96 protein-coding genes and 2 pseudogenes (2 of these 98 cut by a window edge) are annotated in these 115,343 nt (G+C 62.0%); 46 read left to right on the top strand and 52 right to left on the bottom strand.

From position 1 onward, the window contains the following. The 3 genes in view from ihpB to AB7783_RS09215 are tightly spaced (at most 21 nt apart) and all read left to right on the top strand, a layout consistent with a single transcriptional unit that may run on beyond the window. Window positions 1–736: the 3' portion of a divalent metal ion exporter adaptor subunit IhpB gene (gene ihpB / locus AB7783_RS09225; RefSeq protein WP_441277443.1), read on the top strand. It extends 275 nt beyond the left edge of the window; only the last 736 of its 1,011 coding nucleotides appear in the window; the start codon falls outside the window, past its left edge; its stop codon occupies window positions 734–736. 21 nt (window positions 737–757) lie between these two features. Further along, window positions 758–3,982, top strand: coding sequence for an efflux RND transporter permease subunit (locus AB7783_RS09220; protein ID WP_441277442.1), 3,225 nt, complete (start codon window positions 758–760; stop codon window positions 3,980–3,982). Further along, a complete protein-coding gene (locus AB7783_RS09215) occupies window positions 3,979–4,347 on the top strand; it encodes a hypothetical protein (RefSeq protein ID WP_441277441.1) in 369 nt (122 codons plus the stop codon). Before AB7783_RS09220 ends, AB7783_RS09215 begins: the two co-directional genes overlap by 4 nt. A gap of 65 nt (window positions 4,348–4,412) precedes the next feature. Here AB7783_RS09215 and AB7783_RS09210 read toward each other — a convergent pair whose 3' ends face one another. From AB7783_RS09210 to AB7783_RS09200, 3 genes are all read right to left on the bottom strand, one after another. Next, window positions 4,413–5,210, bottom strand: coding sequence for a lytic transglycosylase domain-containing protein (locus AB7783_RS09210; RefSeq protein ID WP_441277440.1), 798 nt, complete (start codon window positions 5,208–5,210; stop codon window positions 4,413–4,415). Between the two features lie 16 nt (window positions 5,211–5,226). Further along, the gene (locus AB7783_RS09205) at window positions 5,227–5,403 is read right to left on the bottom strand and encodes a hypothetical protein (RefSeq protein ID WP_441277439.1); all 177 of its coding nucleotides are present in this window, start codon (window positions 5,401–5,403) and stop codon (window positions 5,227–5,229) included. Between the two features lie 210 nt (window positions 5,404–5,613). After that, window positions 5,614–6,165 (bottom strand): hypothetical protein, encoded by a 552-nt coding sequence (locus AB7783_RS09200; RefSeq protein ID WP_439058540.1) that lies wholly within the window; start codon window positions 6,163–6,165, stop codon window positions 5,614–5,616. A 264-nt stretch (window positions 6,166–6,429) separates the two neighbouring features. Here AB7783_RS09200 and AB7783_RS09195 point away from each other — a divergent pair, with 264 nt between their 5' ends. The 7 genes and pseudogenes from AB7783_RS09195 (at window position 6,430) to AB7783_RS09165 (ending at window position 12,134) form a co-directional block, all read left to right on the top strand. After that, window positions 6,430–7,773, top strand: a complete 1,344-nt coding sequence (locus AB7783_RS09195) for an alpha-hydroxy acid oxidase (protein WP_441277438.1) — start codon at window positions 6,430–6,432, stop codon at window positions 7,771–7,773. 146 nt (window positions 7,774–7,919) lie between these two features. Continuing rightward, window positions 7,920–8,174, top strand: a complete 255-nt coding sequence (locus AB7783_RS09190; protein ID WP_139285825.1) for an ester cyclase — start codon at window positions 7,920–7,922, stop codon at window positions 8,172–8,174. A gap of 156 nt (window positions 8,175–8,330) precedes the next feature. Further along, window positions 8,331–8,428, top strand: a pseudogene (locus AB7783_RS09185) (AraC family transcriptional regulator); the annotation flags it as partial. 255 nt (window positions 8,429–8,683) lie between these two features. Next, on the top strand, window positions 8,684–9,514 hold the full coding sequence (locus tag AB7783_RS09180) for an alpha/beta fold hydrolase (RefSeq protein WP_441277437.1): 831 nt from the start codon (window positions 8,684–8,686) through the stop codon (window positions 9,512–9,514). A 148-nt stretch (window positions 9,515–9,662) separates the two neighbouring features. Further along, window positions 9,663–11,318: an acetolactate synthase large subunit gene (locus tag AB7783_RS09175; RefSeq protein ID WP_441277436.1), complete on the top strand. Its 1,656-nt coding sequence runs from the start codon at window positions 9,663–9,665 to the stop codon at window positions 11,316–11,318. A gap of 135 nt (window positions 11,319–11,453) precedes the next feature. Continuing rightward, window positions 11,454–11,585: pseudogene (locus AB7783_RS09170) on the top strand (alkene reductase); the annotation flags it as partial. Window positions 11,586–11,633: 48 nt separating this feature from the next. Then, window positions 11,634–12,134: an alpha-hydroxy-acid oxidizing protein gene (locus AB7783_RS09165; protein ID WP_441279668.1), complete on the top strand. Its 501-nt coding sequence runs from the start codon at window positions 11,634–11,636 to the stop codon at window positions 12,132–12,134. A gap of 184 nt (window positions 12,135–12,318) precedes the next feature. Here the strand turns inward: AB7783_RS09165 and AB7783_RS09160 are convergent, their stop codons facing one another. From AB7783_RS09160 to AB7783_RS09150, 3 genes are all read right to left on the bottom strand, one after another. After that, window positions 12,319–12,960, bottom strand: a complete 642-nt coding sequence (locus AB7783_RS09160) for a hypothetical protein (protein ID WP_441277435.1) — start codon at window positions 12,958–12,960, stop codon at window positions 12,319–12,321. A 223-nt stretch (window positions 12,961–13,183) separates the two neighbouring features. After that, window positions 13,184–14,665, bottom strand: coding sequence for an AAA family ATPase (locus AB7783_RS09155; RefSeq protein WP_441277434.1), 1,482 nt, complete (start codon window positions 14,663–14,665; stop codon window positions 13,184–13,186). Between the two features lie 80 nt (window positions 14,666–14,745). Then, complete coding sequence (locus AB7783_RS09150; RefSeq protein ID WP_441277433.1) at window positions 14,746–18,489, bottom strand: vitamin B12-dependent ribonucleotide reductase; 3,744 nt, start codon at window positions 18,487–18,489, stop codon at window positions 14,746–14,748. 754 nt (window positions 18,490–19,243) lie between these two features. Between AB7783_RS09150 and AB7783_RS09145 the strand changes: the two genes are divergently transcribed. Next, window positions 19,244–20,143: a DMT family transporter gene (locus AB7783_RS09145; RefSeq protein ID WP_231080543.1), complete on the top strand. Its 900-nt coding sequence runs from the start codon at window positions 19,244–19,246 to the stop codon at window positions 20,141–20,143. On the opposite strand, the gene AB7783_RS09140 is transcribed toward AB7783_RS09145, so the two are convergent. Continuing rightward, window positions 20,106–20,717 (bottom strand): cytochrome b, encoded by a 612-nt coding sequence (locus tag AB7783_RS09140; RefSeq protein ID WP_441277432.1) that lies wholly within the window; start codon window positions 20,715–20,717, stop codon window positions 20,106–20,108. The genes AB7783_RS09145 and AB7783_RS09140 overlap by 38 nt on opposite strands. A gap of 177 nt (window positions 20,718–20,894) precedes the next feature. Between AB7783_RS09140 and AB7783_RS09135 the strand changes: the two genes are divergently transcribed. Continuing rightward, on the top strand, window positions 20,895–22,355 hold the full coding sequence (locus AB7783_RS09135) for a glycosyltransferase family 2 protein (RefSeq protein WP_441277431.1): 1,461 nt from the start codon (window positions 20,895–20,897) through the stop codon (window positions 22,353–22,355). A 3-nt stretch (window positions 22,356–22,358) separates the two neighbouring features. Here the strand turns inward: AB7783_RS09135 and AB7783_RS09130 are convergent, their stop codons facing one another. Beyond that, the gene (locus AB7783_RS09130) at window positions 22,359–23,555 is read right to left on the bottom strand and encodes a GAF domain-containing sensor histidine kinase (RefSeq protein ID WP_441229785.1); all 1,197 of its coding nucleotides are present in this window, start codon (window positions 23,553–23,555) and stop codon (window positions 22,359–22,361) included. Window positions 23,556–23,755: 200 nt separating this feature from the next. After that, window positions 23,756–24,271, bottom strand: coding sequence for a BA14K family protein (locus AB7783_RS09125; RefSeq protein ID WP_093758378.1), 516 nt, complete (start codon window positions 24,269–24,271; stop codon window positions 23,756–23,758). A 287-nt stretch (window positions 24,272–24,558) separates the two neighbouring features. Between AB7783_RS09125 and AB7783_RS09120 the strand changes: the two genes are divergently transcribed. Both AB7783_RS09120 and aspA read left to right on the top strand, forming a co-directional pair. Beyond that, window positions 24,559–24,969 carry an NADH:ubiquinone oxidoreductase subunit NDUFA12 gene (locus AB7783_RS09120; protein WP_089264087.1) on the top strand — a complete coding sequence of 137 codons (411 nt, stop codon included), beginning with the start codon at window positions 24,559–24,561 and terminating at the stop codon, window positions 24,967–24,969. A gap of 300 nt (window positions 24,970–25,269) precedes the next feature. Further along, a complete protein-coding gene (gene aspA, locus AB7783_RS09115; RefSeq protein WP_089264088.1) occupies window positions 25,270–26,685 on the top strand; it encodes an aspartate ammonia-lyase in 1,416 nt (471 codons plus the stop codon). 22 nt (window positions 26,686–26,707) lie between these two features. Here the strand turns inward: aspA and AB7783_RS09110 are convergent, their stop codons facing one another. The 4 genes from AB7783_RS09110 to AB7783_RS09095 form a co-directional block, all read right to left on the bottom strand. Then, on the bottom strand, window positions 26,708–27,145 hold the full coding sequence (locus AB7783_RS09110) for a type II 3-dehydroquinate dehydratase (RefSeq protein ID WP_439063992.1): 438 nt from the start codon (window positions 27,143–27,145) through the stop codon (window positions 26,708–26,710). Between the two features lie 14 nt (window positions 27,146–27,159). Continuing rightward, window positions 27,160–28,440, bottom strand: a complete 1,281-nt coding sequence (locus AB7783_RS09105) for a TRAP transporter large permease subunit (protein WP_068736733.1) — start codon at window positions 28,438–28,440, stop codon at window positions 27,160–27,162. Continuing rightward, window positions 28,437–29,012 (bottom strand): TRAP transporter small permease, encoded by a 576-nt coding sequence (locus tag AB7783_RS09100; RefSeq protein ID WP_439063991.1) that lies wholly within the window; start codon window positions 29,010–29,012, stop codon window positions 28,437–28,439. Before AB7783_RS09100 ends, AB7783_RS09105 begins: the two co-directional genes overlap by 4 nt. Before the next feature lie 61 nt (window positions 29,013–29,073). After that, window positions 29,074–30,093 carry a TRAP transporter substrate-binding protein gene (locus AB7783_RS09095; protein ID WP_441229782.1) on the bottom strand — a complete coding sequence of 340 codons (1,020 nt, stop codon included), beginning with the start codon at window positions 30,091–30,093 and terminating at the stop codon, window positions 29,074–29,076. Between the two features lie 163 nt (window positions 30,094–30,256). On the opposite strand from AB7783_RS09095, the gene AB7783_RS09090 reads away from it, so the two are divergent. Continuing rightward, window positions 30,257–30,991 (top strand): GntR family transcriptional regulator, encoded by a 735-nt coding sequence (locus tag AB7783_RS09090; protein ID WP_184517019.1) that lies wholly within the window; start codon window positions 30,257–30,259, stop codon window positions 30,989–30,991. Here the strand turns inward: AB7783_RS09090 and AB7783_RS09085 are convergent. The 3 genes from AB7783_RS09085 to AB7783_RS09075 are packed head-to-tail and all read right to left on the bottom strand — an operon-like array spanning window position 30,988 to window position 33,263. After that, window positions 30,988–31,479 carry a GFA family protein gene (locus AB7783_RS09085; protein ID WP_441229781.1) on the bottom strand — a complete coding sequence of 164 codons (492 nt, stop codon included), beginning with the start codon at window positions 31,477–31,479 and terminating at the stop codon, window positions 30,988–30,990. The genes AB7783_RS09090 and AB7783_RS09085 overlap by 4 nt on opposite strands. Before the next feature lie 29 nt (window positions 31,480–31,508). Then, window positions 31,509–32,456, bottom strand: coding sequence for an alpha/beta hydrolase (locus AB7783_RS09080; RefSeq protein WP_441229780.1), 948 nt, complete (start codon window positions 32,454–32,456; stop codon window positions 31,509–31,511). A gap of 27 nt (window positions 32,457–32,483) precedes the next feature. Next, window positions 32,484–33,263 (bottom strand): SDR family oxidoreductase, encoded by a 780-nt coding sequence (locus AB7783_RS09075; protein ID WP_120289342.1) that lies wholly within the window; start codon window positions 33,261–33,263, stop codon window positions 32,484–32,486. A gap of 225 nt (window positions 33,264–33,488) precedes the next feature. On the opposite strand from AB7783_RS09075, the gene AB7783_RS09070 reads away from it, so the two are divergent. After that, window positions 33,489–34,409 (top strand): DUF2155 domain-containing protein, encoded by a 921-nt coding sequence (locus AB7783_RS09070; protein WP_175368875.1) that lies wholly within the window; start codon window positions 33,489–33,491, stop codon window positions 34,407–34,409. Window positions 34,410–34,424: 15 nt separating this feature from the next. Here AB7783_RS09070 and aat read toward each other — a convergent pair whose 3' ends face one another. Continuing rightward, the gene (aat, locus tag AB7783_RS09065) at window positions 34,425–35,111 is read right to left on the bottom strand and encodes a leucyl/phenylalanyl-tRNA--protein transferase (RefSeq protein WP_441279667.1); all 687 of its coding nucleotides are present in this window, start codon (window positions 35,109–35,111) and stop codon (window positions 34,425–34,427) included. Between the two features lie 287 nt (window positions 35,112–35,398). Between aat and AB7783_RS09060 the strand changes: the two genes are divergently transcribed. Together AB7783_RS09060 and AB7783_RS09055 are read left to right on the top strand one after the other, a co-directional pair. Continuing rightward, entirely contained in the window at window positions 35,399–36,754 is a 1,356-nt protein-coding gene (locus tag AB7783_RS09060; RefSeq protein WP_441277430.1) for an NAD(P)/FAD-dependent oxidoreductase, read from the top strand. Between the two features lie 452 nt (window positions 36,755–37,206). Further along, window positions 37,207–38,652 carry a DASS family sodium-coupled anion symporter gene (locus AB7783_RS09055; RefSeq protein ID WP_089264098.1) on the top strand — a complete coding sequence of 482 codons (1,446 nt, stop codon included), beginning with the start codon at window positions 37,207–37,209 and terminating at the stop codon, window positions 38,650–38,652. A gap of 57 nt (window positions 38,653–38,709) precedes the next feature. Here AB7783_RS09055 and upp read toward each other — a convergent pair whose 3' ends face one another. From upp to AB7783_RS09040, 3 genes are read right to left on the bottom strand one after another with little or no spacing between them, the layout of a single operon-like run. Then, window positions 38,710–39,339 (bottom strand): uracil phosphoribosyltransferase, encoded by a 630-nt coding sequence (gene upp / locus AB7783_RS09050; protein ID WP_068736713.1) that lies wholly within the window; start codon window positions 39,337–39,339, stop codon window positions 38,710–38,712. Window positions 39,340–39,378: 39 nt separating this feature from the next. Next, on the bottom strand, window positions 39,379–40,623 hold the full coding sequence (locus AB7783_RS09045) for a URC4/urg3 family protein (RefSeq protein WP_441277429.1): 1,245 nt from the start codon (window positions 40,621–40,623) through the stop codon (window positions 39,379–39,381). 10 nt (window positions 40,624–40,633) lie between these two features. After that, window positions 40,634–41,890, bottom strand: coding sequence for a GTP cyclohydrolase II (locus AB7783_RS09040; protein WP_092143569.1), 1,257 nt, complete (start codon window positions 41,888–41,890; stop codon window positions 40,634–40,636). 251 nt (window positions 41,891–42,141) lie between these two features. Between AB7783_RS09040 and AB7783_RS09035 the strand changes: the two genes are divergently transcribed. Next, on the top strand, window positions 42,142–42,639 hold the full coding sequence (locus tag AB7783_RS09035; RefSeq protein WP_441277428.1) for a Crp/Fnr family transcriptional regulator: 498 nt from the start codon (window positions 42,142–42,144) through the stop codon (window positions 42,637–42,639). On the opposite strand, the gene AB7783_RS09030 is transcribed toward AB7783_RS09035, so the two are convergent. From AB7783_RS09030 to AB7783_RS08990, 9 genes are all read right to left on the bottom strand, one after another. Next, window positions 42,566–43,405 carry a metallophosphoesterase family protein gene (locus tag AB7783_RS09030; RefSeq protein ID WP_441277427.1) on the bottom strand — a complete coding sequence of 280 codons (840 nt, stop codon included), beginning with the start codon at window positions 43,403–43,405 and terminating at the stop codon, window positions 42,566–42,568. The genes AB7783_RS09035 and AB7783_RS09030 overlap by 74 nt on opposite strands. Before the next feature lie 147 nt (window positions 43,406–43,552). Then, window positions 43,553–44,647, bottom strand: a complete 1,095-nt coding sequence (locus AB7783_RS09025; protein WP_093758390.1) for a response regulator — start codon at window positions 44,645–44,647, stop codon at window positions 43,553–43,555. After that, entirely contained in the window at window positions 44,644–45,084 is a 441-nt protein-coding gene (locus AB7783_RS09020) for a response regulator (protein WP_089264105.1), read from the bottom strand. The genes AB7783_RS09025 and AB7783_RS09020 overlap by 4 nt, the downstream gene beginning before the upstream one ends. Further along, window positions 45,081–46,604: a sensor histidine kinase gene (locus AB7783_RS09015; protein ID WP_441277426.1), complete on the bottom strand. Its 1,524-nt coding sequence runs from the start codon at window positions 46,602–46,604 to the stop codon at window positions 45,081–45,083. Before AB7783_RS09015 ends, AB7783_RS09020 begins: the two co-directional genes overlap by 4 nt. 116 nt (window positions 46,605–46,720) lie before the next feature. Continuing rightward, window positions 46,721–48,073: an acetyl-CoA carboxylase biotin carboxylase subunit gene (gene accC, locus AB7783_RS09010; protein ID WP_320444279.1), complete on the bottom strand. Its 1,353-nt coding sequence runs from the start codon at window positions 48,071–48,073 to the stop codon at window positions 46,721–46,723. A 30-nt stretch (window positions 48,074–48,103) separates the two neighbouring features. Beyond that, complete coding sequence (accB, locus tag AB7783_RS09005) at window positions 48,104–48,598, bottom strand: acetyl-CoA carboxylase biotin carboxyl carrier protein (protein WP_231080564.1); 495 nt, start codon at window positions 48,596–48,598, stop codon at window positions 48,104–48,106. 51 nt (window positions 48,599–48,649) lie between these two features. Beyond that, on the bottom strand, window positions 48,650–49,117 hold the full coding sequence (aroQ, locus tag AB7783_RS09000) for a type II 3-dehydroquinate dehydratase (protein WP_093758393.1): 468 nt from the start codon (window positions 49,115–49,117) through the stop codon (window positions 48,650–48,652). 282 nt (window positions 49,118–49,399) lie between these two features. After that, window positions 49,400–50,137 (bottom strand): DUF1236 domain-containing protein, encoded by a 738-nt coding sequence (locus tag AB7783_RS08995; protein ID WP_441277425.1) that lies wholly within the window; start codon window positions 50,135–50,137, stop codon window positions 49,400–49,402. Between the two features lie 113 nt (window positions 50,138–50,250). Further along, window positions 50,251–50,457, bottom strand: coding sequence for a DUF6894 family protein (locus AB7783_RS08990; protein WP_089264111.1), 207 nt, complete (start codon window positions 50,455–50,457; stop codon window positions 50,251–50,253). A gap of 134 nt (window positions 50,458–50,591) precedes the next feature. Here AB7783_RS08990 and AB7783_RS08985 point away from each other — a divergent pair, with 134 nt between their 5' ends. Together AB7783_RS08985 and AB7783_RS08980 are read left to right on the top strand one after the other, a co-directional pair. Next, entirely contained in the window at window positions 50,592–50,759 is a 168-nt protein-coding gene (locus tag AB7783_RS08985) for a hypothetical protein (protein WP_441277424.1), read from the top strand. Between the two features lie 141 nt (window positions 50,760–50,900). Beyond that, entirely contained in the window at window positions 50,901–52,925 is a 2,025-nt protein-coding gene (locus AB7783_RS08980) for a pyrroloquinoline quinone-dependent dehydrogenase (RefSeq protein WP_441277423.1), read from the top strand. Between the two features lies 1 nt (window position 52,926). Here AB7783_RS08980 and AB7783_RS08975 read toward each other — a convergent pair whose 3' ends face one another. From AB7783_RS08975 to AB7783_RS08965, 3 genes are all read right to left on the bottom strand, one after another. Further along, complete coding sequence (locus AB7783_RS08975; RefSeq protein ID WP_231080569.1) at window positions 52,927–53,835, bottom strand: cation diffusion facilitator family transporter; 909 nt, start codon at window positions 53,833–53,835, stop codon at window positions 52,927–52,929. Window positions 53,836–54,032: 197 nt separating this feature from the next. Next, on the bottom strand, window positions 54,033–54,797 hold the full coding sequence (locus AB7783_RS08970; protein ID WP_439058516.1) for a DsbA family protein: 765 nt from the start codon (window positions 54,795–54,797) through the stop codon (window positions 54,033–54,035). 133 nt (window positions 54,798–54,930) lie between these two features. After that, entirely contained in the window at window positions 54,931–56,190 is a 1,260-nt protein-coding gene (locus tag AB7783_RS08965) for a GGDEF domain-containing protein (protein WP_439058515.1), read from the bottom strand. 316 nt (window positions 56,191–56,506) lie between these two features. On the opposite strand from AB7783_RS08965, the gene AB7783_RS08960 reads away from it, so the two are divergent. Together AB7783_RS08960 and AB7783_RS08955 are read left to right on the top strand one after the other, a co-directional pair. Further along, a complete protein-coding gene (locus tag AB7783_RS08960; protein WP_441277422.1) occupies window positions 56,507–57,520 on the top strand; it encodes an adenylate/guanylate cyclase domain-containing protein in 1,014 nt (337 codons plus the stop codon). Between the two features lie 111 nt (window positions 57,521–57,631). Further along, the gene (locus AB7783_RS08955; RefSeq protein ID WP_441277421.1) at window positions 57,632–58,759 is read left to right on the top strand and encodes a patatin-like phospholipase family protein; all 1,128 of its coding nucleotides are present in this window, start codon (window positions 57,632–57,634) and stop codon (window positions 58,757–58,759) included. A 240-nt stretch (window positions 58,760–58,999) separates the two neighbouring features. Here AB7783_RS08955 and AB7783_RS08950 read toward each other — a convergent pair whose 3' ends face one another. The 4 genes from AB7783_RS08950 to AB7783_RS08935 all read right to left on the bottom strand — a co-directional run bounded on the left by AB7783_RS08950 (window position 59,000) and on the right by AB7783_RS08935 (window position 63,460). Continuing rightward, entirely contained in the window at window positions 59,000–60,259 is a 1,260-nt protein-coding gene (locus AB7783_RS08950) for an ATP-binding protein (RefSeq protein WP_441277420.1), read from the bottom strand. Further along, the gene (locus AB7783_RS08945) at window positions 60,256–60,981 is read right to left on the bottom strand and encodes a response regulator (RefSeq protein WP_441277419.1); all 726 of its coding nucleotides are present in this window, start codon (window positions 60,979–60,981) and stop codon (window positions 60,256–60,258) included. The genes AB7783_RS08950 and AB7783_RS08945 overlap by 4 nt, the downstream gene beginning before the upstream one ends. A gap of 104 nt (window positions 60,982–61,085) precedes the next feature. Continuing rightward, window positions 61,086–61,961 carry a DUF3313 family protein gene (locus AB7783_RS08940; protein ID WP_441277418.1) on the bottom strand — a complete coding sequence of 292 codons (876 nt, stop codon included), beginning with the start codon at window positions 61,959–61,961 and terminating at the stop codon, window positions 61,086–61,088. 86 nt (window positions 61,962–62,047) lie between these two features. Then, window positions 62,048–63,460, bottom strand: coding sequence for a M48 family metalloprotease (locus AB7783_RS08935; protein ID WP_439062663.1), 1,413 nt, complete (start codon window positions 63,458–63,460; stop codon window positions 62,048–62,050). A 114-nt stretch (window positions 63,461–63,574) separates the two neighbouring features. Here AB7783_RS08935 and AB7783_RS08930 point away from each other — a divergent pair, with 114 nt between their 5' ends. From AB7783_RS08930 to AB7783_RS08920, 3 genes are all read left to right on the top strand, one after another. After that, a complete protein-coding gene (locus tag AB7783_RS08930; RefSeq protein WP_441277417.1) occupies window positions 63,575–64,777 on the top strand; it encodes a pyridoxal phosphate-dependent aminotransferase in 1,203 nt (400 codons plus the stop codon). A gap of 11 nt (window positions 64,778–64,788) precedes the next feature. Beyond that, window positions 64,789–65,400, top strand: a complete 612-nt coding sequence (locus tag AB7783_RS08925) for a biotin transporter BioY (RefSeq protein WP_420878709.1) — start codon at window positions 64,789–64,791, stop codon at window positions 65,398–65,400. A gap of 118 nt (window positions 65,401–65,518) precedes the next feature. Continuing rightward, window positions 65,519–66,859: a dicarboxylate/amino acid:cation symporter gene (locus AB7783_RS08920; protein WP_120289380.1), complete on the top strand. Its 1,341-nt coding sequence runs from the start codon at window positions 65,519–65,521 to the stop codon at window positions 66,857–66,859. Window positions 66,860–66,933: 74 nt separating this feature from the next. On the opposite strand, the gene AB7783_RS08915 is transcribed toward AB7783_RS08920, so the two are convergent. Continuing rightward, the gene (locus AB7783_RS08915) at window positions 66,934–70,101 is read right to left on the bottom strand and encodes an Rne/Rng family ribonuclease (RefSeq protein WP_441277416.1); all 3,168 of its coding nucleotides are present in this window, start codon (window positions 70,099–70,101) and stop codon (window positions 66,934–66,936) included. 699 nt (window positions 70,102–70,800) lie between these two features. Between AB7783_RS08915 and AB7783_RS08910 the strand changes: the two genes are divergently transcribed. The 5 genes from AB7783_RS08910 (at window position 70,801) to AB7783_RS08890 (ending at window position 77,513) form a co-directional block, all read left to right on the top strand. Further along, complete coding sequence (locus AB7783_RS08910; RefSeq protein WP_439077241.1) at window positions 70,801–72,099, top strand: N-acetylmuramoyl-L-alanine amidase; 1,299 nt, start codon at window positions 70,801–70,803, stop codon at window positions 72,097–72,099. A gap of 245 nt (window positions 72,100–72,344) precedes the next feature. After that, window positions 72,345–74,837: a penicillin-binding protein 1A gene (locus AB7783_RS08905; RefSeq protein ID WP_439058507.1), complete on the top strand. Its 2,493-nt coding sequence runs from the start codon at window positions 72,345–72,347 to the stop codon at window positions 74,835–74,837. A gap of 108 nt (window positions 74,838–74,945) precedes the next feature. Beyond that, window positions 74,946–76,077, top strand: a protein-coding gene (prfB, locus tag AB7783_RS08900; protein WP_139285829.1) for a peptide chain release factor 2 whose coding sequence is annotated in 2 segments (ribosomal slippage) — window positions 74,946–75,014 and window positions 75,016–76,077 — 1,131 coding nt in all. Because the reading frame shifts where the segments join, the coding sequence is not laid out codon by codon here. Window positions 76,078–76,080: 3 nt separating this feature from the next. Next, window positions 76,081–76,956, top strand: a complete 876-nt coding sequence (locus AB7783_RS08895; RefSeq protein WP_441277415.1) for an NAD(P)-dependent oxidoreductase — start codon at window positions 76,081–76,083, stop codon at window positions 76,954–76,956. Window positions 76,957–77,129: 173 nt separating this feature from the next. After that, a complete protein-coding gene (locus tag AB7783_RS08890) occupies window positions 77,130–77,513 on the top strand; it encodes a hypothetical protein (RefSeq protein ID WP_441277414.1) in 384 nt (127 codons plus the stop codon). Between the two features lie 84 nt (window positions 77,514–77,597). Here AB7783_RS08890 and AB7783_RS08885 read toward each other — a convergent pair whose 3' ends face one another. After that, window positions 77,598–78,227 (bottom strand): helix-turn-helix domain-containing protein, encoded by a 630-nt coding sequence (locus AB7783_RS08885; RefSeq protein ID WP_441277413.1) that lies wholly within the window; start codon window positions 78,225–78,227, stop codon window positions 77,598–77,600. A gap of 228 nt (window positions 78,228–78,455) precedes the next feature. Between AB7783_RS08885 and AB7783_RS08880 the strand changes: the two genes are divergently transcribed. Together AB7783_RS08880 and AB7783_RS08875 are read left to right on the top strand one after the other, a co-directional pair. Then, a complete protein-coding gene (locus tag AB7783_RS08880) occupies window positions 78,456–79,325 on the top strand; it encodes a fumarylacetoacetate hydrolase family protein (protein ID WP_093758407.1) in 870 nt (289 codons plus the stop codon). A 195-nt stretch (window positions 79,326–79,520) separates the two neighbouring features. Further along, on the top strand, window positions 79,521–80,501 hold the full coding sequence (locus AB7783_RS08875) for a tripartite tricarboxylate transporter substrate binding protein (RefSeq protein WP_441277412.1): 981 nt from the start codon (window positions 79,521–79,523) through the stop codon (window positions 80,499–80,501). Here AB7783_RS08875 and AB7783_RS08870 read toward each other — a convergent pair. The 4 genes from AB7783_RS08870 to AB7783_RS08855 all read right to left on the bottom strand — a co-directional run bounded on the left by AB7783_RS08870 (window position 80,498) and on the right by AB7783_RS08855 (window position 85,878). Beyond that, entirely contained in the window at window positions 80,498–82,645 is a 2,148-nt protein-coding gene (locus AB7783_RS08870) for a carbamoyltransferase C-terminal domain-containing protein (RefSeq protein ID WP_441277411.1), read from the bottom strand. The two genes, AB7783_RS08875 and AB7783_RS08870, sit on opposite strands and share 4 nt — an antisense overlap. A gap of 74 nt (window positions 82,646–82,719) precedes the next feature. After that, a complete protein-coding gene (locus tag AB7783_RS08865; protein WP_441277410.1) occupies window positions 82,720–84,075 on the bottom strand; it encodes a M23 family metallopeptidase in 1,356 nt (451 codons plus the stop codon). A gap of 91 nt (window positions 84,076–84,166) precedes the next feature. After that, window positions 84,167–84,961 (bottom strand): peroxiredoxin, encoded by a 795-nt coding sequence (locus tag AB7783_RS08860; RefSeq protein WP_441277409.1) that lies wholly within the window; start codon window positions 84,959–84,961, stop codon window positions 84,167–84,169. A 356-nt stretch (window positions 84,962–85,317) separates the two neighbouring features. Then, window positions 85,318–85,878: a hypothetical protein gene (locus tag AB7783_RS08855; RefSeq protein WP_441277408.1), complete on the bottom strand. Its 561-nt coding sequence runs from the start codon at window positions 85,876–85,878 to the stop codon at window positions 85,318–85,320. Between AB7783_RS08855 and AB7783_RS08850 the strand changes: the two genes are divergently transcribed. After that, a complete protein-coding gene (locus tag AB7783_RS08850; protein ID WP_231080587.1) occupies window positions 85,834–89,067 on the top strand; it encodes a DUF3971 domain-containing protein in 3,234 nt (1,077 codons plus the stop codon). The genes AB7783_RS08855 and AB7783_RS08850 overlap by 45 nt on opposite strands. Window positions 89,068–89,112: 45 nt before the next feature. Here the strand turns inward: AB7783_RS08850 and AB7783_RS08845 are convergent, their stop codons facing one another. Beyond that, on the bottom strand, window positions 89,113–89,856 hold the full coding sequence (locus AB7783_RS08845) for an IclR family transcriptional regulator (protein ID WP_175368901.1): 744 nt from the start codon (window positions 89,854–89,856) through the stop codon (window positions 89,113–89,115). A gap of 237 nt (window positions 89,857–90,093) precedes the next feature. Between AB7783_RS08845 and AB7783_RS08840 the strand changes: the two genes are divergently transcribed. Beyond that, window positions 90,094–91,317 (top strand): ABC transporter substrate-binding protein, encoded by a 1,224-nt coding sequence (locus AB7783_RS08840; RefSeq protein ID WP_441277407.1) that lies wholly within the window; start codon window positions 90,094–90,096, stop codon window positions 91,315–91,317. A 103-nt stretch (window positions 91,318–91,420) separates the two neighbouring features. Then, entirely contained in the window at window positions 91,421–92,191 is a 771-nt protein-coding gene (locus AB7783_RS08835; RefSeq protein WP_120289404.1) for an SDR family NAD(P)-dependent oxidoreductase, read from the top strand. 75 nt (window positions 92,192–92,266) lie between these two features. On the opposite strand, the gene AB7783_RS08830 is transcribed toward AB7783_RS08835, so the two are convergent. From AB7783_RS08830 to tyrS, 4 genes are all read right to left on the bottom strand, one after another. Beyond that, a complete protein-coding gene (locus AB7783_RS08830) occupies window positions 92,267–93,961 on the bottom strand; it encodes a methyl-accepting chemotaxis protein (protein WP_441277406.1) in 1,695 nt (564 codons plus the stop codon). 176 nt (window positions 93,962–94,137) lie between these two features. Beyond that, window positions 94,138–95,832, bottom strand: coding sequence for a methyl-accepting chemotaxis protein (locus AB7783_RS08825; protein WP_441277405.1), 1,695 nt, complete (start codon window positions 95,830–95,832; stop codon window positions 94,138–94,140). Between the two features lie 110 nt (window positions 95,833–95,942). Further along, window positions 95,943–97,160, bottom strand: a complete 1,218-nt coding sequence (locus AB7783_RS08820; RefSeq protein ID WP_089264673.1) for an MFS transporter — start codon at window positions 97,158–97,160, stop codon at window positions 95,943–95,945. An 85-nt stretch (window positions 97,161–97,245) separates the two neighbouring features. Next, window positions 97,246–98,496, bottom strand: a complete 1,251-nt coding sequence (gene tyrS, locus AB7783_RS08815) for a tyrosine--tRNA ligase (protein ID WP_441277404.1) — start codon at window positions 98,494–98,496, stop codon at window positions 97,246–97,248. Window positions 98,497–98,651: 155 nt separating this feature from the next. Here tyrS and AB7783_RS08810 point away from each other — a divergent pair, with 155 nt between their 5' ends. Together AB7783_RS08810 and AB7783_RS08805 are read left to right on the top strand one after the other, a co-directional pair. Further along, entirely contained in the window at window positions 98,652–99,761 is a 1,110-nt protein-coding gene (locus tag AB7783_RS08810; RefSeq protein ID WP_441277403.1) for an anhydro-N-acetylmuramic acid kinase, read from the top strand. Window positions 99,762–100,078: 317 nt separating this feature from the next. Further along, on the top strand, window positions 100,079–101,605 hold the full coding sequence (locus tag AB7783_RS08805; RefSeq protein ID WP_441277402.1) for a porin: 1,527 nt from the start codon (window positions 100,079–100,081) through the stop codon (window positions 101,603–101,605). Between the two features lie 99 nt (window positions 101,606–101,704). Here the strand turns inward: AB7783_RS08805 and AB7783_RS08800 are convergent, their stop codons facing one another. Then, entirely contained in the window at window positions 101,705–102,352 is a 648-nt protein-coding gene (locus tag AB7783_RS08800; protein ID WP_068736626.1) for an alpha/beta hydrolase, read from the bottom strand. Window positions 102,353–102,670: 318 nt separating this feature from the next. On the opposite strand from AB7783_RS08800, the gene AB7783_RS08795 reads away from it, so the two are divergent. The 8 genes from AB7783_RS08795 to AB7783_RS08760 all read left to right on the top strand — a co-directional run bounded on the left by AB7783_RS08795 (window position 102,671) and on the right by AB7783_RS08760 (window position 110,446). Continuing rightward, a complete protein-coding gene (locus AB7783_RS08795) occupies window positions 102,671–103,834 on the top strand; it encodes a cysteine desulfurase family protein (protein WP_441277401.1) in 1,164 nt (387 codons plus the stop codon). Window positions 103,835–103,942: 108 nt separating this feature from the next. Next, window positions 103,943–105,424 (top strand): Fe-S cluster assembly protein SufB, encoded by a 1,482-nt coding sequence (gene sufB / locus AB7783_RS08790; protein ID WP_439063959.1) that lies wholly within the window; start codon window positions 103,943–103,945, stop codon window positions 105,422–105,424. A gap of 155 nt (window positions 105,425–105,579) precedes the next feature. Further along, window positions 105,580–106,338, top strand: coding sequence for a Fe-S cluster assembly ATPase SufC (gene sufC, locus AB7783_RS08785; RefSeq protein WP_320444250.1), 759 nt, complete (start codon window positions 105,580–105,582; stop codon window positions 106,336–106,338). Window positions 106,339–106,349: 11 nt separating this feature from the next. Beyond that, window positions 106,350–107,669, top strand: coding sequence for a Fe-S cluster assembly protein SufD (sufD, locus tag AB7783_RS08780; protein ID WP_441277400.1), 1,320 nt, complete (start codon window positions 106,350–106,352; stop codon window positions 107,667–107,669). Further along, window positions 107,666–108,913 (top strand): cysteine desulfurase, encoded by a 1,248-nt coding sequence (locus AB7783_RS08775; protein ID WP_441277399.1) that lies wholly within the window; start codon window positions 107,666–107,668, stop codon window positions 108,911–108,913. Before sufD ends, AB7783_RS08775 begins: the two co-directional genes overlap by 4 nt. Further along, window positions 108,910–109,311 (top strand): SUF system Fe-S cluster assembly protein, encoded by a 402-nt coding sequence (locus AB7783_RS08770; RefSeq protein WP_170849663.1) that lies wholly within the window; start codon window positions 108,910–108,912, stop codon window positions 109,309–109,311. Before AB7783_RS08775 ends, AB7783_RS08770 begins: the two co-directional genes overlap by 4 nt. A gap of 78 nt (window positions 109,312–109,389) precedes the next feature. Then, a complete protein-coding gene (locus AB7783_RS08765; RefSeq protein WP_441277398.1) occupies window positions 109,390–109,800 on the top strand; it encodes a HesB/IscA family protein in 411 nt (136 codons plus the stop codon). A 178-nt stretch (window positions 109,801–109,978) separates the two neighbouring features. Beyond that, window positions 109,979–110,446, top strand: coding sequence for a TfoX/Sxy family protein (locus AB7783_RS08760; RefSeq protein WP_441277397.1), 468 nt, complete (start codon window positions 109,979–109,981; stop codon window positions 110,444–110,446). Window positions 110,447–110,501: 55 nt separating this feature from the next. Here the strand turns inward: AB7783_RS08760 and AB7783_RS08755 are convergent, their stop codons facing one another. The 4 genes from AB7783_RS08755 to AB7783_RS08740 form a co-directional block, all read right to left on the bottom strand. Further along, a complete protein-coding gene (locus AB7783_RS08755) occupies window positions 110,502–111,569 on the bottom strand; it encodes a GGDEF domain-containing protein (protein WP_315842317.1) in 1,068 nt (355 codons plus the stop codon). 123 nt (window positions 111,570–111,692) lie between these two features. After that, complete coding sequence (locus AB7783_RS08750) at window positions 111,693–113,204, bottom strand: DEAD/DEAH box helicase (RefSeq protein WP_089264148.1); 1,512 nt, start codon at window positions 113,202–113,204, stop codon at window positions 111,693–111,695. A 376-nt stretch (window positions 113,205–113,580) separates the two neighbouring features. Continuing rightward, window positions 113,581–114,957: an MFS transporter gene (locus AB7783_RS08745; RefSeq protein ID WP_441277396.1), complete on the bottom strand. Its 1,377-nt coding sequence runs from the start codon at window positions 114,955–114,957 to the stop codon at window positions 113,581–113,583. Window positions 114,958–115,076: 119 nt separating this feature from the next. After that, on the bottom strand, window positions 115,077–115,343 hold the final stretch of the coding sequence (locus AB7783_RS08740) for a TetR/AcrR family transcriptional regulator (RefSeq protein ID WP_441277395.1). The gene runs 348 nt beyond the window's last position; only the last 267 of its 615 coding nucleotides appear in the window; its start codon lies beyond the right edge, outside the window — the gene reads right to left on this strand; the stop codon is at window positions 115,077–115,079.

Genomic DNA, 115,343 nt, shown 5'->3' with positions numbered 1-115,343 from the left:
CTCTCTGGTGCTGAACGGGATCCTGCAGCCCAATCAGGAGACGCTGGTGCAGGTGACGCCGCGTTTTCCGGGCGTCGTGCGCGAGATCAAGAAGCGCATCGGCGACACCGTCGAGAAGGGCGAACTCCTCGCGAAGATCGAGAGCAACCAGAGCCTGAGCGTCTATGAGATGCGGGCGCCGATCTCGGGGACGGTGATCGACCGCCAGATCTCGCTCGGCGAATATGCCTCCGAGCAGAAGCCGGCCTTCATCGTCGCCGACATTTCGACGGTCTGGGTCGATCTGTCCGTTTACCGCCGCAACCTGCCGCGCGTCCGGATCGGCGACAAGATCCTGATCGACGTCGGCGATGGCGGGAAGCCGATCGAGGCGAGCCTGTCCTATATCTCGCCGGTTGGCAGCAGCGACACGCAGAGCGCGCTCGCACGCGCCGTCGTGCCGAATATCGACATGCGCCTGCGTACCGGCCTGTTCGTCTCGGCACGCCTGATCCTGTCGGCCAAGCCGGTCGCGATCGCCGTTCGGGCGTCGGCGATCCAGACGGTCGAGAACCGCAGCGTCGTCTTCGTCCGCAGCGGCGACAAGTTCGAGGCGCGCGACGTCGAACTCGGCGCGCGCGACTCCGACAATGTCGAGATCCTGTTCGGACTGCTCGACGGCGACAAATACGCGGCGAAGAACAGCTTCATCGTGAAAGCGGAGCTCGGAAAGGGATCGGCGTCCCATGAACACTGAGCTCGCTCCGGGAATTCGACCATGATCGACAGGCTTCTCGCGTTCTCCGTGCACCAGCGCTGGCTGGTCATGATCGCCGTGTTGATGATGGGCGCCTTCGGCGTCTGGAACTTCACGCGCCTGCCGATCGACGCCGTCCCTGACATCACGAATGTTCAGGTTCAGATCAACACCAACGCGCCGGGCTTCTCGCCGTTGGAGGTGGAGCAGCGCATCACGTTCCCGATCGAGACGGGGATGGCCGGCCTGCCGAACCTCGTAAACACGCGATCGCTGTCGCGCTACGGCCTCAGTCAGGTCACCGTCGTGTTCAAGGACGGCACGGACATCTATTTCGCGCGTCAGCTCGTCAACGAACGCGTCCAGCGAGTGAAGGACTCGCTGCCGACCGGTATCGAGACGGCGATGGGACCGGTCTCCACCGGCCTCGGCGAGATCTACATGTATACGGTCGAGGCGAAGGAGGGGGCGAAGAACGCCGAGGGCAAGCTCTACACGCCGAGCGACCTGCGGACCGTGCAGGACTGGATCATCAAGCCCCAGCTCCGCAACGTGCAGGGGGTCAACGAGGTCAACACCATCGGCGGTTTCGAGAAGCAGTTCCACGTGCTTCCGGATCCGGCCAGGCTGATGGCCTACCGTCTGAGCTTCCGCGACGTCATGACGTCGCTCGCCAACAACAATGCCAATGTCGGCGCCGGCTATATCGAGAAGAACGGCGAGCAGTATCTGGTGCGCACGCCCGGACAGGTCGCCGACGTCGAGGAGATCCGGCAGATCGTCATCGGCTCCCGGAACGGCGTCCCGGTCCGCATCCTCGACATCGCGGAGGTCAAGGAGGGCACCGACCTGCGAACCGGCGCGGCGACCGTCGACGGCAAGGAAGTCGTGCTCGGCACAGCGATGCTGCTGATCGGCGAGAACGGCCGGACCGTCGCGCAGCGTGTTGGGCAGAAGCTGGAGCAGATCCAGAAGTCGCTGCCGGAGGGCGTCTCTCTCCGTGCGATCTACGACCGCACCCATCTGATCGATGCGACCATCGCGACCGTCGAGAAGAATCTGGTCGAGGGCGCGCTGCTCGTCATCGCGATCCTCTTCCTCATCCTCGGAAACTTCAAGGCGGCCTTCGCCACCGCGCTCGTCATTCCGCTGTCCATGCTGTTCACCATCACGGGCATGTTCGAGAACAAGGTCAGCGCCAATCTGATGAGTCTCGGCGCCATCGATTTCGGCATCATCATCGATGGCGCCGTCATCATCGTGGAGAACTGCCTGCGTCTGCTCGCCCATGAGCAGGCGAGGCGAGGGCGCCTGCTCAGCCGCGAGGAACGTTTCGAGACGATCATCGAAGCGTCGCGCGAGGTCATCAAGCCCAGCCTGTTCGGCACGCTGATCATCGCTGTGGTTTATCTCCCGGTGCTCACGCTGACCGGCGTCGAAGGCAAGATGTTCACGCCGATGGCGCTGACCGTGCTGATGGCGTTGCTGGGCGCTAGCATCCTGTCGATGACCTTCGTTCCGGCCGCTGTCGCGCTGTTCGTGATCGGCAAGGTCTCCGAGAACGAAAACTGGTTCATGCGCGCCGCGCGGCTGACCTATGTGCCGTTGCTCGATCTCGCGATCCGTCTGCGCGTCGTCGTGGCGGCCGCGGCCGTGGCGCTGGTCGTCGTGAGCGGATACGCCGCGACGCGGATGGGCGGCGAGTTCATCCCGAGCCTCGACGAGGGCGACGTCGCGATCCAGGCGATGCGCATCCCCGGAACCAGCCTCACGCAATCGCTCGAGATGCAGATGGCACTGGAGCGGCGGCTGGCCAGGATTCCGGAGGTGAAGGAATCCTTCGCCCGCACCGGTACCGCGGAGGTGGCGACGGACCCGATGCCGCCGTCGATCTCGGACGGCTATGTCATGCTCAAGCCGCGCGACCAGTGGCCGGATCCGAAGAAGTCGAAGCTCGATCTGATGAAGGAGATCGAGGCCGCATCCGAGGAGGTCGCAGGCAGTCTTTACGAACTCTCGCAGCCGATCCAGCTTCGCTTCAACGAATTGATCTCGGGCGTGCGCAGTGACGTCGGCGTCAAGATCTTCGGCGACGACCTCGACGTGCTGGCAGGGATCGCGGGGCAGGTGCAGTCGGCGCTACAGAACATCCAGGGCGCCGCGGACGTGAAGACCGAGCAGGTCGCAGGGCTTCCGGTGCTGACGGTCAAGCTGGACCGCAAGGCGCTGGCGCGCTTCGGCATCAGCGTCTCGGACGTGCAGAACCTGGTTGAGATCGCCGTGGGCGGCAAGACCGCCGGCTTGGTGTTCGAGGGCGACCGCCGCTTCGATCTCGTTGTGCGCCTTCCGGACGAACTGCGGACGGATATCGAGGCGATCAAGGCGCTGCCGATCCCGCTGCCGCCGCTGGAGGGCCAGCCGAGCCAGAGCAAGGCGATGCCGGCGGCGTTCGGCACCTCGCCGCTGGCCCAGATGCGTTACGCGCCGCTGTCGGAATTGGCGGAGATCTCGGTCGCGCCGGGCCCGAACCAGATCAGCCGCGAGGACGGCAAGCGCCGTATCGTCGTCTCGGCCAATGTGCGCGGACGCGATCTCGGCTCTTTCGTCGGCGAGGCGCAGCAACAGATCGCCCAGAAGGTCAAGTTGCCCGCGGGCTACTGGATCGGTTGGGGCGGCCAGTTCGAGCAGCTCGTCTCGGCGACGCAGCGCCTGACCATCGTGGTCCCGATCGCGCTGCTGCTGATCTTCCTGCTGCTGTTCATCAGCCTCGGCTCCGTGGCGGACGCGCTGCTGGTCTTCAGCGGCGTGCCGCTGGCGCTCACGGGCGGCATCTTCGCGCTGCTGTTGCGTGACATTCCGCTGTCGATCAGCGCGGGCATCGGCTTCGTCGCGCTCTCGGGCGTGGCGGTGCTCAACGGTCTCGTCATCATCACCTTCATTGAGCGGCTGCGCCGCGACGGAAAGAAGGTGGTGGAGGCCGTGCGCGAAGGCGCGCTGACGCGCCTGCGGCCTGTGCTGATGACGGCGCTGGTGGCATCGCTCGGCTTCGTGCCGATGGCGATCGCAACGGGTGCGGGGGCCGAGGTGCAGCGCCCGCTCGCGACGGTCGTGATCGGCGGAATCGTCTCGTCCACCATCCTCACGCTTCTCGTTCTTCCGGCGCTCTACATCCTGTTCCGCCGGGAATCGTCGCCTGCCCATGCAGAGCCGAAGCCCGTCCATGCCATCCAGGGAGACCATCGATGAAGACAATCCTGCTCGCCCTATCCGCGCTGTTGCTGGTGGCTCCGGCGATGGCGCAGCACGCCCATCAGAAAGGGCCGAATGGCGGACCCATGGAGGATGTCGCCGGCGTGCATGTCGAGATGATCGCTGCGGGGAAGGTGCTGACCTTCAACATCCTCGACGAGGCCAACAAGCCGCTGCCGGCCAGCGGCTTTTCCGGCGCGGTGTTGCTGATAGCCGGAAGCGACCGCGAGACGCTGCCGCTCGTCACCGCCGGGACGGCATTGAAGGCCGAAGCGAAAAGCGACATCGCCAAGGGCGCGTCGGTGAGCGTCACGCTGAAGACCGCCGATGGCAAGTCCGGGCAGGCGAGGTTCAAGAACTGAGGGGATCAATCCCGGATGACGCAAGAGCTTCATCCCGGCTGCGCTTGCTCGACCCAAACTACGCGCTATTTATCGCTATCGGATGCCATCAGCAGGAACTTGCGCTTCAACGCGTTGACCCTGGAGACGTAACCCGCAACGGAATGGTCGCCGCATCGCTCACTGGCCGTCATCTGGAAACGACGGCGTGCATAAGCGGTGGCGGGTCCTCCACCGCACAGATGGATGAAGGCGGCGAGATCCTGCACCTGTTGCGGGGTCGGCGCCACGCCGCCGGCGCGCGCGAGGACCGCGGCGACATTGCGGTCCAGATAGATCGATGCGAGCTCGGTGGCATGGCTCGGGATGGCACGAATATAGGGGCCGAAGCCGCAGCCCGTATCCTGAACCGCGTTCGCCCGGATGCAGAAGCGCGAAACTTCGGCATAGGCCGGATCGGTCATTTGAAAGAGACCGACGGCGCTGGATGCGGGCCGATAGATCGCGAACGGATTGAAGCTGAACCGCCAGCGCCAATAGGTGCGATCCAGGGGATTGCCGGAACTCTCGACCTGCGCCAGCGCAGCGAGCAATTCGGGCGTGATCGACCGCGTCGAAAAGGCGCGAAACAGCGGCCCGTAATGCCGCCACGTTTCGGCCGGCTCCTTGTCCAGCCTGTGGCCGACAAAGAAGAACAACTCGGTCGGCTTGTGGATCACGTGATAGATGAGGTTGGACAGCACGAGGGTGACAAGCACGATTGCGACGGCGCCAGTGATTTGAATGGCGCGCGGCAGTTTCGCGAGCGTCCGTTGCGCCGAGCGCAGGCTGCGCCGCCAGCGGCGACGGCGTTTGGCGCTGAAGATGAACGGGACCTTCGTCATGGCTGATGGCAGCGCGCTAATCCACCCGCGGCTGGCTGATGCCGAGCTTCTTGACGCGGGTGCGGACTGATAGCGGTGACCGCTTCAACCGGATCGCGATCTCGTTGACGCTGCGACCGACCGACAATTGCCGCCGCAATTCTTCGTCCTGCTGTGAGGTCCAGACAGCGTCGGATTTCTGGCTTAGTTTCATGAGAACTTATAATAGTCTGTAGCCCGGATGAAGCCAACGGGTCGCGCGCCGCGCGCTCGATGATAAACTCCGCGTAATTCAGGCTACGCTTGCTTTCGCGATACGCAGTCGCCCCGCTTCACAGCGCCGGACGGCGAGCGGCCGGGTTTCGTGACGCGCGGGTCGCGATGGTTTCGCCGGCAGCAGACGTCTCGACGTTGGTGCATCCGACTACTGGTTCTGGATGGAGACGCTCATTCCGCTCAGGTCGAAATCGAACTGGAGGCCCAGTTGCTCGCCTTCCAGCGTCAGGACGACGCCCTTGGCGTTGCGCATCTGGATGGCGCGCCTGCCTGCACCGACCGCCACACCTGCACCGAGCGCCGTATAAATGCCTTCGATGTCCGAAGCCTGATGCATATTTTGCGCCGCGCCGACCAGATCGGTCGAGGAGCCCCCAAATGTCAGGCCCGCGCTCACGCCGCCGATGCGAAACGGATACATCTCCCCACGGAAACTGAGGATTCCGCTCCCTGCCTGCGCTCCGATGAACCATCCGGCCTTGAAGAACTTGAAGCGGACTTTGCCGGTGTCCGCGTGAGCGGGCAGCGACAGTGCGGCGGACAGCAGAGTTGCAACGGTGAGACGCGTGAGGCAGCGAGCTATTTGAAAGCGCATATTGATATTCCGGTCATCGGGCTGCCGCGTGACGGCCCCGCGGCAACTAGATAGAGCATCGCAGGACTCGTCAATAACGGAGGTCGACGCGCGGTCGCCTCCCAACGGGCGCAACGTCCGACGTCAACGCGTGGGGCGCAAGTGCGACCTGTCCGCCGTAGCTCGCAGAGCGAAGGCGAAAGCGTATTGCGTCGATATGACGATGGCGGATTACGCAGCGCTCATCCGGCCACCGCTTGCCGATGGACATGCGACCAGAATTGTCATTATATCGCCAGAATGTCATCGCCTACCTGAAGACACTGACGTGACGACGATACAGACCAATCCGCCTAACCTGCAGCACTCATTCGCATTCGAAAGAACACGATGACAGGTCTCTCGCGCAGGACGACGCTGGTGAAGGCGACAAGTGCAGCCGGGGTGTCGGACGTTACAGAGCGCACCATGATCGCGCGCCGCCAACTCCTGCGTTTTTTCGCCGCTAGTCCTCTTCTCACGGCGACCTCTCTCGGTACAATCACCACCCTGTTGACGGCTAACTCGGATGCGCTCGCGCAGAGCTACGACGTGCTGCGCGGCTCCCGAAGAGCGTTCGGCCCGGACGGCATCATCACCGCTCCGGCCGATGCGCTGGACGTGTTTGAGTTCGAGCCGGCGGCGAAGAAGGCCGTGCTCAGCCAGGATGCGCCAGCCCACTGGGGCTATCTCCAGAGCGGCGTCGACGGCGACGTGACGCGCGACGCCAACCACACGGCCTTCGCGAAGTACAACATCCGCGTTCAGCGTCTCATCGACGCGCGGAAGATCGACACCAGCGTGAAGATCTTCGGCGAAACCTGGGCCAGCCCCATCTTCATGTGCCCGGTCAGCAGCCTCGGCGCCTACGATCCCGAGGCGGGGGTCACCGTGGCGCGCGCCGCTGCCAAGCGCAACCATCAGATGATTCTCTCGACGGTCGATAATGCGAGCATCGTCGACGTCAACAAGGCGCACGGCCGGCCCGCCTGGTTCATGTTGTATCCGACCGATGACTGGAATGTGACGCGCGCGCTGGTGCAGCGCGCCGAGAGCGCTGGCTCTCCGGCGATCGTCCTCACGGTCGACCGCCAGGGCGGCCGCAATACCGAAACCCTGTTCCGCGAGCGGCGCCAGGACCTGCGCGAGTGCTCGGGCTGTCACACACCGGGCTTCACCAATGAGGTCAGCCGCAAGGCCAACTTCGCGGACATCGACGTTTCCAAAGTCACCAACCTCTACGGCACCGGGATGACGTGGGAGTTCGTCGATCGCCTGCGCGGGATCGTCAAGGGCAAGCTCGTGCTGAAGGGCATCATGACGGGTGAGGACGCCAAGGAGGCGTTGCGCCATGGCGTGGACGGCCTGATCGTCTCCAACCACGGCGGGCGCGCGGAAGAGAGCGGGCAGTCGACGATCGGTGTGCTGGCAGAGGTCGTGGATTCGGTGGGCGGCCGCATCCCTGTGCTCATCGACGGGGGTGTACGCCGCGGCACCGATGTCCTGAAGGCGCTCGCTCTGGGCGCCACCGCCGTCGGCATTGGCCGGCCTTACGTGTGGGGCCTGGCGTCGTTCGGCGAGGCCGGCGTGGACCGGGTGCTGCAGATCCTGGACGATGAGTTCATCACGATCATGCGGCAGGTGGGTGCGCTGGACATCAACCACATCACGCGGCGCTGCGTCACCAGCGCCTAGCCGTGCCCGACCTCCGATGAATGAACGGCGCCTCGTGCCTCGACCAGGGCCGTGGACGGTTTGACCGGGCACTGCAAGACATCCAAGGGATTAGGGAAAACGCAGCGCGTAGGGCGCAAGTGCGAAGCGTATTCCGCCGAGAAACAGTGGCGGCGGATTACGCTGCGCTAATCCGCCCTCGCTTGGCGCAGCACTACGCGACGGACATTTTGGTAGTGATCGAGGAAGGGCACCGCGTTTCCGGCGAGGTGTTCTTCCACGGCATCCAGCGCGAAGCGATGTTCGGCCATCCGCCGACTGGCAAGCATATCGACTGGCTGGGCGCGCCGATCTTCACCTTCGATGGTCCCAAAGTGCGCAACCTCTGGGTGCTCGGCTTCCGGTGCGTCGCGAGGTCTTGAGCGAAGCAGCAGACGGCATTGTAGCTGTAGATCGCTGAATGTCCGCATCTGTCGCCCACGGGGTGGATTGCGGCTTTCTGAACCGGAGGTCGGCAGTTCGATCTCTCCGGCACCATCCGACCAATTACTTCGTCCTCGCGGTCTCCGGGCGCCATCGCTGCAGCGCTGGGCTATTCGTCCCAAACCGCGTTCGCCCCGGCGTTCCGGAAGCTGACGGCGAAACTCCGACCGATTGGCGCCGACGCGTTGTCTGACGGCAATCGCTCTGCAGGTCGAGCAATCGCTCTGGCGCAGAAGGACGCCTGCTTCACTAGAAATCATCGTGCCACGTCAACGACAGGAGACGAACGATGAACTCAAAACGCGTCGTCAGTGGGCTTGCGAATGCCTCCCGACGGAGGGTGCTTGCGACCACGCTTACGTATGCGATTTCGCTAGTCGTCAACTTCACGTCGGCCGCCGGCATCCAAACAATACCCCCCATATATCCAACGCAGAGGAACGATCCCATGACCTCCATCACCACCAAGGACGGCGTACAGATTTTCTACAAGGACTGGGGCACGAAATCGGCCCAACCGATCGTCTTCCATCATGGTTGGCCGTTGAGCTCAGATGACTGGGATAACCAGATGCTGTACTTCGTCGGCAAAGGCTTCCGCGTCATCGCCCATGATCGACGCGGTCACGGTCGATCGAGCCAGGTAAGCGACGGCCACGATATGGATCACTACGCGGCCGATGTCGCTGCGTTGGTCGAACATCTCGATCTGCGCAATGCGATTCACATCGGACATTCAACCGGCGGCGGCGAAGCGACACGGTATGTCGCTCGTCACGGTAAGGGCCGCGTAGCCAAGCTCGTGATCATCGGCGCAGTGCCGCCGTTGATGCTGAAAACCGCTGCCAATCCCGGAGGCTTGCCCATCGAGGCGTTCGATAACCTGCGCAGCCAGCTTGCAGCCAACAGGTCGCAATTCTACCTCGATTTCTCGGGCGGTCCGTTCTACGGATACAATCGTCCTGGAGCAGAACCGTCGCAGGCGATCATTCAAAACTGGTGGCGCCAAGGCATGATGGGCAGCGCAAAAGCGCACCACGACGGCATCAAGGCCTTCTCGGAGACGGATTTCAGCGAGGACCTGAAGAGCATCGCTGTGCCAACGCTCGTCCTGCACGGCGACGATGATCAGATCGTGCCTATCGCGGATTCCGCTCTTCTGTCCGCGAAACTTCTGAAAAACAGCACACTCAAAATCTACGAGAAGCTACCTCACGGCATGTGCACGACCCACGCCGACATCATCAATGCCGAGATTTTGTCCTTCATAAAGGCGTAGATTTTTCGCTTCACCGACCGCGTCACCGAAAGCCAAGCTCATTCGCTCTCAAAGTGCGGCAACGGTGACGCGCGTCTGTTCCACCAAACGTTTCATTAAATGGGCCTGTTTGTCTGATACGGTACTGGGCAAACGGAGGAGCTTGACGATGAACAACGAGGACCGGGAAATGAAAGGCTCCGATCTGCTAGTGGCAGCCCTCGAAAACGAGGGCGTCGACCGCATCTTTGGCGTCCCCGGCGAGGAGAACCTCGACGTCGTCGAGAGCTTGCGCAAGTCTTCCATCGAACTGGTTGTCACGCGTCACGAGCAGCCCGCCGCCTTCATGGCAGCGACCCACGGGCGCTTCACAGGGAGACCTGGTGTCGCCCTCAGCACTTTGGGGCCCGGAGCCCTGAATCTCTCGACAGGGGCTGCCTATGGGCTCCTGGGAGGCATGCCGATGGTCCTGATCACTGGCCAGAAGGCGATCCACGCCAGCCGGCAGGCGCACTTCCAGATCGTGGATGTCGTTGCGAGCATGAAGCCGCTCACGAAACTGTCGCAGCAGATCGTAAGTGCGTCTTCCATCGCGACCGTCGTCCGGAACGCTTTCCGGATTGCGATGGAGGAGCGTCCTGGACCCGTGCACCTGGAGCTTCCGGAAGATGTCGCGGCGGAGAAGGTTTCCGGCGTTTCGGTCGTTCCGGTCCACCCGACCGATCTCCCGGCGCCCTCGACGGACGCCGTCCGGAAGGCCGCCGAGCTCATCCTCTCGGCGAAATGCCCGTTGCTCATGTTCGGTGCCGGTGCCAGCAGGCCCAGGCTGGCGCCCGCGCTCTCCGAATTCGTCCGCCGGGTGAAGATCCCATTCTTCAACACGCAGATGGGGAAGGGGGCCGTCGGCGGGGCGTCCGACTACTATGTCGGCACGGCGGCGCTGAGCGAACGCGACTACGTCCATCGCGCGATCGACTGCGCCGACCTGATCATCACCATCGGCCACGACACCATCGAAAAGCCGCCATTCATCATGGGGCGTGGCCGCCATCAGGTGCTCCACATCGGATTTACGCCGGCGACGGTCGAGGAGGTTTACTACCCGCAAGCTGAACTTATCGGCGACATTGCGAAAGGTCTCGACATGCTGGCGGCCGAGCTCGATGGAAAGCTCAAGCAGACCACGCAGTGGGACGGTGTACGCGCGGATATCCTGCGCCACATCGGCGACCGGGCCAACGAAGACCGCTTTCCGCTGACCCCGCAGCGGATCGTCCACGACGTCCGCCAGGTCATGCCACCCGACGGCATCGTCGCATTGGACAACGGGATGTACAAGATATGGTTCGCGCGCAACTACCGCACGGACGTCGCCAACACGCTGCTGCTCGACAACGCGCTTGCGACGATGGGAGCGGGGCTTCCGTCGGGCATGATGGCAGCGCTACTGAATCCGAAGCGCCGTGTGCTCGTTGTCGCCGGCGACGGCGGTTTTATGATGAATTCGCAGGAACTGGAGACCGCGCAGCGTCTGAAGCTCGATCTCGTCGTGCTCGTCATCGAGGATCACGCCTACGGGATGATCAGGTGGAAGCAGGCCGTCGACGGTTTCGCCGATGCGGGGATGACTTTCCGCAATCCGGATTTCGTTGCCTACGCGCAGTCCTACGGTGCCCAGGGTCATCGCGTGACAGAGGCGGGCGGTCTGGCACCGACACTGGAGAAGGCCTTCGCGGCTGGTGGCCTCCACCTCGTGGTGGTGCCGGTGGACTACAGCGAGAATGTTCGCGTGCTCGTGGAGGAACTGGCCGATATGCAGCACTAATCCGAAAAGGATTTGCCGATACGCGAGGTCGCCTTCCTCGTCACGGTGACGACGCGAAGATTGACCCAGAACGGACTTCGTCAGCCGGTCGATGAGGCGACGAAAACCGCCAACTGGGCATCGAAAGCGCGCTTGTATATCGGCAACAACAGCTACGATCTCGCGATCGAGCGCCGCGCAGCCGGCAAGATCGATGCTGGGGCCTTCGGGCGCCCGTTCATCGCCAATCCAGACCTGGTCGAGCGACTACGAAGAGGTGTGCCGCTGACCCCATGCGCCGCGCGAGTCCTACTACGGCGGCACGCATCGCCAATTATGCCGCCGTTCCGCCGGCGTTGCGTACCAAACACTGGCTTTTCGGAGACACAGGCGGGGTTCGCCGGAGGCGTTTTCTTTCTTGCTTATGCCGTCGGTTCGCTGATCTTCGCCGGCGTGCATGTCGAGATGATCGCTGCGGGGAAGGTGCTGATCTTCAACATCCTCAACGAGGCCAACAAGTCGCTCCCCGCCAGCGGCGTTTCCGGCGCCGTGCTGCTGACGTCCGGAAACGACCGCGAGACGCTGCCGCTCGTCACATCCGGGACTGCATTGAAAGCCGAAGCGAAGGGCGACATCGTCAAGGGCGCTTCGGTGACCGTCACGCTGAAAACGGCCGTCGGCATTGGCCGGCAATACGTATGGGGCCTGGCGTCGTTCGGCGAGGCCGGCGTGGACCGGGTGCTGCAAATCCTGGACGATGAGTTCATCACGATCATGCGGCAGGTGGGTGCGCTGGACATCAACCACATCACGCGGCGCTGCGTCACCAGCGCCTAGCCGTGCCCGCCCTCCGATGAATGAACGGCGCCTCATGCCTCGACCATGGCCGTCGATGGCTTGACTGCGCACTGCAAGACATCCAAGGGATTAGGGAAAACGCAGCGCGTAGGGCGGAATAGCGAAGCGTATTGCGCCAAGAGACAGTCGGCGGCGGATTACGTTGCGCTAGTCCGCCCTATCGCTACTTCGAAGTCTTTTGCCTCTCTATACTTACATCAACAAGGCGGCGCGTAACTCCGCAGCCGAAAGCCATACACAGCCCGCCGATTGTCAGAACGAGAATCTCAAATTGCGAAAATGACCTTATCGAGAGGCCTCGCTCGAACTCAAGGTCGGCCATCTTCATGTTGAATGAGTTGATTTCTACGATCTTTGCGTTGATCTCAGTTGCAGCATCGATGAACGGCTTCGATGAAAATTGATCGATGATAGGCGGTATTCGTGGAAACCGGCGAGGATCAAGTGCAACGATCGCAACTATAGTGCGACCAAGCACAACGCAATCGTGTACAATCTCCGGGTCGTTTGGAAAAGGAGGCCCCTTCGGGCACAGCTCAATAAGCCGTTCTCCGACTTCACTTATTCTTCGTGAACTCTCTTCAATGCTGTTAAGCCTAGAGAGGTCGTATCGCATGTGTGACTGGAAGTTCTCCAAATAGAAAATAGATCCAATGAGGCCAACACCAGTCAGTAGATACCCGGCTAGATCGATACATTTTGATACATGGGCCGTAGTACCAAAGGTCACGAAGGCGGCATAAGCGCCCCCGCCGCCAACAAAAATAAGGGCAAGCAGTGTTACGGTAGTCTGTATAATGGTCATCTTGTTATCAACGGGTTACTTATTTTTCCGTCGTCATTGTTCTCTCAGAAGAAAATGCACTGCGCTGGAAGTGCAGCGCTGGCTGCTTTAAGCGAATCTCACGAAGGAATGAACTATAAAAACGTCGTGAGCTGAATTCTAGGAGGCTTCGAGTGAAATAGCAAAACGTATTCTGTAGCGCTGATATCAAGTAACGGCGTACTGCTCCAGTGTAGGAAACTTACTAAGGCGCTCGTTTTGAGGCCGATGCTTCCCAACACTTTGGTCGCGTCAGTTTCAGTGCCTCGATCAATTTTTGTCCAAGATAGGCCGGGAGGCTATGATCGCCTGATGTCGTCGGACCTGTAAGTAACCCTGCAATGCTCTGTCCTACGACCACTTCCCAGGCTTTATTCGAGCCGGCTAGCATCATGATGATATTGCGGAGCTCCTTGATGTCGCTGGTCCGCCTATCATAGCCGCTGTCGCGGAAATCTTTCATTGCGGGAAATTGCTGGTGATCGGGAAATTTCTCAAGCCAATCGCCTATGCTAGCGCGTATTGTCTCCCAATCGGTTCCCATGCGCTTGAGAACGTCATCGGATAGTATAAGATTTTCTGCGGCCCGGCAAAATAGTCGCATCCTTTTAACGATGGGTTTGTCATCAATTTCGTAAGGATTTTCATCCCGGTCACGGAGGGAGTATGCGCGAGCTTTGTCGTAAACGGCGCCGGCGATTAGTTCGACTTTATTTTCGTAATCGTCCAAGCTTTGGATATCGCCGGCGTGACATGGCCAGACTCTTATGCGCCCTTGAGATGTACGCGCCGCTTGCTGCCAAATACGTTCGTCGTCCTCTCCCTCAACAAGTAAGATCGGATTACTGTTGAAAACGTTTGATAGGGGATGAGCTCCAAATATTGGAAGAATGTCTCTTATCGAGGATACTATCGGCATGAATTCAATTGCATTCTGCCGTGGGAGAATGAAGCCCACGCTGGTACTATCCTCGTCACTTAGGGCGCCTAGAATGGCTGTGCTATGTGTGGCGATAATTACGGTTATCTGCCTATCTGCCACGGCGTTCTTTAGAAGAGTCATGAGGCGTTCTTGTAAGTCGGGATGTAGGTGAACGTCCGGCTCGTCCAGAAGTAAATATGAATCTCGGTCTTTGTAACCTTCAGTCTCGTATGCAAACGCGAGAATTTCTATTGCAAGGCTGATTAGCTCGGCCTCTCCGCTGCTAAGCGAATTTGCAGGCCGCTTTGCGCCACCAATTTTATCTTTTATTTCGAAGCCTACGCCGTGACCCGGTTCGATTCGTACGTTGTCCAGCAGATTGTTGATCGCGTTCAATGTTGTATCGAATGAGAAACCAAGGTCCTGCCGAGTGGCTTTGTCTGTCGCTATCTTTCTCAATACTAGCGTTTCAAGCCTACGATATTCGCTTACGCTCATTTGCCGAAAGCTCTCGTAGCGATTGTTACGACGTACGTCGTCTTTCCAACCTGGATTTTGTGAGTCGGCCGTTTCGATGCTGCCGTCGTATGTTAGCTGCCCGCCACGTTCTGGTGTAATGTAGCGACAGGTGCCAATTTGGGGCAGTTGCGCCTTTTGTTGATCGAGTATTCTTAAGAGCGTGCTTTTCCCGCTGCCGTTTTTTCCCATGACCACGTTGATCTTTGTGAGATTTTTCAAGCTTCGATTGCTGACTTGAATGTTCATGATCATCTCCAGACAAAAAAACGGCGGCCACTGGGCCGCCGTTTGACTATTCAACTATGTATTATAGATGCTTGCTTGTATCACGAACACCCCGTGGTGGACCCACAAGTATCACACTTCATGCAGGTCCCATTCCGCACCAGCGTGAAGTTCGAGCACTCGCCGCACATGTCGCCTTCGTAGCCCTTGGCTTTCGCTTCGGCGCGGCGTTCGGCCTTGCTGGGCGCGGCAGCTGCGGCGCTTCCCGCTTTGCTCCAGGCCTGAGCCTCGAGTTTTTCGGTCGGCGAGAGCGCGTGCTCGGGCTCGGCGGTCTTGAGGGCCACCGCGGCATCTCCGCTGCCGTGGCGGGCGGTGGCGCCCGACGCGTTCAGCGAGGTGACGTTGCCCGAAGCGCGGGCGTCGGTGTTCTCAGCCGGGGCCGGCGCGCGCATGACGACGAGGTTGTCAGTGCGCGAGCGGGTCAGGCCCTTGGAGACATACTTGTTCTGGTCGGCCGGCGCCTTGCCTTCGTCCTCGCCCTTGCCGAGCGCATCGAAGCCCGACTCGGAGACGTCGACATGGCCGAGATCGAAGCGCGACATGTAGGAGACCGCGAGTTCGCGGAACACATAGTCGAGGATCGAGGTCGCGAACTTGATGCTGTCGTTGCCCTGTACCGGGCCCGCGGGTTCGAAGCGGGTGAAGGTGAAGGCGTCGACATATTCCTCCAGCGGCACGCCATACTGGAGACCCAGCGAGACGGCGATGGCGAAGTTATTGATGAAGGAGCGCAGCGCCGCGCCTTCCTTGTGCATGTCGATGAAGATCTCGCCGAGCCGGCCGTCGTCATATTCGCCGGTGCGCAAGTACACCTTGTGACCGCCGACGACGGCCTTCTGGGTGTAGCCCTTGCGGCGATCCGGCATCTTCTCGCGGTCGCGCATCACCACGATGCGCTCGACCAGACGCTCCACCACCTTCTCGGAGATCGCGGCGGTGCGGGCCGCCATCGGCTTTTCCATCAGGTTCTCGAGCGCATCCTCGTCCTCGTCGTCATCGCTAATGAGCTGCGAGTTGAGCGGCTGCGAGAGCTTGGAGCCGTCGCGGTACAGCGCATTGGCCTTCAGCGCGAGCTTCCACGAGAGGAGGTAAGCGGACTTGCAATCCTCCACCGTGGCGTCGTTCGGCATGTTGATGGTCTTGGAGATCGCACCCGAGATGAAGGGCTGCGACGCCGCCATCATGCGGATGTGGCTTTCCACCGAGAGATAACGCTTGCCGATCTTGCCGCAGGGATTGGCGCAATCGAACACGCTGTAGTGCTCGGCCTTCAGATGCGGGGCACCTTCCACCGTCATCGCGCCGCAGATGTGCACGTTGGCGGCTTCGATCTCGCGCTTGGTGAAGCCGAGCGCGGCGAGCAGGTCGAAGCCCGGAGCCGCAATGGCTTCGGCTTCGATCTTGAGGACGTCGCGCAGGAAGTCCTCGCCGAAGGTCCACTTGTTGAAGGCGAACTTGATGTCGAAGGCGGTCGGCAGCGCAGCCTCGACCTTCTTCAGCGCCTCATCGGTGAAGCCCTTGGCCTTCAGCGTCGAGGCATTGATGCCCGGCGCGTTGGACAGCGAGCCGTGACCGACGGCATAGGCCTCGATCTCGGCGATCTCGCTTTCGCGATAGCCGAGCACGCGCAGCGCGGCCGGGACGGCGCGGTTGATGATCTTCCAGTAGCCGCCGCCGGCGAGCTTCTTGAATTTCACCAGCGCGAAGTCAGGCTCGATGCCGGTGGTGTCGCAATCCATGACCAGGCCGATGGTGCCGGTCGGCGCCACGACGGTGGTCTGGGCGTTGCGATAGCCATGGAGTTCGCCGAGTTCGAGGGCGAGATCCCAGGCGATCTTGGCGCGGGTGACGATGTCGGCCTGCGGGCAGGAGGCATGGTCCAGCGCCACAGGCGCCACGGCGAGGCCTTCATAGCCGCGGGTTTCGCCATGGGCGGCACGGCGATGGTTGCGGATGACGCGCAGCATGTGGGCTGCGTTCTTCTTGTAGCCGGGGAACGGGCCGAGCTCCTTGGCCATCTCGGCCGAGGTCGCGTAGCTGACGCCGGTCATCACAGCGGTGAGGGCGCCGCACAGTGCGCGGCCTTCCTTGGAGTCATAGGACAGGCCCATGGTCATCAGCAGGCCGCCGATATTGGCATAGCCGAGGCCCAGCGTGCGGAACTCGTACGAGAGTTCGGCGATCGGCTTCGACGGGAACTGCGCCATCATCACCGAGATTTCGAGCACCATGGTCCACAGCCGGCAGAGATGCTCGTAGGCGTGGATGTCGAAGGTGGCCGAAGCGGTGTCGTAGAAAGTCAGCAGATTGGCCGAGGCGAGGTTGCACGCGGTGTCGTCCAGGAACATGTATTCCGAGCACGGATTGGACGCGCGGATATCGCCCGACGACTTGCAGGTGTGCCAGTCGTTCATGGTGGTGTTGAAGTGCAGGCCGGGGTCGGCCGACGCCCAGGCGGCGTAGCCGATTTTCTCCCAGAGATCGCGGGCCTTGATGGTCTTCATGACCTTGCCGTCCTTGCGGGCGATCAGGTCCCAGGTGCCATCGGTCTCGACGGCGCGCAGGAAATCGTCCTTCAGCGAGACGGAGTTGTTGGAGTTCTGGCCGGCAACGGTGAGGTAGGCTTCGCTATCCCAGTCGGTGTCGTAGATCGGGAAGTCGATGTCCTTGTAGCCCTGCTTGGCATACTGGATGACGCGCTTGATGACGTTGTCATTGACCAGCGAGCGGCGGGCGAGCTTGATCTCGCGGCGCAGCGCCGGGTTCTTCTCGGGATCGAAGCAGTCGTCGCCGGAGCCTTCGCAATTGACGCAGGCCTTCAGGATCGCCTTGAGGTGCTTCTGGTTCATCTTCGAACCAGTGACGAGGGCCGCGACCTTCTGCTCTTCCTTCACCTTCCAGTCGATATAGGTCTCGATATCCGGATGGTCGGCATCGACCACGACCATCTTGGCCGCACGGCGCGTGGTGCCGCCCGACTTGATGGCGCCGGCGGCACGGTCGCCGATCTTCAGGAATGACATCAGGCCGCTTGAGCGTCCGCCGCCCGACAGCTTCTCGCCTTCGCCGCGCAGCTTCGAGAAGTTCGAGCCGGTGCCCGAACCATACTTGAACAAGCGGGCTTCACGCACCCACAGGTCCATGATGCCGCCTTCATTGACCAGATCGTCCTCGACGCCCTGGATGAAGCAGGCATGCGGCTGCGGATGTTCGTAAGCCGACTTCGACTTGGTGAGCTTGCCGGTCTTCCAGTCGACGTAATAGTGGCCCTGGCCGGGACCGTCGACGCCGTAGGCCCAGTGCAGGCCGGTGTTGAACCACTGCGGCGAATTCGGCGCGACCATCTGCTTGGCGAGCATGAAGCGCAGCTCGTCATGGAAAGCGTGGGCGTCGGCTTCAGAGGTGAAGTAGCCACCCTTCCAGCCCCAATAGGTCCAGCAGCCGGCGAGGCGGTCGAACACCTGCTTGGATGAGAGCTCAGAGACGAAGCGCTCTTTCTCGGGCAGTGCGGCGAGGGCCTCGGTGTCCGGCACCGAGCGCCACAGCCACGACGGCACGGTCTCCTCCTCGACCTTCTTCAGTTTGGCGGCGACGCCGGCCTTGCGGAAATACTTCTGGGCCAGCACGTCGGAGGCGACCTGCGACCACGAGTCGGGCACTTCAACGCCTTCAAGCTTGAACACCACGGAGCCATCCGGATTGCGGATCTCGGACGTGGTGTGGCGGAAGTCGATCCCGGCATAGGGCGACTGTCCTTCGGTGGTGTAGCGGCGTTGAATCTGCATCGTGGTCGTGCCCCGTCTTAAGCCCGACACCCCATCTGGCGGCATCGGCGATTTCTGTTAGCGACGTCCGGGTTGCCCCAAATTCGCCGCAGCTTGGCCGGGTGAACCGGTCCTGTTTTCTCTGTGGAGCATGTGCTGGCCGTCATCTCGGCCACCCGGGACTGCCGGGGTCATGCTTCCTTGGATCGGGCTTCCTCGCTGTTGCGGGTCGACCTGATCCTAACGCCTCACCACACTGTTTGAGCCGGTTTCCGGCCCGTTTTTTAGTGCTCCAAACGCCGACTTTCCGGCCCGGATTCCAGGACGCAAATCCCCGATCCCGTAGCCTCGACTGGAGGACGGAGCGGTCAATCTGGAACCCGTTTGGGAGCGTCCGACGGGACAAAAAACGACCCGCGCCGAACAGTTCGAAAACTAGGCCAAACCGATCTCACCCGTCAAGGAGTAGTCGGGGTTCCTGAATCAAATACTAAATATGGTGGAAAGGGTGGATAACCAAGGGGGCAGAGCGCGCCTCGATTGAGGTCAAGTATCAGTGAGTCCTCATGGATTCGGAAGTCAAAAATATTTCTAAAACTGTCCGGAATCCGAGCTGCGCCCACTGTTCACAGCCCAACTTTATTTTGTCATCCAGGGATTGCGTTTGGTGGACTCAGGCCGAGCAGATCATCGCCGGGCAGGTTCCCTCCACCGGCAGTGGTCAGACCCTCCAACTGCGCGCATGGTCCCGCCGATTCCTCAGCCGGTTCCTTCCATGACAATGCCCAGTCCCCCCGTTTCGCGCGCGCGAATCGCTCCCTTCGGTCTCGTGTTGCTCGCCATCGCGTCGATCGCCTGGGGTCTGAACTGGCCGGTGTCGAAAGCGCTGCTGTCGGAATGGCCACCGCTGTCGGCGCGCGGCAGCACCGGCATCGTCGGGGCATTGCTGCTGGCCGGGATCGCCGTCTGGCGCGGTGAGAGTCTTCGCGTACCGCATCATCAATGGTTGCATTTGGTCGTGCTGGCGGGCCTGAACGTGTTCGGCTGGATGGCTTTCGTCGGCTTGTCGCTGCTGTGGCTACCGGCCGGCGAGGCCGCGGTGATTGCGTTCACCATGCCGGTCTGGGCTGCCGGACTGGCCTGGCTGATCCTCGGCGAGCGCCTGTCGATGCAGCGGATCGTGGCCATGCTGATGGCCTTTGCCGGCATCGCCGCGTTGATGGGGGGCGGTGGTCTGGCCGCGAGCGCGGAGAAGCTCCCGGGAATCGCTCTGGCGCTGCTGGGCGGGTTCGGCTTTGCGCTCGGCACGGTGCTGGCCAAGAAGTTCGGGCTCACGCTGCCACTGGTGACGTCATCCGCCTGGCAGATCGGGATCGGTTGTGTGCCGGTGCTGTTGCTGGGTCTGATCTTCGAAAGCCCGCATTTTGCAGCACTGACGCCGCTGGGCTGGGGGCTACTCGCCTATGTCGTGCTGGTGGGGTTCTGCATCGCTTACGTCTGCTGGTTCGCGGCGCTCAAGCAGTTGCCGGCCTCGGTGGCCGCAATCGGGACCATGGCGGTGCCCGTGATCGGCGTGGTCAGCTCGGCCATCGCCCTGCAGGAACCGCTCGGTGCCATGCAGATCGCGGCCCTGGTATTTACGCTGGCGGGCGTTGCGCTGGCGACAAGGGGCTAGGCGCGGGCGCGTCGCCACCGGGCCACATCCGCTGCAGTTCGGGATGGCCGTCCCAGAACTGATGTTTCAGCGCGGCGGCGATGTGCAGGCCGACCAGTGCATAGAGCGCATAGGACAGCCACACGTGAATGCCGCCGAAGATGTCGTGCAGGCGTTCCTTGAAGGCTGGCTCGACACTCATGATCCAGCCGATGCGCGGCCACTGGAACAGGCCGAACAGGTACATTGGAATCTCGCCGGCCGCCTTCCAGGCGGAATCGTGCATCCAGCCGGACAGCGGCAGTCCGATCATCAGCACATAGAGCGCGAGATGCGCACCATGTGCGGCGGCCCTCTCGGCGGGCGGATAGGTCTCGGGCAGATCGGGTGGCCTGTTCGCCGCGCGCCACAGCAGGCGCATCAGCACGAGGCCGAGCACGGTGATGCCGAATGACTTGTGCGCATCGATGACGAAGCGGATGTAGTCCTCGGGAATGAGGTTCACGCTCCAGATCAGCGCGACATTGAGTGTGATCAGAACGGCAATCAGCCAATGCAGGATCATGGCGATGCGGCTGTAACGTTGAATCGGCATTTTCTGTGCGTGCATGGAATAAGTTTAAACAGGATTTGCCTTTTGAGGCATGACGACTTTGTGTGTTCGTCGTGACCGCAATCACGCGCTATTTGATCGCGGCTCCGCAACTCGATCACGATTCACGCGTAGCTCTCGCAGGATCGGTTTGCTCGAACGCGCGATTGAATTGACGGCATGACAATATCCCTTCAGGCGGCTTTCGCCGCCGCATCGCCGCGTATCACACCGCGCCGGATGCCGTTCATCAGCCTGATGATCTATCTCGCCGTGCTCGCGCTATGGGCGCTGCTGTTCGGCCGCGCGTTCTTTTTGAACAGCATCTGGGCGTGGTCAGCGGGCATGGTCTATATCGCCTATGACACGGTGCTGATGCTTTATGTGGTGTGGCAGACGCTGCCGCTGGCAGTGTCCGCGCGTGGTTCATCTGGAGCGGTTGCTGCGCAATCGCGTCCATCGGTGGGCATACTGATAGCCGCGCATAACGAGGCACTCAATCTGCCGGAGGCGCTGGCGGCCATCGCACGCCAGTCCGATCCGCCGGATCTGATCCTGATCGCGGATGACGGCTCGCGCGATGCAACCGATACGCTCCTCCGTGACCGTTACGGTCTCGCCATTCCGGCCGTTGGCCAGAGCAGCATCGGCCAGTTCGGCAGTTCCAGGCTGCAATGGCTGCGCCTGCTGCATCAGGGCAAGGCGCGAGCGCTGAACACGGCGATCCTCAAGGCCGATACCGACATCGTCATCACGCTGGATGCCGATACGTTTCTGGCTGACGATGCCATCGCCGAAATGCGCGCGGCCTTTGCTGCAGATCCCGCGCTGGTCGCGGCTGGCGGCATTCTCGTGCCGGTCTGCGACGACAGCGCCAGCGGCCGCGTGATGCAGTGGTTCCAGACCTACGAATATATCCGCAACATCATCTCGCGCTTCGCCTGGATGCGCGGCAACAGCCTGCTCCTGATCTCCGGCGCCTTTGCTGGCTTCCGCAGGGAGGCGCTGGTGGCCGTCGGGGGCTTCGATGCGGAGTGTCTCGTCGAGGACTATGAGCTGACCCATCGCATGCATCGCTATGCCGTCGATCACGGCCTCGACTGGCAGCTTCGCATGATCGGCACGTCGCTGGCGCGCACGGAAGCGCCGTCTCACGTCATGACGTTCCTGCGGCAGCGCCGGCGCTGGTTCGCGGGCTTCCTGCAGACGCAATACTGGAATCGCGACATGACCGGCAATCGCCGCTATGGCCGGCTCGGCCTGCGCATGCTGCCGATCAAGGCGCTGGACACGCTGCAGCCGATCTACGGCCTCACGGCCTTCGTGTTGCTGCTGGCTTTGCTCGTCACCGGCAAGACCGCCATCGCCGTGCCAGTGTTCGGTCTGATCACCGCGAAGATCGTCGCGGATTTCCTGGTTTATCTCTGGACCGTGCATCTCTATCAGCGCCTGACAGGCGGCCGCACGCGGACGAGTTTCGCCGCAGCGGTGTTCGCGGCGATCCTCGAACCGTTCAGTTTTCAGTTGCTGCGTCACGCCGGCGCGGCGTGGGGCTGGATCGCCTTCCTGCGCGGCAACAATGATTGGGGCTTTGCGCCCGTTACGTCGCCCTCGCGTCAGGCGCCCAATGCGGGCGAGTAGTCGCTAGGCCGGTTTCGCCGCCAACGGCACTTTCACGGTGAAATGCGAACCGTGGGTGAGGTCAGACTTCACCTCGATCACATGGCCGAGCGCTTCGGCCGTACGCCGAACGATCGACAGGCCGAGGCCAAGGCCCTCGCTGGCCGGATTGATCTGGTGGAAGGCATCGAAGATCGCGGTGAGCTGTTCGGCGGGAATGCCGGTGCCGGAGTCCAGCACCTCGATGGTCACCGCGTTGGCGTGTTTGCGACAGCCGACCAGCACGCGACCGCGTTCGGTGTATTTGATGGCATTGCCGACGAGATTGCCAAGGATCGCGCGCAGCATGCCGGGATCGCTGACAACCTGCGCCTTGCTCGGCACAATGACGAGGTCGAGGCCCTTGGCTTCGGCATGCAGGCGCCAGTTGGCGCTGATCGACTCGAACACGTCAGAGATCGGGAACGATCGCAGGTTCGGAATCCCAAAGCCGGCATCCAGCACAGATGTCTCGGCGAGACGGTCGAGCTCTTCCGCCATCCGCATGCCGGCGTCGATGGCATAGCCGAGCCGCTCACGATCCTTCTCGTCGGTCAGCTTGTTGCGGATGCGGTCGATCGCCATGATCATGACCTGCAATGGCTGCTTCAGGTCGTGGCCTGCGACCGCCATCAGCCGGCTGATATTGCGCTGAAGCCGATCCGACAGATGCAGCGCCCGGCGGAATTCCATCTGCGCCATGACCTGGCGGGCGAGGGCGGCCAGCACCTCGCGCTGTTCGACCGAGAGCACGCGCGGCTTGTCATCGAGCACGCAGACGGTGCCGAGCGGCAGGCCGTCCGGTGTGCGCAGCAGTGCGCCGGCATAGAAGCGCAAATGGGGCTCGCCGGTCACCAGCGGATTGCAGTCGAATCTTGGATCCTTGGTGACGTCCTCGACTTCGAGAAAACTGTGTTCGAGGATCGCATGAGCGCAGATCGATTGATCCATCGGCGTCTGCCGCACGCCAAGACCGATCTCCGACTTGAACCACTGCCGGCCGTCATCGACGAGGCTAATGATCGAGATCGGCGTCTGGCAGACATAGCTGGCGATCTTGGTGATGTCGTCGAAGGATGGCTCAATGGCGGTGTCGAGAATGCCGTAGGAGCGCAGCGCCTTGAGGCGTTCGGCTTCATTGGGATGGAGCCTGGCGATCTTCGGCTTGTCTGACGCGTCCACTGAACCTGCTCACACCCGACGTCGACCCATCGAACCGGTAGATAGGTCCACATGTCTACCAACACTACGCGCGAGTTCCCTGAATGTCCCCCGTACGCTGCACCCACGTTCTTAGACCTTGAGACAGCAGGCGCAAACCAGAAACGACAAAAGACGATGCCGCGAGGCACCGTCTTTTGCGTAACGCTTAGATCGTCGTGTTACGGGCAGGCGTGACGCAGGCCGTCATAACCGAGATAGGTGCCCGTGCGGACATTGTACGACTTGTAGGTGCGGATGCAGTAGTCAACGTCGCCGCCGCCGGTGTCAGGAGCGACTTCGACCACGTCCGGCGCGTCGTCATAATAGCTGCTGCCGTAATACGGGCTGCCGCCGTAATAGCCGTAGGAATTCCCGTAATAGCTGCTGGCGGCCAGTCCGCTGCCGATAATGGCGCCGGCTGCGAAGCCCGGGCCGTAACCGCCGCCACGCCAGCCACCACCGCGCCAGCCGCCGCCGTGATTCCAGCCACCGCCGCCGGGGCGCTGGCCGCCATGCCAGCCGCCACCTCCGCCACCAAAGCGCTGACCGCCGCCAGAGAACGTGCCGATCGTGCGCGCACCGCCGGGGCCGACGCCCACGACCTTGGTGTTTTGTGCGTAGCTGGGGGTCACCGCGAAGGCGGGGATGGCCACAGCGACGGCTGCTGCGACACTCAAGATTTTCAAATTCGTCATCGTTTGCTCCTGTCTGGGATGCATGTTCAACCCCCTGAAGGGACTGCCGTTCCCTGCCGCCACGCGGTTATTGCGCAACGACAGAATGATCGTCCGGAACTGTATGCGGCATGAATGGATTGCGCCGTTTCTGCGACCGCCGGTACTTTGGAGGTAGGGTTCGGGGGAGGCCGATACGAGGCTTGTCACGATCAGTTGCAGGCGGCGATCGGTCGCGGCGGTAACTGGACATTTGGCGGCCCGGATGGCATCAACAACCCGACGAAAACCTTCGAACGGTTCAAAATATGAAACAGTTTTTGCTGAAATTCTTCACGTGGTGGAGCGGGACGACCTTCGGGACGAACCTGTGGACGTCGCGATTCGGCGAACTGGTTGGCACCGACGAGCAGGGCAACACATATTACCGCACCAAGGGCGGCAAGATCGACCCGACGCTGGGCTTCGAGCGCCGCTGGGTGATTTACAATGGCTATGCCGAAGCCACCAAGATTCCGCCGGACTGGCATGGCTGGATCCACCACACCGTGGACGTGCCGCCGACCGAAGAGAATTATACGCCGCGCGAATGGCAGAAGCCGCATCAGCCGAACCTGACCGGCACGCCCGCAGCCTATCGTCCGTCTGGTTCGACTCTGGCCAGCGGCCGGCGTCCCAAGGCGACCGGCGACTACCAGGCCTGGACTCCGGGCTCGTAACAACTCACCCGTTCTGGACGACTGGTTGTGCGGGCCGCTCTGCGGCGCGCACGGCCTCGCATTGTTTCCAGCCGCCAGCTCTTGCAGTGAGACCGGCAAGCACGTCCGGCGTGCCGCCCCGGATGAGCCCGCTTTGTAGGGCGGCGCCGGATTGTACTCGATCGATTGGGCTGGGGCGGATACGATATAGCCGCGACATGTGCGTTCGAGATGTTAGGTTTCGAAAGCTCACTGGGCATGATCGGGGACGGCTGACGAGATCGATCGTCTGTTCACAGCGACAACTCAGGAAAATCCGACATGACCAACGACACGCGCAGTGAGCACGACCTGTTGGGCAACCGCGATGTTCCGGCCGACGCCTATTACGGCGTTCATACGCTGAGGGCCGTTGAAAATTTTCCAATCACCGGGATTCCGATTTCCATCTATCCCGAACTCATCAGCGCGCTCGCCGCGATCAAGCAGGCGGCGGCACTGTCGAATATGGAGCTGGGGCTGCTCGACAAGTTACGCGGCGATGCGATCATCGCTGCCTGCGAGGAAATTCGCGCCGGCCGCTTGCATGACCAGTTCGTGGTGGACGTCATCCAGGGCGGCGCCGGGACCTCCACCAACATGAACGCGAACGAGGTGATCGCCAATCGTGCGCTGGAAATTCTCGGCCACGGCAAGGGCGACTATGGGTACCTGCACCCGAACGAACAGGTCAACATGAGCCAGAGCACCAACGACGTGTATCCCACGGCGTTGAAGATCGCGACCTATCACGGCGTGTTTCACCTGATCGATGCGATGGCCGTGTTGCGCCAGGGTTTCGAACGCAAGGCCGAAGAGTTCAAGGATGTCCTGAAAATGGGCCGCACCCAGTTGCAGGATGCGGTGCCCATGACGCTTGGTCAGGAGTTCAGCACTTATGGCGTCATGATTGGCGAAGACGAGGACCGGCTCCGCGAGGCAGCACTGCTGATTTGCGAGATCAACATGGGTGCGACAGCCATCGGGACCGGGATCACGTCCCATCCCGACTACGCGCGTCTGGTCTGCCTGCATCTCGTTGCCATCACCGGCATGCCGCTGGTCACCGCTGTAAACCTGATCGAGGCCACGCAGGACTGCGGTTCGTTCGTTCAGCTCTCAGGCGTGCTCAAGCGTGTGGCCGTCAAGATTTCCAAGATCTGCAACGACCTCCGGCTGCTGTCGAGCGGTCCGCGCGCCGGTTTCAACGAGATCAATCTGCCGGCGGTACAGGCAGGTTCCTCGATCATGCCGGGCAAGGTGAATCCGGTCATTCCGGAAGTCGTGAACCAGGTTGCCTTCGAGGTGATCGGCAATGATCTCACGGTGACCTTCGCGGCCGAGGCCGGCCAGCTTCAGCTCAACGCGTTCGAGCCGATCATCGCGCACAGCCTGTTCAAGAGCGTCAGTCATATGCGGGAGGCTTGCCTGACACTGGAAAAACGTTGTGTCGCGGGTATCACCGCGAACCGCGAACGTCTCCGCGCCTATGTCGAGAATTCGATCGGTCTCGTCACTGCGCTCAATCCCTATATCGGCTACGCCAATGCCACCGCCGTCGCGGTCGAGGCCCATGCGACCGGCCGCAGCGTCTACGATCTGGTGCTGGAAAAAGGTCTGCTACCTGCAGCGACCCTTGCCGCCATTCTCCACCCCGACGTACTCACCAAGCCCCAGAGCATGTTGATCCGCGAATGAAGGCCGCATCGGCCCGGCGCGATCAACGCGTGGGCATCTGCGCGACCGCCAGCATCGCTGCGACATAGCCGTACGGTCCGAGACCGCAGATCACAGCGGTGGCAGCCTGCGAGAGCACCGAATGGCGATGATACTTGTCGCGCGCGTGGATGTTCGAAATGTGCAGCTCCAGGATCGGTCCCTCGAACGCTTTCATCGCGTCGAGCATGGCGATCGAGGTGAACGAATAGCCCGCGGGATTGATGATGATGGCGTCGGCATCCTGACGGGCCGACTGGATGAGATCGACCAATACGCCCTCGTGGTTCGACTGGTGGAACGCCAGCGTCAATTTGAGTTTGACCGCCTGTTCCTCGCAACTGGCCTTGATCTGGTCGAGCGTGGTGGTTCCGTAGATATGCGGCTCCCGCACGCCGAGCAGGTTGAGGTTGGGACCGTTGAGGATCATCACGCGTTTCATTATCGAACTTCCTTCTAGCCGCCGAGCCACTTCGCCGGCACCATCACGAGCGACGGAAACAGCGTCAGCAGCGCCAGCACCACCAATTGTGCGATCATGAACGGCCAGACGCCGCGCATGATCTCGTCCATGCTCACCTTCGCCACGCCGCACACCACATTGAGCACTACGCCGACGGGTGGCGTGATCAGTCCGATCGCGTTGTTGATGATGAACAGCACCCCGAAATAGACCGGGTCGATGCCGGCCTCGCGGACGATGGGCATCAACACGGGCGTCAGGATCAGGATGGTCGGGGTCATGTCGAGTGCGGTGCCGACGATGACGACAATGATCATCAACACGATCATCAATAGCGTCTGGTTGCCCATGAAGGGACGGGCCAGTTCGACGATCTGGCCGGAAATTTCGGCCACCGTGATCAGCCATGACGACACCAGCGCTGCCGCGACCAGGAACATCACCACGGCGGTGATCTGGGCTGAACTGATCAGGATGTTCATCAGCTGCGCCAGTGTTAGCTCGCGATAGACGAACGTTGCCACGATGAAGGAATAGACTGCGACGACGACGGCAGCTTCGGTCGGTGTGAAGATGCCGAAGCGGAGGCCGACGATGATGATCATCGGCAACATCAAGGCCCAGAAGCCGTCGATCAGCGCGCGAAAGATCTGCGCCAGGCTCTGGCGCGGCGGGCTCACCGAGTTCTCGTTGCGTGCAACCCACCACCAGGCAAAGCACAGGCTGCCGCCGAGCATCAGGCCCGGCACCACGCCGGCGAGAAACAATTTTGAGATGGAAACGCCGGCGGCAACGCCGAAGATCACGAATCCGATCGAAGGCGGGATCACCGGCGCGATGATGCCGCCGGCGGCGACGAGGCCGGCTGCGGAGGCGCGGTTATGCCCGGCCGCAACCATCATCGGGACCAGCAATGCGCCGAGTGCGGCGGCGTCGGCGACGGCCGATCCGGACAGCGATGCCAGGATGCACGAGGTCAGGATCGCGACGTAGCCGAGGCCGCCGCGCAGATGGCCGACCAGGGCGATGGCGAAGTTCAGGATGCGGCGGGCAAGGCCACCTGTGTTCATGATCTCGCCGGCCAGGATGAAAAACGGCACCGCCATCAGCGGGAAGGAATCGACGCCATTGATGACGTTCTGCGCGATGATCTGGGAGTCGAATATATCCAGATAGGTCATCAGCGCGACGCCGCAGATGATCAGGGCGAATGCGATCGGCATGCCGATGGCCATCGCGCCGAGCAGCGAGAACGTGAAGATGCTGATGGTCATCGGCGGTCGTTCCCGTTGGCAGGGGCGGGCGCCGCAGGGACATGCTCCTCGGATTCACTGATGGTGATCAGCTCCGACGTGGCGAGTTGGCCGCTGAACAGGCGATAGAGGTCATGCAGCAGGATCGGGATCGAAGCGACGCCGAAGACGAGACCTGCGGCGTAGAACAGGCCGACGGAGAGACCGGAGGCGGGCGCCGTCGTGTCCCAGTTCAGCACCGTCTGTTTCCACGAGCCTTCGGTGAGCAATACAGAGGCGTAGAGCATCAGCGCGTGACTGAGCGCGTAGCAGATCTTGCGGCCCATCGGCGACAGCAGCTTCACGAAACTGTCGACGCCGAGATGGGCGTGTTCGCGGAGGCCGACGATGGCGCCGAGAAACACCATCCAGACGAACAGCCAGCGCGACAGTTCTTCGGAGATGGCGATGCCGGAGTTGAAGACGTAACGTAGAACTACATTGCCGAATACCAGGACCACCATGGCGGCAAGCAATACCGCCATGACGATCTTGATCGACCGGTAATAAGCTTCGACGATCCTGCTTGTCGCAGTAGTTGATGAAGCGGGCATGGATGCTTTCGCAGTGAGCGTGGGGTCGCCGCGTAGTGACGGTTGGTGATGCGCGGCTCACTCAGTCCTTGTGAACGCGCTCAAGTTCACTATTGAACAGCTTGACGATCTCCTGATCGTAGTCGGCGGAGAATTTTGCCGCGATCGGCTTGGTCTTGTCGCGCATCTTCGCAAGCTCGGCCGGAGCGATCTCGTTGACCTCCATGCCCTTGGCCTTTAGCTCGCCGATGGAAGCCGCTGCGGCATCGCGGCTGACCTTGCGCTGATAGTCGCGGGCCTCGTTGGCAGCATCCTGCAGGATCTTTTGCTCGTCCTTGGAGAGCTTGTCCCAGAACACCTTGCTGACCAGGATGATGTTGGTGGAGTAGGTGTGGTTGGTGACGCTGAGATATTTCTGCACCTCATAGAACTTGTTCGACAGGATCACCGAGAACGGATTTTCCTGGCCGTCCACCGTGCGTGTTTCCAGCGCGGTGTAGAGCTCGGAGAAGCTCATCGGCACCGGATTGGCGTTGAACGCCTTGAAGGTCTCGAGATAGACCGGGTTCGGGATCACGCGGATCTTGATGCCGTCGAGGTCTTCGCCCTTGGTGATCGGGCGGCGGCTGTTGGTGACGTTGCGGAAGCCGAGATCCCAGTAGCCCAGACCGATCAGACCCTTCTCCGGCAGCTTGGCCAGCAGGGCCGAGCCGAGCGGACCGTCCAGCAGCGCATCGGCCTGCTTCGGCGTCGAGACGATGAACGGGAAATCGATCAGCCCGTAGTCCTTGACGATGCCGACCAGCGACGTCGTGGCCGGCGACTGCATTTCCTGCGTGCCGGCGCGCAGCGCCGATTGCTGCTGCATCTCGGAGCCAAGCTGGTTAGCGGGATATTCGCGCACCTTCATCTTGCCACCGCTCTTCGCCGCAACGAGTTCGGTGAACTTCTGCACTCCCTTGCTGACGGGATGATCGGTGTTGTTGAGGTGACCCCAGCGGATCGTGCGCTCCTGCACCTGCCCGGATGCAGGGCCGCCGGCGATGGCGAGGGTGGCGGCGATGGCGGCAAGCCAGACGGCGGACTTCGAGTGTGCGGACATGTTGAAGCTCCCTTGGATGGTATTTTTACTTCTTGGCGTCACCGTCATCTACGACAAAACAAAAATCAACCGATATTTTACATTATATATGATGATTTGTGTCTGAGGTGCGGGGTGATGTATGGTGGCGCAGCGCGACCATTCCTCGTCACCAGGACCTTTCATGCTGGATACCCCCATTGCGGACCGCGCCGGAGAGACCGTCGGCGACAGCGCTTATCGGCGTATCCGCAACGACGTGATTTTCGGCACGCTTGAGCCCGGCCAGAAGCTGAAGCTGGAGAAGATGAGTGTCGCCTACGGCACCAGCGTCTCGACGCTGCGCGAGACACTGAACCGGTTGTGCTCGGAAGGCTTCGTCGTCGCTGAAGGCCAGCGCGGCTTCGAGGTTACGTCGATCTCGGCAACCGAATTCCAGCAGATCGCCGAATTGCGCGAACTGCTCGAGGGCCATGCCATCGAGCAGTCTTTCAAATCAGGCGATCTCGATTGGGAAGCGCTGGTGGTCTCGGCTCATCACAAGCTGTCCGCCATGGAAAAGGCCATGCTTGCCGGCGACAAGTCGAAGACCGAGGCCTGGAAGCAGTGCGACTGGCAATTTCACCGCGCGCTGATCGCGGCCTGCGGCTCACAGGTGCTGCTCGATGCGCTGTCAGCGGCTTACGACAAATATCTGCGCTACCAGATGCTCGCTGTCGTGTTTCGCGGGGAGGTCGCCGCCGTCGAGCATCGCGAATTGATGAATGCCGCGTTGGCACGGGATTCCGCTAAGGCGCGAAAACTGCTGCACACCCACATCCATGACTGCGTGAAACATGCGCTTGGCAATTCGGACTGGCTGAGACCGGCTCCGTCGCGGCAGCAGGTCATCCAGCAGCGCAGGAAACCGAAAACCTAGAACGGCTCGTCGCTGGGAGTCCGTTTCTTCTTTCTTCCCGGACGTTCCCAGACGACGCCCGGAAAGCCCTTGAGCGGAACCAGCGGCTCGCCGGTGTAGGTCCACTCCTGCAATTCCTCGATGCCGATATGATAAAGCGGCTGCCGGCCGGTGCGGCTTTCAAACAATGCGCGGGGAATGTTGACCATGTGCGGCGAGCGGGCACGTTCGTAAAATAGTGGCGTGCCGCATCGCGCGCAGAAGCTTCGCGCTGTTCCCGACGCCTTGTCTTCGAAGCGTGTGATCTTCGATTCGCCTGCGGTGACGCGGAAACGCTTGCGCCAGCTGCCGACATAGGTGGCGTAGGCCGCGCCATGCGCCTGTCGTGTTGCGCGGGAATGATCGTGCCACGCCCAGCGCGCCGGAAAGTCGATTTCGAACTGAACCGTGCCGCACAGACAACGGCCCCTGACCGGACCGCCGGATGCGATCTTCTCCGGCTTCTTCATCGCGATTGCTCCTGGGGACGTCGCCGGCGCTAGTCCAACCCTTTCAGCCATTCGCCCATCTCATGCAGCGCCGTATTCGCCTTGGGCAGGATCTTGCCCATGGTGATGAAGCCGTGGAATTGCCCGGGATAGGTTTTGTAGGCCACGGCGACGCCGGCGTCTGACAGGCGCCTGGCATATTCGTCGCCTTCGTCACGCAGCGGATCGGCGCCGGCGGTCAGCACATAGGCCGGCGGGAGGTCCTTCAGGTTCTCCACGCGGGCAGGTGACGCCCGCCAGTTGTCCACGTCGGCCTTGCTGGTGAGATAGTGATCGGCGAACCAGCGAATGACGTTGTGCGTCAACAGGCAACTCGTCTCCGGCTCGCTGTGAGAGGGATGGCTCATGCGGAAATCGGTGGCGGGATAGATCAGCAACTGGCCGGCGAGCTTGGGCCCGCCATTGTCCCGCGCATCGATGGCGACGATGGCGGCGAGATTGCCGCCGGCGCTGTCGCCGCCGACGCTGATCTGCTTCGCATCCACATTGAGTTGCACGGCATTGTCGGAAATCCAGCGCGTCGCGGCGATGGCGTCGTCGATGGCTGCCGGAAACTTGTTCTCCGGCGCGAGGCGATAGTCGACCGAGATGACGATCATCTCGCCTTCATGGGCGAGGATGCGACACACCACGTCGTGGCTGTCGAGATCGCCGATCACCCAGCCGCCGCCATGGAAGAACACCAGGCATGGCGACATGCCGTCCTTTTTCCGTAGGGTCTTCGGTGTGTAGAGGCGCACGGGAATAGTGCCGGCCGGGCCGGGCACCGTCATGGATGTCACCGACGCCAGTTCCGGCGGTTCGGGATTGGCGACCGGGCGCGCCTTCAAATACCACTCGCGCGCTTCCTGGGGCGAGATCGTCTCATAGGGCGGACGGCCGGCATCGCGGAAGACGTTGAGGACGGCGGCGGCATCGGGATCGAGAACAACGGGCATGTGATCTGCTCTTGGTTTTCTTGATGTTTAAGCGGAGGTGCGGCCGCCATCGACGGTGTAAGCGGAGCCGGTGACGTAGCTCGCATCATCGGAGGCTAGGAAGGCGACGATCGGCGCGACTTCCCGGGCGAGGCCGAGCCGGCGCTGCGGCACGCGATCGACGACCTTGTCTACAGGGGCAGGCGCGCCGCGGCCGACGCGTGCGTCCACAATCGCGCTCAGCATGCGGCTGTCGATCAGGCCGGGACACACGCAGTTCACGCGCACATTGGTGCCGGTGCATTCCTGCGCCGCGCTCTTGGTGAGGCCGATCACTGCGTGTTTGCTGGCGCTGTAGACCGCGACTTCGGCCGAGCCGATGACGCCGGCGATGGACGCGGTGTTGATGATCGAGCCCTTGTTGGCCTTCAGCATCACTGGCAGCACGTGCTTCATGCCGAGAAAGACGCCGACCACATTGACGTCGAGCACTCGCCGGAAGTCGGTGAGCGACATCTTCACGATGGGCGTGATCGTGCCCTCGATGCCGGCGTTGTTGTAGAAGATATCGATGGTGCCGAAGCGTTTCATCGTGGCGGCGACATAGCCGATGACGTCTTCCTCGCTCGTCACGTCGGCGGTGAGAGCGAGCGCTTCGGCGGAGGCGGGGAGTTCTGCGACGGCGCGTTTCAAGGCGGCGACATCGCGATCCACCGCGACGATTCTGGCGCCGCGCGCCGCCAGCAGCTTGATGGTCTCGGTGCCGATCACCCCGGCCGCGCCGGTAACGACGGCGATTCTGCCGTCCAGACGGATTCCGTCAGTCATCTTGAACGTTCTCCCCATGCTCCGGTTTGTTCCGGATTGATGGCTGGTCGCGTATCGCGCGCCTGCCTGATGTGGACTATTTCACGGGGAGAATGACCTGACCAGCCGGGCGGTATGGGGAGCAGGGTGCCCTTTCGCCGCCGCATTCGGCGTGTTAACCGGAGGCGATTACGCGGCCATTCTCCTACAATGTCGCGAGCCTGATTCTCGATTGAGCCGCGCCGCATGTTGCGAACCCTGACCATTGCCGGATTTGCGGCCCTTCTGGCCGCCACCTCACTGTCGCCTGCACCTGTGCAGGCGCAGTTCGGTCCGCTGTTCGGCGACACGCCGCCGCGCCCGCCGGGTGCCGTGCCGCGTGGCCAGCAACCCCCGCCGCCCATGGACGACGAGGAAGAGGTGCCGGAACTGCCGCAGGGCCGTCTGTTGCCGACCCGTCCCGGCATGGGCGCACCGCCGCCCGGCGCCGTCCAGTCGCAGCCACTGGCACCACCGCCTGGCAGCAACACCACTATCGTTCCACAGAACCCGCCGGGGCAGGGACAGGCCCAGCAGCCGGCCGTGCCAGGGCAGCAACAGCCCGGCGTCGCCAACGCGCCGCCTGCCGCCGCTCCCGGTGGCCGTCAGCCGCCGAAGGTGGCGCCGCCGACGCCCGCCACGCTGCAGCCCGGCGATGAAGTCGTCACCGAGCCGCCGGCGCAGAAGATCGTCAACAAGAAGGCGAGCTTCTCGGGCCTCGACAAGATCACCGGCCGCATCATCAATTTCGACGCTGACATTGGCGAGACTGTGCAGTTCGGCGCGCTCCGCGTGAAGACCGATGCCTGCTACACGCGTCCGGCGACCGAGGCCGCGAATACAGACGCCTTCGTCGAGGTCGATGAAATCACGCTGCAGGGCGAGGTGAAGCGGATCTTCTCCGGTTGGATGTTCGCGGCCAGTCCGGGCCTGCACGGCGTCGAGCATCCGATCTACGATATCTGGCTGACCGATTGTAAGCAGCCGGAAGCCACGGTTGCGACGACACAGCCCGACGCACCGCGTGCCCCGCCGCCGGCCCAGAAGCGTGCGCCGCCGAAACAGCAGCCGCGTGCCCAGCAGCAGCCCCTGCAGCCGCCGCCGGGCTTCCCGGCGTTCCGGCAGTAAGCGTTACGGCGCGTCTTAAGAGGCGCCGTTCCGTCCCGCGATGATGTCCAGCATCGTCGCGCCCTTCAGCGGGAAATCCGTCGGCAGTTTGTCGAAGTCCGCGATGCTGTCGAGCGACGCGTCGAGCAGCTTGCGATAGCGGGCCCGCGGCACTTCCTGTGCGCCGAAGCTCAGCAGGTGATCGGTGACATATTGCGTGTCGAGCAGCTTGAAATCGCCGGCGATCAGCCGGGCGACCAGATGCACCAGCGCCACCTTCGAGGCGTCGCGCGCATGATGAAACATGCTCTCGCCGAAGAAGGCACGGCCGAGCGAGACGCCATACAGGCCACCGGCCAGCGTGTCGTCCTGCCAGACCTCGACGCTGTGCGCGTGGCCCATCTCGTGGAGCTCGCCATAGAGATCGCGGATACGCGTGTTGATCCAGGTGTCCTCGCGGCCCGGCTTTGGCGCGGCACATTCGGCCATCACGCGCTTGAAGGCGGTGTTGACGGTCACGATGAAAACGTCGGAGCGCACGGTGCGGGCGAGGCGCGAGCTGATGCGAAACCCATCCAGCGGAATGACGCCGCGCATCTCGGGCTCGACCCAGAACAGGCCGGGATCGTCGGCGCTTTCCGACATCGGGAAGATGCCGCAGGCATAGGCGCGCAGCAGCAGTTCTGGCGTGACCTCGGAGGAGGCAGAGTCGCGTGAGCTCATGCGGCCAGCATAGCAGGCGGAGGCGGCGCGGGCGACGGTCTCGGTGCTCAACAGGCGCTGAGCGGATTGAAGGTGCCTCGGAGGATCGGAATCACGAACCAAGCAATGCTTATGCCCGGCATTTGGCTTACTTATTGGATCGGTGCTGGTCGCGCAGGGCACACTGACGCCAACGCGGGCTGATCAATCTGGAACCGCTCAACAACCGGCCTGCCGCGCCCGATTGTTGCTTGATTGTTCGGACGACGGGCATAGCTATCAGGATGCAGGCAGGGAGCCTGTTCACCATGACGAATATCGTGACAATCGACGGCAAGGCATCGATCAGATCGACAACGCCTCATCGGGTGGTCGTTGTCGGCGCCGGCTTCGGCGGGCTGGAGACCGTATATCGGCTGACCGGTGCCGATATCAGCATCACCATTGTCGATCGTCGCAATCATCACCTGTTTCAGCCGCTGCTGTATCAGGTCGCGACCGCATCGCTGGCGACCTCGGAGATCGCCTGGCCGATCCGTTATCTGTTGCGTGGACGCAAGGATGTGACGACACTGCTCGGCACCGTGACCGGCGTGGATGCGGCGGCGCGCCGGGTGCTGCTCGATGACGGGCAGACGCTGCCCTATGACACACTGGTGCTCGCCACAGGTGCCGGCCACGCCTATTTCGGCCATGATGAATGGGAGCCGTTCGCGCCGGGCCTCAAGACGCTGGAAGATGCGACCACGCTCCGCCGCCGTATTCTCACGGCCTTCGAGCGTGCCGAACGCGAGAGCGATCCCGTCAAGCGTGCGGCATTGCTCACCTTCGTGATCATCGGCGCCGGACCGACGGGTGTCGAACTCGCCGGCACCATCGCGGAGCTCGCGCGGGTGACGCTGCCGGAAGATTTTCGCAATATCGATACGCGCGAGACGCGCGTGGTGCTGATCGAGGCGGGGACACGCGTGCTCGCTGGATTTCCGGAGGACCTGTCGGCCTATGCACAGCGCTCGCTGGAGAAGCTCGGCGTCGAAGTCGCGCTCGGACATGCGGTGTCGGATTGCAACATCGATGGCGTTGTCTACGGCGACAAGGCACTCGGCGCCAGGACGATCATCTGGGCGGCAGGCGTGCGCGCGTCGCCGGCTGCCGAATGGTTGGGCGTTGCCGCTGATCGCGCCGGACGTCTGCAGGTCAACCCGGATCTTACAGTGCCGGGTCATCCCGAGATATTCGCTGTCGGTGACACCGTGACCATTGCTGCTCCTGATGGCAAGCCGGTACCTGGCATTGCCCCGGCAGCAAAGCAGGAAGGGCGCTATGTGGCGTCAGCAATCAAGCAACGTTTGCGTGGTGAGACGCCCGCACCGTTTCGCTATTCGCATGACGGCAGTCTCGCGCAGATCGGCAAGAAGCTCGCCGTGATCGACTTCGGCCGCGTCAGGCTGCGCGGCGCGCTGGCGTGGTGGATCTGGGGCATCGCCCATATCTACTTCCTGATCGGGCTGCGCAATCGTCTTGCGGTTGCGATCAACTGGCTGTGGATCCACACGCTGGATCAGCGCGGCGCGCGGCTGATCACGCAGGGGCGTGCCGTGGTCGACAGCCAATCCGTGCCGTCGCATAGCGGCGAGGAGAAGCGCGTCAGTTCGGCGCGCTGAAATCTCGGGACGGTTGCCAGGGCGGCTTGGCAAAAATAGATGCCATGGATGCCGCCAAGCGTAGGCCGCGGCTGATCCAGTATGAGAGCGTCGCCTGACTATACGCGCCGGCGAGCTACCCGCACGGCAATGTGCCGGCGATCGGCAGCGGCAGCTTCACTTATGACCTGTCGTCGGCTTGCTCCCCATGCGGTGAAGAAAACCATCCGATAGACGAGCATTTCCTGCCACTCCATGTCGCGTTCGGGGCTGCCGGCGCAACGCCGCGCGTGATCCGGCTGCATGACAGCGCGACGTTTGCTGCGGATGCGAAAGGAAAGAGAGGCGCGCTCTAAGATGGTGATACATGCGGCGCAGATCGCGTTGGCGGTTGCTCGCCGGGCAATAACTGGTGTTACGTTGCCGGACGTATTGTCGCAGGTACGGCGGCTCGGTTCGCCGGGGGAGAAGCTGTGTCGCTGAGCTGGAAGAAGATTGCACCTCTCGCTGTCTGGCTGGTGCTGTACGTCATCCCGATTCCGGCAGGGCTTGTCGCCAATCAGTGGCATTATTTTGCCGTTTTCGCTGCGGTGATTACCGGCCTGATCCTGGAATCGATGCCCGTAGGCGCGGTCGGTCTGATCGGTCTGACCTTTGCGGGCGTGATGGGATATGTCGAACACGATCCCAACAAGTCGCTGCGCTGGATGTTGAGCGGATTCTCCGAAAGCACGGTGTGGCTGATCGTCGGCGCCTTCGTATTCTCGATCGGCTATCGCAAGAGCGGTCTGGGTAGGCGTCTGGCATTGCTGCTGGTTCGCGGCCTCGGGCGCAACACGGTGGGACTGGGTTATGCCGTTGCGCTGTCCGATCTCGTTCTCGCGCCGGCGACGCCATCGAACACCGCGCGCAGTGGCGGCACGGTCTATCCGATTGTCAGCAACATCCCGAAGATCTACGGATCGGAGCCGGGTCCGACAGCCGGCAGGATCGGAACCTATGTGATGTGGACCGCCTTCGCGGCGACTGCGGTCACGAGTTCGATGTTCCTCACCGCGCTTGCGCCCAATGCGGCTGCACTGAGCATCGCCAAGAAGATCGTGAGCGTGGACGTCGGCTGGTCACAGTGGTTCATCGGCTTCGCGCCGCTCGGCGTGCCGCTGATTTTGCTTCTGCCACTGCTGAGCTACGCAATTTGCCGACCGGAGGTGAAAGAAAGCCCGGAGATCGTGGCGTGGAGCGCGGGTGAACTCGCATCCATGGGCGCGTTGTCGCGTAGCGAATGGATCATGGCCGGACTGGTCGTGCTTGCGATGTTCCTATGGATCACCGGATCCAATCCCGACATCTCGCTGCCTGGCCTCGGTTCGAACTTCATCAATGCGACCATGGTGGTGTTCGTTGTGATCTCGCTGATGCTCGTCACCGGCGTCATCACGTTTTCCGACATCATCGCCGAGAAAGCGGCGTGGGAGGTGTTTTTCTACTTCACATCGCTGCTGACGTTGTCATCCGGCCTCAACGACATCGGCTTCATCAAATGGGCTGCCGCCGGCCTGGCGGCTCCACTCGCCACATTCAGCCCGACCATTGCGATGATCCTGCTGGTCTCGATCTTCTTCTGGATCCACTATTTTTTCTCGAGCATCACGGCGCACGCGGCGGCGATGCTGCCTGTCGTGCTGGCGGTGGGGTCGAGCATTCCCGGAATCCCGATGTCGACTCTGACATTGCTCTGCATCTATTCGCTTGGCCTGATGGGCGTGATCTCGCCCTATGCCACCGGACCGGCACCGATGTATTTTGGCAGCGGCTATATCGGCAAGGCCGACTTCTGGAAATTCGGCCTGATCTTCGGGTTGATCTATTTCGCCGGCTTGCTGCTGGTCGTAATGCCCTGGCTGCTGATGATCAACTGAGCCACAGTCCAAGGAAGCGTCGCGTGGTAGGAGGCGCCCGCGTGTCGGTGCATCTCTCTACCTGGTGCCGTAAGCACGATCACCGGCGTCACCGAGACCCGGCTCGATATAGGCGTGATCGTTCAGACGATCGTCGATCGCGGCTGTCCAGATCGGCACATCGGGGTGATAACCACGCAGGCGCTCGATACCTTCGGGGGCGGCGAGCAGGCAGACGAAGCGTATGTCCTTGGCGCCGCGTTCCTTGATGCGGTCGATGGCGGCGACGGCCGTGTTCGCTGTGGCCAGCATCGGATCGATCACGATCACCAGACGCTCGTCGAGATTGGTCGGCGCCTTGAAGAAGTACTCCACGGCGACAAATGTTTCGGGGTCGCGGTACAGGCCGATATGCGCGATACGCGCTGACGGGACGAGGCCGATCATGCCTTCGACGAAAGAGAGGCCTGCGCGAAGGATCGGTGCAAAGACCAGCTTCTTGCCGGCAATTTCCTTGCCGGTCATCTTCATGATCGGGGTTTCGATTTCGACATCGGTGAGCGGAAGGTCGCGCGTCACCTCGTAGCACAGCAGCATGCCGATTTCATTGAGGAGTTCGCGAAAGCCCTTGGTCGAGCGGTTCTTGTCGCGGATCAGCGTCAGCTTGTGCTGCACCAGTGGGTGATTAACGATCGTGACGCCGTCCATGAACCTCATCCGTTGCGAGAGTGTAAAACCGTCTTTGATCTAGAAAACCGTACCGTCGCTGATGACCTTCACCGGCGGCGAATGATCCTCGCGGCGCTCGCGCGCCAGGATGCGGCCGGCGGCCCATGTGCCACCTTCGAGCACCTTGGCCAACGGCAGCGACGTCGCGTCGAGCTTCAGTCTTTGTCGCAGGCCGCCGGCGACGCGGTCAAGTAGCGCTACGGTCAGTGCCCGCCATTCCACCACCAGCGGCGACGATACGTCGTGCTCACGCGTGGCGTCAGCAGGATCGCGGAATTTCAGGACACCACCATCGACGAAAAGACCACCATTGCGATATTCGGCCAATCCCGTGAGGCCGTCGATATCGGTCACATCGATGCCTGCGGTCTGCAGCGGTTCGATCAGCGAATAGGCCAGCCATTGCGACAGCTTGTGCAGGGGCACAAGGCCGCTCGTCGCATCCGAGGTCGTCATCGCTGGATGCTTCCAGCAATCGCCGAGCGCGATGCCGTCCAACGTCAGCCGTGACGGCCAGATCGGACCAAGTTGCAGCAGCAGTTCCGAGAGGATGGTGGGAGCGGGCAGGCGGCCATTGTCAGCCAGCGACGCCAGGCGGTCGAACAATCCGCCGGGCCGCGGCGTATCCTTCGTGCCGAACACATCGGGCTTCGACGCTACGTGTTCGCCAAGCCGGCGCAACAGATCGGCGCGGCCGTCGATGCCGACCATTGGATTGGTGTCGGAGACCTGCATGCCGCGCCTGAGATCGCTGACGTCGAGCTCTGCGAGCTTGCTGGCATCGGCGCGCAGCGGCTGTGCGGGATCGGCAGAGAACGTGCCGCCGGCGAACATCGCAAGGCTGGCGAGACCTAGACCTTCGGAACGGCCGATGGCCGCGCCGGTTTGGGGATCGGTATAGCGCCAGGTCGGACCGGCCCCGGCATCGAGGAACACGCTGGTGATGGCGAGATCGAATTCCGCGCGTCCGCGTGCTGCGCGATCAGGCCACGTGATACGGTCCGAGATATCGGCCCAGCGATTGTCGCCGGCATTGACGAAGTGACGCCAGCGCGAATGGAACGGCACATCGAGCGACGGATAGGAGGCGCGCGTCGTGTCCAGCACCAGATTGATTACGTCGTCCATGCGCGTGAGATCGATACGGAAGTTCGGCAGTTTGTCGTCGAGGCCGAGGTTCAGCATGCGTTGCGCACGGGTGCGCACGGCGTGAGCTGACAGTAACGAGAGGGCGGCAGAGGCTTCCGGGGTCTGGGGATTCACTGCTGATATCTCAATACTTCTCAAGCCCGCGACCGACGGAGTCGATCAGATCCTGCGGTGTCACCGGGTCCGGCGTGAAGTAGCCAGCCGCCTTCTTGGCGGCGATCTCCACATGCGCATCCGCCGGGATCATGTCGTCGGGGATCGGCACGCGCTCGACGATCTCGACGCCCTGACTGGTCAACGCATCATGCTTCATGTCGCTCATGGAAATGAAGCGATCTATGCGCTTGAGGCCGAGCCAGTGCACCACATCCGGCATCAACTGCTGGAAGCGCGCATCCTGCACGCCGGCAACGCATTCGGTGCGTTCGAAATACTGCGCAGCGGCGTCGCCGCCCTCCTGGCGTTTGCGCGCGTTGTAGACGAGGAATTTGGTGACCTCGCCGAGCGCACGGCCTTCCTTGCGGTTGTAGATGATGATGCCGAGACCGCCGGACTGACCGGCGCGCGCGCATTCCTCGATACCGTGAATTAGATAGGGGCGGCAGGTGCAGATATCGGAGCCGAACACGTCGGAGCCGTTGCACTCGTCGTGAACGCGGCAGGTGATCTTGGTCGTGTGATCCGGTAGCTTGCTGACGTCGCCGAACAGATAGGCGGTAGTCCCGCCGATGGGCGGCAGGAACACCTGCAGGTCAGGCCGGGTCACGAGTTCGGGAAACATGCCCGCGGTCTGTTCGAACAGCTGGCGGCGCAGATTGTTCTCGCTGGTATCAAAGCGTTTGGCGAGACCGGGCAGATACCACACGGGATCGATGGCAATCTTGACGACGGAGACGCTGCCATTGGCATGCACGACGTCGCCGTCGTGTTTGAGGCGACCGCCAGCGATCGCGGCCTGCAGCTCGGGCAGATCGAGCCGCGCCTTGGTGATCGCGATGCTCGGGCGGATATCGATGCCTTCGGCGATCTCGGGCGCAAAGTTCTCGGCAACGAGATGACCCCAGGGATCGAGCGATACGATCTTCTCGGGATCGGTCCATTGTCCGAAAGGCCCGACGACAGCAGCGGGATGGGTGTTTGTGAGGTCGGGGCGCTTCAGCGGATCAAGTGCGCCAGATGAAACCGCGAGCGCGCGATAGACCGAATAGGAGCCACCATGGGTGCCAATGACGTTGCGGTCCTGCGGGCGGGAGACGGTGCCGATGACCGGTCCACGTTCGCGTGCGGAGGCTGCGCCCCACTGGATCGGGAAGTGATGCTTGGCGCCCGGCGCAGGATGCGACGTCAGGCGAATATGATCGATCCGGTTGGAACGGCTCATCGCAAAGGCCCCCTAAAATGGCAACGGCCCGTCTGGAAGGACGGGCCTTATTGCTAAGGAAGCAACTAACTATAACTATCTCCCGAACAAATGCAACAGGGTGAAAGACGTGGTAGCCGGGGCGGGACGTCTCGCAAGCTCCGCCGCACCCAATATGCGCTGGTTGCCGACAATTTCGGCGCATTCGGGCCTTGTGTCACGCGATCGTCACGGCGAGCATACGCTTTATCAACCATGTTGGAGTGCCTGATATGCGCGCCGTTCTGGATCATTGCAGCGATGGCGTGAAGCACAGCGTTGCGGCGGGCGATACGATCATCCGGGAAGGACAGACAAGCGGGCATTTGTTCGTGCTGATCGAAGGGCAGCTCGATGTCGTCAAGGGCGACACGGTGGTTGCGAGTTTGACCGAACCCGGTGCTGTGGTCGGTGAAATGTCGGTGCTCCTCGAACAGCCGCATACCGCGACCGTGCGCGCCGCGATGGAGACGCAAGTCTATGAATTCGAGAATGCGACGGATTTCTTGCGGGATCACCCGACCGTCGCGCTGATGATCGCGCGGCTGCTGGCGCAGCGGCTCAATGTGGCGACGAGCTATCTTGCCGATATCAAGCAGCAATATGCCGGCCATGGTACGCATCTGTCGATGGTCGGCGAGCTCCTGGAAAACATGGTCAACCTGTCGCCGACGAAGGTGTCACCAGGTTCGGATCGGGGCTCGGATCGACACAACGATCCACGGATGTGAGCCATGCGGGCGCGACCTTGATCGGTAACGCCGGACGCTGCAGCGGAGCGTTCAGATCGATATGGTCAGCGCCTTCCGCCGATAGCCAGAATGCTGTGCCGTCATCGAGGTCGAGCACGATGTAAGTTGGCGGCCGACCGAACTGTCGGCCTGCATTGAACACCCAGGTCTCACCAATCCGGTCGTACCATGAGCCGTCTTGGACAAACGGAGACTCATGCACGTGGCCTGAGATCACCATCGCGGGCCGATGCGCCTCGATCCATTGCACCAGTTCGATATCGCCGAAGTAACGCTTGCCGCCCCAGCTCGTCGGCGAGTTGGTCGGCGGTGCGTGATGGACCCAGATCCAGCGTTTTGCGCTTTGTGCGGATGCTTCGCTGAGTTGTTGCACGATACGCTGCTGCACCAGCGGACCGTCCCACCATGGGCAAACCGTGAAGAGCGTATCACCGATGGTGAGACTGTCACCATCACAAGCAATGCCGAGTTGTCTGACATCGCCAACCCATCGCGCGATCTTCTCGCCTTCATCGTTGCGTTCGTCGAGATCGTGATTGCCAGAGCACAGGATCACCTTGGTGCGTTGGGCAAGCAGGCCGAGATACTTTTTCACCACCAGGATTTGAGCGCGGAAGTCGACGACCGAGGCGATATCAAGAGCGTCGCCTGCAAAGATCACGAGGTCGAATTGCGGCGCGACGCTGAGTAGCCAGTCGAACTGGGGCAGCGAATAGTGGAGATCGGCTACGACAAGGCAGCGCATATGAAATCCGAGGTCCGGAAAGAAAGAGAAATATCAGCAGACTGAAAGGTGCAGTCTAGGCATGCGATGGAACCGCGCAAGGCGAACGGGCGCGGCATATTTGTGCAGGTTGGGGGTGTTTAAGGCGCGGCCGCAGCGCAGGCAGGCCTAGCCCGCCGCACTCACAGGCGGCTTGGCCGCGGGCTTGGTGACGGCACAGAACCGCAGCACGATGCGGGTGCCGGTATGGTCGGGATCCCGCTCGACGGAGGCTTCGAGCTTGCTGGCCATGGCATTGACGATCCGCTGGCCCATGCCGGTGGAGCGCGGATCGACTTTCACGTTGAGGCCGACGCCATCGTCAGTGATCGACAGTTCGAGCTGGTCGCCCTGCGCGGTGAGAACGACATGGATCGGGCCGGCTCCGTCGGGATAGGCGTATTTGACGGCGTTCATCACCAGCTCGTTGACGATGATGCCGATGGCGACGGCGCGGTCCGGGTCGATCTCGACGGCTTCGGCCTTCAACGTGAGGCGCGACATCCGGTTGCCTTCGGCGGAGCGACGGAGATCTTCCAGCAGGGCTTCGAGATACTGATTGAGCAGCACGCTGTTGAGGTCGTGCGAGGTGTACAGCCGGCGATGGACCTGCGCCACGGCGGCGACACGGCCCATGGCATTGGTCAGCGCCACCTTGACGTGATCTTCGCTGGTTGAGTTGGCCTGCAGATGGAGCAGCGAAGCGATGATCTGCAATGAGTTGCCAACGCGGTGATTGACTTCGCGCAGCAGCACTTCGCGCTCGGCCGCGAGGGCTGCGTAGCGATCACGCGATGCGTGGACTTCGGCTTCGGCGTCGTCGCGGGCCTTTGATATCAGGGCCTGTTTGATGGCGGTCGTGCAGGCGACATGCAGCAGCGGCAGGAAGTCGCCCTGGGTGTCCTTCACCAGATAGTCGGCGGCACCCGCCTTGAGGGCGGTCACGGCAATCTTGCTGTCCTGCGACGCCGTGACGAACACCACCGGGGGCGGCGAGGGCAGTTTCTGGATCTGCTCAAGCGTTTCCAACCCGTCGAGGCCCGGCATGTACTGATCGAGCGCGATGACGTCGATGCCACCCTGCTTGATCCGTTCGATACCGGCTTCGCCATTGTCGCAATGCTCGACGCCAAAGCCCTGCCGCGTCAGGCCGCGCGACACCAGCCGCGCAAGACCTGCGTCGTCATCGATATACAGCAACGTGGGCGTCGTGGCAGATGTCATGTGGACGCTTGTGGAACCTGAATGACGGAGAAAAACAGACCGAGTTGGCGGATCGCGTTGGCGAAGCTCTCGTAGTTCACGGGCTTGGTGATGTAGACGTTACAGCCCAATTCGTAGCAGCGTTTGATTTCCTGTGCGTCGTCGGTAGTGGTGAGGACCACGACGGGCGCGCATTTGAGAAATTCGTTCTCTTTGACACGCTTCAGGATATCGATCCCGGTCATGTCGGGCAGGTTGAGGTCGAGCAGAATCAGCAGGGCTTCGCCCTTGTGATCGAGGCCAGTGCTATCTTTGCCGAACAGATAGTTGACGGCGTCTGTACCGTTGGTGAACGGGATGATCTCATTATTGACACCCGAGCGCCTGATATTGCGTTCGATCAGACGGGCGTGACCCTCGTCGTCTTCGATCATAATGATGGTAACTGGCTTACTCATGTTTGTTTATCCCGGTTATGCCCCGTCCATCTGGCCGGCAGCGTGACGGTGAAGTTGCTGCCGTTGCCGAGTTCCGATGACACCGACATGGTGCCGCCCATTCGTCGCACCAAAGCGCGCACATGGGCCAATCCGATGCCCTGGCCGGGCTTGTCCTGTGTACCCGCACGGCGGAAAAGATCAAAGATGCGCTGATGATCCCGGGGATCGATGCCGCGGCCGTTGTCGATGATCTCGAAGATCGCAAAGCCCATCTTGGCGCGGCCCTTGACGAGAATGTCGCCAGGGACGCCGGGCTTCAGATATTTCAGCGCATTGTCGATCAGGTTGCCGAAGATCTGTTCCATTGCGAGACGATCGCTCTCGATGTCGGGCAATGGCTCGATGCGGATCTGGGTTTCGGTCTCGGCTGCCTGATGCGCTACAGTTGAAGCGATGCCTTCGATGAGTTCGCGGGTGTCGATCTTCACCGGCTTGAACTCCCGCCGGCCCTCGCGGGTCAGATTGAGAATAGCGCTGATCAAGCGGTCCATCTTCCCGATCGACGATTTGATGAAGCCGAGCGCTTCGGTGAAATCGGCGGAGAGTTGCTTGTCCTGCTCGGGCAGCGCCGGCTCCGGCAATTCGCCGTTCACATCGGGCACGACGGGGTCTGCATTGGCGAGCGTTGCGATGCGCCTGAAGATATCGCCGCGCAGCTCCTCGAGCTCGCTGGTGAAGCCCATGATGTTGACCAGCGGCGAGCGCAGGTCGTGGCTGACGATATAGGAGAAGCGCTGCAGCTCGTCGTTGGCCTCGCGCAAGTCGGCGGTGCGCTCCTCAACGGCGGCTTCGAGGTCGACGTTGCTGTCGCGCAACTTGGCCTCCGCCTCATCGCGGGCGTTTGACGAGCGGCGCACGAGGAAGATCGACAGCGCCGCCAAGAGCACCACCAGGCCGGAGCCGGCCACGGTGACCCACGAGGCCCATTGCTGGCTCTGGTCGGCCGTCCGGGTGCGTTCGACGAACAGGCGGCCTTCTTCGGCGCGCATCGCGCGGGTGATATCGGCGATGTCCTGAACGGCCTGATTGGCGCCGCCGCGACGCAGGATGTCGATGCTCGACTGGATGTCGTTGTTCTTGATGCGGTCGATCCCCCTGGCGAATTCCGCCAGTCGCTGCTCGACGGCTGCACGCAGTTTGACCGTGTTGGCGACCTGGGCCGGATTGTCGTTGGCGAGGGCCACCAGTCTGTCGACGGCCGGCAGGATCGCGGCCGCCGAGGTTTCGTATTCGGAAAGGAATTGTGGACCGCTGGACAGCAGATAGGCGCGGGTCGCGCTTTCGGTCCGGCGGATTTCCAGCAGCAGGTTCGATATCTGGTTCTGGACTTCGACGGTGTGGACCACCCACCTGGAATCGTCACGTGCCTGGTTCACCAGGATAACGGAGGCCGCGCTGACGGCGGCAAGCACCAGCAATCCCGCCAAGAGCAGCAGGATTTGCCATAGCGCTCGCCTGCGGGCGGCGTCAGCGGTCACGTAATACTCGCTTGGATTGCAGGCTGAACTTCAATATGGCCCCCGCCGCCGGACGTCTCCCGGCAGCACAAAAAACGCGGATCGAGGCGATTGGTTCCAGACTGATCCCAAATGTTTCAGGTCTTGGGAGGCTTGCCCGCGAGATACTGTTCCAGCCAGTGGATGTGGTAGTCGCCCTCAATAATATCGCTTTCCCGGGCCAAGGCCCGGAACAGCGGCAGGGTCGTCTCGACGCCGTCCACCACGATCTCGTCCAGGGCCCGCCGGAGTCGCATCAGGCATTCCGGTCGGTTCTTGCCGTGGACAATCAGCTTGCCCACCAGCGAGTCGTAATAAGGCGGGATCTTGTAACCCTGATAGACCGCGGAATCGATGCGGACGCCGAGGCCGCCTGGGGCGTGATACTGGGTGATCGTGCCGGGCGAGGGCCGGAAGGTTTCCGGGTTCTCGGCATTGATACGGCACTCGATGGAATGCCCGATGATATTGACCTCTTCCTGGGTGCAAGGCAGGTCGCCGCCGGCGGCAATGCGGATCTGCTCCAGCACGAGATCGATGTCGGTAATCATCTCGGTGACGGGATGCTCGACCTGGATGCGGGTGTTCATTTCAATGAAATAGAACTCGCCGTCCTCGTAGAGGAATTCGATGGTGCCGACGCCGAGATACTGCATGTCCTGCATCGCCTTGGCGCAGATGCCGCCGATCCTGGCACGCGCTTCCGGTGACAGGATAGGCGAGGGGCCTTCCTCCCAGACCTTCTGGTGCCGGCGCTGCAGCGAGCAATCGCGTTCGCCAAGATGCAGCGCGCCGCCGCGGCCATCGCCCAGCACCTGGATTTCGATGTGGCGCGGCTTGGTCAGATACTTTTCGAGATAGACCGACGCGTCGCCGAACGCAGCCTTGGCCTCGTTCGAGGCAGTGGACAGCGCCATCAGCAGATCGGCTTCGGTCTGCGCGACCTTCATGCCGCGGCCGCCGCCGCCGGCGGCTGCCTTGACGAGGACTGGGAAGCCGATCTCGCGGGCGATGGCTATGGCATCGTCTTCGGGGCCGACGCCGCCGTCGGAGCCGGGCACGACGGGGATGCCAAGCCGCTTGGCGGTCTTCTTGGCTTCGATCTTGTCGCCCATCAGGCGGATGTGCTCGGCCTTGGGGCCGATGAACTTCAGATTATGATCGGCGAGGATCTCGGCGAAGCGCGCATTTTCCGACAGGAAGCCGTAGCCGGGATGCACCGCATCGGCGCCGGTGATCTCGCAGGCGGCGAGCAGCGACGGGATGTTGAGGTAGCTGTCTTTCGACGCCGGCGGGCCGATGCACACGCTCTCGTCGGCGAGGCGCACATGCATGGCGTCGGCGTCCGCTGTTGAATGCACGGCCACGGTCGCGATGCCGAGCTCCTTGCAGGCCCGCAAGATGCGCAATGCGATCTCGCCGCGGTTGGCGATCAGGATTTTCTCGAACATGGCGTTCCGAAGTCAGAGGACGTTGTGGTGTTACTCGATGATGACCAGCGCTTCGCCGTATTCGACCGGCGAGCCGTCTTCGATCAGGATCTGCGTCACGGTACCGGCCCGCGGCGCCGGGATCTGGTTCATGGTCTTCATCGCCTCGATGATGACCAGCGTCTGTCCGGCAGCAACCTTGGCGCCGACTTCGATGAAGGCCGGCTTGCCGGGCTCCGGGGCGCGGTAGACGGTGCCGACCATCGGCGAGGGCACGGCGCCGGGATGCTTGGTCATGTCGGCGGCGGCCGGTGCGGCAGCAGCTGCGGCGACAGGCGCGGGTGCAGCAGCCGGTGCGGGCGCATAAGCCGGCACAGCGGCAGCAACGCTGATGTTACGCGCGACGCGCACGCGCAGACCGGCGCGCTCGACCTCGATCTCGGTGAGGTTGGTTTCATCCAGCAGCAGCGCCAGTTCGCGGATCATGCCGCTATCGTTGCTGGCTTGCGGCGTTGCGGTCTGTATGTCGTCAGGCTTGCGGGCCATGGGCAATCCAATGTCTGAAGTGAAAGACGAATAATGAGCAAAGCGGGCGCGTCACGCGATGGCGTTGGCACCGATTTTTGCGGCGAGGCCGCTGATGGCAAGGCGATAGCCCTCGATGCCGAAGCCGCAGAGGCTGGCAAAGGCTGCCTTGGCGATGAAGGAATGGTGGCGGAAGCTTTCGCGGGTGTAGACGTTGCTGACGTGCACTTCCACGGTGGGAATGCGCACACCGACGATGGCGTCATGCAGGGCGATCGAGGTGTGCGAATAAGCGCCGCCATTGATCACGATGCCGGCCACGTGTTTCTCGCGGGCCTGATGGATATAGCCGATGAGCTCGCTCTCGCTATTGGACTGCCGGCAATCTGCGGTCAGGCCATATTGCGCGGCCGTGGTCACGCACAACTTCTCGACATCGGCCAGAGTTGCATGCCCATAGGTGTCCGGCTCGCGGATTCCCAGCAGGTTGAGGTTGGGGCCGTTGAGCACGTAGATGGTGTTGGTCGTGGTATTGGCCATCGGACATCCCGGGCAATAGCAATGGGCGCGGTGGGCGCCGTTCTGCCCGGGGTTATAGGTAACCAAACCGCGGAGGGGAAGCCTCTAGACCCCGGGTTCCCCCAGCCAAATACCTCACCCAATTCATAAAAAGCCCGATGGAACCTGTGGAAAATGCTTATTAACCAAGGTTAAAGCCACTGGCGCCATTCCGGCAATCTGCCGGCTCAGGGCGGAGCGTCCCGGATAGCAAACGGGCGGACCCTTTCGAGCCCGCCCGGGTGTCACATCAGATGCCCCGCCTTAGGCGTCGATGACTGCGACGATCTCGAGTGTTCGCGGGTTCACGACGATGATCTCGTTGCGCACCAGGAAGAACTCGTAGCCGCGCCAATCCGGATAGACGGTGATGATCTCAGCCGGAAGCGGGTGGAAGCGGACCTCGCGCGGCACACGGGTGCCGACCGAGATCGAGAAGTTCACATTGGTCACCGGCTGGATATTTTGCTGCTTGATGACCGTGGTGACCTTGGTGCGCTGCTCGGTGGTCAGCTTGGCGCCCGCGCCGGCCTGACCGGTGGTCGTGGTCGACTTGGTCTCCGTCGATGTCGACTTGGTGTCGGCACCTGACTTGGAGTCGGTCGACTTGGAATCGGCCTTCATGTCCTTGCCGGCTTTTCCGCTGTCACGGGTCGAGTCGGTCGTACGCTTGTCGTCACGCTGCATCTTGTCGTCGGACTGCGTCGACTTCACCGCCGGCTTCTGCTCGGACTTGTTGGTGGTGTCGGTCGCTTCGTCCTTGTTGACTGGTGCGTTGCGTTCGGCCGGCGCAGCACGATCAGCAGCCGCGCCGCCTGCGGGCGCGCTCGGTGCGCCGCTACGTGCAGCACCGCCCGCCGGCGCCTCACGTGTCATTCCGGCACCTCCGGCGCCACCACCCGACGTTGCAGCTCCTGCGCCGCCGGGATTTTGCGCGCTAGCCAAACCCGAACCTGCAATCAGTGCAGCGGCGGCGACGCTCATCAATAAACGGTTGTTCATCTTGGTTCTCCTCGCGATGCATTGCCCGCCGTACAACGGCATTGGCGGAGGGATGTTCCTGAGAAAGTGTAGTTCCATTGCTTTTGTTACGCTTGAGTATACGTCACGCCGCGTCAGGGCTTGATCTTCGTCTTGTAGACTTCATCGCCGTTGTCATCGATGACGACGACCTTCCGGTCACAGTCGCCTGCGATATCAACTGCGATTTGATGAGCAATATTCTTGGCGACATCCCTGGCTTGCGTGTCGTCGCTACAATCCAGACCTACGGGGTCCTCAAGCCGGAAACCATCGACAATCTCGAAATGATATTTTGGCATTGCTCTTTCTCCTCCTCCGTAAAGGGCAATCCACCACCGTTGGGGATGTTCCTACGTCGGAAATGGAATGAAGACGGTCTCAACCGGAACCAAATCGCAGCACGTGCATTGCACCATCGAATAAGGAAAATGCGATGCCAGCTTTTGTGGAGATGATCGTTCAGAAGATTGCGGAAGCGGGGCCGATCGAGAATTCGGTGTCCGATTTCATCGCCGGCGTCCTGGAAAATACGGCAAACAAGCTATCGCGCTTTGAGCAGCGCTCGGATGACGGCGAGACGACAGTCGAGGACATCGCGTAACCATCGCTGTAATATTGATCGAGTTTCAAAGAGGCCGGCTGTTACGCAGCCGGCCTCTTTACTATGCGTTCGACATGGACAGGGCAGGTTCAACGACTAACATCAGGTCATGTCAGTCGGGATCTACGGAGCTGTGCTTCGATGAGGAATTGGATTGGAGGAATCCTGGCGCTCGTAGTCCTGTCGGTAGCACCTGCTCTTGGATGGGAGCATTGGGGTAGCGACCGTGGTGGCTCTCGCTTTGCGCCGCTTGACCAGATCACCTCCGACAATGTCGGCCGCCTGATCGAGGCCTGGCGCTTCCAGACTGGCGATCTCCTGCGTCGCACACCTGGACAGATGGCACGCACCAAATTCGAAGCGACGCCCCTCCTGGTTGAAGACAGCCTCGTCTTCTGTACGCCATTCAACGAGGTGATTGCACTCGATCCTGCTAGCGGTCGGCAGAAGTGGCGTTTTGATGCGCGGGTCGCGCCAGATGTGCGCCCCGCCAACCGCTGGGTTTGCCGCGGCGTAGCCTATTGGCGTGACGATCGCGCAGCATCTGGCGCTACTTGTCGCAGCCGCATCTTCATGGGTACCAACGATGCCCGTATCGTTGCGCTGGATGTCGCGACCGGACTGCCATGTGTCGACTTCGGCGCGCAGGGTGAGGTCAAGCTCGACCCGGGAATGCCGCTCGATGGCCCCGGTGAATTTCAGATCACATCGCCGCCGGTGGTCGGGCGCGACGTCGTCGTGGTCGGTTCTGCACTCGCCGACAATCGGCGTGTGAGCGCGCCCAAGGGGACCGTCCGCGCGTTCGATGTGCGCAGCGGCGCGCCGCGATGGTCGTGGGATCCGCTAGTCCATGACGGTATCGAAGCCGGCCACGCCAATGTCTGGGCGCCGATGTCGGTGGATGACGAACGCGGATTGCTGTTCTTGCCGACGTCGTCGCCCAGTCCGGATTTCTGGGGCGGCAAGCGGCTCGGCAACAATGCGCACGCCAATTCGGTTGTTGCGCTGAAGATCGACACGGGCGAACTGGTCTGGTCGTTCCAGATCGTGCATCACGATGTCTGGGATTACGATGTGCCGGCGCAGCCGACGCTGGCCCGCATCGATCTGGCAAGCGGTCCGCGCGATGTCGTCATCCAAGCGACCAAGCAGGGCTTTCTGTTTGTGCTGGATCGCACCAGCGGCGCGCCGATCTGGCCGGTGGAGGAGAGGGCCGTTCCGCAAGGTGGCGTCGAGGGCGAAGCGCTGTCGCCGACGCAGCCGTTTCCGATGCATCTTCCGACACTGGTGCCACAACGTGTAACGCCGGATGACGCGTTCGGTGTGACATTCTGGGATCGCGGCAAGTGCCGGGATGAACTGGCCAGTGGACGCAACGAAGGCCTCTATACGCCACCTGCGACGGGGGCCGGCACCTTGCTGTTTCCGATGACCGGTGGCGGCGTCAACTGGGGCGGTGTTGCCTTCGATCCTGTCCGGCAGGTGCTCCATGCCAATACGAGCCGCGCGGTGCATCGGGTGACGTTGATCCCACGCGCCGAGGCGCAGAACTACAGGCCGCCGGCCGGTGTCGATTTCGGCGCGCAGCGCGGCGCGCCTTTTGCCATGACGCGGGCGCTTGTAACGTCGCCGCTCGGCATGCCCTGCAACAAGCCGCCATGGGGCGCGATGGTTGCGGTGGACCTCAAGGCGGGCAAAGTGCTGTGGGAGTCGAAGGTCGGCACCAGCGAGGACACCGCACCACTGGGGCTCGCACTGGCCACCGGCATGCCGCTTGTCAATGGTCTGCTGGCGACGCGCGGGGGCGTGATCTTCACCGGCGCGATGGATGCCTACTTGCGTGCGTATGACGCAAAGACCGGCGCCGAACTCTGGCAGGGGCGACTGCCAGTGCCGGGCGTCGCCAATCCCATGACTTACGTCATCGGCGGAGAGCAGTATGTGGTCATCGCCGCCGGCGGTCATTCGGAAGTAGGCACCTCGATCGGCGACAGCGTCGTGGCGTTTCGTCTTGCGCACGACGGAGAGGCGCCATCGCTGCGCTCGCTTTATATCGATCGTCCCGGCGGCCGGCTTCGCGCCGGCGCGATCGCGTTTGGCGCTTTGCTCGTCCTGTTTCTTGCTTTTGTTCTAGCCTGGCGTGTTCGGCGCGAGGCGCGGGTGTGACTTAAACCCAGCGCTTGTCAGCGGTGAAGTCCACTGTCAGCCAGTAGCCGGGGCTGAGCCCGCCCATGGCCAGGGCAATCTCCGCGCGGATGGCGTCGAGTTCGGCGAAGGTCTTGCTGATCTCGCCAGACGGTGCCACCAGTCCTATCTCGATGAATTGCTGGCGGCCGGAGCGCATCACATGCGAGCTGCAGTCGCTGAAGCCGTGCTTGTACGCGATCGATTGCGCGAGCTCGCGAACCTCCTCGTCGAGATCGCTCGGTGCGACCTGCAGGATGTCACGGCCGGCATTCCAGATCGTCGAAAGCGGAAACGGCAGCAGGCAGATCGCAACCACCAGCAGGATCAGCGGATCGACCAGCGGTGCATAGGCCGCTGCCGGAGTCTTCGCCATCACCGCTCCGAGCAAGAAGCTGATGCAGACCGCCAGACTGAGGACGCCGCCCATCAGCCAGGCACGGGCATCGATGTCGAGCAGTTGCGAGCCGTGTTCGCCGGCCGAGCGGCGGATATAGATGCTCATGCCGAAGCTGATGGCACCCGCCACCGCAGCGAAGATAGCGCCGGGGCCGAATTCGATGGCGCGACCGCCGGTGATCAGCCCGTTAAGGCCGTCGATGAAGGCATAGGCGCAGGCGAAGCTGAGCACCGTGCCGTTGATCAGCGCGAGGATCGGTTCAAGGTGCCAGTAGCCATACTGGAAGCGGTCGTCTTCGCCTCTGCTGATCAGTCTTGCGGTCAGCAATGCAACGCCGGTCATGGCTGCGTCGATCAACGTGTAAAAACCGTCGAAGGCGATGGCGCGCGAACTGATGGCGAGCCCGAAAGCGATGCTGGCAAATGAAATGAGAAGCGTGACGTAAATTGAAATCTTCAGGAGCCGCTGCTCCTGTTTGGTATCGGTCAACATTGGGAACTTAGGCGGGGTGTCCGCTGCATCCTTTTACCGTTGGGGATAGGTTACCCTATCACAGATGGCGTTCAGCCGCTTTGACCGCTACCGCAAGATAAATAAAAAACCGGCTGCGATGCAGCCGGTTTGTCATATTTCCGAGATGTTCAGGACGGCGCGGGCGACGGTATGAATCACCCTGGCGGTGTCTGGGTTTACGAACAGAGCGCCTTGCCGCAGCGGGCCTGGTTGATCTTCTCCTTCAGCGCGTCTGCGCCGACGGCACCGATGATCACCTGCTTGCCGATGACGTAGCTCGGCGTGCCGTTCATGCCCATGGATTCCGCGAGCTTGAAGTTCTCTTCGATGGTCGCGCGCACTTCCGGGCTGGCCATGTCCTTTTCCAGTCTGGCGACGTCGAGACCTGCTTCCTTGGCCGCTGCCAAGGCGCGGGCCTTGTCGGCCTGGCCGCGGCCGCTCAACAGCTTCTGGTGGAAGTCGAGATACTTCTTGCCGGTCGGGTCCTGCATGCGCACGGCGACAGCAACCTGGGCGGCTTCAACCGAGCCGGGCCCGAGCACCGGGAATTCCTTCAGCACGACCTTGAGCTTCGGATCATTCTTCATGATGCCGACCATGTCGTCCATGGCGCGCTTGCAGTAGCCGCAATTGTAATCGAAGAACTCGACGAAGGTGACGTCGCCATCCTTGTTGCCGACGACGACGCCGCGTGGCGAGTTGAAGATGGTGTTTGCATTCGCGGCGATCGCAGCCTGATGCTTCTCGGCTTCAGCCTGGGCCTGACGCTTGGTCAGCTCGGCCGAGACCTCTTCGAGAATTTCCGGATGGGTGATCAGGTAGTCCTTGATGATCTTCTGGATCTCGCCGCGCTGGGCGTCATTGAACGTCTGCGCCGATGCAGGCGCGCCGCACAGGGCGAGGGCCACAGCGGCAGAGGCGAGAAGGCGGAACGAAGGCATGGGCAAATTATCCTTTGGAAAAGGCCGAGTCAGAAAGCCACGTGTCATTCGGGAAGCTGCTTAGCATTTTGAGGGCGAAATACGCGTTATTTGTGAAGGCGGTCACGCGCAATTCATCATGGCGCCGCAGGTCTCAGAAGCCGGAATGGTGGTGATCCGGCCCGGTCATTGCAGTGAGGGCATGCGGTGCCGGCAAGGGAGCGCTTCCGATCTCGTCATCGAAGATCGGTGCCAGCGGTGGTGCGGGCTCATAGAGCACGACCCGGTTCTTGCCGCTGTGTTTGGCCTGATACAGGGCGTGATCGGCAGCCGCCATTAATCGTTCGGGGGAAGCGATGAGGTCGGGGGACCACTGCGCGACGCCGATGGAGGCGGATAGGGTTCTCACTGTGTGTCCGGCATTGCCAATTTGTCGCGGGCAGGCTGCCAGCACGCGCCGCGCGATCTCGCCGGCCTGCTGCAGGTCGGTGTCGGGCAGCACGATGCAGAACTCGTCGCCGCCGCATCGGGCCAGCGTATCGCCGGGGCGCAACTGATCTTGCGCCGCTTGGGCGAATTGCTTCAGGCAGTCATCGCCGGCGCTGTGACCGAAGCCATCATTGACCGCCTTGAAGCCGTCGAGGTCGATCGCCAGCAGTGCGTATGGGCGTGCGGTCCGCCGCGCCATCGCACATTCCTCGTCCATCCGCTGCAACAGGCGGCGGCGATTGCCAGCGCCGGTCAGATCGTCGATCAGCGCCAGTTCGGCTGCGTCGCCACGCAGGCGGTCGATCGCCATCATCAGCAGTCCGTAATTCCATGTCATGGCGAGGAATGCCGCCACCAGCATGAAGCCGGCCTGTACCGCATCGACCGTCACCATGGTCGTCTCGCTGCCGCCCAGATGAAGCAGCGCGGCAATCGCGCGGCAGGCAAAAGCAACAAGCAAGAGAATCGAGAGGTAGCCGGCCATCCGTGCGCCGTGATTGCTGCGCCGATGATCACGCGACAGTAGCAGCGGTAGCGTCAGCGCCACGGGAACGCCCTGGCTCAGCGAGTAGACGACAACGCGCATCGCATAATCGTCGATGACCAGTCTGAAGAACAGGAATCCGGCTAGGCTCGCGGAAATTACCAGGGCGGTGGCGATCCAGGATGTAGGCCTGTCGTAAAAGCGACGGATACCGACCTCTGACAGACAGTAAGCGAGAACTGTCATCTGCGCGGCGAACAGCAGGCCGACGGGATTGGGAAACAGCAGGCCGAGAGCAGGGCCGATCGACGCGCTCAGTGAAGCGGCGCTCCAGTAGCGGGCTGGGACGAAGTTCGGATAGCAGCGTGCGACATAGGCCCAGACGAGACCTGATGACAGGAAGTTGGCGAGCGTGAACCAGAAGATGGTCGTCGTGCTCATTGCCGCCGGTCCCACGTGCGTGTGACGCCGCTGTGTGCGGTTTCGTGCTCCGATGGCTGCATTGGTCTCCCCGCCGGACGCGATGAGCGCATCCATTTTCACTAAATGCAGCGAGTTCCGTTAACGGAACCTGACCGCTGCCGGCGAGAAGCTTGGGGTGGTTGTAAAAGGATGAAGATCATATCGGCGTGGACGGCAGGGCTCGGTGAGGCCACGCATCGGTCTGCTGGCGGGCAACCTTTGCCATCGGGCCGTGTCAGCCCTCCCTCGGACGATTTGATATACCCTCCCGTCGGCTGTGCCGGTGGGAGGGACCATGAACGCCAGGCTTGAACGGAAACTAAGGGTCCTCACGACGATTATGGCCGCTGGCGCCGCGGCCGGCGTGGCGTTCAGTGCCACCCACGATCTGCCCATTCTGCCCGGACTCGTCATCGGATTGGTGATCAGCACGGTTCTGGGCGGCTTCGAAATCATGGTGGCCGATGGTCCAATCCGGATCTGGCTGAGCGGTCGCTCGTTCACCGCCAACCTCCTGATCAAGAGCGCGTTCTACGCCGTCGTGATTTTGGCCGTGCAATGGTTTCGGCTTGCGGATGTGCTGATCGGGCGGACGCTCGAGATCGCGGAGGATACGTTCTGGTCCAGCCTGGTCTATTCGATCGTCGTCTCCATCGTCGTCAATCTGGCTTTGGCAATCACCAATCTCGTCGGCGGACGCGCGTTGTTGAACTTCTTCACCGGGCGCTATCACACGCCGGTCGAGGAAGAGCGTTTCGTCCTGTTCGTGGATATTGCGGGCTCGACCAGCCTGGCCGAGCAACTTGGTGGCGTCGGTATCCACCGTTTCCTCGATCGGACCTTTCGCCTGCTATCGCTTCCGGTTGTCGACTATCGCGGCGAGGTACTTGCCTATGTCGGCGACGAGATGATCGTGACCTGGACGAAGCGGGACGGTGCGGTCGATTGCCGTCCGTTGCGCTGCTTCATCGCCATGCGCGACGAATTGGCACGCAAAGCGGGGCAGTTCGAACGTGAGTTTGGCGCAGCGCCCCGCATTCGCGGTAGCCTGCATTTCGGGCCGGTGATCATCGGCGAAATCGGCGACGTCAAACGTGCGATTGTCTTCAATGGCGACGTCATGAACACCGCCTCGCGGCTGGAAGAGCTCAGTCGTGGTGTAGAGGGCGGTTTTGTCGCATCTAAGGCGGCGATGGATTGCTTTGCCTCGGCACCGCCATTCACGGTCAGTGCACTCGGTCATCTTCCCATTCGTGGACGTGTGGATGGAATTGTCGCATTCGGTTTGCAGCCGCCGCGCGAAACATAATGAAATAAACGCGCAAACAAATGGCAAATCAACCGTGCAAGAGTTTCCGGAGATGGAAACCCGCATGGCTCAGTTTTCAAGATTCACTTTGATCGTTGCAGAGCTCGCGTGATGCCTCGCGCGACGCTTCCCATTATTTGCACGGCGCTGCTGCTGTCGGCCTGTGCGTCGCTGCCGCGCGCGCCGCTGATCGCAAGCGCGCGCGCGACGATCCCGCAGATTCCGTTGGCCAGGATATCGCCCGACGAAGGCTATCGCATCTTCGCGGGATCGCGGCGCGGTGCCGCACCGCTCACCATCCTTGCTCTGTCCGGCGGCGGCGCTGACGGCTCCTATGGCGCAGGATTCCTTCAAGGCTGGTCCGACTCCGGGCTGCGCCCCGAGTTCGATATCGTCACCGGCTCCAGCGTCGGCGCCCTGATTGCACCATTCGCGTTTTTGGGCCCGGGCTATGACGGCCGCCTCGAAGCGATCTTCACCAGCGGCGCGACTGAAAATCTGATGCGTATCGCGGGGATCAACGCCGTTGTTGGATCGGGCGTCTTCAAGGCGGGGCCGATGAAAGACCTCATCTCAAAATATGCCGATGATCGGATCATCGATGCGGTCGGCGCACGGTATCGCAAGGGCAAGATGCTCATCGTGGCCACCACGAACCTCGACACCCAAGGGACGACGCTCTGGAATATGGGGGAGATCGCAAGCAGCGATAGTCCTGGCCGCTATGAGTTGTTCCGGAATGTTCTCGCTGCGTCAGCCGCTATCCCCGGGATTTTCCCGCCGGCCTTGATCGCCGTCGAGTCCGGCGGAAACATGTATTCCGAGATGCATGTCGATGGCGGCGTGACATCGAATATTCTGGCTGTGCCGGAAGGCGTGTTGACGGCCCATGCCGGATCGCTGGTTACGAAGTCTCGGGTCTTCGTGATCGTTAACGGCAAGCTGTCGCCCGACGCCTCCTATACATCGGATCTGACGCTTCCGATCGTGGCGCGCTCGTTTCAGACCTCAGTGAAGGCCAATACGCGCAATGCGATGATCGCGACATACGATTTCTGCAAACGCAACAACTGGGATTTCAAAGCAACGGCCATCGACGCGGGCAAGCTCACCACGAGCGATCCAACCAATTTCGATACTGATTATATGAAAGAGCTCTATGCCTACGGTCGCGCCAAGGGCCATTCGGCGAGTGGATTTCAATCCAACCTGGAAGGGTTGAGGGGGCAGGGTAGCTAGATGTGTCGCATCGCTCCAACAGCGTCCTTGGAACGCGCCCGAATACGGATATCCGTTCGGCGCCTCTGGTCTCGCACAAAAGACGTCGCATTCCTGAGCGTGGAGGTTGCGTATTATCCGTTGCTCGTCTTCGGGATCGCGATGATCCTGTGGTCCGGCTGAACAGGTGTTGCTTGCGAAGGATCATTCTTCAGTGATCGTCTGCAGCGGCACCGTGTGGTCGCATGGCGAGCGCGTCGTTCAGGCTGCGACCGATGATACGTTCGCGATATCGATCTCAATGGAAAGCGTCTGCCTTAACCCGTGAGGTTGCCGGTTCTCGATCTCGAGCGTGCCTCCCTGTCGTTCGACAATTTCCTTGGCGATGGCCAGGCCGAGCCCGGCGCCGGGAATTGGCTGGCGGCGAGCCGGGTCGACGCGAAAGAACGGCTCGAATGCGCTGTCCAGAAACCGTTCAGGAATGCCGGGGCCGTTGTCATCGATCAGGACGACAGCGCGGCGATCGTGAACGCACAGGCTCACCATGGCGCCGCCGCCATGGGTCGCAGCATTGATGATGAGATTGCGCAGCGCGCGTTTGAGCGCGAGCGGCGATATCTTTACGTTACCCTGATCGAGCGCGGCAATCGTTACTGGCATCTTGATCAGGATCAACTCGGCGCAAACGTCTCCGACGAGATCGTTGAGTCTGACGAGTTCGGTGCCCTTTCCGACGGTCTCCTCCCGAACGAGTTGGATGGCGCTGTCAGCAATCCGGTCCATCTCATCGAGGTCATGAAGCCATTCTGCTCGCTCCTGATCGTTGAGGAATTCGGCGCGCAGGCGCATGCGCGTCATCGGCGTGCGCAGATCATGCCCGGCGGCGGCTACTAGTCTGATCTTGCTGTCCATGGCCTTTTTCAAGCTCGTGCCCATCATGTTCAATGCCCGGGCGGTCGCCTTGATTTCGGCGGACCCTTCTTCCTTCACTATAGGCAGCACGCCATCCTTGCCGACGGACATCGCCATGGTCTGCAGAAACTTGAGTTGCTTCGTCGTTTGATGAGCGACCGCCAGCGCCACGCCGATCACGCCTGCAGTGATCAGGGCCATCCAGCCGGCGAGGCCGTACCAGACCGTAGGAGGCGGCGTGTGGTCGGGTACCGGCCAGCTCAGCCAGCCCGGTCCCATCTTGATGGAGACCCATCGGCGGCCGTCTGGCGTCTCCTTGACGAACGCGTCGAAGAAGCTGCGCGTCTTGCGAAATGCGTCCTTCAGACGTGCTGTCGGCTCCTCGAGTGTCTTTCCTTCAATCGGAGCTGGTTGAAGATGAAAAATCGCGTTGTTACCCTGGAAGGTGATGCTGCTCGAAAATGCCGAAACGCGATCGGAAAGCCCATCGCGGAAATTCTGGTCGACGAGGTCGATGACCAGCTTTGACATCACGGCGCTGGCCAGAATGACCACGCAAAGGACCGAGCAGACCAGCATCAGGGAAACGCGAAAGCGGATCGAGTTCATGTTTCTGCACCGATCGTTTCAACGCGTGCCGAGAAAATGTAACCGCCGTTGCGCACGGTTTTGATCAACTGGAAATCATCATTGTCGCCAAGCTTCTTGCGCAACCGGCTCATCAACACGTCGATCGAGCGATCGAACACGTCGTCGGAGCTGCGATTGGTCAGTTCGATCAGTTGATCCCGGGAGAGCAGGCGGCCCGGACGTCTGACCAGCACGAGCAACAGTTCGAATTCGGCTGTCGTGAGATCGAACGGCTGCCCGTTTTCGTCCAGCAACTGCCGCGCGCCGGGATGCAGCTTGAACCTGCCGAAGCGATGTTCGAGTATCTGGGAGAGCTGGATATCCTGCGTCACCTTGCGGCGGAGCACTGCGCGGATGCGGGCGAGCAGCTCGCGCGGATTGAACGGCTTGCCGAGATAGTCGTCCGCGCCGATTTCGAGGCCGATGATCCGGTCGACATCCTCCTTCAGCGCCGTCAACAGGATGACGGGTATCTCGGAGCCCTCCCGCCGAAGATCGCGGCAGATATCAAGCCCTGACCCATCGGGCAGCAGCACGTCGAGAACGATCAGGCTGACTTCGTTGGTCTGCAACGCTTCCTTCATCGTGCGCTGGTCGGACGCGATGGAGACGCGGTAGCCTTGTTCGGTCAGGTAGCGTCCAAGCAGTTTTCGTATTTCGAGATCGTCGTCGACGATGAGGATGTGGGACATGTTCTGCATCGGGCGGTATTCGGCTCCATGCGATTGTTGGGTCAACGCGCCAGTCGGTGTCGTAGCACAGCTCTCTGGTGTGGGGAGACGGCAATCGATGTCCTGCGCTCGGGTCATTCCGTCACCGGCTTCGCGTCGTCGTTCCACTCGGGCGGTGCGCCCAGTTTTCCGCCGATAAAGGCGGAAACGCCGGTGCGCCCGAAAGCATCACAGGCGGCGTATTTGGGCTTGCCCCCAAGGGCCGAATTCACGCGCTGTAGACTGGGCGCGGACAGCTTCTTGTCGAACGGATTTTCACCGGTAATGAGGAGCTTGCTGAAATCTGCGCCGAACTCGCCCGCCAGATCGTAGGCATCGCCGGATGCCGCAACGCGCGGCGTGCTCGTCAACATGTCGGCATCGCGGGCCCAGACAAATGCTGCTCTCTGCCGACCCTGTGCGTCGCGGGCCTCTGCCTCGACCGCGAGCCCACCCATGCCATAGGGAATCCGGGGCACCACGATGGGAAAGCCGGCGCTGATGAACATCGGCGCGGCCGAAGCCACTTTGGCGGCGCCGGCAACATTCGGATCGGTGACGGTGACGTGCGTGACGGTGACATGCACCGTCAGGTCGGCGGGTTGCCCCGACGGCACGACATTGAAGCGATCGCTTAGTCCGATACAGACGGACCGGTCGACTGCATTGGCGATGACACGACGCTGCTTGTCCGTCAGGGCGGCGCGTGTTGCGGCCGTGGAGAAGGACGTCGGGATGATGCTGACGCTCCGGGCCGCCAGCAGGTCGGCCTTGTCCACGCGCATTTTGGATTTGGTAGTGATGCCGTCGGCCGGCGCGAGGTCGTTATACGAGGCGAGAGACCCTGATGTCTCCAGCTGCGCCGTGGCGCATCCAGCGACAGTTGCTGTCAGAGCGTGCAGGCATATCAGTTTCAACACGTGGTTGATGGCGTTCGCGCGCATAGAGATGTCCCCAAAAGTCAGGAACACTGCGTAATCAGACAAATTGTCAGCCACATTGCGAAAGATTACGGATCAGCCGCCATTTGTTTCAGAACATTGCAGAGGGAGGCGCGCTAGTTCTTGCCCGGCATTTTCGCGGCGATGATGTCATCGGCCTTCACCCAGCCGGGCGTGCCCACCGCGAAGCGTGCCTTCGCACGTGACGCCAGATCGCGGGCAGTCTTGTTGTCGCCGCGCAGGAAGGCCGCCTGGGCCGAGGCCAGGTCGGCCTCTGCAAGTTCGCCCTTGCGGCCATAGGCCATGGCGAGCTGCATGTAGCCGACCGGCGCTTCACTCTCACGCGCCACCGCAGTGCGCAAGATGCGGATCGCCTCGTCGGTATAGGCCTTGTTGTCGGAGGCGACGAGCGCCTGGCCGAGCATCATCTCGATCAGTGGCGCGTTGTTGGAGAGCTGCACCGCACGGCGCAGCGGCGCAATCGCCTCATTGGGCTTGCCGCCTTCGAGCAGCGCCTGGCCGCGTAACTCGTAGAAATATGGATTGTTAGGCTGCGCCTTGATCAGCGCATCGATCTGCTCGACAGCCACGCGCAGATCGCCATGGCGATAGGTGGCGATGGCACGGGCATATTGCGCGGGCAGGCTGGTGTCGGATGGCGGATAGCGCCGCAGCACCGTGTCGCGCTGCTCCATGAAACCGGCGGTCTTGGCGCGCATCAACTCGTGGCGCAGCATCAGCGCCGGATCGTCCTTCTTGTCCCAATAGGGACTCGACTTCGCAAGCTCCTCGAGGGCGGCAACGCGCTCCCGGGGCATCGGATGCGACATCATATACGGGTCGCTTCCGCGTGCTGCGAACAGGCTGTCGGTGCCGAAGCGTTGGAACGTCTCGTACATGCCCTTGGACGACTGGCCGGTCTGGTTCAGGAATTTGACGCCGGCGCGATCGGCGTTTTCTTCCTGCTGTCGCTGATAGGACAGCATCGTATTCATCATCATCGCTTGCGGCGCGGCGACCGCTGCGGCGCCGATATTGCCGGCAGCACCATTGGAGTTGCCGCCGCGCGCTCCGGCCGCCATGGCGCCGACGCCGAGCAGCATCGCCACGATCATCTGGGTCTGCGCCTGCGCCATGCGCTCGCGCAGCTTTGACAGATGGCCGCCGGCGAGATGGCCGGTTTCGTGGGCGAGCACGCCGATCAGCTGGTTCGGCGTCTGTGACTGCATCAGCGCGCCGTGATTGACGAAGATGCGGCGACCGTCAGCGACAAAGGCATTGAAGCTGGCGTTGTTGATGATGACGACCTGGATGTTTTGCTTTTCGAGGCCTGCGGCGCGCAGGATCGGGCGCGTATAGTCACGCAGCAGCTGTTCGATCTCGGCGTCGCGCAGCAGGCGCGGAGCGTCGCCTTGCTGCGCATGGGCGGCCATTGGCGTCAGCGTCAGCGCCGCCGCGGTCAGCAGCGTGGTCAGCTTCGAGAACAATCGAGATGCAGCCCTTTTAGGCTGCAGCTGCAGGTCTTTCATCATTGGCCGAGGTTCGAATTCGATATAAGCCCTAACAAGTCAAATATTGCGGCGGGAGCGCGGCGTTGCTCCCATGCCGTAACGTGCATAACGCCGCGCAGATAGCAGATTTCCATGCCAGATACGATCCTCAAAACCCGGGCACACAGCCTTCTTGCGGCGTCCGGACGCAGCGATGTTCCCCCGTTCATGGTGATGGATGTGATGGCCGCCGCGGCGCGGATCGAGGCCGCTGGCGGGCATGTGATTCACATGGAAGTCGGGCAGCCGGCAGCGCCCGCGCCCAAGGTGGCCATCGAGGCTGCACAGGCTGCATTGGCGCACGGGCGGATTGAATATACCGCTGCGCTTGGCACCCCGTCGCTGCGCGCGCGAATCTCCAGGCATTATCGCGACGTCTACGGTTGCACGGTCGATCCGGAGCAGATCGTGGTGACCACCGGCTCCTCCGGCGCGTTCATCCTGTCCTTTCTGGCCCTATTCGAGCCCGGCGACCGCGTCGCCGTCACCGTGCCCGGCTATCCGCCGTATCGGCATATTCTGACTGCGCTAGGCTGCGAGCCGGTGCTGATCGAAACCCATGCCGACAAGCGGCACGCTCTGACCGCCGAGGATCTGCTCGCCGCGCATCGCGAGAAGCCGCTGAAGGGCGTGCTGGTCGCGAGTCCGGCCAATCCTACGGGCACCATGATGTCGCGCGAAGCGCTCACCAGCCTGATCCACGCGGCAGATGATGCGGGCATTCGCTTCATCTCGGATGAGATTTATCACGGTCTCGATTATGCATTTCCCGCAGTGACCGCGGTGGAGCTGTCGCCGAACGCGCTGGTCATCAATTCCTTCTCGAAATATTTCTGCATGACCGGCTGGCGCGTCGGCTGGATGGTCGTGCCGAAACCGCTGGTGCGGTCCATGGAACGGCTGCAGCAGAACCTGTCGATCTCGGTGCCGACACTGTCGCAGATCGCGGCGGAAGCAGCCTTCGACGGTCATGCACAGATGGAAGACATTAAGCATGGCTATCAAGAGAACCGTCGCATCCTCACCGCAGGATTGCCGCAAGCCGGCCTCACGGACTTCCTGCCGGCCGATGGCGCCTTCTATCTCTATGCAGACGTGTCGAAATTCACCACTGACAGCTTCGATTTTGCCAAGCAGATGCTGGAACAGGCACATGTGGCCGCAACGCCCGGCAGCGACTTCGATCCGATCCATGGCAAGTCCTATATTCGCTTTTCGTATGCGAGCTCGACCGAGGACATGCATGAGGCGGTCGCGCGGATCAGCAAATGGCTCGGGCAGGGTGGTCCGAAGTGAGCGAGCCCATCTTGTCGGATGCATCCACCGCGAACGCGCGTCGTGTCCCCATCGCCGGAGTATGGTGGCCAAGCCGCAGGAGAGGTTTTGCCGTCCTGCGGCGCGCCGTGGTGCTGGCGGCGTTTGGAGTCGCGTTGTTGGCGGTTTCGGCGAAGATCAATCTGCCACTGCCATATGTGCCGATGACCCTGCAGACGCTGGTCGTTTTGATGATCGGCGCCGTCTATGGCTGGCGCCTCGGCACGTTGACGATCATCGCCTATCTCGCCGTCGGTGCATTGGGATTGCCGGTGTTCGCCGGGCCCGTTGGCGGTCTCAAACCGCTCACAGGGGCGACGGCCGGCTTCCTGTCGGGTTTCGTCGTTGCTGCGTTCGTCACGGGCTGGTTCAGCGAACGCGGATGGGATCGCTCGATGGTCCGCCTGTTCGTTGCCATGGCCATCGGCCACATCGTGATTATGGCCATGGGCTTTGTCTGGCTGGCTTACGGTATGAAGCTCGGCGCCGAGAAAGCCTGGTTGGTCGGCGTAATGCCGTTCCTGGCGGGGGCATTAGTGAAGAACACATTGGGCGCGATCCTAGTGCCCGTCCTGCGCGGAATGGTTGATCGCCGGTATCGCTGAACGCTCGGCGCGATATTTGTTCGTTAATCGCCCAAGTAATTCCGCGTGGCGGCTTGCAAGAGGCCGCCCATGTGACTAATGACCGCGGCAGTAAAAATGCTCAGGGAGTTGAAGCGGAATGTCTGCGGTAACGGCAACGGCGGGTCCGGGAGCGGCCGCTCCGGTCAAAAAGCCCTGGTACAAGGTTCTCTATATTCAGGTGCTGATCGCTATCGTGATCGGTGTGCTGGTCGGGTGGCTGGAGCCTCAGTTCGCCACCAATGAATGGATCAAGGCGCTCGGCGACGGCTTCATCAAGCTGATCAAGATGGTGATCGCGCCGATCATCTTCTGTACCGTGGTGTCTGGCATTGCCCATATCCAGGACGCCAAGAAGGTCGGCCGCGTCGGCATCAAGGCGCTGGTCTATTTCGAGATCGTCTCGACCTTCGCGCTGATCCTCGGCCTTGTGATGGGCAACCTGTTCCAGGTCGGCCATGGTCTGGTGACCAAGACCGAGGGCAGCGCGGGCGCAGTCGCCAATTACGTCAAGCAGGCTGAAGCGACGAAGTCGGTCGATTTCGTGCTCAACATCATTCCTGACAGTGTCGTTGGCGCCTTCGCCAAGGGCGACATCCTGCAGGTGCTGTTGTTCGCGATCCTGTTCGGTTTCGCGCTGATGGCGCTGGGCGAGCGTGGCCACAGGTTGCGCGACATGATTGATGAGACGTCGCATGCCGTGTTCGGCGTGATCGCCATTGTCATGAAGGCAGCCCCCCTCGGCGCATTCGGCGCGATGGCCTACACCATTGGCAAGTTCGGCCCGGCGGCGCTCACCAACCTGTTGAGCCTGATCGTGCTGTTCTACGCGACCGCAGCACTGTTCGTGGTGGTCGTGCTCGGCATCATTGCCCGCATCGTCGGCTTCAACATCTTCAAGTTCATCGTCTACATCAAGGATGAGCTTTTGATCGTGCTCGGCACTTCTTCGTCGGAAAGCGCGTTGCCGCAGCTGATGGAGAAGCTGCAGCGTCTGGGCTGTTCGAAGTCGGTTGTCGGCCTCGTGGTGCCGACCGGCTATTCGTTCAACCTCGACGGCACCAACATCTACATGACCCTGGCGACGCTCTTCATCGCCCAGGCGCTCGGTGTGGATCTGTCGTTCGGCCAGCAGGTGACTATCCTGATCGTGGCGATGCTGACCTCCAAGGGCGCTTCGGGCGTCACCGGCGCCGGCTTCATCACGCTGGCAGCCACGCTGTCGGTGGTTGATCCGCGTCTGGTGCCCGGCATGGCGATCGTGTTCTCGATCGACAAGTTCATGAGCGAGGTGCGCGCGCTTACCAACATCACGGGCAACGGCATTGCTACGGTGTTCGTGTCGTGGTGGGAAGGCGAGCTTGATCATGACACGATGCATGCCAATCTCAACAAGACCATCGATCCGTCGGATGTCGAAACGGCAATCACGACGGACTGATCCGCAGTAGATCGCAGCAATAAAAAAGCCGCCCGGTTTTGCCGGGCGGCTTTTCGTTGTTGCGTTGAGAGCGCTTAGTCGTTGCCGAGGACGCGTGACCACCAGCCGGCTTTACGGGGCTGGCTTTCGACCGCGGGGGCCGGTGCAGCGGCTGGAGCAGGTGCCGGCTCCGGGGCTGTAGCGACGGGCGCTGCCGCGGGCTGTGGCTCCGGAGATGTCGAACCGAAGTTGACCTTCTCGCGCACCGTCGAGCGACGACGTGCTGCAGCCTTGTCATCTTCCTGCGGTGCCGCGGCTTCCTGCACGGGGGGAGGTGCTGCGACAGGAGCAGGGGCAGCCGGCGCCGGCTCAGGCGCTGCCGGAGCGAACATCGGCACGGCGTTGTGACGGCTCTGTTCGGCCTCTGGCTGTGGTGCGGCATAGGACGTCACGGCGTCCGGAGCTGCGTGCTGGTGCGGCTGTGCGTCGTTACGCGTGTCCTGACCTTCGAGATCGGCCACGGCATCGCTGGCTTCCGAGGTCTGCGTCGGTCCGAGTTCATCGGAGATCGATCCGGCCAGACCTTCGTCGTTACCACCACGCCGGCGGCGTCCGCCGCGACGGCCACGGCGACGCGGGCGACGCTCGCCATCGGCCGGCTGATCGGCACGGGCCTCACGAGGCTGATCGTCGGCCTCGTCGTCTTCGCCTTCGCTGTCGTCGCCAACGGTTTCGACGTTACCTTCGACCGTGCCTTCAGCGGCGTTCTGGAGATCGCCGCCCTCGCGACCGGGAGCGCCGCCTTCGCGGGTTTCACCGGAGCGACCGCGACGGCGCCGACGGCGCTTGCGCTTGCGGCCATCGCTGTCTGCATCGCCGGTGGCGCTTTCACCCGAGGTCTCGTCGTCGCTGAGACCTTCGGTCTCCTCGGTTTCGATTTCGGCTTCCGTCTCGAACAGGTCTTCGTCGTCGAACGGTTCTTCTTCCAGCGGCGGCGGGAAGGCCGCAACCTGGGCCGCGAGAAGCGCCTTGGCGGCTTCCAGCGTATGCACCTGTTCGCCGCGGTCGATCACGAAGGACTGCTGACCGCTGACATTCGGATCGGCGATGACGGCGAGCGTCACCTTGAAGCTATTTTCGAGATCGCGCAGATGGCCACGCTTGTGGTTCAGCACATAGAGCGCGACATCGGTGCGGGTGCGCACGATCAGGTTATGCGTGGCGCCCTTCATCAAGATTTCCTCGAGGCCGCGCAGCAACTGCAGGGCCACCGACGACACCGAACGAACGTGACCGCTGCCGCCGCAATGCGGGCAGATATCCGTGGAGCTTTCCAGCACGCTGGCGCGGATGCGCTGGCGCGACATTTCGAGCAGACCGAAATGCGAGATGCGGCCGACCTGAATGCGCGCGCGATCCTGGCGCAGGCAGTCGCTCATCTTGCGTTCGACAGCGCGGTTATTGCGCTTCTCGTCCATGTCGATGAAGTCGATCACGATCAGACCGGCGAGATCGCGCAGGCGGAGCTGACGCGCGACTTCCTCGGCGGCTTCGAGATTGGTCTTCAGCGCTGTGTCTTCGATGTGGTGTTCGCGGGTCGAACGGCCCGAGTTCACGTCGATCGAAACCAAGGCTTCGGTCTGGTTGATGACGATATAGCCACCGGAGCGCAGCTGCACGGTCGGCGAGAACATCGCGTCCAACTGGCTCTCGACGCCCATGCGCGAGAATAGCGGCTGGCCGTCGCGATACTGTTTCACCGCGCGCACATTGCTCGGCATCAACATGTGCATGAAGTCGCGCGCTTCCTGATAGCCGGCTTCGCCCGCAACCTGGATTTCGTCGATTTCCTTGTTGTAGAGGTCGCGCAGCGAGCGCTTGATCAGCGAGCCTTCCTCATAGACGAGGGTCGGGGCCTGCGACTTCAGCGTCATGTCGCGGACGGTTTCCCACATCCGGATCAGGTATTCGAAGTCGCGCTTGATTTCCGGCTTGGTGCGCGAGGCACCGGCGGTGCGCAGGATGATCCCCATGCCTTCCGGCACGTCGAGGTCTGACACCACTTCCTTGAGACGCGAACGATCCTGTGCCGAGGTGATCTTGCGCGAGATGCCGCCGCCACGGGCAGTGTTCGGCATCAGCACGGCGTAGCGGCCGGCGAGCGACAGGTAGGTGGTCAGCGCAGCGCCCTTGTTGCCGCGCTCTTCCTTGACGACCTGCACCAGCATGACCTGGCGGCGCTTGATGACTTCCTGGATCTTGTACTGGCGACGCGGACGGAAGGCGCGCTCGGGGACTTCCTCAAGAACGTCGTCACCGCCGACGGATTCGACCTGATCCTCTTCGGCTTCTTCTTCGCCGTCGTCTTCGTCTTCCTCGTCGTCGTGTTCGTCGCTGTCAGCGGCAGCGGTGTGCTCACTCTCGGCACGCTCTTCGTGGTGAACGTCCTCGGCATGCGCCGCGTTCTCTTCGGCGTGAGCGGCCTGAATCTGTTCGTCATGCGCGTGATCATCATGCGCTTCGGCGGCGACTGGCGCCGGCGTCTCCGCAACGGCTTCAACCGGGGCAGGCGAGAAGCCTGCCGAAACAGGCTGTTCGGTCACAGGCTCGGATGCAACGACCTCGGGAGCCGTAGCTTCGGCAGCGACGCTCTCGGACGCGACCGGTGCGGCGGCATGATCGTGGTGATCATGGTCGTGCGCATGATCGCCTTCGGCGTGCTCATGCGCGTGGGTGTGCTCGTGACCGTCATGGTCATGATGGTCGTGATCGGCAGCGTGGTGCCCGTCATCATGGGCATGGCTATGGAGCTCGAAGGCCGGATCGCGCGGCTGTTCGGCCTGCGACGGATCGACCGCTGTCGTATCGACGACATCGCTTTGCACCCGCTCGCCACGGTCGCGGCGACGGGAGTTGCGATGACGCGAGCGCTTACGGTTGGAGCGGTTTTCGGTCTCTTCCTCAGCTTCGCGATGGGCCCGTTCATCCGCCTCGATCAGCGCCTGACGGTCGGCGACCGGGATCTGGTAGTAGTCCGGATGGATTTCGCTGAAAGCGAGAAAGCCGTGGCGGTTGCCACCGTATTCGATGAAGGCGGCCTGCAGCGACGGTTCGACGCGCGTGACCTTGGCGAGATAGATATTGCCGCGGAGCTGCTTGCGCTGCGCAGTCTCGAAATCAAACTCTTCGACGCGATTGCCGCGAACCACGACGACCCGGGTCTCTTCCGGGTGGGTCGCATCGATCAACATTTTGTTTGGCATTTGGAAGCTCATGGAGGCGGACGGCGTGCGTGGCGGCAAGCGCGTATCGCGCAGCCGGGTGACGCAACGGTCCACCTGATTCGGGGGTGAGGGGAAGGCCGAAACACAGCCCTGAACGCCGTGCCGATCGCGAGGTCAGTGCGGGGCGACGCGCGAGGCTTGGGCCTCGCATCGGCATAGTTCCCACCTGGGTCTCGGTCGGCATCACAGTCTGGCGCATCAAGCGTCGGCCCGTCTGAACATCTTGGCGGCAAAGGCGCCGCCTTTTGCTGACGTCCGGCGCGCCGCAGAACGCGGTCACCGGCTGTCGCATACTCCGCCCGTAAGGCCGGAATAATCGGTCATGAAGTGTCTAAAGCCGCCCCGGGAGCGAGAAAGGACCTGGGACCGGACACCGCCTGGGCTAAGACCGCCTCTCTGGGCAACCGCGCGCTGCGCTGGTTGTAGAGAGGAGGCCGGAAAACGCTGGATCCACCGATAGATGGTCGGGGGAACGAGCGTTGCACCGGGAGGCTGAACGCGACACAACCGGGAGTTAAACCGTCAGCTCTTCGTACATACGAGGAATGGGGGTCGCATGCAAGGGAAGCGTCACAAGGCTGCAACACTCAGGCTTATTCGATATGGCCGACTTAAGCTCCGGTTAACCCTGCAATCCTATTGGGTTAATGAGGGGCTGCTTCGGAGGCAGTGGATTCGTTGACGAGCCGCGCAAACCACATCGTCAGGCTGGCCACGGTGCTCTTCAGTGCCGGTTTTGGGCTGTTTTGGTGTCCGAACTCCGCCCAGGCCGCCGGCGAGACGCCACGCGCGGAAGTCGAGGGCGTTTTCCCGATCGCCTCCGACGTGCGGATCGCCGGTGACGAGAAACAGACCCGTTTCATTCTCGATCTCGACCGGAAGATCCCGCTGCGTGCCTTTGCGCTGGCTGACCCATATCGGGTGGTCATCGATCTTCCCCAGGTCAATTTCCATCTCGACCCCGGCGCCGGGACGGTCTCTCGCGGCCTGATCAAGGCGTTCCGCTACGGTCTGGTGATGCCTGGCGGGTCGCGCATGGTGTTTGACCTGACCGGACCGGCCAAGATCAAGAATTCCTACGCGCTCGATCCCGCCAACGGGCAGCCTGCGCGGATGGTGATCGAACTCGAATCGGTCGATCGCACCACATTCGTACAGGCGCTGGCGGTTGAGAATCGCCCGGATCTGCGACCGGCCGTCGGAACGACTGCTGCGGCGTCTCCGGTTGCCACCAAGGTGGTCGCCAGCGCCGTGCCCGATGCCGCGCCGGACGCCCGTCCAGTCATCGTGATCGATCCCGGTCATGGCGGCATCGATAACGGCACCCAGGCCGGCGGCGAGAGCGAGAAGGGGATCGTGCTGGGTTTCGGTCTGGCACTGCGTGATCGTCTGGAGAAGCTCGGCAAATACCGCATCGTCATGACCCGCGCCGACGATACGTTCATCCCCCTGGATGAACGGGTGAAGGTGGCGCGCAACCAGTCGGCTGCTTTGTTCGTCTCCATCCATGCCGACGCATTGCCGCGCGGCGAGGGCGATGCGCAGGGCGCCACTGTTTACACACTATCCGACAAGGCCTCCGACGCGGAGGCGGAGCGGCTGGCAGACTCGGAAAACAAGGCGGACGCCATCGCCGGCGTCAATCTGACGGAAGAGCCAACTGACGTTGCCGACATCCTGATCGACTTGGCGCAGCGCGAAACCCGGACCTTCTCGAACCGCTTTGCCCGGCTGGTGGTGGGCGAGATGAAGACCACGGCGCGGATGCACAAGCATCCCCTGAAATCGGCAGGTTTCCGCGTGCTCAAGGCCCCGGACGTCCCCTCAGTGCTGATCGAATTGGGTTACGTGTCCAACAAGGACGATCTCCAGCAGCTGATGTCCGAGAACTGGCGCTCCAAGACCGTCGGGGCGGTCGCCAAGGCGATCGACGGGTTCTTCTCCAAGCGGATGGTCTCTGCCGGCCCGGGAAACTGACGACCGGAACTGAAAATGACAAATCTTTCAGTACGAAAGCCCCGGCCTTCAGTATGAAAGCCCTAGTTTGGCCACAGCCGGCGCTCTATAAAAATTTCCGGGCGGCTGTCAGAATCGGTCAAGACTGACGGCCATTTTGGGTTGTCTCCTTGCTGATTTTTGCCGCGGGACTTTTTGCTGACTTCACGCCCATAGGGCTGCCGTATGCTATATTGCGGCACAGCGATTGAAACGGATCGTCGATAATGCGTCTGCTGGTGCGGTTTCTGGGTTTCTTGTTCGCTGCAGGAACCGTGGTGTTCTTGGTGGGCGTCGCCGCCGCAGCCGGGCTGATCTGGCATTATTCCAAGGACTTACCCGATTATTCGCAGCTTCAGGATTATGAGCCGCCGGTGATGACGCGCGTCCACGCGGCGGACGGTGCGTTGCTCGGCGAATACTCCAAGGAGCGCCGACTCTATCTGCCGATTCAGGCCGTGCCGAAGCTCGTGATCAACGCGTTCCTCGCGGCCGAAGACAAGAATTTCTACGAGCATGGTGGCCTCGATTATTCGGGCATGGCGCGCGCAATGGTGCTTTACGCGCAGAACCTTGGCTCCAACCGCAGGCCGCAGGGCGCGTCGACGATCACGCAGCAGGTTGCGAAGAACTTCCTTCTGACCAACGAGGTCTCCTTCACCCGCAAGATCAAGGAAGCCTTGCTGGCGATGCGCATCGAGCGCACCTATTCGAAGGACAAGATCCTCGAACTGTATCTCAACGAAATCTATCTCGGCCTCGGTGCCTATGGCATCGCCGCCGCCTCGCTGGTCTATTTCGACAAGTCGGTGAACGAACTGACCGTGTCGGAAGCGGCGTATCTCGCAGCTTTGCCGAAGGCGCCGTCGTCGCTGCATCCGATCAAGAACCGCGACCGTGCCATCGAGCGCCGCAACTATGTGGTTGATCGTCTGCTGGAGAACGGCTGGGTCAAGCAGGCCGATGCCGACAAGGCGCGCAAGGAGACGCTGAGCGTCACCGGCCGCAACAGTTCGGGTCACATCTTTGCCGGCGAGTATTTTGCCGAGGAAGTGCGCCGCGACATCCTGGAACGCTACGGCGAAAAGAAGCTCTATGAGGGCGGCCTCTCGGTCCGCACCACACTGGATCCCAAGCTGCAGGTCATGGCGCGCAAGACCATGACCAACGGCCTGATCAATTTCGACGAGGTGCGTGGCTGGCGCGGGGCGACCAACAAGATCGATATTTCCGGCGACTGGGGCGTGAAGCTCGCCGAGGTCAAAGCGCTGTCCGACATCGCGCCGTGGAAGCTCGCGGTCGTGCTGGATGTCAGCGATCAGTCGGCGCGGATCGGCTTTCAGCCGGGCCGTGAACTCGGCGGTGCCGTGCTCAAGGATCGCCAGACGGGCATCCTCACGCTGGATGGCGTGCGCTGGGCCAAGCCCGCGGCCGGACCGACGAAGGGCAAAACACCGACGGCCGTGTCGCAGGTTTTGGCCGCGGGCGACGTGATCTATGTCGATCCGCTTACAAACAAGGACGGCTCGGTCGTCGAAGGCCAGTTCCGGCTGCGGCAATATCCGGAAGTGTCCGGCGCCATGGTTGCGATGGATCCTTTGACCGGACGTGTGCTCGCCATGGTGGGCGGCTTCTCGTTCGACCAGAGCCAGTTCAACCGCGCCACGCAGGCCTATCGTCAGCCCGGCTCATCCTTCAAGCCGCTGGTCTATTCGGCAGCGATGGACAATGGCTACACGCCGTCCACCGTCGTGGTCGACGCGCCGATCGAGATCGATCAAGGGCAGGGCGCCGGGGTGTGGCGTCCGGAAAACTATTCGACCGGCAAGTATTACGGCCCGGTGACGCTGCGTAATGCATTGATGCGCTCGCTGAACACCGTGACAGTGCGACTGGCGCAGGACGTCGGCATGCCGCTGATCGGCGAATATGCCAAGCGATTCGGCGTCTATGATGAATTGCCGAACTATCTCTCCTATGCGCTCGGCGCCGGTGAAACGACCGTCATGCGGATGGTGACGGCCTACTCGATGTTCGCCAATGGCGGTCGCCGCGTGAAGTCGACGCTGATCGACCGTATTCAGGACCGCTACGGGCATACGATTTTCAAGCATGACCAGCGCGAATGCCGCGGCTGCGACGCGCCGGAGGGTTGGAAGAACCAGGCCGAGCCGCAGCTCGTCGATCGCCGCGAGCAGGTGCTCGACGCCATGACCGCCTACCAGATCACCTCGATGATGGAAGGCGTCGTGCAGGGCGGCACCGCGACCGTGCTCCGCGAAGTTGGCAAGCCGATCGCCGGCAAGACCGGCACGACCAATGACGAGAAGGATGCATGGTTCATCGGCTTCTCGCCTGACGTCGTCGTCGGTATCTATGTCGGTTACGACAAGCCCCGGAACCTCGGCAACAAGGCCACCGGCGGTGCGCTGGCTGCGCCGATTGCGAAGGACTTCATGAAGCTTGCGCTCGCCGACAAGCCGGCCGTGCCGTTCCGCGTGCCTGCCGGTATCAAGCTGATCCGCGTCGACGCCAAGTCGGGCATGCGCGCCGGACCGGGCGATGGCGGCCGCACCATCCTTGAGGCCTTCAAGCCGGGCACTGCGCCGCCGGACAACTACTCTGTGATCGGTGTCGCCGATGCGGACGGTCGTTCGCTCTCGGTGTCGCCGGAAACCGACCGCAGTTTCATGCGACCCGGAACGGGCGGCCTGTATTGAGGCTCATCTGACCCACAGCAGATCCTTGCGGATTGCGCTTTGCCGCGCACGCCGCTACATCCCGATCACCATTCGTATTGCGGCTGATGCCGCCAGATCAGAGTTTCCATGCGCGCTGAAATCGAACGCCTCGTAGAAGAGATCAAGCAGTCAGTCGGGCTGCTGAGGAGGCATCTTTGACGTCGATGCATCCACGGCACGACTTGCAGAGCTGAACGCTCTCGCCGAAGACCCCAATCTCTGGAACGACCCGCAAAAGGCCCAAAGGCTGATGCAGGAGCGCACCTCGCTAGAGGATTCGCTTCAGGGCATCGGCAAGGTCATGCGCGAACTCGACGATAATATCGAAATGATCGAGCTCGGCGAGGCCGAGGGCGATCAGGGCGTGGTGACCGAAGCCGAGAATGCGCTCAAGGCGCTGAAGAAAGAGGTCGCGCGCCGCGAGCTGGAAGCGCTGCTCTCTGGCGAGGCCGATCGCTTCGACACCTATCTCGAAGTCCATGCCGGCGCCGGCGGCACCGAGAGTCAGGACTGGGCCTCGATGCTGCTGCGCATGTATACGCGCTGGGCTGAAAAGCACGGTTTCAAGATCGAGTATCTCGAAGAGACGCAGGGTGAAGAAGCCGGCATCAAATCGGCGACCATCCAGATCTCCGGTCACAATGCCTATGGCTGGCTGAAGACCGAGGGCGGCGTGCATCGTCTGGTGCGTATCTCGCCTTACGACTCCAATGCCCGTCGTCACACCTCGTTCTCGAGCGTCGCGATCTTCCCGGTCGTGGACGACAGCATCAAGATCGACATCAACGAGTCCGATGTGCGCGTCGATACGATGCGTTCAGGCGGCGCCGGCGGTCAGCACGTCAACAAGACGGAATCCGCCGTACGTCTGACGCATATTCCGAGTGGCGTGGCCGTGGTCTGTCAGGCCGGCCGTTCGCAGCACAAGAACAAGGCCCAGGCCTGGGACATGCTGCGCGCGCGACTCTACGAAATCGAGTTGAAGAAGCGCGAAGAGAAGGCCGCTGCCGATCAGGCTGCCAAGACCGATATCGGCTGGGGGCACCAGATCCGTTCTTATGTGCTGCAGCCCTATCAGATGGTGAAGGACCTGCGCACCGGCGTGCAGACGTCGGACACCTCAGGCGTGCTCGACGGCGATCTTGATGAGTTCATGGCGGCGACACTGGCGCAGCGTGCCTTCGGCACATCGCCAGGCGCAATCGACGACGTGGACTGAGCCATGCCCCATGTTGCGTTCATCGGTTTGGGACGCATGGGGCACGGCATGGCCGGCTGCTATCTCGAAGCCGGCTTCAGCGTTGCCGTCTGGAATCGCAGGGCGAAAGCAGAAGATCTGATCGCACGTGGCGCACGCTGGGCAGCTTCACCGGCGGATGCAGCCGAAGGCGCCGATGCCATCGTCACGATGGTCGCCGATGACGAGGCTTCACAGACTGTGTGGCTCGGCATTGATGGTGCCGGGCGAACCGCGAAGGCGGGCGCGCTGGCGATCCAATGTTCGACAGTGTCGCACCAGCACGCGCTCGACCTTGCCAAGGCGCTGCAGGATCGTGGGCTGACCTACATCGATTGCCCTGTCACCGGTCTGCCGGATGCGGCTGCGTGCGGCAAACTCACGCTGCTGGTCGGTGCGGATACTGCGGACCTCGACAAGGCCCGGCCGTTCCTGGCGCCGATCGGATCGACGATCCGGCATTTCGGCCCCGTCGGATCGGGTACGGTTTACAAGCTGATCAACAACCTGATGGGCGCAATCCATATCGCTGGGCTCGCCGAAGGTCTGGCCATCGCAGAACATGCCGGGCTGGACATGAAGCTGGTGCTGGAGTCCATCGCGAGCGGCGTCGCGGCAAGCCCACAGGTGCTGCGACATGCGCCGCGGATGGTGGCCCGCGATTATTCAGGTGCATCCTTCACCGCTGCATTGCGCCATAAGGATGCGGCCTATGCTGTGAGATTGGCGGAGCAGCTTTTGCAGGCCAGGCCCCTGGTCGGCGCGGCGGCTGTTGAAGCCTATGAAAAGGCAAAGGCTTTCGCGCCCGACGATGACGAAGCCAAAATGATCGAGCTCATCTCGCAACCGAGAGACGGCTGAGCAAGCTAACCGCCCGCCAAAGTCTGCGGCGTCTTGAAACAGTCGCGTCGCTGCGTGGCCGCTTCCGTTCTTCCTTTCACCCGATATCATCCCCATGCCGGAACTCAATATCCGGCGCTGGCTTATCCTGACGCCGCATGTCGCGGTGTCACGAATTCAACGGGGTGTGGGGCATGAAGAAGATCATTCCAATTCTTGCTGTTGGCGTTGCATTGATGCTGGGCGGCTGCGGCCGCGATCCCGGACCAGCAGGTCCGAAGGGCGAAACCGGCGCGCAGGGGCCGGCCGGTCCGCAGGGTGCGCAAGGCGTTCAGGGCATTCCCGGCGCGCAGGGGCAGGCGGGTGCACAGGGACCTCAAGGTCCGCAGGGCACGCCCGGCGCCAAGGGTGACAAGGGCGATGCGGCACCAGTGAGCTTCCGCGCGGTGCAGGCAGATGGCGCGATTAGCTGCGAGGCGACGGAGATGCTGGTGTCCGTTGTCTGCCCGAGTGGCGGCGCACCGGATGGCACCAAGTGCACCACGACGCCAACCGTTGGTCTCTGCCTGAAGAAGTAATCGTATGGCAGATTGAAATCGGTTGCTAGCCAACAGGTCCCTCGCTCGCAGGTGAGCGAGGGTCTTCAAACTTGCGGACGCGTGCTAGGCCTTGCCGTCGCTGCGTCGTCCGTAACTCGGAGGCACCGAAATCACGAGGTAGTATTCACACCGGCGCGCAGTCCTGTTCTCGAACCAGTGCTCGACGTCGACTTCGAAATACAGCGAGTCCCCCTCATCCAGAACCGTCTCGGTATCCTTGGTTCTCACGGTGACGCGTCCGTGCGTGGCAAGGACGTGTTTGGATGTGCCCTGCGGGTAGGCCGGCAATTTGCCGGTCGAGGTTTTCGGGGGCAGGTGATGCAGGACGACTTCCACTGCCATGCCGGCCATGACGGGCGACAGCAGGAAGCGCTCGAAGCCCGTCTTTGAATCGCGAAAGATCTGGCGTTGATCCTTGCGCACCACAGCGAAGGCGCGGCGCGGCGCGTCGTCGTCGCCCATCAGCGTCGAGAACGATGTTTCCAGAGCCAGCGCGATACGTCGCGCGACCCCGATCGTCGGGCTCTTCTCGCCGCGCTCGACTTTCGACAGCATCGCCCGACTGACACCGGACTGCTTGGAGAACTGCTCCAGGGTCAGGTTGGCCTGTTCACGCAATATGCGAACCCGATCGCCGAATGCGCGACTGACGGGGTCTTCACGAACGACCTTCCGCGTCGCCGGTTTCGCCATATCGGGTGCTGCTCCAATGTCATTCGCGGATGTAATCCGCCGGTGATTCTATCTTAGGCGCCGTTGCCCGCCATGTCACATCCTGCTGCGGCAGATGACCGCGTGCGTCTTCTAAAGAATAAGTATCCGGGATGATCAGCTTGCCAAAATCTTCTATCGAAGATAGGTGTATCTTTAGAAGATGCCGGCGATCCGTTCGCCGGACAAGCAGACATATCAGGAGGAAGAATGCACCTTGTTACTTTCCTGCATGAGGGCCGGGCCACGGTCGGCATTGCAGATCAGGCGCTCACTCAGGTCTCGCCGCTGCCGCGCGACGTTGCCCCCGATATGATTGCGCTAATTGCCAATTTCGATAGCCTGAAGGGTACGCTTACCGCTTCAGCGGGCGCGCCCCTTCCTATCGCCAGCGTCGAGCTTCTTGCGCCAATCCCGCGCCCGGCACGCAACGTGTTTTGCGTTGGCAAGAACTACCATGAGCACGCGAAGGAATTCGCGGGTAGTGGTTTCGACTCCTCGGCAAAGGAAGTCGTGCCGGAAGCGCCAGTCATCTTCACGAAGCCGTCGAGCACGGTGATCGGTTCCGGTAAGTCGATTCCGAATTATCTCGATCCGACCGACAGCACCGACTACGAAGGCGAGCTGACGGTCGTCATCGGGCGTGGCGGCCGCGGCATCAAGAAGCAAGACGCGCTGGCGCATGTGTTCGGTTACACGATCATCAATGACGTCACGGCACGCACGCTGCAGCACAAGCATCGTCAGTGGTTCATCGGCAAGGGTATCGACGGTTTCTGCCCGATGGGTCCGGCGATCCTGACCGCTGACGAGATGCCCGACCCGACGAAAATGCGACTGACGACATCCGTCAACGGCGAAAAGCGCCAGGATGCGTCGGTGACCGATCTCATCTTCGACATTCCGACGCTGATCGAGACGCTCTCGGCAGGGATCACGCTGGAGCCGGGCGATCTGATCGCGACCGGAACGCCGGCTGGCGTCGGCCTCGGCTTCACGCCGCCGCGCTTCCTGAAGAAGGGCGACGTGGTTACGATCGAGGTCAGCGGCATCGGCAAACTAGAAAACCCGGTCGGCTGATTAAGCCTACACAGGTTGCGGTTTTGATGAAGAGGCGCGGGGCATCATCTGCCCCACGCTCAATTCTGCGAGCTTCAACAACTTAGAGCTTTGAAAGAGCTCCAGGGCGCGCAGGCGCTGTCTCCGAGATGGCGCGTCGTCCCCTGGATGCGACTGAAACCAATGCGTTGCTCAAAAACAAAACGGGAGACAAGTATGAAACGTCGTGACTTCATTGCCGGCCTCGGGGGCCTGTCGACGCTTGCTTTGACCGGTCAGGGTGTACGCGCGCAGGAGGCCTGGCCGAGCCGCAACATCACCATGGTCGTGCCATTTCCGGCCGGCGGGCAGGCCGACATCGCCGCGCGTCCGGTCGCGAGCTATATGCAGAAGGTCCTCGGCAAACCGGTTATCATCGACAATCGCAGTGGCGCCGGTGGTTCGCTCGGCAACGCGACCGTTGCCCGCGCCCAGCCTGACGGGCACACGCTGCTGATGACGCTGTCGTCGCTTGCGGTTCTGCCGGAGTCGGATCGCATCTATGACCGGCCGGTCGCCTATGAAGTCGATCAACTGCAGCCTGTCGCGCGCGTGCTCGCAGATCCGACCTTGTTCGCCGTGCCGGCGAGCGCGCCCTGGAAGTCGATTCAGGAATTCGTCGCTGACGCCAAGGCGCGTCCCGGGGCGATATCATACGGATCGTCGGGCCCGTTCGGTACGTTGCACGTCTCGATGGAGATGTTTGCGATCGCCGCTGGCATCAAGCTGCTCCACGTCCCTTATCGCGGCGCAACGCCTGCGATCAGCGATCTCCTGGGCGGCCAAATCCAGGCGCTGGCCTCGGCGCCGGGCACGCTCAAGCAGCATGTCGATGCCGGGACACTGCGTGTTCTCGCGAACTTCGGCGGTGAACGCCTCGCTGCCTTCCCGAATCTGCCGACGTTCAAGGAACTGGGCTATCCCGATGTCGAGTTCTACATCTGGGCCGGTCTGTTCGCGCCGAAGGGAATGCCAGCTCCTGTCGTGACCAAATTGCGTGAGACCATGAAGCAGGCGATGAGCGATCCGGAAGTCACGAAGACATTCGAGGCTGCCGGCAACATGCCCGCCTATCAGGACTCGGAAGAGTTCGCGGCGTTCGTGGCCAAGGACAGCGCGCGTCTGGTTGCCGTCGCAAGGAAGATCGGCAAGGTCTAACTGCGGCTGCGTGTCCACTCCGACAGCCAGGCCGTGAAGCGGCTGCTGTCGCGGGTGCCGCCATGCCAAGCGGCAGTCACCTGACCGTCGCTCGCAACCATCAGCACCACGTCGAGACCCGCCGAACGGCGCAGGGTCTCGACGGCCTGCTGCGGCGTCTGCGCGATCGGGCCAGCGACGTTGAATGAGGTATTCACCGACAACTCGACGCCGATATGGCGACCGAGTGCCTTGAGATAGGCATGAGTGAGAGGATCGTCCTCGGCGCGGACGATCTGGATACGTCCGGTGCCATCGGCATGGATAACGGCCGGAATTCTCTCCCGTGCATGCGGCTTCGATTGCGCCGTCAGCACCATGTAATTGTAGGCGTTGTAGTTCGCGTCAGACCCGCCCTCCAGCAAATCGAAATACTCGTGCGCCGCGTCAAGCGTCGCCATCGGCGCCAACGGGCGGATCGCCTCGCGATATTTCACGCGTTCATTGAGCCGTTCGCGCGTATCGGCGTCGCAGGGATTGGCGAGGATCGAGCGATGGCCGAGCGCACGTGGCCCGGTCTCCGCCGCGCCCTGATAAAGCGCGATGATGCCGCTCTGAGCGACCATGAAGGCCATCAGGTCGGCAATTGCATCGCAGCCCTCAGGCGTTGAGATATTGCCGATTGTCTGTGTCTTGATGTCGTCAGCCTGTAGTGCCGCGGTGATGTCGCTCTGTGTCGGCGCATCGCCGCAATAGAACGCGTGCGTCATCGCGGCGCCGCGTGGCGCGCCGATGAGATGCGCGAACATCCAGGCAGCGCCGATGGTCACGCCGGGGTCGCCGGGTGTCGGTGGAATCCACAAATGCAGTCGTTTCGCGCGACCTTGCGCCTTCTGGAACCATGTTTCGTCGAAATGCTGCAGCAGTCGCATGTTGCCGAGTGCGTTCAGTGCCACACCGCCGGTGAGCACCAGCCGATGCGCGCCGGTGGTGCGCAGTAGATGATCGACGACGTGCTTCATCGCATCTTCGAAGACGAGTTGCGTGGCCGCGGCCTTATCGAGGCGATCCTGCGTATCCGGTCGATGCTGAATATCTTCGACGCGCAGCACTGCGTCCGGATTCCAGAGCTGATCTGGTTTGAGCGGCTCGCCGAGAATCTTGATCAATGCGGACTTGTAAGGCGCCTCGAACGGGTCGCAGTACCAGTTGCCCATGGCGCGGTTGAGTTGGATCTCACCATTTGCACCGAAATGCAGCACCTCGCGCAAGCGTGCGTAATACGGATTGCTGGCGCGATCCATGTCGCCCCAGGCAGCCGCGCCCATATAGCGGCCCTCGCTGGAGAGCCAGGTCCAGCCGCCCTGTGTCGACGAGATGACGCTGTAGAACGCACCGAGGGAGTCGAACACGCTGTTATTGCAATACAGCCGCTGCATCTCCTCGTGCTCGGCGACATAGAGCGAGACCGAGCCCAGATCCCCTGTACCGTCAAGCACAGCGATCGCGACTGGTTCGTCATCGGGGAAGGGCGATGCAGCAAAGGAGAACCAGGCGTGGTTGTCGTGATGGGGCATCATCAGCAGCGGGACACGCGCGGGCAGGCCGAATTGCTTGCGGAGCAGCTTCGGGGTCCGCGTCATCTGCTCGAGGCGTCGTGCGTCGAAGCTGACGGAGTTCTTGGCGCGCAGCAGCTTCAATCCGTCGGGCAGTTCTTCGACGATGCTTCGCACCAGGGTGCCGAGCAGATCGGGATAGTCCCAGGTCGTCATCCATGCATCGATATCGGCGACGTCACGGCCCATCGCTTGCAGCGTGACGCGCATCGCATCGAGTGCTGCGCGCGGATATTGCGTGGTGTGCTTGTCGCCCGAGAAGCGTTCTTCTTCGTTGTTGACGATGAGGCGCGGCCCGTGAGCCTGCGTGACTTCGACCAGCGCCACGCCGGAATTGTGCGTGCCGGGCAGTCCGAGGCCGGCGAGCAGAATCGTTTCGCCGCGCGCCAGCTTGGCGCGGAGCTCCGAGATGCGACGGACCGTAAAGTGGGAGTCGTTGGCATGAAATCCTGCCAGCGTCATCGCCCAGGTCGCAAGCCGGCGGGTGGCGCGGAAACAGAACCGGCCGAGGCGGGGGAAACGGGGACCGATGCGTCGGGGGGATTTCAACGGGCTGCCTCTGATCGACGGAGACCCGCTTCAACCACAGTCGGAGCAGGGCAACAATGCCCTGCGTGCCGCACTTAGCCTGCGTTCAGGCGGACGCCGGCGCGGAGAAATTTCTGCGGGTCGACAGCTTCGCCATCGATGCGGGTTTCATAGTGCAGATGGGGGCCGGTGGAGCGGCCGGTCGATCCGACCAGGCCGATCACCTGGCCGATCTTGATGACATCGCCGACCTTGACGTTGATCGCGGACATATGGCCGTAGCGGGTCGACAGGCCGTTGCCATGGTCGATCTCGACCATGCGGCCGTAGCCGCCGGCATAGGCCGCGGAGACGACGCGGCCATTGGCGGTGGCGCGGATCGGGTCGCCGGTAGCACCGCGGAAATCGAGGCCCGTATGCATTGCGGGGCGGCCGAGGAACGGATCGCTGCGCACGCCGAAGCCCGAGGTGAATTCGACTTCGCCGACGACCGGCTTGCGATAGGGCACCAGAGCCATGGTCCGGTTGAGCTTGTCCATCTGCGCACGGGTCACGTGGATGCGGTAGAGCTGGCGTTCGAACGGATCCGCGCTCGATGACAGTTTGACCGGCACAAACGGGCCGCCCATGGGCGCGCGCGGTGTGGCGGATTCGAGTTTCGCCATATTGAGCCCGAGGTCCGAGATCGCGCCACGCATGCGACGAACCTTCGAGTCCATGGATTCTTCAGCCGCGGCGAGTGTCGCAATCTGGCGGCTCTCGACCTGATCGAGCGAGGCCTGCAGGCGACCAATCACATTGTCGACGCCGCCGAGTTTGGCGAACTGGTTAGGCTGGGCCGTGAGCGCAGGGGTGCGGGACTCAAGCCGCGCTTCGCGATCCGGCGGCGCCACGAAGGTCACCGTGTCGCTGATCGGCGACGGTTTGGGGATCGATGTTGTCGGCTCGATAGCGGCGCCACGGGCCGGCGGCTTGCCGATCGAACCCGTAACCGACAGATCGGGCATGGCGCCGAGCGCCGTGGCGCGCGATTCCAGCGTGGTCTGCCGGCGCATGACCTGATCGAGCTTCTGGTCGAACTGCTCCTGGTCCAGCATCTGCCGGCTGGTGGTGCGGTCGATCTTGGCGCGAAGTTCAGCGATGCGATCTTCGTAGGCATATTGCATGTCCGCCTGGCGCGCGATGAGCTTGGTCAGCACGTCGTCGCGAAAGGCAAAGTAAGTGGCTGTGGCCGCAGACCATGCTCCCAGCACGGTCACCGTGCCGACGACGATCCAGAACACCACAGGCCCGATGCGGACCTGCTTGCCGCCATGAGCAATCGTATAGTCGCTTTGATTGGCTTTCGGGGGCGGCGCCTTGACCGGCCCGACGCGGCGCGCCTGTGGCCGCCCATGGTCGTGTGCGTGGTGCTGAGGGTACTCGGCATATTGGGTAGGGCGGTTCGACATCAGCACTCCTGATGCCAGCCGGAGACTCGTCGGCTGGCTCAACGGAGGCGATTTGAGCCTTTCATGGTTAATTTTGAGCAAATGACATTGATCAAATCCGACGTGCCTCTTCGAGCACCGCGTCTGCGTGTCCGTCCACTTTGACGCCGCGCCAGATCTTCGCGACATTGCCTTTCGCATCGATCAAAACCGTGGTGCGAAGAACGCCTTCGAAGGTTTTGCCGTACATCGATTTCTCGCCCCAGGCGCCATAGGCTTTCAGCATCGATTGCGTCGCGTCCGACAGCAGCGGAACTCCCAGCGCGAACTTGTCACGGAACGACTCCTGAGCCTTTAGCGGGTCGGCCGAGACGCCAAGCACGGCGGCGTTGGCTGCCTGAAAGTCGGCGGACAGGCGGGTGAAGTCGATGGCTTCCTTGGTGCAGCCCGGCGTGCTGGCGCGGGGGTAGAAGAAGATCACCAGCTTCTGGCCAGCATAGTCCGACAGCGAGACCGTAGCGCCGCCGTCACGGGGCAACTGGAAGGCCGGAGCCTTGGCCCCCTCGGTTGCGACACTAGGCGCCGGTGCGATTTTCTCGCGAGTTGCTTTCGGTGCCGCCACGGAGGGCGGCGGAGGCTTCGCAGCTGCTTTGGGCGACGCCTTCGCGGTGATCGTCTTAGTCGCTGGAGCCTTTTTGGCGACAGGAGCCTTCGCGACTTTGGCGGCTGGCTTGGCTAGCGCCTTGGACACGGCTTTCGCCACAGGCTTGGCTTGCTTGGCGGCAGCCTTTTTGGCTGGGGACTTTGTCGCAGTCTTGGCTGGCTTCTTCGCCTTCGAGGGAGAAGCAGTCTTGGCCGTTTTCTTGGCGGCGGCCTTGGCGGGTTTCTTGCTGGCTTTCTTGGCCATGGATGTTCCTTTCTTCGCGTTCAGCGGTTCAATTGTGCGGCGCGCCCGACGAGGCGCTTGGTCGCAGTTTTCAGCTTCTGTCCGGCTTTCGCGCCCGATGCGTTTTCTGCCACTGTACAGATGGCTCGTTTCGAGGGATTCTTGCGCGATTTCTTGGACATACGCCTTCCTTTCGTCGCTTTCAGCGGCTCAGTGTGATGACATTGCAAAGCACCAGCGATCGGGTGGCGGCACGTTGCGGTGCAAATGCGCTGGCCCAAATATGCTGGTCTCGGAGTATGGTTACAAAGGATTCGACGCAACACACGTTCCGTGCGCCATAGGGGCGCCGCAACGACCGCACGACGAGTTATAATTCAAACCGAGGATTGGCAGCGATGCCGGCAGAAAAGCGCTCGTCGGTTGTCGATGCGCGAAGGGCCGGTGACGATCATTCTCATAGTCAGCGCCAGCACCGAGAGGCAATGGCCAGAAATAAGCCGCCACAAGCGTATCGATCGCGCGCCGATGACGAGTCCTTGCAATGGGATGATGCCGATTGGGATCATCAGCATGACGAGGCCGGGCATCACCGTGCACGCCGCTTGCTGTCCAAGAAAGATAGTGGCTGGCACCGTTTCGGCGATCGACTCGTTGCGGTTCGCGATTGGCTGTTCGGCGGTCGATGGGTCAAGCGGATCGCGGCTGTTCTCGGCATCCTTCTGATTATTTTTGGCGTTTGCTTTGGCGCCTTGTGGGTCCGGCTGGGCGCGGGCCCGATCAATTTCGACATGGCCACACCGTGGCTGGTCGAGGCGATCCAGGACAATATCGGGCAGGGTAATACGGTCGAAGTTGGCGGCACGCAGATCGAACGCGCCGGGCGGGTCCGGATGGCTGTGCGAATCCGCGACATCGTCGTCCGCGATCGTGATCACGCCGTCGTGGCCAGTGCTCCGAAAGCCGAAGTCCGGCTCTCCGCTGCTGCCATGATGATGGGCCGCTTGCGCGCCGAAAGCCTCAACCTGGTCGATGTTGTGCTGGCTGTGCGCATTACGCCGGATGGGCAGGTGACCGTGTCGACTGGCGAGAATGCTCGCCCGATCGCGACGGGTGTCGCATCGCCGCGCACTCCAGGGTCGTGGCTCGGTCCGGGCAGACAACCGGAACTGACCTTCCCGCGGCAGCCGCAGCCGCCAGTGGTCCAGATTCCGCAGCCCCCTGCTGACAAGCGCGAGGCCTCCACCGGCTTGCTTGCGGGTCTCGATTGGCTCGACAGCCTGACCCTGTCGGGCCTCGACGGACAGAACCTCAACGAGATCGGCCTGAAGAACGGCAAGCTGGTGGTTGATGACCAGCAGCGCGGCAATACGTGGGACTTCAACAATATCAGCCTGACCCTGCGCCGACCGAGCGGCGGCGGCGTCATGATGACAGTGGGTGAAGGCGGCAAGGCCCCATGGACACTCGGCGTCACGGTCGGCGCGCCAGCCAATGGCGTGCGTGCGGTCAGTCTGCGGGCCGACAAGGTCTCGACCCGGAATATCCTGCTCGCGCTGCGCATGAAGGATCTGACTTACAGCGCCGATCTGCCGCTGACCGGTGAGTTGAGGGGCGAAATCGGGCGCGACGGCCTCCCGACCTATTTCCGCGGCAAGCTCACAGCAGGCGCCGGCAACATCATCGATAACGACACGCCGGATTATCCGATGCCGATCGATCAGGCGGAGCTGAGCGTCGAGTGGGATGCCGGCCGCCGTGTGCTGCTGGCGCCATTCAAGTTCGTGTCCGGTGAGAACCGCGTCACTTCGCTTGCCCATGTCGAGCCCCCCAATGGCGCGACCGACTCGTGGCAGGCAGGGATCAGCGGCGGCACAATCGTATTGGGTGGAGGTCCGGGTGAAGCGCCGCTGATCTTCAACAGCATCGACATTGGCTTGCGTTTCGATTCCGACAACCGTCGGGTTTTGCTGACGCGGGCGAATATCAGCAACGGCGAGATCGGCGTCGCCGGCACAGGCAGTATTGACTACGCCGGCGAGCCGCGCATGACCCTCGGCTTTGCGGGAACGCCGATGTCCGCCTCGGCGCTCAAGCGCATGTGGCCGATCCTGATTGTGCCGGAAGTGCGCGAATGGGTTACCGAACGCATCGAGGGCGGACAGCTTCAGAGCATCGAGATCGGGGTCAATTCGCCAACCAAGAACCTGACACGGCGCGGGCCGCCAATCCCCGATGAGGGGCTGTCGGTGAAGATCCTCGCCAATGGCGTGGCGCTGCGTCCGGTGGATGGCATGCCGGTGATCCGCGACGGCGATCTGCGCGCGCGCGTCACGGGACGGACCGCGACCGTGACCATCGGTCAGGCAAACTCCGAGACCGCGGGCGGACGCAAGCTCAATCTCAGCGATATCGTGTTCGAAGTTCCGGATATGGCGCCGAAGCCATCGCCAGCTCGCGTGCGTTTCAAACTGGAGGGACCGGTGGCGGCAGTGGCCGATGTCCTCAACTCCAACCGTCTGAGCGAAGTCACCGGCAACATGCTCGACCCGGCGACCACCAAGGGCAATGTGACCGCGCAGGTCGCCATGGGCATGCCGATCCAGCACGAACTGACCAAGGCCGATACGACCTATAACATCACCGCGGATCTGACGGCATTTTCCGCCGACAAGCTGGTGATGAACCAGAAGCTCGAAGCCAATTCGCTGAAGGTCACAGCGAACAATCAGGGCTATCAGGTCAAGGGTGACGTCAAGATCAACGGGCAGGCGGCATCGCTCGACTATCGCAAGCCGACTGATGGCGATGCCGATGTGCGTCTCAACGCGACGCTCGACGATGCAAGCCGCGCGCGGCTCGGTGTGGACCTCGGACCGGCGGTGGTCGGCAATCTCCCGATCAAGGTTGTCGGCAAGATTGGCTCCGGGGACCGTGACAGCAAGCTCGGGGTCGACGCCGATCTGACGCCGTTGAAGCTCGACAACATCCTGCCGGGCTGGATGAAGCTGCCCGGCAAAAGCGCTCGTGCGGTCTTCAACGTCGTGAAGAAGGGCGACACAACCCGTCTGGAAGATATTGTCGTCGATGGCGGTGGGGCTTCGATCAAGGGCTCCGTCGAAGTCGATCAGAACGGTGACCTCGTCGGTGTGAACTTCCCGACCTATTCGCCGTCCGAGGGCGACAAGACGTCGTTGAAGGCAGACCGTGGTCCGGATGGCGTATTGAAAGTCACGATGCGTGGCGACGTGTTCGACGGCCGCGGCTTCCTGAAATCGGCGATTTCCGGCAAGGATGGGGATCCCAAGAGCAAAACCAAGTCGGTCGACTTCGATATTGATGTGAAGCTCGGCGCCGTTGCCGGTTACTACGGCGAGGCAGTTCGCAGTGTCGATGCCAAGATTTCGCGGCGCAACGGTACGATCCAGAAATTCTCCCTGAGCGGAAAGCTCGGACGTGACACGCCGCTGACAGGCGATATGCGCGGACGCTCCCAGGGTGCCGGTCGTGACGTCATCTATATTGAGACCAACGATGCCGGTGCCTTCCTGCGCGCGACCGACACCTATTCCAAGATGTCGGGAGGCCAGCTCGCACTTGCGATGGATCCGCCGTCGTCGGACGCCCGCGCCAAGGAAGGCCTGATCAACATCCGCGACTTCAACGTCAAGGGCGAGGCGCAACTGGCCAGCGTCGCCGGAGGCGGGCAGAACGCGGCGCAGAGCAGCGTCGCGTTCTCGCGGTTGCGTGCCGAGTTCACGCGGCAAAACGGCCAGCTCACCATTCGGGACGGCGTTGTCAAAGGTCCGACCGTCGGTGCGACCATCGAAGGCAGCATCGATTACCCGCTCAACCAAGTTCGGATGAGCGGCACCTTTGTGCCGATGTATGGGCTGAACAACATGTTCGGCCAGATTCCGATTGTCGGACTGTTTCTCGGTGGTGGCAGCAATGAAGGCCTGATCGGCGTCACTTACGAAGTCGTCGGTACGCCCGGTGCGCCGGTGCTGCGCGTCAATCCGATCTCGGCCATGGCACCGGGCGTGTTCCGCAAGATCTTCGAATTCGGCACCGGCAAGCAGAACAATTCGGTCGAATTCCCAAACCAGAACAACAACAGCAACTAACGACGTCTGTGGCTCAAGCGCAGCGCTCGCCGTATTGGGCGGGGCTTAGCTTGACGCGAGTTCGGATGCGAATCTCTGTATCAGCTTCTGGATGATGGCTGCCGTTTCGGGACGCCGTGTCAGGCAGCGCGACGTCGGACCGGCAACCACCAGCGACAACCGGCGATGTTGCACCGGCAAGGGCACGGCGACACCCGCGAGGTCGGCGATATATTCCGATGAACTTTGCTGATAACCGCGCTCGGCCGCCTCTCTGAGTTCGTCCTCGATCGCCTCTGCCGTTGTCGGTGTCGTGTGGGAGAAGGCTTCGAACTTGATCTTGCGATAGATCGCCTTGCGTTCCTCGGGCGAATGCTGCTCGAGAATGGCGCGGCCCACCGAACTTGCATGGACCGGAACGCGGTCGCCTATCTGCGCGAAGTAGCGCACCGAATGCGTGGACTCGACGACATCCAGGAAGATTGCTGACGTTCCGGCGAGGGCGGCGACGCCGGTCGTTTCGCCGGTCTGGTCGGCGATTTCGGTCACCAGCGCATGGGCCGCGTCCGGGAGCGGCTCGGCATCTGCGACAGCGCGGGCAAGCATTAACCAGCGGGGGCTGGGATAGTAGCCGTTGCGCGCACGGGGCTCATAGAGCCAGCCCTTGTCGGCGATGGTGCCGACGAGATTGAACGTACTGGAGCGCGGCCAGCCGAGGTCATCCGAAATTTCGGCCAGCGTCGCGGGGCGTTTGCGCCGGGCAAAATATTCCATCAGTTCCAGGACGTTGGCAGCTTGTCTGACCAGCATTGGAAATCTCATTCTTCCTTGTTGGCACGTCACGCGTCGCGACACGCTTGCGATTCTGCGCGTTCTGATTGGCCCTGTATCGCTGAAACGTCCTTGAAGCCATCCAGATCGGCGGCGGTGGCCTTGACTTACAATTCACGTATAGGTCTTATAAATTCATAAACAAGAATTATTCACGTGATTGCCGGGCTGGCGCCTTGCCAGGGGGAATCACGGAATTTGTCAGGGGAGGAATAGATGACCATTCGCAATACTGTTGCCGTGTCAGCCGTGGCGCTGTCGCTCGGATTGCTGTCCGCGCAGATGGCGTCGGCACAGACGCCAGTGAAGCTGGGCGTCCTCGCCGACATGTCCGGCATTTTCTCTGATATCGGCGGCATGGGTTCGTTCGACGCCACCAAGATGGCTATCGAGGATTTCAACAAGCTTCCGGGCGCCGACAAGTTCAAGGTCGAGGTGATCCAGGGCGATCCGCAGAACAAGCCGGACATCGCGCGCAACATCGCGCGCAAGTGGTACGAGACCGAAGGCGTCGACGTTCTCGTCGACATTCCGACCAGCGCCACCTCGCTGGCTGTCGCGCCGCTCACGGCGGAGCTCAACAAGGTCGCGCTGTTCACGGCATCAGGCACGTCGGACCTGACGGGCAAGGCCTGCACGCCGAACTCGGTGCATTGGACCTATGACACCTGGGCGCTGGCGCACGGGACGGCCGACGCCATGACCAAGGCCGGCGGCAAGAGCTGGTTCTTCCTTACTGTCGACTTCGCGCTGGGCGCTTCGCTAGAGCGTGATGCTACAGCCGTCATCAATGCCAATGGTGGCAAGGTGCTCGGCAGTATCAAGCACCCGACTGATTCGAACGATTTCGCGTCCTATCTGCTGCAGGCGCAGGCCTCCAAGGCCGAGGTCATCGCACTGGCGAATGCCGGCGGCGATACCATCAAGGCGATCAAACAGGCCTCGGAGTTCGGCATCGTGCAGGCAGGCCAGAAGCTCGCCGGCATGCTGATGTTCATTTCGGATATCCATTCGCTTGGTCTCAACACGGCGCAGGGCCTGCAGCTCACTGAGGGCTTTTATTGGGATCTGAATGAGCAGACTCGCACCTTTGGCGAGCGCTTCGCCAAGCGCAACAACGGCCGTTATCCCAGTATGAACCAGGCCGGCGCTTATTCGGCGTCGCTCACCTATCTGAAGGCGGTCGCCAAGGTAGGCTCGCCGAAGGATGGCGCGGCGGTCGTCAAGGCGATCCGCGAGATGGGCACGTTCGACGATCCGCTGTTCGGCAAGACCACGCTACGTGAGGACGGCCGCGTGCTGCACGACATGTATCTGCTGCAGGTCAAGAAGCCCGCTGAGTCGAAGATGCCGTACGATTATTACAATGTTCTGGCGACGATCCCGGCCGATACCGCATTCCGTCCGCTCAAGGACGGCGGCTGCCCGCTGATCAAGTAACGGCGCAACAACGAACGATGAGAACGCGTAGATGTCGGTGACCCCGCACTGCGCGTTTTTCATTGTCTGAACTGCAATTTTAAAACACCACAAGGACAACAGAATGCGTCTCGCCAATAAACTCGCCGCCGTCACCGCTGCTGCATCGGGCATGGGACGCGCCGGCGTCGAACTGTTCCTCAAGGAAGGCGCCAAGGTCGCCGCCATTGACGTAAATGCGGACGCGCTCGCGCAGCTCAAATCCGACATGAAGAAGCTGGGTTATGAGCTCACCACCATCCAGGCCGATCTGTCGAAAACCGAACAGATGAAGAGTTCAATCAACGACGCGGCTGCCGCGCTTGGCGGTATCGATATCCTCTGGGCTCATGCCGGCACGCCGGGTCCGGCCGGCGTCGAGAATCTCGACCTCACGGCCTATGAATTTGCGATGGCGCTCAACGTCACCTCGGCGACGCTGGCGGCCGGCGAAGTGATCAAGCACATGCGCAAGCGTGGCGGCGGCTCGGTGATCTTCACCTCGTCGGTGTCGGGCATTGTCGGCTCCATGATGAGCCCGATCTATTCGGCTGCTAAGTTCGCTGTGGTCGGCCTCACCAAGTCGCTGGCACAGGCATTCGCTTCCGATCAAGTCCGCGTCAACGTGATCTGCCCGGGTCTTGCGGATACGCCGATGAAGCTCGGTTTCACCGGCCGCTCGGGCGTCGCAGCGGAAGCTGCGGCCAACGAGGCCAAGCTTTTGGCGGCGGTGCCCATGGGCCGTCTCTGCAAGGCCGAGGATGTGGCGCATGCCGCGCTGTGGCTCGGTTCGGACGATGCCTCCTTTATCACGGGCGTTGCGCTGCCGGTGGACGGCGGCTTCACCGCGCGTTGATCGGCAGTCACTCCTAAAATAGCAAAGGGCGCAGTCATTGCTGACCGCGCCCTTCGTGCTTGAGGGATATCTGCGTCAGGCGGCGCGAACGCCGGCGAGGAAGGTTTTGACTTCGCCGGACAGTTGCTCGGCCTGTTTCGACAGGCCGGTTGCCGCACTCAGCACCATGCCCGCAGCGTTGCCGGTCTCGTGCGCTGCCGAGCTGACACCGCCGATATTGGTAGTGACGTTCTGGGTCGCCTGCGCCGTCTGCGTCACGTTGCGAGCAATTTCCGCAGTCGCCGTACCTTGCTCCTCGATAGCAGAGCCGATCGTGGTGGCGATGGCGCTGACTTCTTCGATCGTGGCGGTGATGCCCTGAATTGCGTCGACGGCTTCCTTGGTTGCGCTCTGGATCTGCGCGATGCGGGTGCTGATCTCCTTGGTGGCATCGGCAGTCTGGCCGGCCAGGCTCTTTACCTCGGTGGCGACCACAGCAAAGCCACGGCCGGCATCGCCGGCACGTGCAGCTTCGATGGTGGCGTTCAACGCGAGCAGATTGGTCTGGGCGGCGATGGTCTGGATCAGTTCGACAACATGTTCGATCTGCTGCGCGCCATCGGCCAGCGCGCGCACGATGGTGTCGGTGCGGCGTGCACTATCCACCGCGTGCGACGTGATCTTGGCGGACTGGGCCATCTGGCGGGCGATCTCGGTGATCGAGGACGACAGTTCTTCGGCGGCAGATGCGACTGTCTGAACGCGTGTGCTGGCTTCGGTCGCAGCCGAACTCACCATCGTGGCCTGCTGGTTGGTCCGGTCGGCCGTCCCCGTCATGGACTGTGCGGTGGCTTCGAGCTCGGTCGAACCCGACGCCATCAGTCCGACCAGCTGGCCGACGGATGCGTCGAAGCGATTGGCAAGGGCGATCAACGCCTCGCGCTTCTCGGCTTCGCTGAGGCTTTTCATTTTGGTCTGCTCGGCCTCGAGGGAGCGCGCCGTCAGCGATGTCTGGCGCAGCATCTCCAGCGTTTCCGCCATGCGGCCGATTTCGTCGCCGCGATCAGTCTCCTCAACCTTGGCGTCGAGCGCGCCATTGGCGATGTCATGCATGCGTGACTGCAACCGGCGCAGTGCGCCCAGAATGTCGCTGGAAATCAGCCAGGACAGCAGCGCCATAAGTGCGAGCACGCCGGCACCAATAGAGCCGAGCCGCATCAGCAGGGCGTTCATGTCGGCATCGAGGTCGTCCACATAGACGCCAATGCTAATGACGACGTTCCACGGCGCGAATTTACGGGCGAACACGACTTTCGGTCGGGGCTCATCCTGTCCAGGACGTGGATACAGATAGGTCGCGGTCGCACCTTCAGGCTTGCTGTTGGCGGCGGCGATGACGGCGGAGGCGATCAGGACGCCATTGGAATCCTTGCCGTTGGTGATGGTGCCTTCGAGCTTCGGCAGCGTGCCGTGGACCATCACGGTGGAGTCGGCGCGATAGGCGAGCACGTAGCCCTGTCCCTTGTCGAACAACATGCGCCGGCTGCGCAGGCGAAGCTGATCTTCGGCTTCGGGCAACTTCATCTTGCCCGCTTCAACTTCGTCCTGGAGCGATTGCGCGAGGCCAGTGACAAGATCGACGGCGGTGCGGAGCTGCAAAATCCGATCCTCCATCATCCGCTTCTGACTAAGCGAAGCGGCGACCGCGATGACGGCGCAGACCGCAATGGCAGAGACCGCGACCATGCTGACGAGCTTGGTGCGGATCGTGAAGTTACTGAGCAGACTCATCTGGACCTCGGCGTGAGAGTGGCCAGACAATGATACCGTCAATCTGCTTACCAATGGTAAATCACGGGTTGCAATGCATCCCTTTCAGCATGTGCCGCTTCGTCAGGTCCTGAAATGAAAAAGGCGCAGTCATTGCTGACTGCGCCTTTCATTCAATGGGATTTAGTTCGTCATGCTTAGGCAGCCCGCACGCCGGCGAGGAACGTCGTGACTTCACCAGACAATTGCTCGGCCTGCTTCGATAGGCCGGAAGCGGCGTTGAGCACCATGCCGGCAGCGTCGCCGGTCTCATGCGCGGCAGCGCTGACGCCGCCAATATTGGTAGTGACGTCCTGCGTAGCCTGCGCCGTCTGCGTCACGTTGCGGGCGATCTCCGCGGTCGCGGCACCTTGCTCCTCAATGGCGGAGCCGATCGTGGTGGCGATGGCGCTGACTTCCTCGATGGTGGCGGTGATGCCCTGGATCGCGTCGACAGCTTCCTTGGTCGCACTCTGGATCTGCGCGATGCGGGTGCTGATTTCCTTGGTGGCGTCGGCGGTCTGACCGGCAAGGCTCTTCACTTCGGTCGCCACGACGGCGAAGCCGCGGCCTGCATCACCGGCGCGGGCGGCTTCGATCGTGGCATTTAGCGCCAGCAAGTTGGTCTGGCCGGCAATCGTCGAGATCAGTTCTACGACATGCTCGATCTGCTGCGCGCCGTCAGCGAGGGCGCGAACGATGGTGTCGGTGCGGCGGGCGCTATCGACGGCGTGGGTGGTGATCTTGGCCGACTGCGCCATCTGACGCGCGATCTCGGCGATAGACGATGACAGTTCCTCGGCGGCGGCGGCGACCGTCTGCACGCGGGTGCTGGCTTGCAAGGCGGCAGTGTTGACGATGCCGGCCTGGTCATTGGTGCGGGCGGCGGTGCCGCTCATCGACTGCGCGGTGGCTTCGAGTTCGGTGGAACCGGATGCCATCAGGCCGACCAACTGGCCGACCGAGGAGTCGAAACGATCGGCGAGGGCAATCAGCGCATCGCGCTTCTCGGCTTCACTCATCTGTTTCAACTTGGCCTGCTCGGCTTCGAGGGAGCGGGCGGTCAGCGAGGTCTGGCGCAGCATTTCCAGCGTTTCGGCCATGCGGCCGATTTCGTCGCCGCGGTCGGTTTCGCCGACATTCTCATCGAGCGCGCCATTGGCAATCGCGTGCATACGTGCCTGCAGCCGGCGGAGTGCGCTCAGGATGTCGCTGGCCATCAGAAAGGACAGCAGTGCCATCACAGCGAGGACGCCGGCGCCGAGCGAGCCGAGGCGGACGAGGAGAGCATTCACGTCGGCGTCGAGGTCATCGATATAAAGGCCGGTGCTGAAGGTGATATCCCATGGGGCATAGTAACGAGCAAAGACCATTTTGGCGGTCGGCTCGGTCTGGCCGGGACGCGGATAGAGATAGTAAGTGCTGCCGCCATTGGCGGTCTGGCGTGCGGCGTCGATGATTGCTCTGGAAATCAGGATGCCATTGGAATCCTTGGCGCCCGTGTTCTTGTCTTCCAGCTTCGGGTTGCCGGCATTCACCAGGAGAACGCCATCAGGTTTGTAGGCGACGAGATAGCCCTGCTTGTTGCCGAAGGTCATGTTGCGGGCGAGCTGGCGATAGCGCATCTGGGCGTCAGCCAGGGTGATCTTTCCGGCTGTAATTTCTTCCTGCATGCTGTCGGCCATGCCAACCATCAAGTCGACCGCGGTGTGGAGCTGTTCCATCCGATCCTGCTGCATGCGCTTCTGGCTCAGCGAAGCGGCCACCGCGATGATGGCGCAAATAGACGCAGCAGAGACCAGCACCATGCTGGTGAGCTTGGTGCGAATGGTGAAACGGCTAAGCAAACTCATGTCGACCTCTGATCGGAGCACTACTGGCAAAGAGATACCAGCGAGTCGCTTACCAATCGTGAAAGCTGACAAACTCAATGAGTTCGCTGTGCGAACGTGCGCGTAGCGATTTAGCGGCGCAAGGCAGGGACGACGAGAAACGGGATCATGCCGATCACGACGCTGATCAAGGCAAAGGCGAGCAGCGAGTTGTAGCTCTGGGTCCAGTCATGCAGCAGGCCGCCGGTCCATGAACCGAGCGCGGATCCAAGTCCGCTGCCGAAGGTGATTGTCCCATAGATCGTGCCGACCCGCTTGCCGCGAAAGATCTTCATCGCCGTTGCGGTCAGTAGCGGGCCGCGCGAGCCGATCATGCTGCCGAAGCAGACGACGAAGCCAGTAAGCAGCGCATAGTTCGGATACCATTGCAGCAGCCAGAGCATGACGATGCCGAGGAGCGACAGGCTGTAGCTGAACAGAATGGACGGCCGTCGACCGATCACGCCGTCCAGCCAGCTGACACCGAGCATGCCGAATAGCAGCACCACGCCGCTGAAGCCCCAGGCGGTCGCCGCCTGCAGCGGCGGGAAACCGACATCGATCAGATAGGCGACGACCTGCGGCGAGATCGCATACATACCGATGGCCGTAAAGAAGAAGGTCCCGAACAAAGCCCAGAATGCGTGATGGCGCATGGCGCTAATCAGGGTCCAACCCTCGTCGATAAGCGTCTCGCTTGTCTGCGGCTTCTCGAGATGCGGTGAGCCCGCGCCGAACCTGCGCCATGGCAGAAACAGCAAGGGCACCAGCAGCGCCAGGACGCCAAAGCCGAAGATGCGATAGGCGCCGCGCCATTCGACGTGATCGATCAGCAACTGGGCGATAGGTAGCATCAACAACACGCCGGCGCCGGTTGCCGAATACACGACGGACATCGCGGTCGGCAACCGTTTGCCGAACCAGCGTCCGAGCAGCAGGGAGTTAGGCACATTGCCGATACAGGCGATTGCGAAACCGAGGCAGAGGCCGAGCGCGAGCTGAAATTGCCAGAGTTTCTCTGCATAGGCTGCTGCGAGCAGTGAGCCACCAAGCAGGGCGATACCGGTCAGGAACACGGTACGCGGACCGGACCGGTCGAACAGCCGTCCGACCAGCGGTCCCGCAAGGCCGACGCAGAGCGCGATGAGCGAATAGATCGAGACGACCTCGGCTCGGTCCCAGCCGAAGGATTGTGAGATCGGGAGCAGAAAGACAGTGAAGCTTTCCTGCAGGCCGCGTCCCAGCACGGACAGTGTGAAACAGACACCGAGAACAGTCAGCCCGGTGCGTTGGGACGTCTTCAAATCCATCTGGCTTCTTCTTCACGGCGTTTGCGACAGCTGCGCCATGGAGCGCGTTTCGCAGTGCATGAACAAGTGCGCTGGACGAATGTGGCTATGCAGGCTTGAGCAGGATGTGCCGCTTCTTCCCGAGCGAGAGCTTGATGACGCCTTCCGTCAGCAGCGCGGGGGTCAGCATCATCTTCTCGTCGGTCACCGCAACATCGTTGACGCGCAAGCCGCCGCCCTTGATTTGCCGCCGCGCTTCGCCATTCGACGTGACGAAACCGGCATTGACGAAGGCAGCGAGGACGCCGACGCCTGCATCCAGTTCGGCGCGCGGAATATTGACGGTCGGCAAGCTGTCGGCGAGCGCGCCTTCCTCGAAGGTCTTGCGTGCGGTTTCCGCCGCCGCATTTGCTGCATCGCGGCCGTGTACGACCGCAGTCGCTTCGGTTGCGAGAATCTTCTTGGCCTCGTTGATCTCCGAACCGCCCAAGGATGCGAGCCTGGCGATCTCGTCCAGCGGCAGGCGTGTGAAGACTTTGAGGAAGCGGCCGACATCGGCGTCCTCGGTGTTGCGGAAGTATTGCCAGAAGTCATAGGGGCTGAAGAGGTCGCCGTTGAGCCAGACCGCGCCCGAGGCCGACTTGCCCATCTTCTCGCCAGATGACTTGGTGAGCAGCGGCGTTGTCAGCGCGTAGAGCTGCGGGCCGCCCATGCGGTGGCTGAGATCGACGCCATTGATGATGTTGCCCCACTGATCGGAGCCACCCATCTGCAGCAGCGTGCCGTAGCGGCGATTGAGCTCGACGAAGTCGTAGCCCTGCATGATCATGTAGTTGAATTCGAGGAAGGACAGCGACTGGTCGCGATCAAGGCGCAGCTTCACGCTGTCGAAGGACAACATACGATTGACCGAGAAGTGGCGGCCGACGTCGCGCAGGAATTCGACATAGTTCAGCTTCAGCAGCCAGTCCGCATTGTTGACCATCAGTGCGTCGGTCGGGCCGTCGCCATAGGTCAGCATCTTGCCGAAGATTTTCTTGATGCCTTCGATGTTCTCCGCGATCTTCTCGACCGTCAGCAATTGTCGCTGGTCGTCCCGGAACGACGGGTCGCCGACCATGGAGGTGCCGCCACCCATCAGCGTGATCGGGCGATGGCCGGTCTGCTGAAACCAGTACAACATGGTCACCGAGATCAGATTGCCGATATGCAGGCTGGTCGCCGTAGCGTCATAACCCACATAAGCCGTGACCGGTCCCTTGCAGCAGGCGGCGTCCAGCGCCTCGGCATCGGAGACCTGATGGATCAGGCCGCGGCTCTGCAGGACGTTGAGAAAATCGGACTTGTAGGTGGTCATCGGTTTACGGCTCGGTTGGATAATTTTACGCTGTCTCAATGGATTGGCGGCAAGGTGGGGGCGTGCTGGCTGCCCCAAAGTGCCTGTGGCATTATAAGATTGGACGCTTCGACACAAGTTTTGACCGGAAATGAGGGCTTTGCCGTGTGCCTGATATGCTGACCGCGATCGGACTAATGAGCGGAACCTCGCTGGACGGGGTCGATGTCGCCCTGATCGAGACTGATGGCGAACGGGTCGGGTCGTTTGGCCCGTCGGGGTATCGGCCATATAGCGAGGCTGAGCGTGCCGTGTTGCGCCAGGCGCTGGCTGAGGCCGTGCAACTGAGCCGGCGCGATATCAGACCGGGCAGTCTGGCCGAGGCGGAGCGGGTGGTTACATCGGTCCATGCTGAGGCGGTCGAGGCGTTTCTGACTGATCATGGCATCGCACGAGGCAGCATCGACATCATCGGCTTTCACGGCCAGACCGTGCTGCATCGTCCCGCCGATCGACTCACCGTGCAGATTGGCGATGGGGCGAGTCTTGCCGGGATGCTCGGCCTGCCGGTGATCCACGACCTGCGCGCGGCTGACGTGGCTGCGGGCGGGCAGGGAGCGCCGCTGGTGCCGGTCTATCACCGTGCCTTGGCGCAGGGACTGCATCGCGACGGGCCCATGGCCGTGGTCAATATCGGCGGGGTGTCCAATGTGACTTACATTGATGGCGATATCGCGTTGATTGCCTGCGACACCGGTCCGGGCAATGCGCTGCTCGATGATTTCGTGTTGCGCGCAACGGGGCAGCCGTTCGATGCGGATGGCGCACTGGCGGCGCAGGGCCGCGTCGATGATGCGTGGATCGCGCGGGGATTGCAGAATCCGTTCTTTGCGGCAGCACCGCCGAAGTCGCTTGATCGTAATCACTTCGCTGCATTGCAACTGAGCGATACGACTCCGGCTGATGGTGCAGCGACACTGACGGCGTTCACCGCGGCGACCATCGCCAGCATTGCGCCGCTGTTACCGAAGCCGCCGCGCAGCTGGATCATCACCGGCGGCGGCGCACGCAATCCGACGATGCTGCGCATGCTGCGGGAGCGATTGCCGGCCGCTAGCGTCGAGAGTGCGAATGACCTGGGCTGGTCGGCCGATGCGATGGAAGCGCAGGCCTTCGCGTTCCTGGCCGCGCGTTCGCTTGCGGGCTTGCCGTTGAGCTATCCGGCAACGACTGGTGTGCCGGAGCCGATGACGGGCGGTGTGAGAGCGGACTACCTCGCGAGCTAGTGCGAAGTTCGTCATAGCTAAGGCGATTCGACTCACTCAACGAATCAGGTTGATCGCGAATAACGGCGTCGATGCCTGTGGTAGTCGGCAAGCTGCCGCGGACACGGATGCGTGATGGCATCATTAAATCTCGTGATAAGTTCGGTACGGAAATGCCGCGGCTTGCCGATAATGTTGCCGAAAGCACACAGCCGGAAAATGATGCTGCGACAATCGACCGCGCGCATTGTTTCGCAACATGATCTTCCACAACTCTGCCTCATGAATGGCACGCCCGGGGCAATCGCGCGTGCCGATACGATCGGTACGGAGGCGATATGACCACCACGATGAAGCAAATGATACTTGGTTCCGCTGCAGCGTTGCTGGCAGCGAGCACTGCCCAGGCGGCGGACCTTCCGGTGAAGGCCAAGGCTGTCGAATACGTGAAGATCTGCTCGATCTATGGTGCTGGCTTCTACTACATCCCGGGCACCGACACCTGCATCAAGATCGGCGGCGCGATCCGCCTCGATACGACTTTTAACGGTGGCCCCTACGACGCGCCGTTCTGGCAGGGCGGCGCCGGCGGCAACAATCTCTGGACCAAGGATAACTTCCTCACACGCGAACGTATCAACATCACGACCGATACGCGCACGGCGTCCGAATACGGCGTGGTGCGTACCTATGCAAACATGCAGCTCGACTTCACGCAGAACCGCGACAGCATCGCAGGCGGCTTCACGGAAGTGGATTTCGCATTCATCCAGTTCGCCGGATTCACCTTCGGTAAGGCTGTGTCGAACTTCGATCCGCAATGGGCGCTGACCAAACCCTGGATCTCATCGGGCTTCCTTGCGGGTTCGAGCAATACGACCGGCATCCCCCAAATCGCTTACACAGCTGAATTTGGCAACGGTTTCTCGGGCACCATCGCGCTCGAGAATGCGTCGCCCTATCGCAATGCTGGCCTCTACAATACCGCGACCTTCATCGTCGCGCCGGGCGCGGGGTCGTTCACCGGTGCCTTCTACGGCACCAATTCGAACACGTTCTTCGGCAACGCCACGGGCGGCAACCATATTCCTGATGTCGTCGGCAACCTTCGGCTCGATCAGAAGTGGGGCTCGCTGCATTTCGCTGCGGCCATGCACACATCCACGGCCGGCTTCTACGGGGCTAACGAATCCTTCGGACATCCTGACGATGTCTACGGCTTTGCCGTCAGCGGCGCGGTGGAATTCAAGGTCTTGCCGACCGGTGCAAACGACAGCCTGAAGATCGAAGCGTCTTATGCCAAGGGCGCTGCGCGTTACGCCTTCACCGGCGGCTCGCTCGAAACGTCCGGCGGCGGTCGTTTTGCCAAATTCGATGGCAACACGGTTGGCTTCGGCTACGTGCTCGACGGTGTGTATTCGCCGGGAAGCTCGATCCAGCAGAGCGATGCCTGGGAAGTCAGTGCCTTCTATGAGCACTACTGGAACACGGCATGGCGCACCTCGGTGTTCGGCAACTACAGCCATATCTCCTATGGCGATGCCGGCAACGCGATGCTCGCCGCGGCATTCAGCCCGGCCGGCGGTCGCCTGGGAACGAGCAGTTCGTCCAACCCGGGCTCTACGGCTGGCAGCATTACCGGCACGACCAATAATTTTGATTTCGGAATTGCCCAGGTCGGTACACGTACTGCATGGACCCCCGTCAAGAACCTGACCCTGTCGGCTGAATTCACCTATAGCCGCCTCGATCAGAATCTCGACGGCACCTATACCGGCACGGCAACTGGCAAGCCCAATCAGGCCTACCAGATCAAGGATCAGAATCTTTACAACGGCTCGGTCCAGATCCTGCGCTCGTTCTGATCCCGATCAGGACCTAAAACTGAAAAGCCCTCGGCCGATCCGGCCGAGGGCTTTTTGTTAGGTTGACATGAAGCGGCCGGCGTGAGGCCGATCGACGCCTCAGCGCACGTTGGCGAGGCGCATGTCGAGATAGCCGGTGACCGATTCCATCAGCGGCTCGAGCTTGTTATCGAAGAAGTGATTGGCACCCGGAATGATGTGCTGATCGATCACGATGCCCTTTTGGGTCTTCAGCTTCTCGACCAGCGTGTTGACGTCCTTCGGCGGCACGACCGCATCCTTCTCGCCGTGCACGATCAGGCCCGACGACGGGCAGGGTGCGAGGAACGAGAAATCATAGAGATTGGCCGGCGGCGCGATCGAGATGAAGCCTTCGACCTCGGGGCGGCGCATCAGGAGTTGCATGCCGATCCAGGCGCCAAACGAGAAACCGGCAACCCAGCAGGCGCGCGCTTCGGGATTGATCGTCTGTGCCCAGTCGAGCGCGGCTGCCGCGTCCGACAATTCGCCGGTGCCGTGGTCGAACGAGCCCTGGCTGCGACCGACACCGCGGAAGTTGAAGCGCAGCACCGAGAAGCCGCGATGCACGAAGGCGTAATAGCACTGGTAGACAATCTGGTGGTTCATCGTGCCCGCGAATTGCGGATGCGGATGCAGCACCATGGCGATCGGCGCGTTCTTCTGCTTGGCCGGATGATAGCGGCCTTCAATACGGCCTGCGGGACCGGTAAAAATAACTTCGGGCATAGTGATCCTTAGGTCCCGTTCTTGGCGTGATCAGCCGGTTTCGCGCAGGGCTCGGCGAGAATGGCTCGGAGGGGACCCTGCGAGGAAAGGGCGATCGGGCACCGCCAGGTTGATGGTGGGCGGCACCGGGTGAAGTTGAGGCCGCGTTCTACCATGAGCGCAGGGGCGAAAAGCAAGCATATTGAACGTGTCGGCGGCCGTGACATGCGTTGCCGCGGGCGCATTTGGTGAGCAATTGGGCTAAGAGAGACGGCGCGCGACACCGGACGACGTCCGATGCCGCCAGCAAGGCTCCAAGTCCTTCAAGGTAAAGCAGAATTGGCCAAAGACCGGGTCTATCTCGACTGGAATGCGACGACACCGCTGCGCCCTGAGGCGCGGGCGGCGATGGTGGCCGCGTGGGATTTGGCTGGTAACCCGTCATCGGTCCATACCGAGGGTCGTCAGGCCCGCCGGATCGTTGAGGACGCCCGTGTGGCGGTCGCAGGTGCCTTGGGCGCAGATTCGCGAAACGTCATATTCACCTCAGGTGGAACCGAAGCCAATGTGCTGGCGCTAACGCCCGGGCTGGTGCGCAATCCAGGCGCGGCCGTGCGGCGGCTGATCGTCTCCGCGGTGGAGCACGCCTCGGTGCTCGCGGGCGGGCGCTTCGCCGCGGAAGACCTCCAGGTGCTGGGCGTGGACCGCGATGGCGTCGTGAAACCGGATGAGTTGAGGGCGCTCCTGGCGGATGGGAAGCCGGCGCTGGTTTCCGTGATGTTGGCCAATAATGAAACCGGCGCCCTTCAACCGATTCCTGAGCTTGCGGCCATCGTGCATGACGCCGGCGGCTTGCTGCATGTCGATGCGGTGCAAGCGTTCGGAAAGATACCAATAGATATCAAATTATTGCAGGCTGATCTTCTATCAATTTCTGCGCACAAGATCGGCGGCCCAAAGGGTATTGGTGCGCTGGTCTTGGCCAATGGCGTCGCCGGGCTCAATGCGCTGCTCAGCGGCGGCGGGCAGGAACTGGGGCGTCGGGCGGGAACCGAGAATGTGCCCGGAATCGCCGGCTTCGGCGCCGCCGTGACGGCCGCTATCGCGTCGCTTGACATGAAACGGGTCGAAAAACTGCGTCAGCGGCTTGAGGCGGGCTTGCGGCAATCCAGCAATGGACTTGTGTTCGCCCAAGATGTGCCGCGTCTGCCCAATACGGTCCTGTTCGGCGCCCCCGGATTGCGCGCCGAGACCGCCGTAATTGGATTTGATCTCGAAGGTATCGCGGTATCGTCGGGATCGGCCTGTTCTTCTGGTAAGGTACAGCCGTCTCACGTGCTCGAAGCCATGGGTTTCGGGCCGGAGCTGACCCGGGGTGCTGTGCGTCTCAGTCTGGGCTGGTCGACCACCGAAGCGGACATCGATCGGTGCCTGGAGGCTTGGCGAAAGCTCTCGGGTACACTACTTAAACATAGCGACGAAACACAGCTTGAACGGTTCTAAGAGGGGTGATTTCCCCGCGGGAACATCGTAAAGAACCCCGACAAGCTTTGAGTTTCACGTTTCTGGATTGATCCACCGCGGTCCTTGAAACCGCGAGCGGAGGATAAAATGGCTGCCGTACAAGAGACCGTTGATCGGGTTCGCCAGATCGACGTCGATCAATATCGTTATGGATTCGAGACCATCATCGAATCCGAGAAGGCCCCGAAGGGCCTTTCCGAAGACACCGTTCGTTACATCTCCGCCAAGAAGAACGAGCCGGCATGGATGCTGGAATGGCGTCTTGAGGCGTATCGCCGCTGGCTGACCATGGAAGAGCCGAAGTGGGCGCGGGTCGAGTATCCGAAGATCGACTTCCAGGATCTCTATTACTATTCAGCGCCGAAGCCGAAGAAGACCATTGGCTCGATCGACGAGATCGATCCTGAAATTCTCGAAACCTACAAGAAGCTCGGCATTCCTCTCCGCGAGATCGAGGCGCTGGAAGGCGTCGTGCGTCCGGAAGGTGAGCGCAGGATCGCCGTCGATGCCGTGTTCGATTCGGTGTCGGTCGCAACCACGTTCCAGAAGGAACTGAAGCAGGCCGGCGTGATCTTCATGCCGATCTCGGAAGCCATCCGCGAGCATCCCGATCTGGTGAAGCAGTATCTCGGCACGGTCGTGCCGACCTCGGATAACTTCTATGCCACGCTGAACTCCGCGGTGTTTTCCGACGGCTCGTTCGTCTATGTGCCGCCGGGCGTGCGTTGCCCGATGGAGCTGTCGACCTATTTCCGCATCAATGAGCGCAACACCGGCCAGTTCGAACGAACGCTGATCATTGCCGACAAGGGCGCCTATGTCAGCTATCTCGAAGGCTGCACGGCGCCGCAGCGCGACGAGAACCAGCTCCATGCGGCTGTCGTCGAGCTCGTCACCCATGACGATGCCGAGATCAAGTATTCGACGGTCCAGAACTGGTACCCCGGCAATTCCGAAGGCAAGGGCGGCATCTACAATTTCGTCACCAAGCGTGGTGATTGCCGCGGCGACCGCTCGAAGATTTCCTGGACCCAGGTCGAGACCGGCTCTGCCATCACCTGGAAATATCCGAGCTGCATCCTGCGCGGCGACAATTCGCGCGGCGAGTTCTATTCGATCGCGATTTCGAACGGCTATCAGCAGGTCGATAGCGGCACCAAGATGATCCATCTCGGCAAGAACACGACGAGCCGGATCATCTCGAAGGGTATCGCTGCCGGCAAGTCGCAGAACACCTATCGCGGCCTCGTCACTGCGCATCGCAAGGCGACGAACGCACGCAACTTCACGGCCTGTGACTCGCTCCTGATCGGCGATCAGTGCGGCGCGCATACCGTGCCGTATATCGAGGCGAAGAATTCTTCGACATTGTTCGAGCACGAAGCAACGACGTCGAAGATCTCCGAAGACGTGCTGTTCTATTGCGTCCAGCGTGGCCTGTCACAGGAAGAAGCCGTCGGCCTCGTGGTCAATGGTTTTGTGAAGGACGTGTTGCAGCAGCTGCCGATGGAATTCGCCGTGGAAGCGCAGAAGTTGATTTCGATCTCGCTTGAGGGGTCGGTGGGCTAAGTCCCGCCATCGCGGATGCCCGTACAGCGGTGCTTCCAGGATGTCGGCAAGATTGAAAACCATCCTTAGAGGCTCGCCGCGAATGGCGAGCATTCCAGGCTGAACCCAAGTGCGTTCAGGCGAGGGTGACGATGATGATCAAAGGATAGAGACTTATGACCGCATTGCTTGAAGTGAAAGACCTGCAGGTTCGTGTCGAGGATCGCGAGATTCTCCATGGGCTGACCATGACCGTGAATGGCGGCGAAGTGCATGCCATCATGGGACCGAATGGTTCGGGCAAATCCACGCTCAGCCATGTCATCGCCGGCAAGCCCGGTTATGAGGTGACCGGCGGCGAGATCCTGTTCAAGGGCGAAGACCTGCTGGAAATGGAGCCCGACGAGCGCGCCGCCAAGGGCGTGTTCCTGGCGTTCCAGTATCCCGTGGAAATTCCCGGCGTGACGACGATGAACTTCCTGCGCACTGCGGTGAACGCGCAGCGCAAGGCGCGCGGCGAATCCGAATATCTGGTGCCGGACTTCCTCAGGAAGGTCCGCGAAGTTGCTGCCTCGCTGAACATCCCGATGGATATGCTGAAGCGCGGCGTCAATGTCGGCTTCTCCGGCGGTGAGAAGAAGCGCAACGAAGTGCTGCAGATGGCGCTGTTCCAGCCGAGCCTGTGCATCCTTGACGAAATGGACTCCGGTCTCGACATCGATGCGTTGCGCGTGGCTGCCGACGGCGTCAATGCACTGCGCAGCCCGGATCGCGCCATGGTCGTCATCACCCATTATCAGCGCCTGCTGAACTACATCGTGCCGGATCGTGTGCATGTGATGTCGAAGGGCCGCGTCGTAAAGAGTGGCGGCAAGGAACTGGCGCTGGAACTCGAAGAGTCCGGTTATGCGCAGTATGAAGACGCGGCGGCCTGAGTGAGACAATCATGAATGTAGCTCTCGCAAAGACAACAACGGGCGCGGTGCTGGACGGCACATTCGCCGCCGCGCGCGGTCGGTTGCCGGGCGTCGGCACGGTGGCGGAAACGCGCCAGCAGGCGTTCGATGATTTCGCGCGTACCGGTCTGCCGACCCGGCGCATCGAAGAATGGAAATATACCGACTTGCGCAACCTGCTGCGCGACGTGGCACCGCTCGCGCCCGCGCCGGATCAGGCCGCGCTGGCACAGGCCGCCAGACTGGTCGAAACGCTCGGTACGGGTGATACGCAGAAGCTGGTCATCGTTGACGGTGTCTTCGCGGCAGGTCTCTCCGATCTGACATCGGGCGGCGGCGTGACCGTGCATGCGCTCAGCGCGATGCTCGACGATGCCACCAGTGCGACGCGGGCCGACTTGCTGCGCTCGCGTATTGTCGATCCGATGATCGCGCTGAATGCCGCCTTTGCGACCGATGGCATGCTGATCGATATCGCTGACGATGCTGCCCCGGCTAGGCCGCTGCATATCGTGCATGTCGCGACACGCCCGAGCGTGGCCGCATTCACGCGGTCGCTGGTGCGTATCGGCAATCGCGCGCGTGTGACGCTGGTCGAAAGCTTCGTCGCGGCAGAATCCGCGAAGGCGTATCAGGCCCATGATGCTGTCGTGATCTGGATCGGCGACGATTCCGATCTGCAGCATGTGCGCGTGATGGAAGATGCCGGCGATGCAGCGAATATCGCAACGGCCATTGTCACGGTTGGTGCGCGCACCAAGTTCAACACCTTCAGCCTGACCACTGGCGGTGGCGTCAGCCGCTATCAGAGCTTCATCACGCTGGCTGGTGTGGATTCGGAGCTGTCGACCAACAGCGTTCATCTGCTGCGCGACAAGCAGCATGGCGACTGTACCTTCGTGATCGAGCATGCGGCGCCGAATTGCCTCAGCCGCGAGCTGTTCCGCGCCGTGCTCGACGATCGCGCGCATTCGGTGTTCCAGGGTCGCATCAACGTCCATCAGATCGCGCAGAAGACCGACGGCAAGATGATGTCACGGGCGCTGCTGCTGTCCGACGAGGCCGAAATCGACAACAAGCCCGAGCTCGAGATCTTCGCTGACGACGTGCAGTGCGGCCACGGCGCGACCATTGGCGCGCTGGATGACAGCTTGCTGTTCTATCTGCGGGCTCGCGGCCTGCCGGAGAAGGCGGCGCAGGCGCTGCTGATCCAGGCATTCGTGGGTGAAGCGCTGGAGTCGATCGTGAATGACGATCTGCGCGACGTCGCGATATCGGCCGCAGAGCGTTGGCTGGAGTCGCGCGCATGACATTGCATCCCGCGGTCTCGAACGGGTCATATGACGTCGCTCGCGTCCGCGAGGATTTTCCGGCGCTCGAGATGAAGGTCTATGGCAAGCCGCTGGTCTATCTCGACAACGCGGCATCGGCGCAGAAGCCCTATGCTGTGCTCGACCGCATGACCGAGGCCTACAAGTCCGAATATGCCAATGTGCATCGCGGACTGCATTACCTCGCCAATGCGGCGACCGAGGCCTATGAGGGCGCGCGCATCAAGGTGCAGCACTTCCTCAATGCCAAGCGCCCCGAGGAAATCATCTTCACCCGCAATGCCACCGATGCGCTCAATGCTGTCGCGGCATCGTGGGGCGGCGACAACATCAAGCCAGGCGATGAGATCGTGCTCTCGATCATGGAGCACCATTCCAACATTGTGCCGTGGCACTTCCTGCGCGAGCGCCAGGGCGCCGTCATCAAGTGGGCACCAGTCGATGACGAAGGCAACTTCCTGATCGATGAGTTCGAGAAGCTGCTGACCGATCGTACCAAGATCGTCGCCATCACCCAGATGTCCAATGCGCTGGGTACGCTGGTTCCGGTCAAGGACGTGGTGAAGCTCGCGCATGCGCGCGGCATTCCGGTCGTGGTCGATGGCAGCCAGGCTGCCGTGCACATGCCGATCGACGTGCAGGATATCGACGCCGATTTTTACATCTTCACCGGCCACAAGCTGTACGGACCGACCGGCATCGGCGTGCTGTATGGCAAATATGACCGCCTGGTCGCGATGCGGCCCTATGCCGGTGGCGGCGAGATGATCCGCGAAGTGGCGAAGGAGTGGGTCACCTATGGTGATCCGCCGCACAAGTTTGAGGCTGGTACGCCCGCCATCGTCGAGGCCATCGGCCTCGGCGCTGCCATCGATTACGTCAATTCGATCGGCAAGGAGCGGATTGCCGCCCATGAGCACGACCTCCTGGCCTATGCACAGGACCGGCTGCGCGAGATCAATTCGCTGCGTATTATCGGAACTGCCAAGAACAAGGGCCCGGTGATTTCGTTCGAACTGAAGGGCGCGCACGCCCATGACGTGGCGACCGTGATCGACCGACAGGGCGTCGCTGTCCGCGCGGGGACCCACTGCGTGATGCCGCTTCTGGAGCGATTCAATGTGACGGCCACGTGCCGTGCATCATTCGGAATGTATAATACCCGCGAGGAGGTCGACCACCTCGCACAGGCGCTGATCAAGGCACGGGAGTTGTTTGCATGAGTGACATTGCAGAAGCCAAAACGCCGGACGCCACCCCCGAGGCTGAGAAGCCCGCTCACATGCAGACCACCTCGGCGCTCGATCCCGCCGAAACCGAACGCCTGGGCACCGAGATCGTCGCTGCACTGAAGACCGTGTTCGACCCGGAAATCCCCGCGGATATCTACGAGCTCGGCCTGATTTACAAGGTGGACATCAAGGACGATCGCTCCGTCCAGGTCGAGATGACGCTTACGACGCCGAATTGTCCGGCGGCCGAAGAGCTTCCGACCATGGTGGAGAACGCCGTGGCCAGCGTGCCCGGCGTCGGTCTGGTCAAGGTCGAGATCGTCTGGGAGCCGACCTGGACGCCGGACCGGATGACCGACGAGGCCCGTCTCGTTCTGAATATGTGGTGAGTTGCGTCCGGTTTGCTGAATACGCCCAAGTCGCTTGAATTCCTATGGCGGCCTTGAACCGCCGAAGGGACTGAACACATGACTGAGATGACACCGAACCCAACCATACCGGCTGCCAAACCGAAGCAGCGACCCCGTCCGCAGGTGATGCGCCTGACAGATGCTGCCGCAACGCGGATCCGGGAGCTGACGGAGCGTGCGGATTCCGAGATCGTCGGCCTGCGCGTCGGCATCAAGAACGGTGGCTGCGCCGGCCAGTCCTACACCGTCGAATATGCCCACGACATCAAGCCGACCGACGAAATCGTCGAGGACAAGGGCGTCAAGATCCTGGTCGATCCTAAGGCCGTGTTGTTCCTGCTCGGCACCGAGATGGACTACAAGACCGACCGCATGCAGGCCCAGTTCGTGTTCAACAACCCGAACCAGATCTCGGCCTGTGGCTGCGGCGAGTCCGTGCAACTGACGCCGGCGAAGATCGACGGCTGAGAGTTGTCTTTTCGAAATTAAAACTCTGTCATGCCCGGGCCTGTCCCGGGCATCCATTTTTCTGGGCTTCGGTGAAAGCGAGGGAGACTGGATGGCCGGGTCAAGCCCGGCCATGACGTAGAGAGACGACGCGGACGGACCGCTTCCGCAATCGCGCGTCGCATCCTACACTTCCCCGATGGACCGCGAATTTCTCAGTGAACTTTTCGCCGGCTTTGGCCCGGTAACGATCCGCCGGATGTTTTCCGGCTTTGGCATTTCCGCCGATGGCATCAACTTCGCGCTGGTGCTGCGCGGCGCGGTCTATCTGCGCGCCGATGAAAACTCGATCCCGCGTTTCGAGAGCGAAGGCTCAAAGTGTTTTCAGTACGAGATGCGCGGCAAGCTGCGGATGATCGGATCCTACTGGCAGCTGCCGGAACGGCTCTACGACGATCCCGATGAAGTCACCGAATGGGCGAGGGTCGCGCATGCCGCAGCGATCCGTGCATCGCTGGCAAAAGCAGGCAAGAAGCGGGCAACGAAGAAAGCGAAGGTCGTGAAGAAGACCGCGGCGAAAAAGAAGGCCGCCAAGAAGGCTGCGGTTAAGACGGTCGCCAGCAAGAAAGCCAGTAAAGCCGCAAAGAAGCGCAAATCCTCATCCTGAGGAGCCGTGCGTTGCGCGGCGTCTCCTTGCGAATGGTGAAGCCAAGTGTGGGGCGTCATGCCACCTGAAACTGCAGCTCCGCCGAATATTCCGGATCGACTTCGCAGATCACGCGGTTGCGGCCGCTGCGCTTCGCGGCATAGAGACAGGCGTCGGCGCGGCCGATGAGCGATTCCATATCGTCGCCGATCTGCAGCATCGAGACGCCGACGGAAATCGTGACGCGTCCCAGGATCTCGCCAGTCGATTTTTTCTTCAGCTCCTTTGACATCACGGCGCGGCGGATGTGATCGGCAACGGTGAGCGCCTGACGCAGCGGCGTGTTCGGTAGCACCACGGCGAATTCCTCGCCGCCATAGCGCGCGGTGATATCCTGGCCCTTGATGGTCTGCTTCAATGACTGGCCGACAAGACGCAGCACCTGGTCACCGGTGAGATGGCCATAATTGTCGTTGAAGGACTTAAAGTGATCGATGTCGAGCATCAGGAGCGACAACGGTTCGCCGCGCTTCACCGCGGTATCGATTGCCGCCATCAGCGCACGGTCGAAATATTTGCGGTTGCCGAGCGCGGTGAGGGGATCGGTCAGGCTCTCGGCGCGGATCGCCTCGAGGCTCTGTTGCAGCGTGTAGACCTCGCTCTTCGAGGACAGTAGCCGCTCTTCCAGCGCCTTGTTCGTGTCGTGCACTTCACGGGTAGATTTGACGAGACTCTCGATCACGGCTTTCACCGCAGCAGAATCGTGCGCCCGCGACAAATCCTTGCTGGCACCATCCAGACTGGCATTGAAGTTCGTCGTCATGCCCAGAGCGTCGGTGATGAGCGCCATCACGTCGTCGATCTCGCCGATGACGCGGGCGCCGACCTGATCGATGCGATCGGTGGTTCGAATCTGTGAGAGATAAGTGTCGTGGATCAGGTCGAGGTCGGCTTCGGTCAGGCGGCCGTTGCGGGCCAGCGTCTCATTTATGACCTTGTTGAGCGCCGAATTGTAGCCAGTCGCGTAGACGTACCAGATCTCATAATTGCGCGGAATCGCCGTCTGGCGGAGCGAGCGAATTTGGCCCAGCGCGACTTCGGCGAAGGCCAAAGTCCGCTCTTGTTCGTCCAGGATGCCGGTCACGTTCTGTGCCCTCGTGGACAGCGTGTATACGCTGTCCTCTGAAATGCAAATTCGTTAAAAATATCGCATTCAGATTAGGGGACGAGAGTGAACGGCAAGTAAACATTCTTGGCGCGATACTACCTATGCGCGTGCCCGGATCGGACGCAACAGAAAGGCCGGCAGGTGCGAATGATCCGCCGGTTCGTTGTCTTCGCGGCGCGAACGTGGCGCTTCGGCGCGGCCGATGGAGGGGGGACGCTGCGCCTGCGGGGCTGCCGCTGCCACGACCGGTGCTGCCAAAGCGGCTTCGGCGGCCTGCGGCTGCGGGCTGCGCTCGCCGCCTTCCGAACGACCACCTTCACGGCGTGGGCCACGCTCACGGCGCGGTTTGCGATCACGTCCGCCTTCGCGGGGCTGATCGTTGCGGCCGCCGCGCGGCTGTTCGGCATTAGCTTCGCGATTGCCGGTGCGGTTGCGCGACTGGCGCGACGCCTCAGCGGTTTCACCTTCGACAGGCTCGGAGATAGCTATGGAGGTTTCGACCTTGGGGATCGACTGGCCGATCAGTTTTTCGATCGCCAGCATGGACTTCTGGTCGGATGGGCACACCAGCGAGATCGCGGAGCCGGTGCGGCCGGCGCGGCCGGTACGGCCGATGCGGTGCACGTAGTCGTCGGAATGATGCGGGACGTCGAAATTATAGACGTGGCTGACGGCGGGAATATCGAGGCCGCGGGCGGCGACGTCGGAAGCCACCAGGATCGGCAGCTCGCCCTTGCGGAACTGGTCCAGCGCGGCCGTGCGGGCCGACTGCTCCATGTCGCCATGCAGGGCGCCGACACTGAAGCCGTGCTTTTGAAGCGACTTGGCGAGCAACGCGACTTCACGTTTGCGGTTGCAGAAGATGATCGCATTCTTGAGGTCGGTGGCTTCGCGGAGAAGGGCCCGGAGCACTTCGCGCTTCTCGTGCGGCTCGCGGCCGACGGCCACTTGCGACTGGGTCACGGTGACGGCGGTGGAGGCGGGCTTGGAGACTTCGATCTTCACCGGATTATGCAGGAAGGTCTCGGTGACGCGGCGGATTTCGGCGGGCATGGTCGCCGTAAAAAAGAGAGTCTGACGGGTGAACGGCACCAGCTTGCAGATGCGTTCGATGTCGGGGATGAAGCCCATGTCCAGCATGCGGTCGGCTTCGTCGATGACAAGCAATTCGACGCCGGTGAGAAGCAGTCCGCCACGTTCGGTATGGTCGAGCAGGCGCCCCGGCGTGGCGATCAAGACGTCAACGCCGCGGGTGAGTTTGCTGTCCTGATCACCGAACGAGACGCCGCCGATCAGCAGCGCTACGTTGAGCTTCTGGCCGACGCCGTATTTGTCGAACTGCTCTTTGACCTGTGCGGCCAGTTCGCGGGTCGGTTCGAGAATGAGCGTCCGGGGCATGCGGGCGCGGGCTCGGCCCTTTTCCAGCATGGTCATCATCGGGAGAACGAAGGCAGCGGTTTTGCCGGTGCCGGTCTGGGCGATGCCGAGCACGTCTTTGCGCGCCAGCACATGAGGAATCGCTTGTTCCTGAATGGGGGTTGGGGTGGTGTAACCGGTGGCCGCAACGGCGGCGAGAACCTTGTCGGACAAGCCGAGATTGGAGAAGGACATTGAGCCTCTGTATGGGGGCATGATCTGATCCGGTATCCGGATGATCACCGTTCGGAATCACGCCTCAGGTCGAAACCGCCGCTTGGATTCTCGGGAAATACTGCAGCGCTTATCCCCGGAGCGGCACGCAAACATGCACGGAGACGCTGGGCGCTGACAGGCGGCTTACTCAAGATATCGCGTTTCGATACCGGGCCGCGTCGAGCCGGAACATAGGCTGGAATCGGCCAAAGTCAATCCGCCACACCCTGGAACATCCCAAAAAGCTTAATGTTTTAGCGGAAAAGGGCCAAAACCGGGATATTGGCGGGGGCTTGGGGCCCCGCCGGACGGCCGCTACGCGACGTCGCGTGTGACGTCGATGCAGCGCTGACCGTTAGTCGACCGGCCTGCGTTCGCGGCCGGGTGGACCGGCAATGGCGATGAGCGCGCCGCTCAGTAACAGCGCGGTCGAGATCACCGTGAACATCGCGATCGGACCGTGGCTGCCGAGCAGCGGCAGCAGCGCGATCGGTACCAGCGCCGATACGACGCGGCCGAGGCCCCATGCGCCAGCGGTGGCCGAGGCGCGCAGATGCGTCGGCAGCAGCTCGACAGCGTAGAGGCTAAGCACGGCGCTGTAGACGGCACTGGCGAGGTTGAACACGATGCCGGTGACGATGAGCGGCGTTAGCACCGTGCTGACAGCGAAAGTCAGCCCGGTTGCGATCATCACCACGGCACAGGCGACCAGAGCGAGGCGCCTCGGGATACGATCGACGAAGGCCGATGCCGCCGCGATGCCGATCGATGGACCGAACATCGTAAGTCCCGCGAACAGCAGGGACTCGCTGACATGAAATCCCTTCTGCACCATCACCGCGGCGCTGAGCAGCGGGAAGCCAATGGTGGCCCAGGGTCCGAATACATAGAGCGCGGCAAGGAGCGCTGTGCGCCGCAGGCTGATCCGATCGCGGGCGAGCGCTCGGAAGCCGCTGGATCTGGTCGCAATAGTTTCGGGAGCGGAGATCGCCGGCGGTGATGGCTGACGCGCGGATGCCTCGAAGCGGCGGCAGGCGGCATCAGCCTCGGCGTCGCGTCCGACCGATGCGAGCCAGCGCGGCGATTCCGGCACCAGGAAGAACAGCAGGGCTGTCAGGGTCGAGCACGCGCTGCCGAAGATCAAAGCCCAGCGCCAGCCCTCGATGCCCCATGGCGCGATGGGCGTCAGCCAGCGGATCATCAGGATGATAGCCGGTGCGCCGAGAAAGGCGAGCGCGCCGCACAGCATCATCAAGAGGCCACGCCGCCGGGGCGGCAGCAGGTCTGACAGATAGGCCGATGTCAAAGGCGGATAGCCGCCGATGGCGAGGCCGGAGATGAAGCGGAAGGCCGTCATGGTTGCCACATCGCGACTGGCGGCGACGGCGAGCGAGCTCAGCGCCAGGACGGCAAGCGCGCTCTGCAGCGCAATCTGGCGGCCATAGCGATCCGCAATCCAGCCGAACACAGGTGCACCAACGGCGCCGCCGGCAAAGACCGATGCCAACAACAGCGAGAGCTCGCCGCGCGAGATGCTGTAGGGCGGCGCGAGGAAGATGCCGGAAAAGGCATTGCTGAGCGCCACCTCGGCGATGTCTGCGAACAGGCCGAAGGCACAGAGCGCGAAGATGCCGAGGTGAAGCGGCGTGACTGGCAGCCCGTCCAGGCGTGCCGCAATAGTTGGCACGGCTGCGCCCGCTGGCGCCCCGTGCGTCCGCACCTGGTCGTTCATCTGACGCCCCGCATCTCATAGCGGCAACGCAATGCGCGTCCTCCGCTGCCCGCGCGGACCATATGTCGATGGAGCTGGATGAGTCGAGAGGAGGGTATGTGGCGGCGAACCGCAGCGCCTCAGATCTGCGTCGGCGTTGCCGCGCAGCCATACAGGATCATCTCGCAGGTCTGGCGATAGCGTGCCGAGAAGTCATTCGCTGCGATCGGAGGGAGTGCCTGATTGACAGCCCGTCCGCCGTCGGCCAGCGCCTGCGCGATCTGCGCGGCCGTAAAACGGCCGGTCAGGATCAGCAGCTTGCCGTAGTGGAAATCGATAATCAGCTTTTCCAGCTCGGCCTGGAAGGCGATTGCGGACTCGATCATGAGATCGCGGCAGCGCCGAAA

The sequence above is a fragment of the Tardiphaga sp. 172_B4_N1_3 genome, from assembly GCF_052076035.1.
Classification (GTDB): domain Bacteria; phylum Pseudomonadota; class Alphaproteobacteria; order Rhizobiales; family Xanthobacteraceae; genus Tardiphaga; species Tardiphaga robiniae.
The sequence above is the reverse complement of the archived record's forward strand: the minus strand, read 5'-3'. Positions and strand labels throughout refer to the sequence as shown.

Bases quoted from the DNA above. Each gene is read 5' to 3' on its own strand.
- AB7783_RS09030 (WP_441277427.1), bottom strand. From the start codon at position 43,405: ATGCGCTGCCTTGTCGTAGCCGATCTCCACTATTCGCTGCCCCAGTTC.
- AB7783_RS09020 (WP_089264105.1), bottom strand. From the start codon at position 45,084: ATGAGTAAGCCAGTTACCATCATTATGATCGAAGACGACGAGGGTCAC.
- upp (WP_068736713.1), bottom strand. From the start codon at position 39,339: ATGGACGGCGTCACGATCGTTAATCACCCACTGGTGCAGCACAAGCTG.
- AB7783_RS08885 (WP_441277413.1), bottom strand. From the start codon at position 78,227: ATGGCGAAACCGGCGACGCGGAAGGTCGTTCGTGAAGACCCCGTCAGT.
- AB7783_RS09210 (WP_441277440.1), bottom strand. From the start codon at position 5,210: ATGACGAAGGTCCCGTTCATCTTCAGCGCCAAACGCCGTCGCCGCTGG.
- AB7783_RS08860 (WP_441277409.1), bottom strand. From the start codon at position 84,961: ATGGCCAAGAAAGCCAGCAAGAAACCCGCCAAGGCCGCCGCCAAGAAA.
- AB7783_RS08915 (WP_441277416.1), bottom strand. From the start codon at position 70,101: ATGCCAAACAAAATGTTGATCGATGCGACCCACCCGGAAGAGACCCGG.
- AB7783_RS08810 (WP_441277403.1), top strand. From the start codon at position 98,652: ATGCTGACCGCGATCGGACTAATGAGCGGAACCTCGCTGGACGGGGTC.
- AB7783_RS08995 (WP_441277425.1), bottom strand. From the start codon at position 50,137: ATGAACAACCGTTTATTGATGAGCGTCGCCGCCGCTGCACTGATTGCA.
- aat (WP_441279667.1), bottom strand. From the start codon at position 35,111: ATGAGCTCACGCGACTCTGCCTCCTCCGAGGTCACGCCAGAACTGCTG.
- AB7783_RS09035 (WP_441277428.1), top strand. From the start codon at position 42,142: ATGCGCGCCGTTCTGGATCATTGCAGCGATGGCGTGAAGCACAGCGTT.
- AB7783_RS08985 (WP_441277424.1), top strand. From the start codon at position 50,592: ATGCCAGCTTTTGTGGAGATGATCGTTCAGAAGATTGCGGAAGCGGGG.
- AB7783_RS08975 (WP_231080569.1), bottom strand. From the start codon at position 53,835: ATGTTGACCGATACCAAACAGGAGCAGCGGCTCCTGAAGATTTCAATT.
- AB7783_RS09080 (WP_441229780.1), bottom strand. From the start codon at position 32,456: ATGCCCGTTGTTCTCGATCCCGATGCCGCCGCCGTCCTCAACGTCTTC.
- AB7783_RS08960 (WP_441277422.1), top strand. From the start codon at position 56,507: ATGAACGCCAGGCTTGAACGGAAACTAAGGGTCCTCACGACGATTATG.
- AB7783_RS08950 (WP_441277420.1), bottom strand. From the start codon at position 60,259: ATGAACTCGATCCGCTTTCGCGTTTCCCTGATGCTGGTCTGCTCGGTC.
- AB7783_RS09165 (WP_441279668.1), top strand. From the start codon at position 11,634: ATGCCGCCGTTCCGCCGGCGTTGCGTACCAAACACTGGCTTTTCGGAG.
- AB7783_RS08905 (WP_439058507.1), top strand. From the start codon at position 72,345: ATGCGTCTGCTGGTGCGGTTTCTGGGTTTCTTGTTCGCTGCAGGAACC.
- AB7783_RS08825 (WP_441277405.1), bottom strand. From the start codon at position 95,832: ATGAGTTTGCTTAGCCGTTTCACCATTCGCACCAAGCTCACCAGCATG.
- AB7783_RS08920 (WP_120289380.1), top strand. From the start codon at position 65,519: ATGTCTGCGGTAACGGCAACGGCGGGTCCGGGAGCGGCCGCTCCGGTC.
- AB7783_RS09155 (WP_441277434.1), bottom strand. From the start codon at position 14,665: ATGAACATTCAAGTCAGCAATCGAAGCTTGAAAAATCTCACAAAGATC.
- sufC (WP_320444250.1), top strand. From the start codon at position 105,580: ATGACCGCATTGCTTGAAGTGAAAGACCTGCAGGTTCGTGTCGAGGAT.
- AB7783_RS08895 (WP_441277415.1), top strand. From the start codon at position 76,081: ATGCCCCATGTTGCGTTCATCGGTTTGGGACGCATGGGGCACGGCATG.
- sufB (WP_439063959.1), top strand. From the start codon at position 103,943: ATGGCTGCCGTACAAGAGACCGTTGATCGGGTTCGCCAGATCGACGTC.
- AB7783_RS08935 (WP_439062663.1), bottom strand. From the start codon at position 63,460: ATGAAAGACCTGCAGCTGCAGCCTAAAAGGGCTGCATCTCGATTGTTC.
- AB7783_RS08770 (WP_170849663.1), top strand. From the start codon at position 108,910: ATGAGTGACATTGCAGAAGCCAAAACGCCGGACGCCACCCCCGAGGCT.
- aroQ (WP_093758393.1), bottom strand. From the start codon at position 49,117: ATGGCCAATACCACGACCAACACCATCTACGTGCTCAACGGCCCCAAC.
- AB7783_RS08945 (WP_441277419.1), bottom strand. From the start codon at position 60,981: ATGCAGAACATGTCCCACATCCTCATCGTCGACGACGATCTCGAAATA.
- AB7783_RS08845 (WP_175368901.1), bottom strand. From the start codon at position 89,856: ATGCTGGTCAGACAAGCTGCCAACGTCCTGGAACTGATGGAATATTTT.
- AB7783_RS09110 (WP_439063992.1), bottom strand. From the start codon at position 27,145: ATGAAACGCGTGATGATCCTCAACGGTCCCAACCTCAACCTGCTCGGC.
- AB7783_RS08760 (WP_441277397.1), top strand. From the start codon at position 109,979: ATGGACCGCGAATTTCTCAGTGAACTTTTCGCCGGCTTTGGCCCGGTA.
- AB7783_RS09095 (WP_441229782.1), bottom strand. From the start codon at position 30,093: ATGTCCGCACACTCGAAGTCCGCCGTCTGGCTTGCCGCCATCGCCGCC.
- AB7783_RS08850 (WP_231080587.1), top strand. From the start codon at position 85,834: ATGGCTGTGCGAATCCGCGACATCGTCGTCCGCGATCGTGATCACGCC.
- AB7783_RS09070 (WP_175368875.1), top strand. From the start codon at position 33,489: ATGTTGCGAACCCTGACCATTGCCGGATTTGCGGCCCTTCTGGCCGCC.
- AB7783_RS08875 (WP_441277412.1), top strand. From the start codon at position 79,521: ATGAAACGTCGTGACTTCATTGCCGGCCTCGGGGGCCTGTCGACGCTT.
- AB7783_RS08990 (WP_089264111.1), bottom strand. From the start codon at position 50,457: ATGCCAAAATATCATTTCGAGATTGTCGATGGTTTCCGGCTTGAGGAC.
- tyrS (WP_441277404.1), bottom strand. From the start codon at position 98,496: ATGACCACCTACAAGTCCGATTTTCTCAACGTCCTGCAGAGCCGCGGC.
- AB7783_RS08805 (WP_441277402.1), top strand. From the start codon at position 100,079: ATGACCACCACGATGAAGCAAATGATACTTGGTTCCGCTGCAGCGTTG.
- AB7783_RS08820 (WP_089264673.1), bottom strand. From the start codon at position 97,160: ATGGATTTGAAGACGTCCCAACGCACCGGGCTGACTGTTCTCGGTGTC.
- AB7783_RS08800 (WP_068736626.1), bottom strand. From the start codon at position 102,352: ATGCCCGAAGTTATTTTTACCGGTCCCGCAGGCCGTATTGAAGGCCGC.
- aspA (WP_089264088.1), top strand. From the start codon at position 25,270: ATGACCAACGACACGCGCAGTGAGCACGACCTGTTGGGCAACCGCGAT.
- AB7783_RS09195 (WP_441277438.1), top strand. From the start codon at position 6,430: ATGACAGGTCTCTCGCGCAGGACGACGCTGGTGAAGGCGACAAGTGCA.
- AB7783_RS09090 (WP_184517019.1), top strand. From the start codon at position 30,257: ATGCTGGATACCCCCATTGCGGACCGCGCCGGAGAGACCGTCGGCGAC.
- AB7783_RS08880 (WP_093758407.1), top strand. From the start codon at position 78,456: ATGCACCTTGTTACTTTCCTGCATGAGGGCCGGGCCACGGTCGGCATT.
- AB7783_RS08890 (WP_441277414.1), top strand. From the start codon at position 77,130: ATGAAGAAGATCATTCCAATTCTTGCTGTTGGCGTTGCATTGATGCTG.
- AB7783_RS08965 (WP_439058515.1), bottom strand. From the start codon at position 56,190: ATGAGCACGACGACCATCTTCTGGTTCACGCTCGCCAACTTCCTGTCA.
- AB7783_RS08830 (WP_441277406.1), bottom strand. From the start codon at position 93,961: ATGAGTCTGCTCAGTAACTTCACGATCCGCACCAAGCTCGTCAGCATG.
- AB7783_RS08970 (WP_439058516.1), bottom strand. From the start codon at position 54,797: ATGCCTTCGTTCCGCCTTCTCGCCTCTGCCGCTGTGGCCCTCGCCCTG.
- AB7783_RS08980 (WP_441277423.1), top strand. From the start codon at position 50,901: ATGAGGAATTGGATTGGAGGAATCCTGGCGCTCGTAGTCCTGTCGGTA.
- AB7783_RS08775 (WP_441277399.1), top strand. From the start codon at position 107,666: ATGACATTGCATCCCGCGGTCTCGAACGGGTCATATGACGTCGCTCGC.
- AB7783_RS09220 (WP_441277442.1), top strand. From the start codon at position 758: ATGATCGACAGGCTTCTCGCGTTCTCCGTGCACCAGCGCTGGCTGGTC.
- AB7783_RS09160 (WP_441277435.1), bottom strand. From the start codon at position 12,960: ATGACCATTATACAGACTACCGTAACACTGCTTGCCCTTATTTTTGTT.
- AB7783_RS09085 (WP_441229781.1), bottom strand. From the start codon at position 31,479: ATGAAGAAGCCGGAGAAGATCGCATCCGGCGGTCCGGTCAGGGGCCGT.
- AB7783_RS09100 (WP_439063991.1), bottom strand. From the start codon at position 29,012: ATGCCCGCTTCATCAACTACTGCGACAAGCAGGATCGTCGAAGCTTAT.
- AB7783_RS09205 (WP_441277439.1), bottom strand. From the start codon at position 5,403: ATGAAACTAAGCCAGAAATCCGACGCTGTCTGGACCTCACAGCAGGAC.
- AB7783_RS08765 (WP_441277398.1), top strand. From the start codon at position 109,390: ATGACTGAGATGACACCGAACCCAACCATACCGGCTGCCAAACCGAAG.
- AB7783_RS09120 (WP_089264087.1), top strand. From the start codon at position 24,559: ATGAAACAGTTTTTGCTGAAATTCTTCACGTGGTGGAGCGGGACGACC.
- AB7783_RS09105 (WP_068736733.1), bottom strand. From the start codon at position 28,440: ATGACCATCAGCATCTTCACGTTCTCGCTGCTCGGCGCGATGGCCATC.
- AB7783_RS09180 (WP_441277437.1), top strand. From the start codon at position 8,684: ATGACCTCCATCACCACCAAGGACGGCGTACAGATTTTCTACAAGGAC.
- AB7783_RS08955 (WP_441277421.1), top strand. From the start codon at position 57,632: ATGCCTCGCGCGACGCTTCCCATTATTTGCACGGCGCTGCTGCTGTCG.
- AB7783_RS08840 (WP_441277407.1), top strand. From the start codon at position 90,094: ATGACCATTCGCAATACTGTTGCCGTGTCAGCCGTGGCGCTGTCGCTC.
- AB7783_RS09025 (WP_093758390.1), bottom strand. From the start codon at position 44,647: ATGACATCTGCCACGACGCCCACGTTGCTGTATATCGATGACGACGCA.
- AB7783_RS09040 (WP_092143569.1), bottom strand. From the start codon at position 41,890: ATGAGCCGTTCCAACCGGATCGATCATATTCGCCTGACGTCGCATCCT.
- AB7783_RS09215 (WP_441277441.1), top strand. From the start codon at position 3,979: ATGAAGACAATCCTGCTCGCCCTATCCGCGCTGTTGCTGGTGGCTCCG.
- AB7783_RS09135 (WP_441277431.1), top strand. From the start codon at position 20,895: ATGACAATATCCCTTCAGGCGGCTTTCGCCGCCGCATCGCCGCGTATC.
- AB7783_RS08930 (WP_441277417.1), top strand. From the start codon at position 63,575: ATGCCAGATACGATCCTCAAAACCCGGGCACACAGCCTTCTTGCGGCG.
- AB7783_RS09140 (WP_441277432.1), bottom strand. From the start codon at position 20,717: ATGCCGATTCAACGTTACAGCCGCATCGCCATGATCCTGCATTGGCTG.
- sufD (WP_441277400.1), top strand. From the start codon at position 106,350: ATGAATGTAGCTCTCGCAAAGACAACAACGGGCGCGGTGCTGGACGGC.
- AB7783_RS08865 (WP_441277410.1), bottom strand. From the start codon at position 84,075: ATGTCGAACCGCCCTACCCAATATGCCGAGTACCCTCAGCACCACGCA.
- AB7783_RS09175 (WP_441277436.1), top strand. From the start codon at position 9,663: ATGAACAACGAGGACCGGGAAATGAAAGGCTCCGATCTGCTAGTGGCA.
- AB7783_RS09150 (WP_441277433.1), bottom strand. From the start codon at position 18,489: ATGCAGATTCAACGCCGCTACACCACCGAAGGACAGTCGCCCTATGCC.
- AB7783_RS08745 (WP_441277396.1), bottom strand. From the start codon at position 114,957: ATGAACGACCAGGTGCGGACGCACGGGGCGCCAGCGGGCGCAGCCGTG.
- AB7783_RS08750 (WP_089264148.1), bottom strand. From the start codon at position 113,204: ATGTCCTTCTCCAATCTCGGCTTGTCCGACAAGGTTCTCGCCGCCGTT.
- accB (WP_231080564.1), bottom strand. From the start codon at position 48,598: ATGGCCCGCAAGCCTGACGACATACAGACCGCAACGCCGCAAGCCAGC.
- AB7783_RS09075 (WP_120289342.1), bottom strand. From the start codon at position 33,263: ATGACTGACGGAATCCGTCTGGACGGCAGAATCGCCGTCGTTACCGGC.
- AB7783_RS09145 (WP_231080543.1), top strand. From the start codon at position 19,244: ATGACAATGCCCAGTCCCCCCGTTTCGCGCGCGCGAATCGCTCCCTTC.
- AB7783_RS09060 (WP_441277430.1), top strand. From the start codon at position 35,399: ATGACGAATATCGTGACAATCGACGGCAAGGCATCGATCAGATCGACA.
- AB7783_RS09125 (WP_093758378.1), bottom strand. From the start codon at position 24,271: ATGACGAATTTGAAAATCTTGAGTGTCGCAGCAGCCGTCGCTGTGGCC.
- AB7783_RS08835 (WP_120289404.1), top strand. From the start codon at position 91,421: ATGCGTCTCGCCAATAAACTCGCCGCCGTCACCGCTGCTGCATCGGGC.
- accC (WP_320444279.1), bottom strand. From the start codon at position 48,073: ATGTTCGAGAAAATCCTGATCGCCAACCGCGGCGAGATCGCATTGCGC.